The organism is Nocardioides sp. GCM10030259 (assembly GCF_042666375.1).
GTDB lineage: Bacteria > Actinomycetota > Actinomycetes > Propionibacteriales > Nocardioidaceae > Nocardioides.
In genome coordinates this window covers 218286-329155 of sequence record NZ_JBHTDF010000005.1, presented here as the reverse complement: position 1 = coordinate 329155, position 110870 = coordinate 218286, and the positions used below count along the sequence as shown (strand labels likewise).

116 protein-coding genes and 1 tRNA gene (2 of these 117 cut by a window edge) are annotated in these 110870 nt (G+C 72.0%); 72 read left to right on the top strand and 45 right to left on the bottom strand.

Annotated features, from left to right (window positions below; genetic code table 11):
- Positions 1 to 36 carry the 3' portion of a rod shape-determining protein RodA gene (gene rodA, locus ACFQQI_RS06110; protein ID WP_378559442.1) on the top strand. The gene continues 1161 nt to the left of window position 1, outside the view, so only the last 36 of its 1197 coding nucleotides appear in the window; its start codon lies off the left edge, out of view; its stop codon occupies positions 34 to 36.
- Between the two features lie 141 nt (positions 37 to 177).
- Here the strand turns inward: rodA and ACFQQI_RS06105 are convergent, their stop codons facing one another.
- Positions 178 to 1299 (bottom strand): calcium:proton antiporter, encoded by a 1122-nt coding sequence (locus tag ACFQQI_RS06105; RefSeq protein WP_378559439.1) that lies wholly within the window; start codon positions 1297 to 1299, stop codon positions 178 to 180.
- 160 nt (positions 1300 to 1459) lie between these two features.
- On the opposite strand from ACFQQI_RS06105, the gene ACFQQI_RS06100 reads away from it, so the two are divergent.
- Positions 1460 to 2749, top strand: a complete 1290-nt coding sequence (locus ACFQQI_RS06100; protein WP_378559436.1) for an ion channel protein — start codon at positions 1460 to 1462, stop codon at positions 2747 to 2749.
- Here ACFQQI_RS06100 and ACFQQI_RS06095 read toward each other — a convergent pair.
- On the bottom strand, positions 2721 to 3515 hold the full coding sequence (locus ACFQQI_RS06095) for a ceramidase domain-containing protein (RefSeq protein ID WP_378559433.1): 795 nt from the start codon (positions 3513 to 3515) through the stop codon (positions 2721 to 2723). The two genes, ACFQQI_RS06100 and ACFQQI_RS06095, sit on opposite strands and share 29 nt — an antisense overlap.
- 54 nt (positions 3516 to 3569) lie before the next feature.
- On the opposite strand from ACFQQI_RS06095, the gene ACFQQI_RS06090 reads away from it, so the two are divergent.
- On the top strand, positions 3570 to 5000 hold the full coding sequence (locus tag ACFQQI_RS06090) for a PLP-dependent aminotransferase family protein (protein ID WP_378559430.1): 1431 nt from the start codon (positions 3570 to 3572) through the stop codon (positions 4998 to 5000).
- Here ACFQQI_RS06090 and ACFQQI_RS06085 read toward each other — a convergent pair.
- The gene (locus ACFQQI_RS06085; RefSeq protein WP_378559427.1) at positions 4942 to 6261 is read right to left on the bottom strand and encodes an APC family permease; all 1320 of its coding nucleotides are present in this window, start codon (positions 6259 to 6261) and stop codon (positions 4942 to 4944) included. The genes ACFQQI_RS06090 and ACFQQI_RS06085 overlap by 59 nt on opposite strands.
- A 79-nt stretch (positions 6262 to 6340) precedes the next feature.
- Positions 6341 to 6739 carry an adenylyltransferase/cytidyltransferase family protein gene (locus ACFQQI_RS06080; protein ID WP_378559424.1) on the bottom strand — a complete coding sequence of 133 codons (399 nt, stop codon included), beginning with the start codon at positions 6737 to 6739 and terminating at the stop codon, positions 6341 to 6343.
- A 57-nt stretch (positions 6740 to 6796) separates the two neighbouring features.
- On the opposite strand from ACFQQI_RS06080, the gene ACFQQI_RS06075 reads away from it, so the two are divergent.
- Together ACFQQI_RS06075 and ACFQQI_RS06070 are read left to right on the top strand one after the other, a co-directional pair.
- Entirely contained in the window at positions 6797 to 8062 is a 1266-nt protein-coding gene (locus ACFQQI_RS06075) for a DUF445 domain-containing protein (protein ID WP_378559421.1), read from the top strand.
- A gap of 18 nt (positions 8063 to 8080) precedes the next feature.
- On the top strand, positions 8081 to 8326 hold the full coding sequence (locus tag ACFQQI_RS06070; protein ID WP_378559418.1) for an RNA-binding S4 domain-containing protein: 246 nt from the start codon (positions 8081 to 8083) through the stop codon (positions 8324 to 8326).
- A gap of 1 nt (position 8327) precedes the next feature.
- On the opposite strand, the gene ACFQQI_RS06065 is transcribed toward ACFQQI_RS06070, so the two are convergent.
- Positions 8328 to 8696: an FKBP-type peptidyl-prolyl cis-trans isomerase gene (locus ACFQQI_RS06065; protein ID WP_378559415.1), complete on the bottom strand. Its 369-nt coding sequence runs from the start codon at positions 8694 to 8696 to the stop codon at positions 8328 to 8330.
- 84 nt (positions 8697 to 8780) lie between these two features.
- On the opposite strand from ACFQQI_RS06065, the gene ACFQQI_RS06060 reads away from it, so the two are divergent.
- Complete coding sequence (locus tag ACFQQI_RS06060; protein ID WP_378559412.1) at positions 8781 to 9821, top strand: PP2C family protein-serine/threonine phosphatase; 1041 nt, start codon at positions 8781 to 8783, stop codon at positions 9819 to 9821.
- A 4-nt stretch (positions 9822 to 9825) separates the two neighbouring features.
- Here ACFQQI_RS06060 and ACFQQI_RS06055 read toward each other — a convergent pair whose 3' ends face one another.
- Both ACFQQI_RS06055 and hisN read right to left on the bottom strand, forming a co-directional pair.
- Positions 9826 to 10257 (bottom strand): CBS domain-containing protein, encoded by a 432-nt coding sequence (locus tag ACFQQI_RS06055; RefSeq protein ID WP_378559409.1) that lies wholly within the window; start codon positions 10255 to 10257, stop codon positions 9826 to 9828.
- Positions 10258 to 10310: 53 nt separating this feature from the next.
- Positions 10311 to 11180, bottom strand: a complete 870-nt coding sequence (gene hisN, locus ACFQQI_RS06050; protein WP_378559406.1) for a histidinol-phosphatase — start codon at positions 11178 to 11180, stop codon at positions 10311 to 10313.
- Between the two features lie 59 nt (positions 11181 to 11239).
- Here hisN and ACFQQI_RS06045 point away from each other — a divergent pair, with 59 nt between their 5' ends.
- Positions 11240 to 11671 carry a DUF2231 domain-containing protein gene (locus ACFQQI_RS06045; protein ID WP_378559403.1) on the top strand — a complete coding sequence of 144 codons (432 nt, stop codon included), beginning with the start codon at positions 11240 to 11242 and terminating at the stop codon, positions 11669 to 11671.
- Between the two features lie 112 nt (positions 11672 to 11783).
- Here ACFQQI_RS06045 and ACFQQI_RS06040 read toward each other — a convergent pair whose 3' ends face one another.
- From ACFQQI_RS06040 to ACFQQI_RS06020, 5 genes are all read right to left on the bottom strand, one after another.
- Positions 11784 to 12008 carry a DUF2188 domain-containing protein gene (locus ACFQQI_RS06040; protein WP_378559400.1) on the bottom strand — a complete coding sequence of 75 codons (225 nt, stop codon included), beginning with the start codon at positions 12006 to 12008 and terminating at the stop codon, positions 11784 to 11786.
- Positions 12009 to 12107: 99 nt separating this feature from the next.
- Complete coding sequence (gene rsgA, locus ACFQQI_RS06035; RefSeq protein ID WP_378559397.1) at positions 12108 to 13094, bottom strand: ribosome small subunit-dependent GTPase A; 987 nt, start codon at positions 13092 to 13094, stop codon at positions 12108 to 12110.
- Between the two features lie 24 nt (positions 13095 to 13118).
- A complete protein-coding gene (gene aroA / locus ACFQQI_RS06030) occupies positions 13119 to 14402 on the bottom strand; it encodes a 3-phosphoshikimate 1-carboxyvinyltransferase (RefSeq protein WP_378559394.1) in 1284 nt (427 codons plus the stop codon).
- Positions 14403 to 14421: 19 nt separating this feature from the next.
- Positions 14422 to 14946, bottom strand: coding sequence for a DoxX family protein (locus ACFQQI_RS06025; protein WP_378559391.1), 525 nt, complete (start codon positions 14944 to 14946; stop codon positions 14422 to 14424).
- A gap of 10 nt (positions 14947 to 14956) precedes the next feature.
- Positions 14957 to 16390 carry a sigma-70 family RNA polymerase sigma factor gene (locus ACFQQI_RS06020; protein WP_378559388.1) on the bottom strand — a complete coding sequence of 478 codons (1434 nt, stop codon included), beginning with the start codon at positions 16388 to 16390 and terminating at the stop codon, positions 14957 to 14959.
- 149 nt (positions 16391 to 16539) lie between these two features.
- On the opposite strand from ACFQQI_RS06020, the gene ACFQQI_RS06015 reads away from it, so the two are divergent.
- The 9 genes from ACFQQI_RS06015 (at position 16540) to ACFQQI_RS05975 (ending at position 22814) form a co-directional block, all read left to right on the top strand.
- The gene (locus tag ACFQQI_RS06015; protein WP_378559385.1) at positions 16540 to 17262 is read left to right on the top strand and encodes a hypothetical protein; all 723 of its coding nucleotides are present in this window, start codon (positions 16540 to 16542) and stop codon (positions 17260 to 17262) included.
- 153 nt (positions 17263 to 17415) lie between these two features.
- Entirely contained in the window at positions 17416 to 17859 is a 444-nt protein-coding gene (locus ACFQQI_RS06010) for a hypothetical protein (RefSeq protein WP_378559382.1), read from the top strand.
- Positions 17860 to 17920: 61 nt separating this feature from the next.
- Positions 17921 to 19114: a hypothetical protein gene (locus ACFQQI_RS06005; RefSeq protein ID WP_378559379.1), complete on the top strand. Its 1194-nt coding sequence runs from the start codon at positions 17921 to 17923 to the stop codon at positions 19112 to 19114.
- A gap of 53 nt (positions 19115 to 19167) precedes the next feature.
- A complete protein-coding gene (locus ACFQQI_RS06000) occupies positions 19168 to 19947 on the top strand; it encodes an SOS response-associated peptidase (protein WP_378559376.1) in 780 nt (259 codons plus the stop codon).
- On the top strand, positions 19944 to 20594 hold the full coding sequence (locus tag ACFQQI_RS05995; protein ID WP_378559373.1) for an alpha/beta family hydrolase: 651 nt from the start codon (positions 19944 to 19946) through the stop codon (positions 20592 to 20594). The genes ACFQQI_RS06000 and ACFQQI_RS05995 overlap by 4 nt, the downstream gene beginning before the upstream one ends.
- Positions 20595 to 20689: 95 nt before the next feature.
- Complete coding sequence (locus ACFQQI_RS05990) at positions 20690 to 21361, top strand: sigma-70 family RNA polymerase sigma factor (protein ID WP_378559371.1); 672 nt, start codon at positions 20690 to 20692, stop codon at positions 21359 to 21361.
- Entirely contained in the window at positions 21358 to 21642 is a 285-nt protein-coding gene (gene rsrA / locus ACFQQI_RS05985) for a mycothiol system anti-sigma-R factor (RefSeq protein WP_378559368.1), read from the top strand. Before ACFQQI_RS05990 ends, rsrA begins: the two co-directional genes overlap by 4 nt.
- Before the next feature lie 117 nt (positions 21643 to 21759).
- Positions 21760 to 22275: a YncE family protein gene (locus ACFQQI_RS05980; protein WP_378559367.1), complete on the top strand. Its 516-nt coding sequence runs from the start codon at positions 21760 to 21762 to the stop codon at positions 22273 to 22275.
- On the top strand, positions 22272 to 22814 hold the full coding sequence (locus ACFQQI_RS05975; RefSeq protein WP_378559364.1) for a hypothetical protein: 543 nt from the start codon (positions 22272 to 22274) through the stop codon (positions 22812 to 22814). The genes ACFQQI_RS05980 and ACFQQI_RS05975 overlap by 4 nt, the downstream gene beginning before the upstream one ends.
- A 58-nt stretch (positions 22815 to 22872) precedes the next feature.
- On the opposite strand, the gene ACFQQI_RS05970 is transcribed toward ACFQQI_RS05975, so the two are convergent.
- The 5 genes from ACFQQI_RS05970 to ACFQQI_RS05950 all read right to left on the bottom strand — a co-directional run bounded on the left by ACFQQI_RS05970 (position 22873) and on the right by ACFQQI_RS05950 (position 26476).
- On the bottom strand, positions 22873 to 22947 hold the full coding sequence (locus ACFQQI_RS05970) for a 50S ribosomal protein bL37 (protein WP_369759046.1): 75 nt from the start codon (positions 22945 to 22947) through the stop codon (positions 22873 to 22875).
- 115 nt (positions 22948 to 23062) lie between these two features.
- Positions 23063 to 23437: a thioesterase family protein gene (locus ACFQQI_RS05965; RefSeq protein ID WP_378559361.1), complete on the bottom strand. Its 375-nt coding sequence runs from the start codon at positions 23435 to 23437 to the stop codon at positions 23063 to 23065.
- Positions 23437 to 23925 (bottom strand): GNAT family N-acetyltransferase, encoded by a 489-nt coding sequence (locus tag ACFQQI_RS05960; RefSeq protein WP_378559358.1) that lies wholly within the window; start codon positions 23923 to 23925, stop codon positions 23437 to 23439. The genes ACFQQI_RS05965 and ACFQQI_RS05960 overlap by 1 nt, the downstream gene beginning before the upstream one ends.
- A complete protein-coding gene (locus tag ACFQQI_RS05955; RefSeq protein ID WP_378559355.1) occupies positions 23918 to 25615 on the bottom strand; it encodes an acetolactate synthase in 1698 nt (565 codons plus the stop codon). Before ACFQQI_RS05955 ends, ACFQQI_RS05960 begins: the two co-directional genes overlap by 8 nt.
- A gap of 9 nt (positions 25616 to 25624) precedes the next feature.
- Positions 25625 to 26476 carry a DUF2785 domain-containing protein gene (locus ACFQQI_RS05950; RefSeq protein ID WP_378559352.1) on the bottom strand — a complete coding sequence of 284 codons (852 nt, stop codon included), beginning with the start codon at positions 26474 to 26476 and terminating at the stop codon, positions 25625 to 25627.
- A gap of 93 nt (positions 26477 to 26569) precedes the next feature.
- Here ACFQQI_RS05950 and ACFQQI_RS05945 point away from each other — a divergent pair, with 93 nt between their 5' ends.
- Positions 26570 to 28045, top strand: a complete 1476-nt coding sequence (locus ACFQQI_RS05945; RefSeq protein WP_378559349.1) for a sensor histidine kinase — start codon at positions 26570 to 26572, stop codon at positions 28043 to 28045.
- Between the two features lie 13 nt (positions 28046 to 28058).
- Here the strand turns inward: ACFQQI_RS05945 and ACFQQI_RS05940 are convergent, their stop codons facing one another.
- On the bottom strand, positions 28059 to 28310 hold the full coding sequence (locus ACFQQI_RS05940) for a WhiB family transcriptional regulator (RefSeq protein WP_011755173.1): 252 nt from the start codon (positions 28308 to 28310) through the stop codon (positions 28059 to 28061).
- Between the two features lie 212 nt (positions 28311 to 28522).
- Between ACFQQI_RS05940 and ACFQQI_RS05935 the strand changes: the two genes are divergently transcribed.
- The gene (locus ACFQQI_RS05935) at positions 28523 to 28912 is read left to right on the top strand and encodes a hypothetical protein (RefSeq protein ID WP_378559345.1); all 390 of its coding nucleotides are present in this window, start codon (positions 28523 to 28525) and stop codon (positions 28910 to 28912) included.
- A 12-nt stretch (positions 28913 to 28924) separates the two neighbouring features.
- Here the strand turns inward: ACFQQI_RS05935 and ACFQQI_RS05930 are convergent, their stop codons facing one another.
- From ACFQQI_RS05930 to sodN, 3 genes are all read right to left on the bottom strand, one after another.
- Complete coding sequence (locus ACFQQI_RS05930; protein ID WP_378559342.1) at positions 28925 to 29734, bottom strand: RNA polymerase sigma factor SigF; 810 nt, start codon at positions 29732 to 29734, stop codon at positions 28925 to 28927.
- Position 29735: 1 nt separating this feature from the next.
- Positions 29736 to 30167: an anti-sigma factor gene (locus ACFQQI_RS05925; RefSeq protein WP_378559339.1), complete on the bottom strand. Its 432-nt coding sequence runs from the start codon at positions 30165 to 30167 to the stop codon at positions 29736 to 29738.
- 378 nt (positions 30168 to 30545) lie between these two features.
- The gene (gene sodN, locus ACFQQI_RS05920; RefSeq protein WP_378559336.1) at positions 30546 to 30947 is read right to left on the bottom strand and encodes a superoxide dismutase, Ni; all 402 of its coding nucleotides are present in this window, start codon (positions 30945 to 30947) and stop codon (positions 30546 to 30548) included.
- A gap of 141 nt (positions 30948 to 31088) precedes the next feature.
- Between sodN and ACFQQI_RS05915 the strand changes: the two genes are divergently transcribed.
- From ACFQQI_RS05915 to ACFQQI_RS05900, 4 genes are all read left to right on the top strand, one after another.
- Entirely contained in the window at positions 31089 to 31403 is a 315-nt protein-coding gene (locus ACFQQI_RS05915; RefSeq protein ID WP_378559333.1) for a S24 family peptidase, read from the top strand.
- Between the two features lie 107 nt (positions 31404 to 31510).
- On the top strand, positions 31511 to 32719 hold the full coding sequence (locus ACFQQI_RS05910; RefSeq protein ID WP_378559330.1) for an NADP-dependent malic enzyme: 1209 nt from the start codon (positions 31511 to 31513) through the stop codon (positions 32717 to 32719).
- A gap of 20 nt (positions 32720 to 32739) precedes the next feature.
- Entirely contained in the window at positions 32740 to 33708 is a 969-nt protein-coding gene (locus ACFQQI_RS05905; protein WP_378559327.1) for a zinc-binding dehydrogenase, read from the top strand.
- A complete protein-coding gene (locus ACFQQI_RS05900; protein ID WP_378559324.1) occupies positions 33705 to 34379 on the top strand; it encodes an SDR family oxidoreductase in 675 nt (224 codons plus the stop codon). Before ACFQQI_RS05905 ends, ACFQQI_RS05900 begins: the two co-directional genes overlap by 4 nt.
- Here ACFQQI_RS05900 and ACFQQI_RS05895 read toward each other — a convergent pair whose 3' ends face one another.
- Positions 34380 to 34997 carry a TetR family transcriptional regulator gene (locus tag ACFQQI_RS05895; RefSeq protein ID WP_378559321.1) on the bottom strand — a complete coding sequence of 206 codons (618 nt, stop codon included), beginning with the start codon at positions 34995 to 34997 and terminating at the stop codon, positions 34380 to 34382.
- A gap of 128 nt (positions 34998 to 35125) precedes the next feature.
- On the opposite strand from ACFQQI_RS05895, the gene ACFQQI_RS05890 reads away from it, so the two are divergent.
- Genes ACFQQI_RS05890 through ACFQQI_RS05880 form a run of 3 tightly spaced genes read left to right on the top strand, consistent with a single transcriptional unit; the run spans position 35126 to position 37544 of the window.
- Complete coding sequence (locus ACFQQI_RS05890) at positions 35126 to 36208, top strand: ferredoxin reductase (RefSeq protein ID WP_378559318.1); 1083 nt, start codon at positions 35126 to 35128, stop codon at positions 36206 to 36208.
- An 18-nt stretch (positions 36209 to 36226) separates the two neighbouring features.
- Positions 36227 to 37321, top strand: a complete 1095-nt coding sequence (locus ACFQQI_RS05885) for a fatty acid desaturase family protein (protein WP_378559315.1) — start codon at positions 36227 to 36229, stop codon at positions 37319 to 37321.
- A 10-nt stretch (positions 37322 to 37331) separates the two neighbouring features.
- Complete coding sequence (locus ACFQQI_RS05880; protein ID WP_378559312.1) at positions 37332 to 37544, top strand: hypothetical protein; 213 nt, start codon at positions 37332 to 37334, stop codon at positions 37542 to 37544.
- On the opposite strand, the gene ACFQQI_RS05875 is transcribed toward ACFQQI_RS05880, so the two are convergent.
- Positions 37541 to 37945 carry an MmcQ/YjbR family DNA-binding protein gene (locus ACFQQI_RS05875; RefSeq protein ID WP_378559309.1) on the bottom strand — a complete coding sequence of 135 codons (405 nt, stop codon included), beginning with the start codon at positions 37943 to 37945 and terminating at the stop codon, positions 37541 to 37543. The genes ACFQQI_RS05880 and ACFQQI_RS05875 overlap by 4 nt on opposite strands.
- An 8-nt stretch (positions 37946 to 37953) precedes the next feature.
- Positions 37954 to 38616 carry an acetoacetate decarboxylase family protein gene (locus ACFQQI_RS05870; RefSeq protein ID WP_378559306.1) on the bottom strand — a complete coding sequence of 221 codons (663 nt, stop codon included), beginning with the start codon at positions 38614 to 38616 and terminating at the stop codon, positions 37954 to 37956.
- Positions 38617 to 38678: 62 nt separating this feature from the next.
- Between ACFQQI_RS05870 and ACFQQI_RS05865 the strand changes: the two genes are divergently transcribed.
- Entirely contained in the window at positions 38679 to 40955 is a 2277-nt protein-coding gene (locus ACFQQI_RS05865; protein WP_378559303.1) for a sulfatase-like hydrolase/transferase, read from the top strand.
- Positions 40948 to 41508, top strand: a complete 561-nt coding sequence (locus tag ACFQQI_RS05860) for a TetR family transcriptional regulator (RefSeq protein WP_378559300.1) — start codon at positions 40948 to 40950, stop codon at positions 41506 to 41508. Before ACFQQI_RS05865 ends, ACFQQI_RS05860 begins: the two co-directional genes overlap by 8 nt.
- 24 nt (positions 41509 to 41532) lie before the next feature.
- Here the strand turns inward: ACFQQI_RS05860 and ACFQQI_RS05855 are convergent, their stop codons facing one another.
- Together ACFQQI_RS05855 and ACFQQI_RS05850 are read right to left on the bottom strand one after the other, a co-directional pair.
- Positions 41533 to 41709: a DUF6104 family protein gene (locus ACFQQI_RS05855; RefSeq protein WP_378559297.1), complete on the bottom strand. Its 177-nt coding sequence runs from the start codon at positions 41707 to 41709 to the stop codon at positions 41533 to 41535.
- A gap of 124 nt (positions 41710 to 41833) precedes the next feature.
- Positions 41834 to 45571 (bottom strand): multifunctional oxoglutarate decarboxylase/oxoglutarate dehydrogenase thiamine pyrophosphate-binding subunit/dihydrolipoyllysine-residue succinyltransferase subunit, encoded by a 3738-nt coding sequence (locus ACFQQI_RS05850; protein ID WP_378559294.1) that lies wholly within the window; start codon positions 45569 to 45571, stop codon positions 41834 to 41836.
- Positions 45572 to 45746: 175 nt separating this feature from the next.
- Here ACFQQI_RS05850 and ACFQQI_RS05845 point away from each other — a divergent pair, with 175 nt between their 5' ends.
- From ACFQQI_RS05845 to ACFQQI_RS05835, 3 genes are read left to right on the top strand one after another with little or no spacing between them, the layout of a single operon-like run.
- Positions 45747 to 46358 (top strand): hypothetical protein, encoded by a 612-nt coding sequence (locus tag ACFQQI_RS05845; protein ID WP_378559291.1) that lies wholly within the window; start codon positions 45747 to 45749, stop codon positions 46356 to 46358.
- Position 46359: 1 nt separating this feature from the next.
- Positions 46360 to 47280, top strand: coding sequence for an LCP family protein (locus ACFQQI_RS05840; RefSeq protein WP_378559288.1), 921 nt, complete (start codon positions 46360 to 46362; stop codon positions 47278 to 47280).
- A gap of 7 nt (positions 47281 to 47287) precedes the next feature.
- Positions 47288 to 47965 carry an HNH endonuclease family protein gene (locus tag ACFQQI_RS05835; RefSeq protein WP_378559285.1) on the top strand — a complete coding sequence of 226 codons (678 nt, stop codon included), beginning with the start codon at positions 47288 to 47290 and terminating at the stop codon, positions 47963 to 47965.
- A 15-nt stretch (positions 47966 to 47980) separates the two neighbouring features.
- On the opposite strand, the gene ACFQQI_RS05830 is transcribed toward ACFQQI_RS05835, so the two are convergent.
- The 6 genes from ACFQQI_RS05830 to ACFQQI_RS05805 form a co-directional block, all read right to left on the bottom strand.
- Positions 47981 to 48814 (bottom strand): mycofactocin-coupled SDR family oxidoreductase, encoded by an 834-nt coding sequence (locus ACFQQI_RS05830; protein ID WP_378559282.1) that lies wholly within the window; start codon positions 48812 to 48814, stop codon positions 47981 to 47983.
- A 91-nt stretch (positions 48815 to 48905) separates the two neighbouring features.
- A complete protein-coding gene (locus ACFQQI_RS05825; RefSeq protein ID WP_378559279.1) occupies positions 48906 to 49748 on the bottom strand; it encodes a mycofactocin-coupled SDR family oxidoreductase in 843 nt (280 codons plus the stop codon).
- Positions 49745 to 50779 (bottom strand): ABC transporter permease, encoded by a 1035-nt coding sequence (locus ACFQQI_RS05820; protein WP_378559276.1) that lies wholly within the window; start codon positions 50777 to 50779, stop codon positions 49745 to 49747. The genes ACFQQI_RS05825 and ACFQQI_RS05820 overlap by 4 nt, the downstream gene beginning before the upstream one ends.
- 7 nt (positions 50780 to 50786) lie before the next feature.
- Positions 50787 to 52322 carry a sugar ABC transporter ATP-binding protein gene (locus tag ACFQQI_RS05815; RefSeq protein WP_378559273.1) on the bottom strand — a complete coding sequence of 512 codons (1536 nt, stop codon included), beginning with the start codon at positions 52320 to 52322 and terminating at the stop codon, positions 50787 to 50789.
- Positions 52319 to 53605 carry a sugar ABC transporter substrate-binding protein gene (locus ACFQQI_RS05810; RefSeq protein WP_378559270.1) on the bottom strand — a complete coding sequence of 429 codons (1287 nt, stop codon included), beginning with the start codon at positions 53603 to 53605 and terminating at the stop codon, positions 52319 to 52321. Before ACFQQI_RS05810 ends, ACFQQI_RS05815 begins: the two co-directional genes overlap by 4 nt.
- 67 nt (positions 53606 to 53672) lie before the next feature.
- Complete coding sequence (locus tag ACFQQI_RS05805) at positions 53673 to 54602, bottom strand: alpha/beta hydrolase (protein ID WP_378559267.1); 930 nt, start codon at positions 54600 to 54602, stop codon at positions 53673 to 53675.
- A 221-nt stretch (positions 54603 to 54823) separates the two neighbouring features.
- Here ACFQQI_RS05805 and ACFQQI_RS05800 point away from each other — a divergent pair, with 221 nt between their 5' ends.
- The 4 genes from ACFQQI_RS05800 to ACFQQI_RS05785 all read left to right on the top strand — a co-directional run bounded on the left by ACFQQI_RS05800 (position 54824) and on the right by ACFQQI_RS05785 (position 60170).
- On the top strand, positions 54824 to 56770 hold the full coding sequence (locus ACFQQI_RS05800) for a thiamine pyrophosphate-dependent enzyme (protein ID WP_378559264.1): 1947 nt from the start codon (positions 54824 to 54826) through the stop codon (positions 56768 to 56770).
- Positions 56764 to 58362: an AMP-binding protein gene (locus ACFQQI_RS05795; protein ID WP_378559261.1), complete on the top strand. Its 1599-nt coding sequence runs from the start codon at positions 56764 to 56766 to the stop codon at positions 58360 to 58362. The genes ACFQQI_RS05800 and ACFQQI_RS05795 overlap by 7 nt, the downstream gene beginning before the upstream one ends.
- A gap of 1 nt (position 58363) precedes the next feature.
- Complete coding sequence (locus tag ACFQQI_RS05790) at positions 58364 to 58966, top strand: cupin domain-containing protein (RefSeq protein ID WP_378559258.1); 603 nt, start codon at positions 58364 to 58366, stop codon at positions 58964 to 58966.
- Positions 58967 to 59054: 88 nt separating this feature from the next.
- Entirely contained in the window at positions 59055 to 60170 is a 1116-nt protein-coding gene (locus tag ACFQQI_RS05785; protein ID WP_378559255.1) for an NDMA-dependent alcohol dehydrogenase, read from the top strand.
- Positions 60171 to 60279: 109 nt separating this feature from the next.
- On the opposite strand, the gene ACFQQI_RS05780 is transcribed toward ACFQQI_RS05785, so the two are convergent.
- A tRNA-Arg gene (locus ACFQQI_RS05780) sits at positions 60280 to 60352 on the bottom strand.
- A 139-nt stretch (positions 60353 to 60491) separates the two neighbouring features.
- Between ACFQQI_RS05780 and argS the strand changes: the two genes are divergently transcribed.
- From argS to ACFQQI_RS05660, 24 genes are all read left to right on the top strand, one after another.
- Positions 60492 to 62168, top strand: a complete 1677-nt coding sequence (gene argS / locus ACFQQI_RS05775) for an arginine--tRNA ligase (protein ID WP_378559252.1) — start codon at positions 60492 to 60494, stop codon at positions 62166 to 62168.
- Positions 62169 to 63569 carry a diaminopimelate decarboxylase gene (lysA, locus tag ACFQQI_RS05770; protein WP_378559249.1) on the top strand — a complete coding sequence of 467 codons (1401 nt, stop codon included), beginning with the start codon at positions 62169 to 62171 and terminating at the stop codon, positions 63567 to 63569.
- On the top strand, positions 63566 to 64879 hold the full coding sequence (locus ACFQQI_RS05765; RefSeq protein ID WP_378559246.1) for a homoserine dehydrogenase: 1314 nt from the start codon (positions 63566 to 63568) through the stop codon (positions 64877 to 64879). Before lysA ends, ACFQQI_RS05765 begins: the two co-directional genes overlap by 4 nt.
- 2 nt (positions 64880 to 64881) lie before the next feature.
- Entirely contained in the window at positions 64882 to 65964 is a 1083-nt protein-coding gene (thrC, locus tag ACFQQI_RS05760; protein WP_378559884.1) for a threonine synthase, read from the top strand.
- Positions 65965 to 65968: 4 nt separating this feature from the next.
- Complete coding sequence (thrB, locus tag ACFQQI_RS05755) at positions 65969 to 66871, top strand: homoserine kinase (protein ID WP_378559243.1); 903 nt, start codon at positions 65969 to 65971, stop codon at positions 66869 to 66871.
- Between the two features lie 222 nt (positions 66872 to 67093).
- Positions 67094 to 68965 (top strand): transcription termination factor Rho, encoded by a 1872-nt coding sequence (rho, locus tag ACFQQI_RS05750; protein WP_378559240.1) that lies wholly within the window; start codon positions 67094 to 67096, stop codon positions 68963 to 68965.
- Between the two features lie 93 nt (positions 68966 to 69058).
- A complete protein-coding gene (locus tag ACFQQI_RS05745) occupies positions 69059 to 69430 on the top strand; it encodes a response regulator transcription factor (RefSeq protein ID WP_378559237.1) in 372 nt (123 codons plus the stop codon).
- Positions 69431 to 69560: 130 nt separating this feature from the next.
- Complete coding sequence (locus ACFQQI_RS05740; protein WP_378559234.1) at positions 69561 to 71108, top strand: sensor histidine kinase; 1548 nt, start codon at positions 69561 to 69563, stop codon at positions 71106 to 71108.
- Between the two features lie 118 nt (positions 71109 to 71226).
- Complete coding sequence (gene rpmE, locus ACFQQI_RS05735) at positions 71227 to 71451, top strand: 50S ribosomal protein L31 (protein ID WP_183590745.1); 225 nt, start codon at positions 71227 to 71229, stop codon at positions 71449 to 71451.
- Positions 71452 to 71529: 78 nt separating this feature from the next.
- Positions 71530 to 72603, top strand: coding sequence for a peptide chain release factor 1 (gene prfA / locus ACFQQI_RS05730; protein WP_378559230.1), 1074 nt, complete (start codon positions 71530 to 71532; stop codon positions 72601 to 72603).
- Positions 72600 to 73442 carry a peptide chain release factor N(5)-glutamine methyltransferase gene (gene prmC / locus ACFQQI_RS05725; RefSeq protein WP_378559228.1) on the top strand — a complete coding sequence of 281 codons (843 nt, stop codon included), beginning with the start codon at positions 72600 to 72602 and terminating at the stop codon, positions 73440 to 73442. Before prfA ends, prmC begins: the two co-directional genes overlap by 4 nt.
- Positions 73439 to 74107 carry an L-threonylcarbamoyladenylate synthase gene (locus ACFQQI_RS05720; RefSeq protein ID WP_378559224.1) on the top strand — a complete coding sequence of 223 codons (669 nt, stop codon included), beginning with the start codon at positions 73439 to 73441 and terminating at the stop codon, positions 74105 to 74107. Before prmC ends, ACFQQI_RS05720 begins: the two co-directional genes overlap by 4 nt.
- A gap of 9 nt (positions 74108 to 74116) precedes the next feature.
- Positions 74117 to 75277 carry a glycosyltransferase family 4 protein gene (locus ACFQQI_RS05715; protein ID WP_378559221.1) on the top strand — a complete coding sequence of 387 codons (1161 nt, stop codon included), beginning with the start codon at positions 74117 to 74119 and terminating at the stop codon, positions 75275 to 75277.
- 284 nt (positions 75278 to 75561) lie between these two features.
- On the top strand, positions 75562 to 75801 hold the full coding sequence (locus ACFQQI_RS05710; RefSeq protein ID WP_378559218.1) for a hypothetical protein: 240 nt from the start codon (positions 75562 to 75564) through the stop codon (positions 75799 to 75801).
- Positions 75802 to 75834: 33 nt separating this feature from the next.
- Positions 75835 to 76254, top strand: coding sequence for a hypothetical protein (locus ACFQQI_RS05705; protein ID WP_378559215.1), 420 nt, complete (start codon positions 75835 to 75837; stop codon positions 76252 to 76254).
- A complete protein-coding gene (gene atpB / locus ACFQQI_RS05700) occupies positions 76251 to 77120 on the top strand; it encodes a F0F1 ATP synthase subunit A (RefSeq protein WP_378559211.1) in 870 nt (289 codons plus the stop codon). The genes ACFQQI_RS05705 and atpB overlap by 4 nt, the downstream gene beginning before the upstream one ends.
- A gap of 32 nt (positions 77121 to 77152) precedes the next feature.
- The gene (locus ACFQQI_RS05695; RefSeq protein ID WP_378559208.1) at positions 77153 to 77446 is read left to right on the top strand and encodes a F0F1 ATP synthase subunit C; all 294 of its coding nucleotides are present in this window, start codon (positions 77153 to 77155) and stop codon (positions 77444 to 77446) included.
- Positions 77447 to 77496: 50 nt separating this feature from the next.
- Entirely contained in the window at positions 77497 to 78021 is a 525-nt protein-coding gene (locus tag ACFQQI_RS05690; protein ID WP_378559205.1) for a F0F1 ATP synthase subunit B, read from the top strand.
- On the top strand, positions 78021 to 78830 hold the full coding sequence (locus ACFQQI_RS05685; protein ID WP_378559202.1) for a F0F1 ATP synthase subunit delta: 810 nt from the start codon (positions 78021 to 78023) through the stop codon (positions 78828 to 78830). The genes ACFQQI_RS05690 and ACFQQI_RS05685 overlap by 1 nt, the downstream gene beginning before the upstream one ends.
- A 61-nt stretch (positions 78831 to 78891) precedes the next feature.
- A complete protein-coding gene (gene atpA, locus ACFQQI_RS05680; protein WP_378559199.1) occupies positions 78892 to 80535 on the top strand; it encodes a F0F1 ATP synthase subunit alpha in 1644 nt (547 codons plus the stop codon).
- Between the two features lie 3 nt (positions 80536 to 80538).
- The gene (locus ACFQQI_RS05675) at positions 80539 to 81453 is read left to right on the top strand and encodes a F0F1 ATP synthase subunit gamma (protein WP_378559196.1); all 915 of its coding nucleotides are present in this window, start codon (positions 80539 to 80541) and stop codon (positions 81451 to 81453) included.
- 5 nt (positions 81454 to 81458) lie between these two features.
- Positions 81459 to 82913, top strand: a complete 1455-nt coding sequence (atpD, locus tag ACFQQI_RS05670; protein ID WP_378559193.1) for a F0F1 ATP synthase subunit beta — start codon at positions 81459 to 81461, stop codon at positions 82911 to 82913.
- Positions 82913 to 83305 (top strand): F0F1 ATP synthase subunit epsilon, encoded by a 393-nt coding sequence (locus ACFQQI_RS05665; RefSeq protein WP_378559190.1) that lies wholly within the window; start codon positions 82913 to 82915, stop codon positions 83303 to 83305. Before atpD ends, ACFQQI_RS05665 begins: the two co-directional genes overlap by 1 nt.
- Before the next feature lie 107 nt (positions 83306 to 83412).
- Positions 83413 to 83862, top strand: coding sequence for a DUF2550 domain-containing protein (locus tag ACFQQI_RS05660; RefSeq protein WP_378559187.1), 450 nt, complete (start codon positions 83413 to 83415; stop codon positions 83860 to 83862).
- A 339-nt stretch (positions 83863 to 84201) separates the two neighbouring features.
- On the opposite strand, the gene ACFQQI_RS05655 is transcribed toward ACFQQI_RS05660, so the two are convergent.
- Entirely contained in the window at positions 84202 to 85632 is a 1431-nt protein-coding gene (locus ACFQQI_RS05655) for an FAD-binding oxidoreductase (RefSeq protein ID WP_378559184.1), read from the bottom strand.
- 116 nt (positions 85633 to 85748) lie between these two features.
- On the opposite strand from ACFQQI_RS05655, the gene ACFQQI_RS05650 reads away from it, so the two are divergent.
- Positions 85749 to 89072 (top strand): BTAD domain-containing putative transcriptional regulator, encoded by a 3324-nt coding sequence (locus ACFQQI_RS05650; protein WP_378559181.1) that lies wholly within the window; start codon positions 85749 to 85751, stop codon positions 89070 to 89072.
- Positions 89073 to 89148: 76 nt separating this feature from the next.
- Positions 89149 to 90327: an MFS transporter gene (locus ACFQQI_RS05645; protein WP_378559178.1), complete on the top strand. Its 1179-nt coding sequence runs from the start codon at positions 89149 to 89151 to the stop codon at positions 90325 to 90327.
- 4 nt (positions 90328 to 90331) lie between these two features.
- On the opposite strand, the gene ACFQQI_RS05640 is transcribed toward ACFQQI_RS05645, so the two are convergent.
- Positions 90332 to 90907, bottom strand: coding sequence for a cob(I)yrinic acid a,c-diamide adenosyltransferase (locus ACFQQI_RS05640; RefSeq protein ID WP_378559175.1), 576 nt, complete (start codon positions 90905 to 90907; stop codon positions 90332 to 90334).
- Between the two features lie 177 nt (positions 90908 to 91084).
- Between ACFQQI_RS05640 and ACFQQI_RS05635 the strand changes: the two genes are divergently transcribed.
- Positions 91085 to 91393, top strand: a complete 309-nt coding sequence (locus ACFQQI_RS05635; protein ID WP_378559172.1) for an STAS domain-containing protein — start codon at positions 91085 to 91087, stop codon at positions 91391 to 91393.
- An 85-nt stretch (positions 91394 to 91478) separates the two neighbouring features.
- Positions 91479 to 93482 carry a protein meaA gene (locus ACFQQI_RS05630; protein WP_378559169.1) on the top strand — a complete coding sequence of 668 codons (2004 nt, stop codon included), beginning with the start codon at positions 91479 to 91481 and terminating at the stop codon, positions 93480 to 93482.
- 30 nt (positions 93483 to 93512) lie between these two features.
- On the opposite strand, the gene ACFQQI_RS05625 is transcribed toward ACFQQI_RS05630, so the two are convergent.
- From ACFQQI_RS05625 to ACFQQI_RS05615, 3 genes are read right to left on the bottom strand one after another with little or no spacing between them, the layout of a single operon-like run.
- Complete coding sequence (locus tag ACFQQI_RS05625; RefSeq protein WP_378559166.1) at positions 93513 to 95366, bottom strand: FtsX-like permease family protein; 1854 nt, start codon at positions 95364 to 95366, stop codon at positions 93513 to 93515.
- Positions 95363 to 96058 carry an ABC transporter ATP-binding protein gene (locus tag ACFQQI_RS05620; protein WP_378559163.1) on the bottom strand — a complete coding sequence of 232 codons (696 nt, stop codon included), beginning with the start codon at positions 96056 to 96058 and terminating at the stop codon, positions 95363 to 95365. The genes ACFQQI_RS05625 and ACFQQI_RS05620 overlap by 4 nt, the downstream gene beginning before the upstream one ends.
- Positions 96055 to 96564, bottom strand: a complete 510-nt coding sequence (locus tag ACFQQI_RS05615; RefSeq protein ID WP_378559160.1) for a PadR family transcriptional regulator — start codon at positions 96562 to 96564, stop codon at positions 96055 to 96057. Before ACFQQI_RS05615 ends, ACFQQI_RS05620 begins: the two co-directional genes overlap by 4 nt.
- A gap of 100 nt (positions 96565 to 96664) precedes the next feature.
- On the opposite strand from ACFQQI_RS05615, the gene ACFQQI_RS05610 reads away from it, so the two are divergent.
- Positions 96665 to 96865 carry a hypothetical protein gene (locus tag ACFQQI_RS05610; protein WP_378559157.1) on the top strand — a complete coding sequence of 67 codons (201 nt, stop codon included), beginning with the start codon at positions 96665 to 96667 and terminating at the stop codon, positions 96863 to 96865.
- A 35-nt stretch (positions 96866 to 96900) separates the two neighbouring features.
- On the top strand, positions 96901 to 97425 hold the full coding sequence (locus ACFQQI_RS05605; RefSeq protein ID WP_378559154.1) for a ferritin: 525 nt from the start codon (positions 96901 to 96903) through the stop codon (positions 97423 to 97425).
- A 9-nt stretch (positions 97426 to 97434) separates the two neighbouring features.
- Here ACFQQI_RS05605 and ACFQQI_RS05600 read toward each other — a convergent pair whose 3' ends face one another.
- Complete coding sequence (locus ACFQQI_RS05600; protein ID WP_378559151.1) at positions 97435 to 98460, bottom strand: alpha/beta fold hydrolase; 1026 nt, start codon at positions 98458 to 98460, stop codon at positions 97435 to 97437.
- A gap of 81 nt (positions 98461 to 98541) precedes the next feature.
- On the opposite strand from ACFQQI_RS05600, the gene ACFQQI_RS05595 reads away from it, so the two are divergent.
- Positions 98542 to 99651 (top strand): ATP-binding protein, encoded by a 1110-nt coding sequence (locus ACFQQI_RS05595; RefSeq protein WP_378559149.1) that lies wholly within the window; start codon positions 98542 to 98544, stop codon positions 99649 to 99651.
- Here the strand turns inward: ACFQQI_RS05595 and ACFQQI_RS05590 are convergent.
- Together ACFQQI_RS05590 and ACFQQI_RS05585 are read right to left on the bottom strand one after the other, a co-directional pair.
- Positions 99638 to 99952 (bottom strand): DUF952 domain-containing protein, encoded by a 315-nt coding sequence (locus ACFQQI_RS05590; RefSeq protein ID WP_378559146.1) that lies wholly within the window; start codon positions 99950 to 99952, stop codon positions 99638 to 99640. The two genes, ACFQQI_RS05595 and ACFQQI_RS05590, sit on opposite strands and share 14 nt — an antisense overlap.
- Positions 99953 to 99956: 4 nt before the next feature.
- Entirely contained in the window at positions 99957 to 100406 is a 450-nt protein-coding gene (locus ACFQQI_RS05585) for a hypothetical protein (RefSeq protein WP_378559143.1), read from the bottom strand.
- Between the two features lie 65 nt (positions 100407 to 100471).
- On the opposite strand from ACFQQI_RS05585, the gene ACFQQI_RS05580 reads away from it, so the two are divergent.
- A complete protein-coding gene (locus ACFQQI_RS05580) occupies positions 100472 to 101146 on the top strand; it encodes an ArsR/SmtB family transcription factor (RefSeq protein ID WP_378559140.1) in 675 nt (224 codons plus the stop codon).
- A gap of 5 nt (positions 101147 to 101151) precedes the next feature.
- Here the strand turns inward: ACFQQI_RS05580 and nucS are convergent, their stop codons facing one another.
- The gene (nucS, locus tag ACFQQI_RS05575; protein WP_378559137.1) at positions 101152 to 101829 is read right to left on the bottom strand and encodes an endonuclease NucS; all 678 of its coding nucleotides are present in this window, start codon (positions 101827 to 101829) and stop codon (positions 101152 to 101154) included.
- A 112-nt stretch (positions 101830 to 101941) separates the two neighbouring features.
- On the opposite strand from nucS, the gene ACFQQI_RS05570 reads away from it, so the two are divergent.
- The 5 genes from ACFQQI_RS05570 (at position 101942) to ACFQQI_RS05550 (ending at position 107700) form a co-directional block, all read left to right on the top strand.
- Positions 101942 to 103741 (top strand): 3-hydroxyacyl-CoA dehydrogenase family protein, encoded by a 1800-nt coding sequence (locus ACFQQI_RS05570; RefSeq protein ID WP_378559134.1) that lies wholly within the window; start codon positions 101942 to 101944, stop codon positions 103739 to 103741.
- Between the two features lie 136 nt (positions 103742 to 103877).
- The gene (locus tag ACFQQI_RS05565; RefSeq protein WP_378559131.1) at positions 103878 to 105350 is read left to right on the top strand and encodes an MFS transporter; all 1473 of its coding nucleotides are present in this window, start codon (positions 103878 to 103880) and stop codon (positions 105348 to 105350) included.
- Between the two features lie 22 nt (positions 105351 to 105372).
- Positions 105373 to 106149 (top strand): hypothetical protein, encoded by a 777-nt coding sequence (locus ACFQQI_RS05560; RefSeq protein ID WP_378559128.1) that lies wholly within the window; start codon positions 105373 to 105375, stop codon positions 106147 to 106149.
- A gap of 4 nt (positions 106150 to 106153) precedes the next feature.
- Positions 106154 to 106912 (top strand): endo alpha-1,4 polygalactosaminidase, encoded by a 759-nt coding sequence (locus ACFQQI_RS05555; RefSeq protein ID WP_378559125.1) that lies wholly within the window; start codon positions 106154 to 106156, stop codon positions 106910 to 106912.
- A gap of 14 nt (positions 106913 to 106926) precedes the next feature.
- Positions 106927 to 107700: an alpha/beta fold hydrolase gene (locus ACFQQI_RS05550; RefSeq protein WP_378559122.1), complete on the top strand. Its 774-nt coding sequence runs from the start codon at positions 106927 to 106929 to the stop codon at positions 107698 to 107700.
- A 9-nt stretch (positions 107701 to 107709) separates the two neighbouring features.
- On the opposite strand, the gene ACFQQI_RS05545 is transcribed toward ACFQQI_RS05550, so the two are convergent.
- Positions 107710 to 108246 carry a CGNR zinc finger domain-containing protein gene (locus ACFQQI_RS05545; RefSeq protein ID WP_378559119.1) on the bottom strand — a complete coding sequence of 179 codons (537 nt, stop codon included), beginning with the start codon at positions 108244 to 108246 and terminating at the stop codon, positions 107710 to 107712.
- 59 nt (positions 108247 to 108305) lie between these two features.
- On the opposite strand from ACFQQI_RS05545, the gene ACFQQI_RS05540 reads away from it, so the two are divergent.
- Entirely contained in the window at positions 108306 to 109298 is a 993-nt protein-coding gene (locus tag ACFQQI_RS05540; RefSeq protein WP_378559116.1) for a DMT family transporter, read from the top strand.
- Between the two features lie 4 nt (positions 109299 to 109302).
- On the opposite strand, the gene ACFQQI_RS05535 is transcribed toward ACFQQI_RS05540, so the two are convergent.
- Positions 109303 to 110460: an AI-2E family transporter gene (locus ACFQQI_RS05535; RefSeq protein WP_378559113.1), complete on the bottom strand. Its 1158-nt coding sequence runs from the start codon at positions 110458 to 110460 to the stop codon at positions 109303 to 109305.
- 7 nt (positions 110461 to 110467) lie between these two features.
- A protein-coding gene (locus tag ACFQQI_RS05530) for a hypothetical protein (protein WP_378559110.1) crosses the window boundary here: on the bottom strand, positions 110468 to 110870 show its final stretch. The gene runs 926 nt beyond the window's last position; only the last 403 of its 1329 coding nucleotides appear in the window; the start codon falls outside the window, past its right edge; its stop codon occupies positions 110468 to 110470.

Sequence of the window (110870 nt, the reverse complement as noted above, 5' to 3'; positions counted from 1 at the left end):
CTGGCGCCCCAGTCTCGCGTGCTCGTGCCCCGCTGAACCGGGGTGCTGGTGCGGTCGGCTGCCCGGTGTCGGTTTCCCCGGTGGGCCGGGGAAACCTGATCTTTTCGGGCGAAGCTTCGGCCCAAGACGTCAGGTTTCCCCGGTGGGCCGGGGAAACCTGCGCGCCGGCGCCCACCGCTAGGGATTGACCGCCAGGAACACGAACGCCGCGAACAGCGACAGGTGCACGTAGCCCTGGAGCGACTTGGACCGGCCGGGCACGACGGTGAGCGCGGCGACGATCACCGAGACCAGCAGCAGCACGATCTGGGTCGACTCGAGGCCGAGCACCAGCGGGCCGTCGAGCCAGATCGAGGCGATCGCGATGGCCGGGATCGTCAGGCCGATGCTGGCCATCGCCGACCCGTAGGCGAGGTTGAGGCTGATCTGCACGCGGTTGCGGGCGGCGGCCCGGACGGCGGCGATCGACTCGGGCAGCAGCACGAGCATCGCGATGATGACGCCGACGAACGAGTGCGGGAAGCCGACGGCGTCGACCGCGTCCTCGATCGGGTAGGACTCCACCTTCGCCAGCCCGACGACGGCGACGAGGCCGAGCAGCAGCAGGGCGAGGCTGGCGAGGGCCGCCCGGCCGCTCGGCGGGTCCGCGTGGCCGTCGCCGTCCTCGTCGAGGTAGCCGTCGGGGATGTCCTGTCCGCGGCCGGGCTCCACCGGCAGGAAGAAGTCGCGGTGCTTCCCGGTCTGGGTGAGCACGAAGATCGCGTAGAGCCCGAGCGACGCGATCGCCGCGAAGGTCAGCTGCGCGGGCGAGAACTCCGGTCCGGGCGTGGTGGTCGTGAAGCGCGGCAGCACCAGCGTCAGGGTGGCCAGGGTGACGACCGTGACCAGCGCGGCACCGGCCCCCTCGGGGTTGAAGACCGCCATCCGATACTTCACGGCGCCGACCACCAGCGCCAGGCCGGCGATGCCGTTGAGCGTGATCATCGCCGCGGCGAACACGGTGTCGCGCGCGAGCGCGGACGTGTCTCCCGGCCCGCTCACCATCAGCGTCAGGATCATCGCCACCTCGATGACCGTCACCGCCGCGGCGAGGAGCAGCGAGCCGAACGGCTCGCCGATCCGGTGCGCCACGACCTCGGCGTGGTGGACCGCGGAGAGCACGGCGCCGACCAGGAAGATGCCGATGGCGACCGCAGCCACCACGCCCGGATGCTTGCCCCACGAGATCGCCAGCACGATCAGGGCGAACGGAGGTGCGAGCGTCGTCCAGTGGAACCTGCGGGATGGGCTGACGCTCATGCACGTACTCGCTTCGCTCCGTGCGCGCATGAGGCACAGCACGCGCTGTCCTGGATGACTCGCTCGCTGCGCTCGCTCATGGTCGAAACCCTACGGGTCGACTCGACTCACCCGCGTCGGGTGAGCCTCCGGCGAGAGAGATCGCCCTACGGTGCTACGGGTGACGAGTGCACCCGAGCGCTCCCTGCCGGAGCTTCCGGGCCGGATGGACCTGCTCCGGATGACCCCGGCAGCGATCGTCGTCGGCGTCGGATGTGGCCTGACCCTGCTCGGGCTCTCCCTGCTCGCCGAGCAGCTCCAGGACCTCGTCTGGGACGACCTGTCGGGCGCGCTGGGAGCCGACTCCGACACCTGGTGGTGGATCGTCACCGTGCTCACGGCCACGGGGCTGCTCGTCGGCCTGGTCGTGCGGTTCGCTCCCGGACACGCGGGACCGGACCCGGCGACCGCCGAGCTGGTGGAGTCGCCGATCCCGCTCCGGGCGCTGCCGGGCCTCGCGCTCGCGCTGGTGCTGATGCTCGCCGGCGGGGTGAGCCTCGGCCCCGAGAACCCGATCATGCTCGTCAACGCCTCGCTCGTCGTGCTGATCGGCATGCGGCTGCTGCCGCGCGTCGCCTCGCCCGCGTGGATGGGCATGAGCATCGCAGGGACGATCGGCGCCATGTTCGGTACGCCGGTCGCGGCGGCGCTGCTGCTCACCGAGGCCCAGGCCGGCGACCCGAGGATCCCGCTCTGGAACCGGCTGTTCGCGCCGCTGGTGGCGGCCGCCGCCGGGTCGGCGACGATGCTGACGCTCTCCGACATGGACTTCCGGATCGACGTCCCCGCCCACGACGGGTTCGAATGGGGCGACGTCGCCTGGGCCGTCGGTGTCGCGTTGCTGACCGCCCTGCTCGGGCTGGCCGCGTCGTACGTCATCACCCCTCTGCACCGGCTCTTCCAGCGCCTGACGAACCCGGTGCTGATGCTCACCGTCGGCGGCTTCGTCCTCGGCTGGCTCGGCGTCCTCGGTGGCCCGGAGACCCTCTTCAAGGGGCTCGACGAGATGAAGACGGTCTCGAACGACATCACCGACTACTCCAACGGCGAGCTCGTGCTGATGACCGTGGTCAAGCTCGTCGCGCTGCTCGTCGCGGCGGCGGCCGGCTTCCGGGGCGGCCGGATCTTCCCCGCGGTCTTCATCGGCGTCGTCGCCGGCTGGGCGGTCGTCGGGATCTTCGACAGCGCGCCTCCCGCCGTCGTCGTCGCCGCCGGGGCGCTCGGCATCACCGTCGCCGCGACCCGCAGCGGCTGGCTGTCCCTCTTCCTCGCGGCGACGATGGTGCCCGACGTCGACCTGCTGCCCATCCTGCTCATCGCCACCCTGGCCGTCTGGTTGCTGGTCGCCGGCCGCCACGAGCTGCGCGCCGATCCTCCGCCACCTAGGGCTGACCCACCTCCCGCTCGCTGACCCAGAAGCGGAAGAGCAGGTACGCCGAGACCGCGTCCAGCAGGTGCCAGACGGCGTGGCCCTGCACGAGCGAGTGCGGGTCGCACCAGGCCGACTTCGTGACGGTCCAGATCACGAACGCCAGCAGGATCGTGCCGAGCGCCGCGCCGCCCACCCGCAGGTCGGTCCGCGTCGGGCCGTGTCGCCGCCAGAGCCCGACCTCGACCACGGCCGCGGTGAGCAGGAGGGCCGCGAACGCGAGGTTGCCGGCGTACGTCACGACCGGGACCTCGCGGTCGTAGAGCCCGACCAGCTCGCAGGCCGCGACGAACAGGCTGAAGACCTGCCAGAAGAACAGCCGGCCCTGGCCGACCCGCCGCATCAGTGCGTACGCCGCGGCGAAGGACGCGACGAGGTACATGCTCAGCATGTCGAGGTGGCCGCCCAGGTCCGACTGGGTGGCGTGCATGGCCGCGCTGGCCGGACCGAGGAACACCACGACGCAGGCGTACGCCGTCGCCAGCCCCTCGTGCCGCGGGAGCACGGCGCCGAGCCGGTCGGGACGGCCGGCGTGCCACGCGACCAGCAGCCCGGCGACGACGAAGCCCACGTTGGAGAACGAGTTCGCGGGCTGCTTGACGAGGCCGTCGCGAGCCGCCTCGCAGAAGTTCGCGCCGCGGCCGACGTCGTCGCCGAGCCACCCGAAGCGGACCGCGAGCACCAGCAGCACCGTCGACACCACCGCCGTGGCCGCGGCGTACGCGAGGGGCCGGAGGGATCGGGGCACGAGCGGGACTCTAGAGGCAGGCCTGATGTCGGTGCCGTCTGCGACAGTGTCGCCGTGGACCTGGCGGTGGACCTGAGCGCGCGGGGCGACCGGACGACGGCGATCTACCGCGCGCTGCTCGGGGCGATCCGGGCGGGGCGGCTGGCTCCGGGCGACCGGGTGCCGCCGACGCGGGTGCTGGCGCGCGACCTGGGCGTCTCGCGCACGACCGTGGCGACGGCGTACGACCGGCTGAGCGCGGAGGGCTTCCTCGCGACGCGCGTCGGCGCGGGCACCTACGTGACCGACCTCGCGACGCCGGTGACGCGCGAGCCGAGGCCCGGCGCGCTGCGACCACGGGAGGGGTGGACCTTCACCCCTGCCCCGACCAGCGGCGGCCAACCGCCCCCGGCCCACGACTTCCGGGTCGGCATCCCCGACGCCTCGCTCTTCCCGTTCGACGCGTGGCGCCGGCTCCTCGCCGCGGAGGTGCGCGCGGGTGCGCACACACCGGGCACGTACGCCGCGCCGGCCGGCCACCCCGACCTGCGCGCCGCGATCTCCCGCTGCATCGCCGTCAGCCGCGGGGTCACCGCCGACCCCGAGGACATCCTGGTCACTCGCGGGGCGCAGCAGGCACTCGACGTCGTGGCGCGCGTCCTGGTCGAGCCGGGCGACGTCGTCGCCGTCGAGGACCCCGGCTACCCGCAGGCCCGCGACGTGTTCGCGTCCCACGGCGCGCGCGTCGTGCCGGTGCGCGTCGACGACGAGGGCCTCGTCGTCGACGAGGTGCCGCCCGAGGCGCGGGTCGTCTACACGACGCCGTCGCACCAGTTCCCCTACGGCCCGCCGCTCTCGCGCCGCCGCCGCGAGGTGCTGCTCGAGCTCGCCGACCGCCACGGCATCGCGGTCGTGGAGGACGACTACGACAGCGAGTTCCGGTTCGTCGAGGGCCCGCTCGACACCCTCCACTCCCTCGACGCCCACGGCCGGGTGCTCTACCTCGGCACCTGGTCGAAGTCGCTCCTGCCCGCGCTCCGGTCCGGCTACGTCGTCGCGCCCGAGTCGCTCCGCGAGGCGCTGCGCGCCGCCCGTCAGCTCGCCGACGGTCACGGCGAGCCCGCCACCGAGGCCGCGCTGGCGCGGTTCATCTCCGACGGCCTGCTCGCCGCCCACGTCCGGCGCGCCCGGGCGGCGTACGCCGAGCGCCGCGCGCTGCTGCACACCGAGCTCGACCGCCTGCTCGGCGACCGGCTGACCGTGGTGCCGTCGGCCGCCGGGCTGCACCTCACGGCGACCTTCACCGATCCCGCGGTCGACGACCGGGCCGTCGTCGCGGCCGCGGCCGGCGAGGGTGTCGCGCTCGACGCGCTCACGTCGTACGCCGTCGGGCCGGGCAGCCGGTCGGGGCTGGTGCTGGGCTACGGCGCGCTGCGGCCGGAGACCGTCAGACCGGGGCTGGAGCTGCTGGCTCGGCAGGTCGAGCGGTCCGCGCCATCCAGATGAGCGCGGCGGCGCCGACGACGAGCTGGGGGAGCAGGTACTTCCCGGACACGACCAGCAACGCCAGCGTGGCGACGACCGAGACGGCGGCGGAGCGCCACGCCCAGGTGCCGCGGGGCAGCAGCCGGAGTGCGGCGGCCGTCCCCACGACGTACACCAGCGAGAAGGCGCCGGTCACCAGCAGCATGGTGCGCTCGACCTGCACGCCCGTGACGGCGATCGCCACGAGCGTGCCGATGGCGCCGGCGGTGACGACGAGCAGCGAGTGGCGGGGCACGGCGCCGGCCGTCGAGCCGTGCGCGAACCACGCCGGCAGCGACCCGTCCCGGCCGAGCGCGGCGCCGAGCCGCGCGCTGCCGGCGAAGTAGGCGTTCATGGCGCCCAGCGACAGGAGCACGGCGACCACGGTGGTCACGATGCGGGCGGGCTCGCCGAAGCCGAGCACGAGAAGGTCCGAGAGCGGAGCCTTGCCGGTGCGCGCCCCGAGCACGGCGACGGTAGCGAACGCCACGCCGAGGTAGAGGACGCCCATGACGACCAGGGCGATCGCGGTGGCGCGGCCGATGTCGCGGTGCGGGCGGCGGTACTCCGCCGACAGCGACGACACGACCTCCCAGCCGGCGAACGCCCAGATCAGCAGCGCCGCCGCGGAGCCGATCGACGCCCAGCCGTGCGGGGCGAACGGCGTGAGGTTGTCGGTGGTCGCGTGCGGGAGCGACACCAGCGTGGCGACGGTCAGCAGCAGGGCGAGGACGCCGGCGATCGCCAGCTGCACGCGCCCGGAGACCCGGATGCCGTACCAGTTCATCACCGCGACGGCGAGGATCAGCAGCCCGGCCGTCGCCAGCTGGGTCTGCCGGCCGCCGCCGAGGCTGTCCGCGACGTACGCCCCGGCGAAGCCGGCCGCCGCCGGCGCCCCCAGCGGGATCGCGAAGTAGAAGCACCAGCCGATCACGGTCGCGACGCGGGCGCCGAAGGCGCGGCGGGCGTACGTCGAGACGCCGCCACCGTCCGGGAACCGCGACCCGAGCGCGGCGAACGTCGTCGCGAGCGGCACCGAGAGCAGCACCAGCGCGCCCCAGGCGACCAGCGACGCCGGCCCGGCCTCGTGGGCGGCGAGGGCCGGCAGCGAGATGACGCCGGTGCCCAGCACCGCGCCGAGGGTCAGCGCGGCGCCCTCGGGGACACCGAGGCCGCCGTGGGCCACCGGGTCGTCGGCCGCGGTGTCGAGCGGGATCGGGTCGGGGGTCAGCGAGCGCGTCACGCGGCAAAACTAGGGCCGCGCGGACCGGCGCTGCAGGTCCAATTCGGGGCTGTCTGGATGGGCCGCTGCCGGCCCGGGTTCAGGAGCCGCCGGAGATCTTCTCGATCAGCGCCGTGGTGGAGATCGCGGGTGTGCGGGGGAGGTAGACGACCTCGCAGATGTCCTCGAACTCGTCGAAGCGGCCGGCCCAGTCGTCGCCCATCACGAGCACGTCGGCCTGGAACTTCTGGATGTAGTCGCGCTTGAGCTCGAGGCTCTCCTCGACGAACACCTCGTCGACCGGCTTGAGCGCCGCCACGATCGCGAGCCGCTCGGCCTGGCTGAAGACGGGCTCGCGGCCCTTCTTGCGCAGGTTGAGCGCGTCGGCGGAGACGCCGACCACGAGGCGGTCGCCGAGCGCCGCGGCGCGCTCGATCACCCGCAGGTGTCCGACGTGGAAGACGTCGAACGTGCCGAAGGTGATGACGGTGCGAGACATGGGGGCGATCCTCTCACCCGGGAGGCGTCTGGGCCCAATAGGGGAGGATGGCGACCAATGAGCGCGACACTCGAGCTGATCACCCCCGATCCCGACGCCGACGAGCTCCGCCGACAGGGGCTGCGGCGGATGCGCACGCTCGCCGTCGGCCTGCTCTGCTTCGCCGCCGTCGTGTACGTCGCGACGCTCGGCCAGGACGGGTTCTGGGGCTTCGTGAACGCCGGCGCCGAGGCGTCGATGGTCGGTGCGATCGCGGACTGGTTCGCGGTCACCGCCCTCTTCAAGCACCCGCTCGGGCTGCCGGTCCCGCACACGGCGCTGATCCCGCGCCGCAAGGACGAGCTGGGCCGGTCGCTCGAGGAGTTCGTGGGTGAGAACTTCCTCCAGGAGGCGATCATCCGCGACCGGGTCGCCGCGGCCGAGATCTCGTTGCGGGTCGGCCGCTGGCTCGTCGTACCCGAGCACGCGAAGCGGGCCGTCGACGAGGTCGCGGAGGTCGTCGTCGCCGCGCTCGGCCGGATCCGCGACGAGCACGTGGAGGAGCTCGTGCGCGACGCGCTCGTGCCCCGCTTCCGCGAGGAGCCGATCGCTCCGGTGCTGGGCACGCTGCTCGAGGAGACGGTGCGCGACGACCTCCACCACAGCCTCGTCGACCTCGCGCTCGACGAGGTGCACCGGTGGCTGATCGAGAACCCCGACACGGTCGCGGAGATCCTCGGCGAGCGGGCGCCGTGGTGGGCCCCGACCCGGCTCAACGAGGTGGTGATCTCCCGCCTGCACCGTGAGCTCGTGACCTGGGTCGCGGAGATCCGCGACGACCCGCGCCACCACGCGCGCCAGGCCCTCGACTCGATGCTCGGCCAGCTCGCGCACGACCTCCAGCACGACCCGTCGACCCAGGAGCGCACCGAGCGGCTCAAGCAGCGCCTGCTCGACCACCCGCAGCTGGTCGCGTCCGGCGTGTCCCTGTGGCAGGCGCTGCGCCGCAGCCTCCAGTCGTCGCTGTCCGACCCCGAGGGCGCCGTACGCCGCCGCCTGCTCGACGAGCTCACGGCGTTCGCCCGCCGCCTGGTCGACGACCCCATCCTGCGGAGGCGCCTCGACGGCCTGGCCGCCGACGCCGCGGTGTTCGCGGTCGACCGGTACGGCGCCGAGCTGACCGCGGTGATCACCCACACGGTCGAGCGCTGGGACGGCAAGGAGGCCGCCCGGCGGATCGAGCTGCACGTCGGTCGCGACCTGCAGTTCATCCGCATCAACGGCACCATCGTCGGCGGACTCGTCGGCGTGCTGATCCACACGGTGTCGGTCCTGATCGACTGAGGCGGCACAATGGCCGCCATGCCCGAGCCGTACGACGTCCCGATCCGCGACGACTCGATCCGGCTCGGCCAGTTCCTCAAGCTCGCCAACCTCGTGGAGAGCGGGGCCGAGGCCAAGCCGCTGATCCAGGACGGCGCGGTGAGCGTGAACGGCGAGGTGGAGACCCGCCGCGGCCGTCAGCTGGTCAAGGGCGACGTGGTGACGCTCGGCCCCCAGTCGGCGCGCGTGGCAGACGAGGGCGCCGACGACGGGCTGCCCTGGTAGGTCAGCTGACGCCGAGCAGGTCGACGACGAAGATCAGGGTCTCGCCCGGCTTGATGACGCCGCCGGCGCCGCGGTCGCCGTACCCGAGGTGCGGCGGGATCACGAGCTGGCGGCGACCGCCGACCTTCATGCCCTGCACGCCCTGGTCCCAGCCGGCGATGACCTGGCCGATGCCGAGGCGGAACTGCAGCGGCGTGCCGCGGTTGTACGACGCGTCGAACTCCTCGCCCGTGGAGTGCGCGACGCCCACGTAGTGGACGGAGACGGTCGATCCGGCGGTCGCCTCGGCGCCCTCGCCCTCCGTGAGCTCGGTGACGACGAGGTCGGCGGGCGGGTCGAAGTCGGGGAAGTCGATCTCGGGCTTGTCCATGGCGTTCAGCCTAGGTCACCGCCGATCGGCCGAGTCCGGGGCGTTCTCCCCGCGGGCGGGGTCGGGCGCTGTCAGGATGTCCGCATGTCCCGTCTCGGTTCGGCCGTGCGCGCCCTCGATCGCGGCATGCTCGCCGGGTTCGCCGTGCTGGCCGGGCTCGTCGTGCTCTCGATCACGACGCCGGCGCAGCTGATCGCGATCTTCGCGTCCGGGGGCATCGTCGCCAGCCTCCTGACGTCGGCGCGGAGGACGGCCGTGGTGGCGGTCGCGTGCGTCGCCGCCGCGTTCCTCTCGGTCATCTGGCAGAGCAACGCCGGCTCGTTCGACTGGTACGCCCGCATCCTGCTGTGCTCCGTTCTCGGGCTGGTCGCGGTCCAGAACGCCGCGCTCCGCGCGCGTCGCGAGGACCGGCTGCAGCGGATGACGCTGATCGCCGAGACCGCGCAGCGCGCCGTGCTCCGGTCGATGCCCACGGCCATCGGCTCGGTGGGGCTCGCCGCGCGCTACGTGTCCGCGACGGCCGAGGCGCTCGTCGGCGGAGACCTCTACAAGGTCGCGGAGACGCCGTACGGCGTGCGGGTCATCGTCGGCGACGTCCGCGGCAAGGGCCTCGAGGCGGTGCAGACCGCGACCACGGTGCTCGGGGCCTTCCGGGCGGCGGCCTTCACCGAGGCCGACCCGGGCGAGCTCGCCGTCCGCATCGACGACACGCTGGGCCGGATCCTCGACGACGAGGAGTTCGTGACCGCGATCGTCGGGCAGTTCGAGGGTGACCGGGTGATCCTGGTCAACTGCGGCCACCACCCGCCGGTCCTCGTGCAGTCCGGCGAGGCGGCGACGCTGGACACGGGGGAGCCGACCGTGCCGCTGGGCATGGGTTCGGTCCCGACGGTCAGCGAGCACCCGTGGCCGCGGGGTGCGCGGATGCTCTTCTACACCGACGGTCTCGTGGAGGCGCGTGACGCCAGGGGCGAGTTCTTCCCGCTCGACGACTACGCCGCCGAGCTGGGCGGCGGGACCGTCGAGGAGGCGCTCGACGGCCTGGTGAGGCACCTGCTCGCCTACACCGGCCACGCCCTGCACGACGACATGGCGCTGGTGCTCGCCGAGCGCGAGGGAACGTGATCCGTCAGGTCTGGTGAACGTAGCTGTCGAGCTGGTCGCGCTCGAACTCCAGCTGGTCGATGCGGTGCTTGACGACGTCGCCGATGCTGATGATGCCGACCAGGTTGCCGTCGCGGACGACCGGCACGTGCCGGATCCGGCGCTCGGTCATCGTCTTCATCAGGTCGTCGAGCGGGGTGTCCTCGTCGCAGGTCTCCACGACCTCGGTCATGATCGCGCCGACCGTGTTGTTGACGACGGTGCCGTCGTGGTGGAGGTGGCGTACGACGTCGCGCTCGCTGACGATCCCGTCGACCGTGGCGCCGTCGCTGCTGACGATCAGCGCACCGACGTTGTGCTGGGCAAGGCTCGAGATGAGCTCGCGCACGACGGCGTCCGGCGAGATCGTCACGACCTCGCGACTCGACTTCGCCTGGAGGACGTCTCCGATTCGCATGCAGAAACGGTACCCGTGTCCGAGGTCACAGGTACAGGCCCAGTTCTGAGGGGTCAGTCGCGAGGTCGGTGCAGCCGCAGGTCGGAGACCGAGCCCGGCCCGGAGCGCGGGGAGTCCGGGTCGTCATCGTCGTCCGGCAGGGAGCCCAGGAAGGCCAGGGCCGCGTCGTGCAGGTGGCCGTTGGATGCCACCGCGTTGCCGCCGAACGGCCCGTCGGAGCCGTCGAGCGAGGTGAACCGGCCACCGGCCTCGCGGACGATCACGTCGAGCGCCGCCATGTCGTAGACCTCGAGCTCGGGCTCGGCGGCGATGTCGACGGCACCCTCGGCGATCAGCATGTAGGACCAGAAGTCGCCGTACGCCCGGGTGCGCCAGCACCGCCGCATCAGCGACTGGAAGTCGTCGAGCCGGCCGCGCTCCTCCCAGCCGGACAGCGAGGAGTACGACAGCGAGGCGTCCTCGAGGCGGCGTACGTCGGAGACCTGGCAGCGCGTCGCCTTGAGCAGCGAGCGGCCCGTCCATGCGCCGTTGCCCACCGACGCCCACCACCGGCGCTGCAGCAGCGGCGCCGAGACGACGCCGAGCACGACCTCGTCGTCGACGACCAGCGAGATCAGCGTGGCCCAGACGGGCACCCCGCGGACGAAGTTCTTCGTGCCGTCGATCGGGTCGATGACCCAGCGGCGCTGGCTGTGGCCGGTCGAGCCCTGCTCCTCGCCGGTGATCGCGTCGCGCGAGCGGACCCGCGAGAGCGTACGGCGGATGCTCTCCTCGACCGCCTGGTCGGCGTCGGTCACCGGCGTGAGGTCGGGCTTGCTCATCACGTGCAGGTCGAGCGACCGGAACCGGCTCTCGGTGATCGAGTCGGCGTCGTCGGCGAGGACGTGCGCCAGTCGCAGGTCGTCGGTGTAGTCGGTCGGCACGCGGTCAGCCTATTCGCTGGCGACTGAACGATCCGGGAAGGTGCGCCGTTAGGGAGGGCATGGAGATCAACGGCCTCCCGCTGCACCCGCTCGTCGTCCACGCCGCCGTGGTGTTCGCGCCGCTCGCGGCGGTGGGCGCGCTGGCCTCCCTGCTGCCGGCCTGGCGCGACCGGCTGCGCTGGCCGATGGTGGTGCTCGCGGTGATCGCGACCGGATCGATCGTAGTGGCCTACTACAGCGGTGGCGACTTCCTCGACAGCAAGCCGGAGCTGGAGGCGAGCCCCCAGGTGCAGACCCACCAGGACCTCGGCACCCAGCTGTTCTGGATCAGCCTCGCGTTCGGCGTGGTCGCGGTCGCGACGGGGTGGCTGCACCGACGCGAGGGCGCGCTGCGCATCGCGCTCGACGTGCTGCTCGGCGTCGCCGCCGTCGTGCTCCTGGTGTGGGTGTTCCGCACCGGCGAGGCCGGCGCCCGCGCTGTCTGGGGCTGAGCGCGGACCCGGTCGGCCGGACCACCGGGATAGTCCGTCACGATCTGGCCGTCCCAACGGCCGGAACGACGGCCAGAACGTGACGGACTATCGTCCCGGGGCGAGCCGACGGTCAGCCCGGGAGCTCCTCCGACCGCCGTGGGTAGCGCTTGCGGTCGGCGACGGTGCCGTTCTCGCGTCGGATGACGTGCTCGACGCCGCGGATCCGGGCCTCGGCGCGCGCGACCTCCGCGGCTGCTTCGCGCGTGCGGTACTCGCCCGGCAGCGGTTCGCCCCCTCCGAGCAGCCGGTTCCGCCAGATGTCTCCCACGCAGTACGTCTCGATGGCGCCGACCATCGTGCTCCCTCCCGTTGCTCCTCCTGAGCCCAGGAGTGCGGTACCGCCGGTCAGGATGTCCGAAACTCCCCACTTCGGGTGACCCCGGCGGGCGGGTCGCTAGTACGCCGGCTCGCTCCGCGCGGCCAGCAGCCGCCGGAAGGACTCCACCCGCTCGGGGTCGGCCTCGCCGGCGCGGATCGCCTCGTCGAGGCCGCACTCCGGCTCGTCGGCGCCGTGGGTGCAGCCGCGGGGGCAGTCCTCGGTCATCTCGTCGAGGTCGGGGAAGGCCTCGATCAGCTGCTCGGGCTCCACGTGGGCGAGCCCGAAGGACCGGATGCCGGGGGTGTCGACGATCCAGCCGTCGCCGGGCAGGGCGAGCATGATCGCCGAGGTCGACGTGTGGCGCCCGCGGCCGGTGACGGCGTTGACGACGCCGACCTCGCGACCGGCGTCCGGCACCAGCGCGTTGACCAGCGTGGACTTGCCGACGCCGCTGTGGCCGACCAGCACGCTGATCCGGCCGTCGAGCCGCTCCCGGAGCACCGACAGGTCGCCACCGCGCTGCGTCACGACCCACGGCACGCCCAGGGAGCGGTACGTCGCGAGCAGTGTCTCCGGGTCGGCGAGGTCGGACTTGGTGAGGCACAGCAGCGGCTGCATCCGCGCGTCGTACGCCGCGACGAGGGCGCGGTCGATCAACCGCGGCCGCGGCTCGGGGTCGGCGAGCGCGGTGACCACGACGAGCTGGTCGGCGTTGGCGACGATCACGCGCTCGACCGGGTCGTCGTCGTCCGCGGTACGGCGCAGCACGGTGGTGCGGTCGGCGACCTCGACGATCCGGGCCAGCGTGCCCTCGGCGCCCGAGGTGTCGCCGACGACGCGCACCCGGTCGCCGACGACGACGCCCTTGCGGCCCAGCGGCCGGGCCTTCATGGCCAGCACGGTGCGGTCCTCGACCAGCAGGGTGTAGCGGCCCCGGTCGACCGTGATGACCATGCCGTCGAGCGCGTCGTCGTACGACGGCCGCTCCTTGGTGCGGGGACGGGTGTGCCGACGCGGGCGCTCGTAGTGCTCGACGTCCTGGTCGGAGTACCGCCCGCTCATCCCTGGCCCGTCATGTCAGCGCAGTCAGCTTTGGATGAGTCCCGACCAGAAGCCGGCGAAGTCGGGGAAGGTCTTGCCGGTGGTGGCGACGTTCTCGACGAGCACGCCCTCGACGGCGGCCCCGACGATCACGGCGGCGTGCGCCATCCGGTGGTCGGCGTAGGTGTGGAACACCCCGCCGTGCAACGGCGCCGGGTCGATGCTCAGCCCGTCGGCGTGCTCGGTCACGTCGGCGCCCAGCGCGCTGAGCTCCTTCGCCAGCGCGGCGATCCGGTCGGTCTCGTGGCCGCGGATGTGGCCGATGCCGCGCAGGTGCGACGGCGCCTCGGCCAGGGCGCACAGCGCCGCGACGGCCGGGGTGAGCTCGCCGACGTCGTGCAGGTCGACGTCGATGCCGAGCAGCGTGCCGGAGCCGGTGACGCGCAGGCCCTCGTCGAGCAGCTCGACCTCGCAGCCCATGGTCGCGAGGATCTCGCGCAGCGCGTCGCCCGCCTGGGTCGTCGACCGCGGCCAGTCCCGCACGGTCACCGAGCCGCCCGCCACGGCCGCCAGCGCCAGGAACGGCGCGGCGTTGGAGAGGTCCGGCTCGATCACGGTGTCGACGGCCCGCACCGGGCCGGGCGCGACGCGCCAGCGGTTGGCGTCGCCGTCGTCGACCTCGACCCCGTGCTCGCGCAGCATCGCGACCGTCATGTCGATGTGGGGGAGCGAAGGGACAGGCTTCCCGTCGTGGCGTACGTCGACCCCGGCGTCGTAACGCGCCCCCGCCAGCAGCAGCGCCGAGATGAACTGCGACGACGCCGACGCGTCGACCACGACCGTCCCGCCGGCCACGGAGCCGGAGCCGCGGATCGCGAAGGGGAGCACGTCGCCGTCGACGTCCACGCCCAGCCCGCGCAGCGCCCCGAGGATCTCGCCGATCGGGCGCTTGCGCATGTGCGGGTCGCCGTCGAAGGAGACCGTGCCCGTCGACAGGCCGGCGATCGGAGGGACGAAGCGCATGACGGTGCCCGCCAGCCCGCAGTCGACCGCGGCGTCGGCGGTGAACGCGCCCGGCGTGACCGCCCAGTCGTCCCCGCTGGTGTCGACCGTCGAGCCCAGCGAGGTCAGCGCGGCCGCCATCAGCGAGGTGTCGCGCGACCGCAGCGCACGGCGTACCACGGAGGGGCCGTCGGAGATCGCGGCCAGCAGCAGCGCCCGGTTCGTCATCGACTTGCTGCCCGGCAGCGTCACCGTGGCGTCTACCGGGTGCGCCGCCCGGGGCGCGGGCCAGGGATCGTCGGCCCGGGTATCGACAGCGTCCGTCACGACCAGCAGCGTAGTGGGGTCAGTGCACCCGGGCCGCCGCCAGCCTCGCCTCACGACGGGCGTCGTGGGCGAGCCGCCGGGCCTCGCGGCGCGCGTCCTTCGCGGCGCGCCGGGCCCGCCAGGCCACGCCCGGCTTGCCCTCGGTGTCGCCGCTGGCGATGATCAGGCCGCCGATCAGCGACACGTTCTTGAAGAAGTGCAGCGTCTGCTGCGTGCGCTGGGCCGGGTCGTCGGCCTCCCAGAAGCGGTGGCCCGCCGCGGTCGTCGGCACCAGCGAGGCCGCGAGCACCCCCGCCGAGATGCGGGGCGCGCGCCCGGTCGCGAGTGCCAGGCCGGCGCCGATCTGGACACCGGCGTTGAGCCTGACCAGCGTCTCCGGATCCTCCGGCACGGGAACCCCGGCCTTCTGCAGCAGCGGGACCAGGCGGGACGTCACGGGGTCGGCCTTCTCGGCGGTGGCGGAGCTGTTCCTGAGGGCGGTCACCGCGCCGACCACGAAGATCGACGCGAGCATCGGGCGGGCGATCACTCTGCTGACGGTCATGCCTACCTGTTTACCCGGACCCTGGCAGCGGCACTCCCACCGTCGTCGGCGGGATGACCGGTACGCCGGCGAGTCCGAGCCCCAGCCCGACCACGACTCCGCCGGGTCCGACCGACGCGGTCGCCGACAGGGCGACCAGCGGCGTCCGCGTCGGTGCGGGCTCGGCCGTGGGCGGCCCGGCGGTGGGGGGAGGGGTGGGGACCGGCGTCGGCGTGCCCGGTGGCTCGCTCGGCGGCGTCGTCGGCTCGGGCTCCTCGGTCGGCTCGGGCTCGTCGGTGGGCTCCGGCCGGCCCGTGGGGTCCGGCTCCTCGGACGGCCCGGAGGTCGGGGTGGGCGGACCGGTCGGGTCGGGCGCCGTGGACGGCACCGCGGCAGGGGCGTCCGGAGACACGTCGGCGTCGGTCGTCCGGCGGGCTGCAGCGGGATCGCTCGCTCGCCGCAGCGGCCGGGGGTCGGCATCGAACACCGACGGGGTGCTGGAGATGACCGGGGGCTCGCCGGCCGAGGGGGGCTCCGGCGCCTGCTGGTACAGCGTGATCGCGGCGCCCGCCACGACCGCCGACGCGGCGGCCCCGGCGACGGCGGCCGTCGGCCCGTGGGCGAGCACGAGGTCCTTGGCCCGGTCGATCAGGAACGCGATGCCCGTGACAGCGCCCCCTCCGGCGCTGGCGGCGTACGCCGCGGCGGCGCCGCCGAGCAGCAGCGGCGCCAGCAGGGCGCGGAGGTTGGAGTTGACCTCGGTCAGCTCGAGGTAGAGCGCGGTGCACGGCCGGCAGTGCTCGAGGTGCTGCTCGACCCGGGCGGCGTCGCGGCGCGCGAGGCCGCCGCGGACGTAGGCGCCGAGCTCGCCGCGGGTGCGCTCGCACGCGTCGTCGGTGATGTCGGCGGCGTGCATCGTCAGGTAGGCCTGCCGCAACCCCTCCCGGGCCCGGTAGGCGAGGGCGGAGACGGCGTTGGGCGTCATCCCGAGCAGCTGGGCGACCTCGGCGGGCTTCTGCGACTCGACCTCGGTGTGCCAGAGCACGAGCTGCCAGCGCTCGGGGAGCGACGCGAACGCGCGGGCCGCGGCGGCGCTCTCGAAGCCCTCGACCGCCGTGTCGCGGAACGGCACGCCGGGGTCGAACGGCGTCAGGTCGTCGGTCGTGTGCAGTCGCGACGCCGCGCGGATCCGGTCGACGTGGACGCGCCGCACGGCCGTGAGCAGGTAGGCGCGGAACGCGAGGTCGGGTCCGCCGCCGCGCTGCAGGACGCCGAGCACCTTCGCGAACGACTCCGAGACCAGGTCGTCGACGTCGGCCGACGACACCAGCTGCCGCCCGAGCCGCCGGGCGGCGTCGACGTGGCGGGCGAACAGCTCGCCGTACGCCGCGACGTCGCCGGCGCGCACGGCCGAGATCAGCTCGGCGTCGCTGCGCCCGTCGAGGGTCGTGACCGAGGAGCCCACGAAAGGCCCAACGGGCGACCTCGGGAAAGGCGACGGTGCGGTCCGAGAACGAATCCGAAAAATCCTCGCCGACTTCGCGTCATGGTCCCGCCGCTGGGTCGTCCCACCACCGGCAGACCGGACCAGAGGGGGAGCCGACCGTGGACTGGATGGCGACGCGCAGGCGGAGCACGACCACGGCCGAACCCGGAGCAGGGCAGGAACTGACCAACGAGCTGCGAGCGGCGCTGCCGCCGCGCTTCGAGGCAGTGGGGGAGGCCCTGGCTTCGGGATCGGGAACCGTCGTCGCGTGCGAGGTGCTGGGGGGCACGCTCGCACGCGACGGCATCTCGTTGGCCGAGGCGCTCGACGACCTCGCCCGCACCTGGGACCTGGTCCAGGGCGTGGTCCCGCCGTACGCCGAGTCGCGGGCCCTGGCCGTCGCCTGGAGCGAGGCCACCCTCGGCTACGTGCACGGCCTCTCCTGCGAGGACCCGCTGACGGGGCTCGGCAGCCTCGCCCACCTCTGCACGGTGATCGGCGACCTGCGCCGCGGCGGCCCGGTCCACGAGACCCACGCGCTCGTGGTGGTGGCGGCCGACGTCGCCCACGGGGCGCGGGTGTACGGCGAGCCGCTCGCCCGCGCGATGGACGACGCCCAGCTGGGGGCCACCGTCCGCGGAGTGTTCGCCGGCGTCGAGACCATCGGGCATCTCGCCCCGGGACGGTTGGCCGTCCTGGCCCGCCGCGACGAGCTGCTGCTGCGCCGGTTCGACCTGCTGCTCCGGATGATCGACGCCGGCGACCCGCCGCGTCCCCGGGCCTGGATCGAGGGCCTGCCGGAGACCGACGAGTCGGTCGTCGCCCTCCTCGACGAGCTCACCCGCAGCTGACTCCGGGGACTCTCCGCTACCCAATCGGTATGAGCCGCGTCGCGGATTCGCCGACCTCCTTCCCCAATCGGGCCGAGGTCAGACCGCCGACCCGAGCGGACCGTGGATCGGCGTCGGGCGCCCGCCCGGCAGTCGTTTCCCATGGGAGGGAAAATGCTCAAGAGAACCCTCGCCACCGGTTTCGCAGCGGTCATGGCCGCGGGCGGACTGGTCGTCGCCACCGACGTGGCGGCACACGCTGACAACACGGCGATCAGCATCGAGAAGGCCGCGACGCGGTCTGCGACCGGCATGATCATGAACGTCCGGGTGACAGTGGTCTGCCCCGACGAGACCACCAACGCCTTCGTGGCGGCCCAGGTCTCGCAGACCAACCCCGCCGGTGGCACCCAGACGGCCACCAGCGCGGTCATCTCGCTCGGCGCCTTCGAGTGCTCGGGCAACGAGGAGACCATCACGATCCCGGTCCGCCGTCCGACCGGTGGGTACGACTGGTCGGCAGGCCAGGCCGCAGTGCGGAACGTGGTCTTCAAGACCTCGGACCCGTCGGGTCACTACTTCGCCTTCCTGAAGGCCCGGACCGTCAACGTCAGCTGACACCTCGGGCGGCAGCGCTCGGGAGCTGCCGCCCGACCGGCTCCGATGGGAGGGAAGAGCCATGTTCAAGAAGTTCATCTCCGGCGCGGCCGTCGTCGCGCTGACCGTGGCGGCGCTCGCCGTCGTCCACGGCACGGCGGACGCCGCCATCACCAAGGACCCGCGCATCGCGGTGCCGTCGTCCGCACGTCAGGGCACCGTCTTCAAGGTGCTCGTCAACCCGCGCGCGCAGGCGGGCTGGGTCATGCTCCAGCGCCGCGCACCCGGCGGGAAGTGGCGCAACGTCTCGGCCAAGAAGGTCACCGAGGACACCCGGCTGACGTCGTTCAAGCGGCGTGAGGCGAAGACCGGCACCTACGCGTTCCGCGCCAAGATGGGGCCCGAGGTCTCCAGGGTCGACCGCATCGCGATCCGCGCCAAGGGCGCCGGTGGCGGCAACGGCACGGGTGGTGACGGCAACGGCAAGGGCAACGGCAAGGGCGGCGGCAAGGGCGGCGGCAAGGGCGGCGGCGACAACCCGCCGGCCGCGAAGCCCCAGCTGCTGTTGGGCGTCAGCTTCAACACCCTGGACCTGACCGTCGGGCAGACCTACACCGTCGCCGCCGAGACCGTGAAGGGCGACGAGCCCCTGGCGAACCGGACGGTGGAGATCGAGAAGCGCGTCGGCGACACCGGGGCCTGGACCGCCTGGAAGACGGTGACCACGAACGGGCGCGGTGTGGCCACGGTCAACGACTCGAGCGCCGTGCCGGGCACGATCTACTACCGGGGCACCAGCCCCAACCTCGATCGCGCAACGACGAGCGTCATGGTCTTCGAGACGACGTCGATGCCGCCGCCGGACGGCGGGCTCGCAGTCACCTCCCAGGGCTGTGCGCCCGCCGTCACGGGCGGTGACACCCAGATCGCGATGTCGCTCCCGAGCACGCCCGCCACGACGACGCCGCCGGCGGCCGCCTGCGACACGGCACCGCCCCACTTCGTGCAGGTGGTCTGGGGCCTCCAGGGCACTTGCACGACGGTCCGCCTGCAGAACATCACGCTGAGCGGTCCGCCCGGGGCAACGGCCGCGGTGTCGGTGACCATCGACGGTCAGCAGATGGACACCTGGAACCTGGCGCCCGGCGGATCGACCGGCAAGGTCGAGATCGACGGTGATCCGATGCAGAGCGTCCAGGTCCGGATGCAGGTGACGGGCGGCTCGGGTGGCACCGTGACCGGGACGATCGTCCAGCCCGACGCCGTCTGCGCCTGAACGACGACGCTGCACATCCGATGGGCGTCGGCTGGTCCCTCTAGAGTGGCCGCATGTGCGGCCGCTACGCGTCCAGCCGACGCCCGGAGGACCTCGTCGAGGAGTTCGACATCGTCGAGAGCCGCATCCAGGACGCCCTGGCGGCCGACTACAACGTCGCACCCACCAAGGAGGTGTACGCCGTCGTCGAGCGGCCTCCCCGGAGTTCGGCAGAGTCGAAGGAGAGCGAGGAGCCGCCCCAGCGCCAGCTGCGCGTGGTGACCTGGGGACTGGTGCCGTCCTGGGCGAAGGACCCCTCGATCGGCAACCGGATGATCAACGCCCGCATGGAGACCGTCGCCGAGAAGCCGGCGTACAAGCGGGCGTTCGCGAAGCGCCGCTGCCTGCTGCCCGCCGACGGCTACTTCGAGTGGTACCCCACCCAGGAGAAGACCAAGGCCGGCAAGCCGAAGAAGCAGCCGTTCTTCATCCGGCCGCAGGACCACGGCGTCCTGGCCATGGCCGGCCTCTACGAGATCTGGCGCGACCCCACGAGGCCCGACGACGACCCCGACCGGTTCCGGTGGACCTGCACGGTGATCACCACCGAGGCCGAGGACTCGGTCGGCCACATCCACGACCGGATGCCGCTCATGGTCGACCGGGCCCGGTGGAGTGACTGGCTCGACCCGCGTGCCGAGGGCGACGACCTGCTCGACCTGCTCGAGCCGGCGGCTCCCGGCCGGCTGGAGGCCTACCCCGTGTCGACGCTGGTCAGCAACGTCCGCAACAACGGCAGCGAGCTCATCGAGCCGCTGCCGCTGGAGCACGCCGCCGGCGAGGCGTCGTCGTGACGCGGCAGGAACGCCGCGTCGAGACCCCCCACGGCGAGGGCCGCCTGGTCGTCGACCAGGCGCGCCGCCCGATCGCGACCCTGCTGCTCAGCCACGGCGCGGGCAACGGCATCGACACCCGCGACCTCACCGCGCTGGCGGAGCGGCTCCCGCGCAACGGCGTCACCGTGGTGCGGTTCGAGCAGCCGTGGAAGGTGGCCGGACGCAAGATCGCCTCCCCGCCCGCGACGCTCGACGCCGGGCTCGTCGCGGCGGCCAACCGGCTCCGCACGCGCACCCCGCTCGTGGTCGGCGGCCGGTCCGCGGGCGCGCGCTCGGCGGCTCGGTGCGCCCAGCGACTGGCGGCGTCGGGCTGCCTCGCCCTCGCGTTCCCGCTGCACCCACCCGGCAAGCCGGAGAAGTCGCGGCTCGACGAGCTGCGCGGGTCGCGGGTCCCGACGCTGGTGATCCAGGGGGAGCGGGACACGTTCGGCCGTCCGGACGAGTTCCCCGGTGACACCGACCTTGCCGTCGTACCCGCCGCCGACCACGGCTTCAAGGTGCCGGCGCGCGGCGACATCACCGAGACGGAGGCGATGGAGGTCATCGTCGAGTCCACGCTGGAGTGGATCGTGCGCGAGATCGCCGGGGCCCGCGACGAGGCCTGAGCCCGTGCTCGCGCCGGGAATGACCGGGGGAGGGTCCGCGTTCCACCAGCATGCTGGCAGTGCTCGACCGCCCCACGGGGCTAGGCTGGGAAGTGATGACAGACCCTGCTGACCCCACCCCCGAGGCCACCGAACCCGTCGTGGACCCTCCTGTCGACCCTCCTGTCGACGTCGCCACGGAGACCGAGGCCGAGCGCTCGGCCCGTTTCGAGCGGGAGGCGCTTCCCTTCCTCGACCAGCTCTACTCGGCCGCGATGCGCATGACCCGCAACCCCGCCGACGCGGAGGACCTCGTGCAGGAGACGTACGCCAAGGCGTACTCCTCCTTCCACCAGTTCCGGCCGGGCACCAACCTGAAGGCCTGGCTCTACCGCATCCTCACCAACACCTTCATCAACAACTACCGCAAGAAGCAGCGCCAGCCGCAGCAGTCGATGTCCGAGGACGTCGAGGACTGGCAGCTGCACCGCGCCGAGCAGCACTCCTCGACGGGCCTGCGATCCGCCGAGACCGAGGCGCTCGAGCACCTGCCCGACTCCGAGGTGAAGGACGCCCTCCAGCGACTCCCCGAGGAGTTCCGGCTCGCGGTCTACCTCGCCGACGTCGAGGGATTCGCCTACAAGGAGATCGCCGAGATCATGGAAACCCCGATCGGCACCGTCATGTCCCGGCTGCACCGGGGCCGGCGCCAGCTGCGCGACCTGCTCTCGGACTACGTGCGCGACAACGACCTGATGACCTTTGGTCGCGACGGGGGCAAGTCATGAGCCACGAACACCCCGCACACGCGGGCGAGCCGACGCCAGGTGACTGCGCGGACTTCCTCGAGCGCATCGTCTTCTTCATCGACAACGAGCTCGACGAGGCCGACTGCTCGGAGGTGCGTCTGCACCTCGACAGCTGCAACCCGTGCCTCGAGAAGTACGACCTCCAGCGGACCGTGAAGACCGTCGTGGCGCGGTCGTGCACCGAGATCGCCCCCGACGAGCTGCGTCAGCGCGTGCTGCTGCGGATCCGCGAGGTCCAGGTCCAGATCCGCGAGTCCTGAGCCGCGCGGCTGCTGCGCCGCATGAGAGATCGATGAGAGCTGGCCCCCGACGGTTGTCGGGGGCCGGTTGTCGTTCGAAGGTGAACAGACCACCGTCGTCCCTCTCGGGAGCACTCGATGAGCATCCTGCGCACCGCCGGCGCCGCGGCCGGCCTCGTCCTCGCCCTCAGCCTCGCCCCGCCCGTCGCCGCCGACGGCCGCGGTGACCACGGCGGTCACCACGGCGATCACCACAGCGATCACCATGGTGGCGACGCGGGGCCGGACCAAATCGACCTGCCGAACGGGTGGCGCCCCGAGGGCATCACGAACGACGGCCGGCGGCTGTACGTCGGGTCGCTCGCCGACGGCGCGATCTGGGTGGCCGACCCGCGCACGGGCGACGGCGAGGTCCTCGCCGAGGGCGCGACCGGCCGGGTCGCGGTGGGCGTCACCTACGACTGGCGCCGCGACCTGCTCTGGGTGGCCGGCGGCCTGACCGGCGAGGTGCGGGCGCAGGACGCCGACACCGGCGAGGTGCTCGCGACGTACTCATTCCCGTCGCCGGACGCGACCCAGCGCTTCCTCAACGACCTCACCGTGACGCGCCAAGCGGTCTACGTCACCGACTCGCGCACGCGGAGCTGGCCGTGATCCCGTTCGACGACGGCGAGCTCCCGGCCGCGGACGCCGCCGAGGTGCTGCCGCTGACCGGCGACCTCGTCCTGCAGGCGGGCAACAACCTCAACGGCATCGTCAGCGGCTACGCGGACCGCCGCGGCTCCGGACATCGCGGTGACGACGACCGCCGCCACCGGCACGGGCGCGGGTACGGCTTCGGGTCCGGGCTGATCGCCATCCAGAGCAACACCGGGACGCTGCTGCGGATCGACCCGCGCACGGGCGAGACCGACGCGCTCGAGCTCGACGGGGAACCGCTGGTCAACGGCGACGGCATCGAGCTCGACCGCCACGGCCGCCTCTGGGTGCTCCGCAACAGCGACAACCTGCTCGTGGAGGTGCGGCTAGGCCATCGGTCCGCCTCGGTGGAGGACGCGAACAGGTACGAGGGGTTCGACGTACCGAGCACCGGCACGCTCCTGCGGGACTCCTTCTACGCCGTCAACGCCCGGTTCGGCATCCAGATGCCGGAGACGGCGGAGTTCTGGATCACGCGCGTCGAGCTCGACTAGCGCCCCGGGAGAGCAAGAACCCCCGAACCGGACGGTTCGGGGGTTCTGACTTCTGCGCTCAGGCGTTGGGGCGCTTGCCGTGGTTCGCGCCCTTCTTCTTGCGAGCGCGGCGCTTGCGGCCGGTCTTGCCCATGATTTCCTCCTGATCGGACGTTGTCTGGCCCGGAGGCCAGCGCCCATCCTCTCAAACGCGCGGTCCGGGGCGAAATCGGGCGCCTGGTCGGGCGGGGGAATCCCACACGCCCACCTCAGAGCCGAGAGAGGAACCGCTCTGCGTCGACGACGATCCGGGTGACCTCACCGGTCCCCACGACCTTGCCGGGCGCGCCGTCCGGGCCGAGGTTGCGGGCGGCGACCGTGAAGCGGTGCAGCCGGCCCTCGTCGTACACCGAGGACGCGGTCACCTCGACCGCCTGGCCGACGGTGCTGGCGGCGAGGTGATCGAGCTGGATGCGGGTGCCGACGCTCGTCGCGCCGTCGGGCAGCGTCGGCTCGAGGGCCGCGCAGGTGGCGGCCTCGCACCAGGCGATGAGTCGAGGTGTCGCGAGCACGGGCAGGATCCCCGAGCCGATGGCGAGCGCGGTGTGCTCGTCGGCGACGGTGAACGTGAGGGTGGCCTCCATCAGAGCTCCAAGCGGTAGGCGATCAGGTCGACGCCCTGGACCGGTGACCAGTCGCGCTCGGGGACACGCGCGAACCCGAACCGCTCGTAGATCCGGTGGGCGGTGGTCATCTCCGCCAGGCTGGACAGCACGACGCCGCGGAAGCCCAGCTCACGGAAGCGGTCCAGCACCATCCGGGTCAGCGCGTCGCCCACGCCCCGGCGTCGGGCGTCGGGCGAGACGGCGAGCATCCGGAACTCGCCTTCGTCGTCGGCGCCGATCTCGCGCCACGGCGAGCCCGGCAGCGCGACCGTGACGGTGCCGACGACGGCGCCGTCGAGCTCCGCGACCCAGAGCTCGGCCTCCCGGTCGCGCTTCGCGGCGTCGCCCAGCAGGGCGATGTAGTGGTCGTCGGGCCCGGTCGTGAACTCGGCGTACGCCGCGACGGTCAGCCGGCCGGCCGCCTCGAGGTCGTCGGCACGGGCCGGTCTGACGACGACCTCAGACACCGAAGCTGGCGCGCGGGTAGACGGCCTCCACGTCGGTGATGACGTTGAGGAGGTAGGGCACGCCGGAGGCGAACGCCCGGTCGAGCGCGGGCCCGATCTGGCGCGGGTCGGTCACGGTCTCGCCGGCGCCGCCGAGCGCGCGCACGACCTCGTCGTACGCCGTGCGCGGGGCCAGGTCGGCGATCACGTCGTAGCCGTAGAGCATCTGCATCGGGCCCTTCTCGAGGCCCCACGCGGAGTTGTTGCCCATCACCATCACGACCGGCAGGTCGTGCCGGACGAGCGTGTCGACGTCCATCAGCGAGAACCCCGCCGCGCCGTCGCCGAGCAGCAGCACGACCTGCGCGGACGGTCGGGCGAGCCGGGCCGCGATCGCCGCGCCGAGGCCGGCGCCGAGGCAGCCGTAGGGGCCGGGGTCGAGCCAGCCGCCGGGCCGCTTGGGCTCGACGTACTTGCCGGCGAAGCTGACGAAGTCGCCGCCGTCGCCGATCACGACCGCGTCGTCGGCGAGCCGGGGGAGGAGCTCGCCGTAGATGCGGGCCGGGTGGATCGGGTCGGCCTCGGCGCCGAGCAGGTCGGCGTCGCGCGCGGCCGCGGCCGAGACCGCGCCCTGGAGGTCGCCGACCCACGTGGACCAGTCAGGACGGCGCACGACCTGCTCCATCGCGCCGAGCAGGCCGTCGAACACCGAGCTCAGGTCGCCGGACACCGACGCCGCGAGGTCGGCGTGCCCCGAGAGCTGGCCGGGGGAGTCCGCCACGTGCACGACCTGCGCCTGCGGGGCTCCGTCGCGACCGCCGAAGGCGCCGTACCCGAGCCGGAAGTCCAACGGGGTGCCGACCACGACCACCAGGTCGGCGCCGCCGAGGGCGACGCCGCGGGCCTTGGTCACCAGCAGCGGGTGGCCGCCGGGCACGACCCCACGGCCCATGCCGTTGGTGATCGCCGGGACGCCGACCGCCTCGACGAAGCGCAGCGCGGCCTCCTCCGCGTGGTCGGCCCACACGTCCGTGCCGAGGATGAGCACCGGGCGGGAGGCCGCGGCGAGGAGCTCGGCCACCGCGGTGACCGCGTCGGGGTCGGGGTCGGCCCCGCGCAGCGGCGCGACCGCGGGCAGCGGCCCGGTCGCGCTGTTGAAGAGCTCGTCCATCGGCACGTCGACGAAGACCGGCCCGCGGTGCGACGAGCGGGCGGTGACGAACGCGTCGTGCATCCCGCCGAGCACGTCCTCGGCCGTGGGGATGGTGCGCGCCTGCTTGGAGACCGGCGCGAAGATCGGTGGCTGGTCGAGCTCCTGGAGGGCGCCGGTGCCCCAGCGGTTCTGCGGCGCCCGGCCGCCGACGACCACCATCGGCGAGCCCGCGAACTGCGCCTGCGCGACCGCGCTCAGGCCGTTGGTCACGCCCGGCCCGGCGGTCAGCACGGCCAGGCCCGGCACCCGGGTGAGCTTGCCGGTCGCCTCCGCCGCGAACGCCGCCGTCTGCTCGTGGCGTACGTCGAGCAGCCGCATCGGCGGCTCGGCCTTGACCGCTCCGTCGTACAGCGGGAAGACGTGCGCGCCCGAGAGCGTGAACATCGTGTCCACGCCGTGGGCGCGGGCCACCGCGACCGCGAGCTCGCCGGCGTGGCCGCTCAGGTCGGTCGGGTCGCCGGCGGGGTCGGTCTCGGGGGTCGTCAGCTCGTCGTGCATGCCCGCAGGTTACTCACCCGTAGTAGCGAGGTACCCGTGGTTGGTCGCTTTCAGTGCGTCGACGACTACCAGCAGCAGGTCGGAGCGCAGCTGCGGCGGCCGCGCACCGAGCGAGAGCTGCAGGTAGAGGGCGCGCAGGAACGCCTCGGCGTTGCCGCCCGCGAGGTAGGGGTCGCGGTCGTCGTACGCCGAGCGGGTGCCGGCCGCGGCCGCGATCCGGGCGATCCACGGCTCGAGCACGCGCAGCGGCACCACGTTGCGACGCAGCACCGCCATCGTCGCGAACGCGAGGCGGTCGGGCTCGCCGCTGCTGAAGAGCCGGTCCACCCGCATCAGCAGCCGGTCGGCCACGACGTCGAGCAGGACGGTCAGCTCAGGGGTGGCCAGGTGCGGCGACCGCGCCAGGATCGCGAGCGTGTCGGCGCCGTGGGACACCGCGTGCGCCCAGCCCTTCCCGGGCACCCAGCCGCGCAGGTCGCGCTCGCGCAGCACCCACGTCGTGAGCCGGTCGCCCCACTCGAGGATCTTGCCGCCGGCCAGCAGGGGACGCGTGTTGTCGCGGGCGATGCACTCCCCGAGCACGAGCGCCGAGAAGCTGCGCCGGAAGACCGTGTCGGTGTCGCGCTCGCCGAGCCCGACCAGCAGCCCCATGGCCATGCCGTCGCCGAGCCCGGAGAGCAGGTCGTCGTAGACACCGCGCTCGACCCAGGTCGTCAGCGTGGGGTACGCCGTGCCGTCGCGCAGGGCCGGGTCGGGGTCACCCAGCATCCGGGTCAGCTCGGCGGTGAGGTCGTCGAGCGGGCGATCCGACGGGACCGCCAGCCCTGCTGCGTGCACGTTCCGCCAGTATGCCCCGGACATAGGGGCGATCCTACGAAAGCCGGCGGGCTAGTCCAGTGCCGGTCCACCCCCACACGCCGCCCGGGGATCAGAACACGTCCTACCCTTGCGTCCGTGCCGTCCCTGAGCGACCTCGTGCGCAGCCACACCGACCTCGATGCCGAGGACGTCGCGTGGCTCCAGCTGCTCATGGCGGACTGGCAGATCATCGCCGACCTCTCCTTCGCCGACCTCGTCCTGTGGCTGCCCGACCAGGAGGGCAAGGGCTTCTGGGCGGGCGGGCAGATGCGGCCGACGACCGGCCCTACGGCGTACGTCGACGACGTGATCGGCACGTTCGTGCCGGTGGGCCGGCGGCCGCTGATCGACGCGGCGTACGCCCAGGGGCGGCTGGTCCGGGAGGGCGACCCGGAGTGGCGCGACGACGTGCCGGTGCGGGTCGAGACGATCCCGGTGCGGCGGGCCGGCCGGATCATCGCGGTGGTCGCCCGCAACACGAACCTGCTCGGCGTGCGCACCCCGAGCCGCCTGGAGCTGTCCTACCTGCAGACCGCGGCCGACCTGACCCAGATGATCGCGCACGGCCACTTCCCCGCGACCGGGCAGCGCAGCGACCACGCGGACACGCCGCGGGTCGGCGACGGCTTCCTGCGGGTGGACGCAGCCGGCCGGGTCGTCTACGCGAGCCCGAACGCGCTCTCGGTGTTCCGCCGGCTCGGGCTCTCCGGCGACCTCACCGGGCTGTCCCTGGCCGAGACGACCCGCTCGCTGGTGCCGCCGCGCCGGCGGCCCGACGAGGAGACCCTGAGCGCCGTGCTCGGCGGCCGGGCCCACCGGGACACCGAGATCGGCACCGACGAGGTCTCGCTGATCGTGCGGTCGATCCCGCTGCGTCCCCAGGGCGACCGGATCGGGGCCTTGGTGCTGGTGCGCGACGTCACCGACCTGCGCCGGCGCGACCGGGAGCTGGTCACCAAGGACGCGACGATCCGCGAGATCCACCACCGGGTGAAGAACAACCTCCAGACGGTCGCCGCGCTGCTGCGGCTCCAGGCTCGCCGGATGGACAACGAGGCGGCCCGGCTGGCCCTCGAGGAGGCGGTACGCCGGGTCGGGTCGATCGCGATCGTCCACGAGATCCTCAGCCAGGCGGTCGAGGAGCGCGTCGACTTCGACGACGTCGTGGACCCGCTCGGCCGGATGGTCACCGAGGTGAGCGCGGTGGGCAGCCGGGTGCGCGTGCGCCGATCGGGCTCGTTCGGCGAGCTGCCGTCCGAGGCCGCGACTGCCCTCGCGATGGTGATCACCGAGCTGCTCCAGAACGCCGTCGAGCACGGCTACGACCCGGACGAGGCCGACCTCAGCGGCGGGATCGAGCTCACCGCCCGGCGCCTGGTCGGCCGCCTGCACGTCACCGTCGACGACGACGGCCGGGGGCTGCCCGACGGGTTCGACCTCGACGGCTCGAGCAGCCTGGGGCTGTCGATCGTCCGCACGCTCGTGGAGTCGGAGCTGGGCGGCCAGCTCGAGATCGGCCCGCGGCCCGGGGGCACCGGCACGCGGGCGGCGCTCGACGTACCCCTGGACTAGTGCGGGGGTCGGGTCAGGCGGTGCGCACCCGCGCGCGGGCGTTGCGACGCTTGAGCGCGCGGCGCTCGTCCTCGCTCAGGCCGCCCCACACGCCATGGTCCTGTCCGGCCTCGAGCGCCCACGCGAGGCACTGCTCGCGCACCTCGCAGCGACGGCACACCTGCTTGGCCTCCTCGATCTGGAGGATGGCCGGACCGGTGTTGCCGATCGGGAAGAACAGCTCCGGGTCCTCGTCGAGGCACGCGGAACGGTGGCGCCAATCCATGGCTGGGCGATCCCTACTTTCTTCGGACTCAGGGGGCGGGCCGGGGGGTGGACCTGCCATACGTGATGGGCGCGCCAAAGCACGCGCAAGTTCACGCGGTACCCCTCAAGACTCGCAATAATCTGAACGTTAAACAAGCCTTTCCGTGGTCTTGTCCGTCACAGGGAAGGCTCGCGTGTCGAGGCGGGTGGTGGCTCTTCTAGGCTGCTCCGGTGAGCCTACGTCCCGACACCAATGCGCCGGCCCCGCTCGTGGTGGCGGCATCGCTGGCCGCCATCGAGGGTCTGCTGCTGCTCGGGTACGCCGTGCTGGAGGTGGTCAGCCTCGACGCGGACCGAGTGGAGGTGGCGCTCACGACCACGGCGTTCTTCGCGTTGTACGGCGGGGGACTGCTCTACTGCGCCTGGGCGCTGACCCGGCTGAGCTCGTGGGCGCGCAGCCCGGTCGTCCTGGCCCAGCTGATCCAGCTCGGGGTGGCGTGGAGCTTCTGGGGCGGCGAGACGACCGTCGTGGCGATCGTCGTGGGGCTGGTCGCGATCGTCGTGCTGGTGGGCGTGCTGCACCCGGCCAGCATGTCCGCGCTGGCCGCCGCGGAGGACTAGACCGCTCCGGAGCTAGGAGTCCTGCTCGAGCGAGGTGCGCAGCTGCTCGAGCGTACGGTTGAGCAGCCGGGAGACGTGCATCTGCGAGACACCGATCTCCTCGGCGATCTGCGACTGCGTCATGTTCTTGAAGAACCGCAGCAGCAGGATCTTCTTCTCGCGCGGCGCGAGCCGGTCGAGCAGCGGCTTGATCGACTCGCGGATCTCGACGTGCTCGAGCCCCTCGTCGTCGACGCCGATCGCGTCGAGCATGGTCGCGGCGCCGTCGTCGCCGTCGTCGCTGGCGTCGAGGGAGAGCGTGGAGTAGGCGTTGCTCGACTCGATGCCCTCGACGATCTCCTCGACCGTGCAGCCGATCGCCTCCGCCAGCTCGCGGGGGGTCGGCGAGCGGCCCAGCGACTGGGTGAGCTCCGCGCTCGCCGTACCGATCTGCATGCGCAGCTCCTGGAGCCGCCGCGGCACCCGGATCGCCCAGCCCTTGTCGCGGAAGTAGCGCTTGATCTCGCCGATGATCGTGGGCGTCGCGTACGTCGAGAACTCGACGCCCCGGTCGGAGTCGAATCGGTCGATGGACTTGATCAGCCCGATCGTGCCCACCTGGACGAGGTCCTCGAGCGGCTCACCGCGGTTGCGGAAGCGGCGCGCGCAGTGCTCGACCAGGGGGAGGTGCAGGTGCACGAGCGACTCGCGAGCCGAGTCGCGGCTGGCGTCGGAGCTGTCCTCGCCGCCGAAGACCGCGAAGAGCTCCGCACTGCGCAGGCGGGTCAGCTCGACGCCCGTGGGGCCGTCGGTCGTCCCGTCGTCGTCGAGCGAGATCGTCATGTCAGAGACCGGGCTCCTGATGGGAGGACACCATCGTGAGGGTAATCGTGAGGGTGTCGTCGGTGGAGTCCGCCCTCGCATCGGTGGCCAGGGTCGTGAGCACCTGCCACGCGAAGCTGTCGGTGTCCGGCTCGATCGCGCCGTCGACGCTCACCGACACCCCGACGGTGAGCTCGCCCGGGGACTGGTAGAAGCGGCAGGTCAGGTCGGTGCCCGGCGTCGCCTCCTCGAGCGCCATCGCGCTCGCCTCGCCGACGGCGATGCGCAGGTCCTCGATGTCGTCGATCGGGAAGTCGAGGCGGGCGGCCAGGCCGGCGGTGGTGGTGCGCAGCACTGAGGCGTACGCCCGGTCGGCCGGCAGGCGGAGCTCGACGTCGGCCCGGCGCACTCCTTCCGTCGCGGTCGAGCCGGTGGTCGCGCCGATCGATGCCATGTGTCGTCCTTGGGGCTGGTTCGTGAGGCCGGTGCAACGGAACCGGTCCTGCGAAATGTAGCCGGGACCGGCCCCTGCGGGTTGTCGTACCCGCGGGACCGGTCCCGTTAACCAGCGGTCTGGAGTGCCGAGGCCAGATCGGCCTCGACTGCAGATCAAGACTTCGACAGAGCGGAAAGCCTTCGCAGGCTCAGGCTTTCCTTCGACGCCGTCTGTGGTTGCGGTAGACGGTCACGCCTTCGCAAGCTCAGGCGTGCTTGAGACGGCGAAGCCCTTCGCTTCGCTCAGGCTTTCCTTCGACGCCGTCTGTGGTTGCGGTAGACGGTCACGCCTTCGCAAGCTCAGGCGTGCTTGAGACGGCGAAGCCCTTCGCTTCGCTCAGGCCTTCTTGGTCTCCCAGAAGATCTCAGCGATCTGGTCGATCTTCGCCAGCAGCTCATCGGCCTTGCCCGCGTCGAGCTCGCCCTTCGTGCCGGCGGCGCCGGCCAGCTTGGTCGCCTCGTTCACGAGGGTGTGGAGCTGGGGGTACTTCTCGAAGTGCGGGGGCTTGAAGTAGTCGGTCCACAGCACCCAGAGGTGGTGCTTGACCAGCTCGGAGCGCTGCTCCTTGATGACGATCGCCCGGGTGCGGAAGTCGGGGTCGTTGTTGTCGGCGACCTTGGCGATGATGGCCTTGATCGACTCGGCCTCGATGCGCGCCTGGGCGGGGTCGTAGACACCGCAGGGAAGGTCGCAGTGGGCGGAAACCTCGAGGGTGGGTGCGAACAGTCGCGCGAACATGCGGGTCCTCTCGTCTTCGGTTGTCCTTGATGCCGCCGGTGATTCCACGGCAGCGCTGGCTGCGACACTACTCCGGTGCCACAGCGCGAAGGAGGTACCCGTCCCAGACCGGAAGACACCCCGCGGTGGGGGTTCGCCGTCGTGCGGGGCGAGTCGATGGTGCCGACGCTGCGAGCGGGTGATCGGCTGCTGGTGTCCTACCGGCGCGCGCCCCGGGCGGGTGACGTGGTGGTCGCCCGTTTCGTGGACGGGACCGTGGCCGTGAAGCGCGCGGCCGGGCGGCGTACGACGCGGGCGGACGTCCCGGGCTGGTGGCTGGTCAGCGACAACCCGGGCGCGGGCGTCGACTCGCGGCACCGCGGCGTCGTGGCCGACGAGGACGTGATGGCGGTCACCCTCGCCCGGGTCTGGCCGTGGCCACGTCGGGTCAGTCGTCGCGGACCTGTGCGAGACTGACGGCGAGGGAGATCCCCCGCGGTCCGGGACTCATCCGCGCACACCCCGCGCGTCGAACCGGACCCCCGTTGTCTGTACGCCCTCGTCCCGAAAGCCAGGTCTTTTCCATGACCGTCTCGCACAGCACGTCGTCGACCCCGCAGCACAAGGCGCACCCGCGCGCCGGCGACCCCGTCTTCGACCTGCACGCAGGCGGGAAGATCGAGGTCCGGTCGACCGCGTCCGTGGACGGCCCCGACGAGCTGTCGCTGGCCTACACGCCCGGCGTCGCTCGCGTCTGCGAGGCGATCGCGGAGGACCCGACGATGTCGCAGCACTACACGTGGGTCCCGAACACGGTCGCCGTCGTCACCGACGGCACCGCCGTGCTCGGCCTCGGCGACATCGGGCCGTCCGCCGCGATGCCGGTGATGGAGGGCAAGGCCGTGCTCTTCAAGCAGTTCGGCAACGTCGACGCCGTCCCGATCTGCCTGGCCACGACCGACGTCGACGAGATCGTCGAGACCGTGGCGCGGCTGGCGCCGAGCTTCGGCGGCATCAACCTCGAGGACATCTCCGCGCCGCGGTGCTTCGAGATCGAGGAGCGCCTGAAGGAGCGGCTCGACATCCCGGTCTTCCACGACGACCAGCACGGCACGGCCGTCGTCGCGCTGGCCGCCCTGCAGAACGCGCTGCGCCTCACCGACCGCGCGCCGGAGTCCACCCGGGTCGTGATCTCGGGCGCGGGTGCGGCCGGCGTCGCGATCACCAAGATCCTGCTCGAGGCCGGCATCAAGGACCTCGTGGTCACCGACCGCAAGGGCGTGGTGCACTCCGGCCGGAGCGACCTGACGCCGGTCAAGCGTGCGCTCGCCGAGATGACGGCCGACAAGACCGGCCGCACCGGGACGCTCGCTGACGTCCTGGCGGGCGCCGACGTCTTCATGGGCGTCTCCGGCGGCACCGTGCCGGAGGAGGACATCGCCCGGATGGCTCCCGACGCGATCATCTTCGCGATGGCCAACCCGAACCCCGAGGTGCACCCGGAGGTCGCGCACCGGCACGCCCGCGTGGTCGCGACCGGCCGCTCGGACTACCCGAACCAGATCAACAACGTGCTCGCGTTCCCCGGCATCTTCAGGGGCGCGTTCGACGTGTACGCCACGGCGATCACCGAGGGGATGAAGCTGGCGGCCGCGCAGGCGCTGGCGGACCTGGTCGGCGACGACCTCACCGAGGACGTGGTGATCCCGTCGGTGTTCGACCCGCGGGTCGGGCCGGCGGTCGCGTCCGCTGTGGCCGATGCCGCACGCCGGGACGGTGTCGCCCGCAGGTAGGCCTCGGTAGGTTCGGGGACATGTTCGCCGTCTACGCCGACCGGTTCTCGAAGGACGACCCGCTCTCCGCCCTCCAGGTGGGGGAGCGTCCCGACCCGGAGGTGCCGGACGGCTGGACGACCGTCACGGTCAAGGCGGCGTCCCTCAACCACCACGACCTGTTCTCGCTGCGCGGCGTCGGGCTGCGCGAGGAGTCGCTGCCGATGATCCTCGGCTGCGACGCGGCCGGGTACGACGAGGACGGCAACGAGGTCGTCGTGCACGCGGTGATCAGCGACCCGTCCTGGACCGGCGACGAGACGTTCGACCCGAAGCGGTCGCTGCTCTCGGAGCGCCACCAGGGCACGTTCGCCGACAAGGTCGCCGTGCCGCGCCGCAACGTCGTGCCGAAGCCGGCGTCGCTCTCCTTCGAGGAGGCCGCCTGCCTGCCGACCGCCTGGCTCACGGCGTACCGGATGCTCTTCACGCGCGGCGAGCTGCGCGCCGGTGAGACCGTGCTGGTCCAGGGCGCCGGCGGCGGCGTGGCCACCGCCGCGATCGTGCTCGGCCGGGCCGCCGGGCTGCGGGTGCTGGTCACCAGCCGCGACGAGGCCAAGCGGAAGCGCGCGCTGGACCTCGGTGCGCACGACGCGTTCGAGTCCGGTGAGCGGCTGCCGGTGAAGGTCGATGCCGTCATCGAGACCGTCGGCCGCGCGACGTGGTCGCACTCGATCCGCTCGCTGCGGCCGGGCGGTCGGATCATCACCTCGGGCACGACCTCGGGCCCGAACCTCGACGACGCCGAGCTCACCCGGATCTTCTTCCTCCAGCTCAGTGTCATCGGCTCGACGATGGGCACCCGCGACGAGCTCGCCGGGCTGGTGTCGATGCTCGACGCCACCGGCGCGCGCCCACTCATCGACCGCACGCTCCCGATGACCGACGCGCGGGGCGGCTTCGCCGCGATGCTCGAGGGCGAGCAGTTCGGCAAGATCGTCTTCACGCGGTGAGCACGCACCTGGTCACCGGCGCCGGCTCCGGCATCGGGGCCGTCGTCGCCCGCACCCTGCTCGACCGCGGCGACACCGTCGTCCTCGTCGCCCGGTCCGACGAGCGGGCCGAGGAGCTGCGGTCGGCGTACGCCGGGGCCGAGGTGCTGGTCGCCGACCTCGCGTGGCCGGAGTCGGTGGAGTCGCTGCCGCTGCCGTCGTCGCTCGACTCGGTCGTGCACGCCGCCGGGGTCGTCGAGCTCGGTGGCGTCTCGTCGCTGTCGGTCGACGACTGGGCCTCCCAGCTCCGGGTCAACCTCGTCGCGCCCGCCGCCCTGACCCGGGTCGCGCTGCCCGCGCTGCGCGCGGCTCGCGGGACGGTCGTCTTCGTGAACTCCAGCGCCGGCCTCGTCGCCCATCCGCAGTGGTCGGCGTACGCCGCCTCCAAGCACGGCCTGCGTGCGCTCGCCGACTCGCTCCGCGCGGAGGAGGCGGGTCACGGCGTGCGGGTCTCGACGGTGTACCCCGGGCGCACGGCCACCCCGATGCAGGAGAAGGTGCACGCCCAGGAGGGCAAGGAGTACGACGCCGCCGCGTGGATCCGCCCCGAGACCGTGGCCGACGCGATCGTCCGGGTGCTCGACCTGCCCCGCGACGCGACGATCACCGACGTGACCGTCCGGCCCGCCTGATCAGAGCGTCGAGCGCCAGTTCAGGGCGCCGACGAGGACCATGCGCAGCTGGGTGCGGGCGCGCTCGACCACCTGCTGCTCGGCGGCCGGGCGGCCGTCGGCTCCGAGGATGGCCTCGGCGGTGGCGACCATCGCGGCGACGATGAGGTTGGCGAGGACCCGGAGGTCCTCGGTCGACCAGGCGCCGGTGCCGGAGAGACGGGCGAGGTCGGTGGCGAGCTCCCGCTCGAAGAGCTCGATCTCGTGGAGGATCGCGGCGCGCACCTCGGGCGGACCGGCGGCGCGCTCGCGGGCGATGAAGAGGAAGTGCGCCCGATGGGCATGGACGTGCTGGACGAGCAGCCTGACCGACCGGTCGGCGATCTCGGCGAGCGCGGGGTCGCCGCTGCGGATCTCGCGCATCATCGTGCGCAGTGACGCGAAGGACTCGTCGACGAGGGCGAGACCGAGAGCGTCGATCGAGTCGAAGTGCCGGTAGAACGCGGTCGGCACGATGCCGACCTGCTTGGCCACCTGGCGCAGCGAGACGGCCGCGAGGGTGCTCTCGGCGGAGAGGTCGAGGGCGGCGTCGAGGATCGCGCGGCGGGTGCGCTCCTTCTGCTCGACGCGGGTGGCCATGGGGTCAGGCTAGCCGTCGGTGCACGGGCGTGCTCCGGGTCACGTCGGGTGTCCTTGACCGTACCTGCGGTATGTGGGCACACTTTGGGTGTACATACGTTCACCGAAACTCGACCGAAGGAGTGAGCATGAGCCTCACCCAGATCGGTGGCCGCGTCCTCCGGTCGCGCACGGTTGCGGCACTCACCTCGCCGCACGGCGTCGACCGCTACCTCGAGCAGATCAACCCGATGTGGGCAGCCCACGACGTCCGGGCCCATGTGGTCTCGGTGCAGCGTGAGGTCGACGTGCCCGGGCACCCCCCGGTCGCGACGATCACCCTGCAGCCGACCTCGACCTGGCGCGGCCACCGCGCCGGCCAGCACGTGCAGCTCGGCGTCGAGATCGACGGCGCGCGTCGTACGACGCGGGTCTTCTCGGTCTCCAGCCCCGAGTCGCGCCCCGGGGACCGGATCACCATCACGCTGCGGGCGAACCCCGAGGGTGTCGTGAGCCGTTACCTCGTCGAGCGCGCACGGCCCGGCACGATCGTGCACCTCTCGCAGGCCGAGGGCGACTTCGTCCTCCCCGACCGGGTGCCCGAGCACGTGCTGATGATCAGCGGCGGCTCCGGAATCACCCCGGTGATGTCGATGCTGCGCAGCCTGCAGCGCCGGACCCACCGCGGCCGGATCACCTTCGTGCACTACGCGCAGAGCCCGGAGCACCAGATCTACGCCGACGAGCTCGACGAGATCCGGCGCTCCGGGCACGGCATCGACGTGCACCTGCTGCATCCCGAGCTGGGCGACCCGAACCTGTCCCCGGCGTACCTCGAGCGGCTGGTCCCCGGCTACCGCGACGTGTCCACCTGGGCCTGCGGCCCGGCGCCGATGATCGAGGCGGTGCGGGCGGCGTATGACGGGTCCGACGCGCTGCGCCTGGAGTACTTCAAGCCGCCCCGGACCACCGGCACCGCCGGCGGCGAGGTCGTCTTCGAGCGCTCGGGGCGCGCCAGCGCCAACTCCGGCGCGTCGCTGCTCGAGCAGGCCGAGGCCGCCGGGCTGACGCCGGAGTTCGGGTGCCGGATGGGCATCTGCTTCTCCTGCACCAGCCGCAAGACCGAGGGCACCGTCCGCAACGTGCTGACCGGCGCCGAGTCCTCGCTGCCCGACGAGGACATCCAGATCTGTGTCAACGCCCCCGTCGGCGACTGCGTCGTCGACCTCTGAGCCTCCGAGGAGGACATCATGAACACCACCACCCTGACCGACGAGCAGCTCCAGCAGTTCGGCGAGGAGATGGACGCCATCCGGCGCCGCATCATGGACGACCTCGGCGAGGACGACGCGGCGTACATCCGCCAGGTCGTGAAGACGAAGAACACCTTCGAGGTGGCCGGCCGCGCGCTGTTCTACCTGCCGCCCGCGTGGCCGCTCGCGGTCGCCTCGCTGTCGATCTCCAAGATCCTCGACAACATGGAGATCGGCCACAACGTGATGCACGGCCAGTACGACTGGATGGGCGACCCCGCGCTGAGCTCGCGGATGTACGAGTGGGACAACGTCTGCCCGAGCGAGCAGTGGAAGTACAGCCACAACTACATCCACCACACCTACACGAACATCCTCGGCAAGGACCGGGACATCGGCTACGGCATCCTCCGGATGGACGAGGACCAGCCGTGGCACCCCTACTACCTGGGCAACCCGGTCTACGCGTTCCTGCTGATGATCTTCTTCGAGTGGGGCGTGGCGATGCACGACCTCGAGGTCGAGAACATCGTCGCCGGACGCCGGAAGCTGTCGGAGAACAAGGCGTTGCACGCCGGGATCATGCGCAAGGTCAAGCGCCAGGCGCTCAAGGACTACGTGCTGTTCCCGGCGCTGACCGGACCGTTCTTCCCACTGACGCTCGCGGGCAACGCGACCGCCAACCTGATCCGGAACATCTGGGCCTTCAACATCATCTTCTGCGGCCACTTCCCGGCCGGCGTCGCGACGTTCAGCCAGGAGGAGTGCGAGGACGAGACCCGCGGCCAGTGGTACTACCGCCAGCTGCTCGGCTCGGCGAACATCTCCGGGGGCCGGCTCTTCCACGTGATGACCGGCAACCTCTCGCACCAGATCGAGCACCACCTCTTCCCGGACCTGCCGGCGCGGCGCTACCCGGAGATCGCGCCCGAGGTGCGCGAGATCTGCGAGCGCTACGGCCTGGCCTACAACACCGGACCGCTGCGCAAGCAGCTCGGCAGCGTCGCCCGGAAGATCTGCCGGCTCGCCCTGCCCGACCGGCGGCGACAGCGCGCGACCGAGCCGGTTGTCGCGGAGCCCGCTGCGGCGTGAGGATGACCCCATGAAGGACCACCTGAGTCGCAACGAGATCCGCAAGGACGCCGTGCAGGACACGGTCGAGGCCGCCGCCTCGACGGTCGGTCAGGTCGCCACGATCATCACCGGCGCGGTCCGCGACGTCGCGTCCGCGATCGGCGGCTTCGCGACCGAGGTGTTCGAGATCCGCGACTCGGCCCGCAAGGCGTCGGCCGAGCACGATCCCGATCACGACTAGCCGTCGAGCAGGCGCACGAGCTTCTGCGGCGCGCAGTTGCGGTAGGACTCGGTGACCAGCTCGGCCACCTCGGTCCAGTCGGTGTCGTCGTCGAGCACCATGCCGACGATCGTCGGCGACCACGGCGGCTGGTAGAACGGCAGGCCGGCGTGCGTCAGGGCGAGCAGCTCGTCGCCGACGGCGCGGAAGGTCAGGACCGTGCGGATGCTGTCGTCGCCGGTGATGTCGCGGTACGCCGACTCGTAGCCGGGCTGCGCGACCATCACGTGGGCGAAGGTCTTCGTCCGGATCCGCCAGCGCACGCCGGTCCAGGCCTCCTCCTCCCGGACCTCGGGGAGCCGGGTGGCGATCGCGCCGATCCGGCGTACGACGTCGACCTCGGGCTCGATGCGGCGCGGCACGGCCGGGGTCAGCCGAAGGACATCCGGAAGTCCGCCTGGCGGAACGACGCGAGCTGGCGCGCGCCGCGCAGCCAGGCGAGCGGCCCGTCTGCGGCGAAGTCCCAGCGTCCGCGGCAGGGGAGCGCCTTCGAGGACCCCTGCAACGTCGCGGTGCGCTCCGCGCCGCCGGTGTCGTCGATGCCCGGCTGCCAGGTCGTGCCCTTGAAGGGGACCCGCACCATCGCCCGGCTCACGTCGGTGAACGAGGCGCTCACGATCGGCCGCCGTCCCGCGGACGCCGCCCAGTCGGTCGACGACAGCGGGCCGCGGTGGCGGGTGTCGAGCTCGAAGTCGCACAGGTCCTTCGGGATCGCCCAGAGCTCGCGACCGCCGGCCACCGACGCGGGCGAGTCGACCCAGATGTCGGTGATCGAGACGCAGCGGCCGTGCTGCTCGGTCGGCACCAGCCGGGCGACGAGGAGCTCGGAGTAGGTGAGCGGGCTGCCCGGCTCGTACGAGACGAACGCGGCGCCGTACGTGCCGGCGGGGCGGAGCTCGTCGACCGGCGCACGGAGCCGGAAGATCGAGAGCCACAGCTGGCCGACCATCGCCCACGGGGCGGCGGGATAGGTGACCTCGCCGTCGGGCCGGGAGGAGGTGATCCACTCGATGTCTGTCGACTGCTGGGCCATGGGGGCATCCTGCCGTACCTGACGTACTGACGAAACTGTCAGTCCACTGACAGAATGGCTGCGTGCAGACCCAACGGATCACCACCCGTGTCGCGACCTCGGAGCCCCGTTTCGTGGAGTACCCGCGACCCGGCCGGCCCGACGCGCCGAACGTCCTCATGGTCGTCCTCGACGACGTCGGCTTCGCGCAGCTCGGGTGCTTCGGCTCCGGCATCGCGACGCCGAACATCGACCGCCTGGCCGCCCAGGGCCTGCGCTACAACCGCTTCCACGTGACCTCGGTGTGCTCCGCGACCCGTGCGGCGCTGCTCACCGGCCGCAACCACCACGCCGTCGGCATGGGCGTCACCCAGGAGGCCGCCCTCGGCTTCCCGGGCTACACCGGCCGGATCCCGCGCTCGGCCGCCTCGCTGGCGCGGGTCCTCAAGGACCACGGCTACAACACGCTCGCGGTCGGCAAGTGGCACCTCGCGCCGAAGAACGAGTACTCCGCGGCCGGCCCCTTCGACCGCTGGCCGCTGGGGCAGGGGTTCGAGCGCTACTACGGCTTCCTCGGCGCGGAGACCAACCAGTGGGCGCCGGAGCTGGTCCGCGACAACACCCACGTCGACCCGCCGTACACACCGGAGGAGGGCTACCACCTCACCGAGGACCTGGTCGACCAGGCGATCCGGATGGTCCAGGACCAGCAGCAGGCCGAGTCGCGCAAGCCGTTCTTCCTCTACCTCGCGCCCGGCGCCGCGCACGCGCCGCACCAGGTGACGGAGGAGTGGGTCGAGCCCTACCGCGGCCAGTTCGACGACGGCTGGGAGGCCTGGCGGCAACGGGCGTTCGACCGCCAGGTCGCCGAGGGGCTGGTCCCCGCCGACACCGAGCTGCCCGAGCGGCCGCCGTGGATCCCGGAGTGGGACACCCTGCCTGCCGACCAGCGCCGGCTCTTCGCGCGCTACATGGAGGTCTTCGCGGGGTTCGTCACGCACACCGACCACCACCTCGGCCGGCTCTTCGACCACCTCGAGGAGCGCGGCATCGCCGACGACACCCTCGTGATGGTCTGCTCCGACAACGGCGCGAGCGCCGAGGGTGGTACGACGGGCACGCTCAACGAGGCCGCCGGCTGGCTCGGCATGGCCGAGGACGTCGAGGAGTCGATCGCGCGCATCGACGACATCGGCGGCCGCGACGCCTACAACCACTACCCGTTCGGCTGGGCGTGGGCGGGCAACGCCCCGCTGCGGCTCTGGAAGCGGTACGCCTGGCTGGGCGGGGTGCGCACCCCGCTCGTGGTCCGGTGGGGTGGCCGGCTGGCCGGCCTCGGCGGTGTACGCCCGCAGTTCTGCCACGCCGTCGACCTCTACGCGACCGTGCTCGACGCGGCCGGCATCGCGCCGCCCGAGACCGTGGACGGCGTGACCCAGCAGCCCGTCGACGGCACCTCGCTGCTGCCGAGCTTCGCGGAGCCGGAGGCGGCCGAGCACCGCCTGGTGCAGTACTTCGAGATGTTCGGCTCGCGCGGCATCTACGAGGACGGCTGGATGGCCGTCACCGACCACGTCGCCAACCAGTTCGACGAGCGCGCGCACCTCACCGGCAGCTTCGACCATGACACGGATCGCTGGTCGCTCTTCCACCTCGCCGAGGACTTCTCCGGGGCCCGCGACCTCGCCGACGAGCATCCCGAGAAGGTGCGCCGGATGGAGGCGCTGTGGTGGGCCGAGGCCGGCCGCAACCAGGTGCTGCCGCTCTTCGAGTTCCCGGGCTCGATGGCGCACATGCACCCCGGTGAGTTCCCGCCGCCGACGTCCGGCACCTACGCGCCCGGGGGCGGACCGATCCAGGAGAGCCAGCTGCCGGCGCTGATGGGCGGCTTCGAGCTGACGGCGTACGTCGAGGTGCCTCCTGGCGGGGCCGAGGGCGTCATCACGGCGGTCGGTGACCGGCACGGCGGCTGGGCGACGTACCTCCTCCAGGGGCGGCTGACCGCCACCGTCGCGCTGCTCGACCGGACCGTCCGGGTCGCCGCGCCCGAGCCGGTGCCGGCGGGGGAGCGGGTGCTCTCGGTGCGCTACGAGCCCGGGCGAGAGGCGCGGCTGGTGCTGGCGGTCGACGGCGCCGACGTCGCCGCGACGGCCCTGCCCGGACTGCTCTTCTTCCCCAACCTGGGGTCCTCCGGGGCCGGCCTGCTGGTGGGCCGCGACCGCGGGCTCGCGGTCAGCCCGGACTACTGCCCGCCGTACCCCTTCACCGGCGCGCTGGCCCGCGTCGAGCTGCGCAGCGGGCGCCCGGACGCGCGGCCCGACCGCAGCGCGGAGCTGCGGGTGGCGCTGGCTGGTGACTGAGATCCCGCAGCCGGGTCGCCGCGAGACCCACAAGGCCAGCACCCGCCGGGCGCTGGAGGAGGCGGCGCTGCGGCACTTCGCCGAAGAGGGGTACGACGAGACGTCCGTCGACGCGATCGCCGCCGACGCCGGTGTCTCCAGCCGCACCTTCTTCCGCTACTTCGCCAGCAAGGACGAGGTCCTCGACATGGGCCGCGAGGAGCGGCAGGCCGAGCTGCGCAGCCGGATCCGCGACCTGGCCACGACCGACCTCACGTCCCTCGAGGTCGTCCGCACCGCCGTCGTCGAGCTCGCCCGCGGCTTCGAGGCCGACCGTGAGCGTGTGCACCTGCGCCAGCGCGCCGCCGCCACGTCACCGGTCCTGCGCGGCCGGCTCTACGACACGTTCCAGTCGTGGGAGCACGTCGTCGCCCGCGAGCTCGGCGGTGACGCCGACGCCCGCACACTCGCCGCGGTCGGCTTCGCCGTGTTCCGCGCCGGCACCGCGGTCTGGCTCGACGAGGGCGGGTCGCTGCCGGAGATCGTCGAGCGGGGGTTCGCGGCGCTGAGGTGACCCGAGACTCCGCGGCGTCTCCGCTCAGTCCTCGGGGTCGTCCAGCCGCGCCAGCCAGGTCGCGAACCGCTCGACGGCGGTCTCGAACTCGGGGTGGGTGTCGGTGAACTCCTGGAGCCGGTCGGCGAGCCAGGCCAGGGTGACCTCCTCGTCACCCCGGCGCTGCTCGAGCTCCTCGATCCCGCGGTCCGTGAAGTACATGCTTCCTCGTCACTTACTGGGTCTCGACACGCGGGTCACGGCTTCGCAGGCTCAGCCGTGCCGCTTGCTCGACCACCATTGTTCGCACGACGAGCACCGGCCGCGCTCGCTCGGCCGGCGGTCGTCATGCGAACGCGCGGGCGACGAGGTCCTTCTGCTCCTCGCCGTGGCGCTTGATCGTGCCGACGGCGGGAGAGGAGGACTCGGGCCGGGAGACCAGCTCGACCCGGGCGTCGACGTGCGGCCACACGTTGAGCGCGTAGTGCGGCCACGGGCCCATGTTGGCCGGCTCGTCCTGCACCCAGCGCACGGCCCGCAGGTGCGGGAACCGGGCGATCTCGGCGCGGATCTCGGACTCGGGGCGCGGGTAGAGCTGCTCGATCCGCGCGATCGCGAACCGCTCGCCGTCCTCGCGCTTGGCCCGCTCGACCATCAGGTCCCAGGTGACGCGGCCCGAGCACAGCAGCAGGGTGTCGACCTTGCCGCTGTCGGCGGCGGCGTCGGAGATGAACGGCTGGAACGTGCCCGAGGTGAAGTCCTCCGGCCGGGCCGCCGCCTCCTTGCGCTTCAGCATCGACTTCGGCGTGAAGACGATCATCGGCTTGTGCTCCTCGCCGAGCGAGTGCTGCCGCAGCAGGTGGAAGTACGACGCGGGCGTCGACGGCTGGGCCACCACGAACGCGTCGTCGGCCGCCATCGTCATGAACCGCTCGATCCGCGCGGACGAGTGGTCGGCGCCCTGGCCCTCGTAGCCGTGCGGCAGCAGCAGCACGACGCCGGACTGCTGACGCCACTTGCTCTCGCCGGACGAGATGAACTCGTCGATCACGGTCTGCGCGCCGTTGACGAAGTCACCGAACTGCGCCTCCCAGAGGACGAGCGCCTCGGGCCGCGCGACCGAGTAGCCGTACTCGAACCCGAGCGCGGCGTACTCCGAGAGCAGCGAGTCGTAGACGTAGAACTTGGCCTGGTCCTCGGTCAGGTTGGAGAGCGGCGTCCACTCGTCGGCGTTGCGCCGGTCGATGATCGTCGCGAACCGCGAGACGAAGGTGCCGCGGCGCGAGTCCTGGCCGGCCAGGCGCACCGGGCGACCCTCCATGAGGAGCGAGCCGAAGGCGAGGATCTCGCCGGTGCCCCAGTCGATCGGGCCCTCGGTGATCGCGGCGGCGCGGCGCTGGAGCTGCGGCATCACCTTCGGGTGGACGGTGAAGCCCTCCGGCGGCGTGACGTAGGCGTCCGAGATCCGCTTCATCACGTCGAGCGTGATCGCGGTGCTGGCCTCGCCGATCGGCTTGTCCGGGTAGTCGGGGACGGTCGTCCACTCCGACGGCTGGCTGCTCGCCTCGCGCACCTCGGTGAAGACCCGCTCGAGCTGCTGCTGGTAGTCGCGCAGCACCTGCTCGGCCTCCTCGATCGTGATGTCGCCACGACCGATGAGGGACTCCGTGTAGAGCTTGCGGACCGAGCGCTTCTGCTCGATGAGGTCGTACATCAGCGGCTGCGTGTACGACGGGTCGTCGCCCTCGTTGTGACCGCGCCGGCGGTAGCACACGAGGTCGATGACGACGTCCTTGTTGAACGCCTGGCGGTACTCGAAGGCGAGCCGCGCGACGCGGATGCAGGCCTCCGGGTCGTCGCCGTTCACGTGGAAGATCGGCGCCTGGACCATCCGCGCCACGTCGGTGCAGTAGAGCGACGAGCGCGACGAGCCGGGGGAGGTGGTGAAGCCGACCTGGTTGTTGACGACCACGTGGATCGTGCCGCCGGTGCGGTAGCCGCGCAGCTGCGACAGGTTCAGCGTCTCGGCGACCACGCCCTGGCCGGCGAACGCCGCGTCGCCGTGCACCAGCAGCGGCAGCACGGGGTACGCCGCACCCCGGTCGAGCACGTCCTGCTTGGCGCGGGCGATGCCCTCCAGGACGGGGTCGACCGCCTCGAGGTGCGACGGGTTCGCGGCGACCGAGACCTTGATCTCGGCGCCGGAGCCGGCGGTGAAGGCGCCCTCGGCGCCGAGGTGGTACTTCACGTCGCCCGAGCCCTGGACCGTGCGCGGGTCGATGTTGCCCTCGAACTCGCGGAAGATCTGGCTGTACTTCTTGCCGACGATGTTGGCGAGCACGTTGAGCCGGCCGCGGTGGGCCATGCCCATCGTGACCTCGTCGAGCCCGGCCTCGGCGGCCGCCTCGCAGATCTCGTCGATCACCGGGATCGTGGTCTCGCCGCCCTCGAGCGAGAAGCGCTTCTGGCCGACGAACTTGGTCTGCAGGAACGTCTCGAACGCCTCGGCCTGGTTGAGCTTGAGCAGGATCCGCAGCTGCTCCTCGCGGGGCGGCTTGGTGTGCGGCTGCTCGACGCGCTCCTGGATCCACCGACGCTGCTCGGGATCCATGATGTGCATGTACTCGATGCCGGTCGTGCGGCAGTACGAGTCGCGCAGGATGCCGAGGATCGCGCGCAGCTTCATGAAGCGGCGGCCCTCGCCCCCGAACGAGCCGGTCGCGAACTCGCGGTCGAGGTCCCACAGGGTCAGCCCGTGCGACTCCACCTCGAGGTCGGGGTGGGTGCGCTGGCGGTACTCCAGCGGGTCGGTGTCGGCCATCATGTGGCCGCGCACGCGGTAGGCGTGGATCAGCTCGAGGATCCGGGCCTGCTTCGAGATCTCGTCGTCGTGCGAGGTCGCGATGTCGGCGTTCCAGCGGATCGGCTGGTAGGGGATGCGCAGCGACCGGAAGATCTCGTCGTAGAAGTCGTCGCCGCCGAGCAGCAGCTCGTGGACCCGCTTGAGGAACTCGCCCGACTGCGCGCCCTGGATCACGCGGTGGTCGTACGTCGAGGTCAGCGTCATGGTCTTGCTGATGCCGTTGCGGGCGATCGCGTCGGCGGACGCGCCCTGCCACTCGGCGGGGTACTCCATCGCACCCACGCCGATGATCGTCCCCTGGCCCTTCATCAGGCGCGGGACGGAGTGGACCGTGCCGATGCCGCCGGGGTTGGTCAGCGAGATCGTGGTGCCCTGGAAGTCCTCGATCGTGAGCTTGTTGTCACGGGTCTTGCGGACGATCTCCTCGTACGCCGTCCAGAAGCCCGCGAAGTCCATCGTCTCCGCGGCCTTGATGCTCGGTACGAGCAGCTGGCGGGTGCCGTCGGACTTCTTGACGTCGATCGCGAGCCCGAGGTTGATGTGCGCCGGGGTGATCAGGTTGGGCTTGCCGTCGATCACGTCGAAGCCGACGTTCATCTCCGGCATCGTCCTCAGTGCCTTGACCAGCGCGTAGCCGATCAGGTGGGTGAAGGAGACCTTGCCACCGCGGGCGCGGGCGAGGTGGTTGTTGATGACCGTGCGGTTGTCCCAGAGCAGCTTGACCGGCACCGACCGGACCGAGGTCGCGGTCGGCACGCTCAGCGAGACGTCCATGTTCTGCGCGGTGCGGGCCGGGGCGCCGCGGAGCACGGTGTACGTCGGCTCGTCCTTCACGGGCGCCGGGGCGGCCGGACGCGACTCCTTCGGCACCGGGGTCGTGGTGCCCTTGGCCACCTCGGCGGCCTTGGACTCGGGGCGCGGCTTCGCGACCGGCGCCGGGGTCGGCGTCGGGTCGGGCTTGTGCTCCTGGACCGGGGCGGGCTGCGCCGTCGACTTGCTCTCCGGGGCGGTCTGCGTCGTACCGTTGGACCCACCGGAAGGCCCGCGGTCGGAGCCCTCGAGGTTCGAGGGAGTGCCGTTGGACTGGAAGTACTTCTTCCAGGTGGGATCGACGCTGTCCGGGTCCCGTTGGTACTGCTCGTACATCTCCTCGACGAGCCACTCGTTGGCGCCGAAGTCGGCAGATGCGAGCTCGGACTGACTACCTGGGGACTGCGGCACGGGTTGATTCGCCTCTTCCGGTACGTGCGCGGGGGAGTGTCAGACGTCAAGGCTAGACCCCCGGGCCAGCAAATGCAGACTGGCCGCAGGGCAATTCGGCGTGGTGTGCCGAGGGCCACAAGGTGACGTTGCAGACTTCGTCCCGATCGGCAATGGCAATGGGGAGTTTCGGAGTATGAGTCAAAGAGTCCGACGCAGGTCCGGGGTGCTCGCGGCGACGGTGGCGACCGCCCTGGCGGGGACCCTCGTTCTCGGCGGCTGCAGCGGCGGCGACGACGATCCCGCCGGCGAGCCCGACAGCGCCCCGAGTGCGACGACGGGAGCCGAGGAGGAGCCCGCGGTCGTGACCCAGGTCTCGTTCGGGGAGGTCACCGGCAGGCTCGGTCGGCCGCACCGCGCCCGCCTGTCCGAGGACGTCCGCTCGGTCGTCGACGGCTGGCTCGAGGCGGCGTACCTGGGTGGCGACTACCCGCGCACCGACTTCAAGGACGCCTGGCCCGGCTTCACGTCCGGAGCGCAGTCCGAGGCGAAGCGCGACGCGGAGCTGATGAGCAACCGCGACATCGGCGGCGACATCGACGGCGTCGAGCCGGTCGGCAGCGCCGTACGCATCGACGTGCTCGCGGTGAAGAAGAAGCCGGTCGGGGTCACGGCCCACGTGATCCTCAAGTTCGACACCAGCGGCGACAAGGCCGAGCGGGTCAAGGTCGCCGGACGCCTCTACCTGACGAAGGCCGACCGCGGCTGGCGGGTCTTCGGCTACGACGTCACCAAGGAGGCGATCTGACATGAGGCCCGACCTGAAGCACCGCTTCCCGCGTCTGCTCCGCATCGCGGCGATCGCGGCCGTGCTCGCGGTCGCCGGCATGGTCGTCCCCGACTCGGCCGTCAAGAGCACCGAGGTCGAGCTGGTGAAGATCCAGCGCGCCGACGGCGTCGACCTCACCCCCGACGTCGTGTGGATCCTGGCCGTGGGCTCCGACGCCCGGCCGGGCGAGGACATGACCCGCACCCGCGGCGACGCCCTCCAGCTGGTCGGCATGAACACCAAGACCGGCGCGGCCACCGCCATCGGCATCCCGCGCGACTCGTGGGTGCCGATCCCGGGCTACGGCTCCAGCCGTGTCAACGCCGCGCTCACGTACGGCGGACCGCAGCTGCTCGGCCGGACCGTCGGCAACCTCGTCGGCATCCAGCCCGACTACGTGTTCGTGACCCGCTTCCCGTTCTTCGAGGACATGGTCGACGACATCGGCGGCATCACCGTCTCCAACCCGCGGCCGTTCTACGACGAGAACCTCATGCGCAAGGGCTTCAAGAAGGGCCAGATCCACCTCAACGGGTACTCCTCGATGGCGTTCTCCCGGATCCGGAAGACCCTGCCGGGCGGCGACTTCGACCGGTCCGCCAACCAGCAGCGCGTGCTGCGCGGCATCCAGGCGCGGATCCGGACCCGCGCCGCCGTCCCCGGCTTCATCGAGCGCGGGGTGCTCACGGTGATGGCCCACATGCACACCGACCTGTCGCCGGCCGAGCTGTTCCGGCTCGGCCAGGCCGCGGCGCAGGTGCAGACGTCGAAGATCACCAGCTGCGTGGTCCAGGGCGGCATCGGCAACATCGGCGGCGCCAGCGTGGTGATCCCGTACGTCGACCAGGCCCGCCGCTACGGCGACGCGGCCCGCCAGGACGCGACGATCGAGCGCTGCTGACCCGGTGGTGACCCGGCTCGCCGCCGCCGCCGCGGGCGTGCTCCTGGCCTCGGCGTGCACGGTGACCGCCGAGGAGCCGCTCGCCCGGGACGAGCCCGTGGTCCGGGTGCTCTCGCCGGCCGCGGCGACCCGGGCGCTCGAGCGGCTCGACGTGGGTCCGCGCTCCGCAGCCGGGCCGGCGTACGACCGCGACGCGTTCGGCACCGCCTGGGCGGACACCGACGGCAACGGCTGCAACCAGCGCGACGACGTGCTGCTGCGGGACGCGGTGCCCGGCACCGTCACCGTCGGCACCCAGGACGGTTGCGACCACGACGTCCTCGCCGGCTCGTGGGTCGACCCCTACACCGGCCGCACCCTCACCTTCGACGACCTCAAGTCGCTGGCGCAGGCCCAGGCCATCCAGATCGACCACGTCGTCCCGCTCGCCGAGGCGTGGCGGTCCGGCGCCTCGGCCTGGTCGGAGGAGCACCGCGAGAGGTACGCCAACGACCTCGAGGTGCTGCTGGCCGTGGACGGGCCGACCAACGCCTCCAAGTCCGACGACGACCCCGCGGCCTGGCGCCCGCGCTGGGCCTTCCAGTGCGAGTACGCCGCGCGCTGGGTCGCCGTGAAGTCGGCCTGGTCGCTCGCCGCAGACCGCAGCGAGGTCGCCGCGCTCGGGGAGATGCTCGCCGCCTGCTGAGCGAGTCGGCCGGGACTACTTCACCAGCACGCCGCCGTCCACGGGGAGCGCGACGCCGGTGATGAACCGCGACTCGTCGGACGCCAGGAAGAGGACGGCGTTGCTGACGTCGATCGACTCCACCCACGGGATCGGCAGCAGGATGGTCTCGCCGGACGCCACCGCGAAGTCGTCCTTCGTCGGGTGCTCCACGTCGGGGGAGAAGAGCTCGTACATCGCCTGGTGCTGCACCATCTCGGTGTCGACCTGGGTCGGGTTCACCGAGTTCACCCGGATGTGGTGCTCGGCGAGCTCCTGGGCGAGGGTCTTCATCAGGCCGACGACGCCGTGCTTGGCCGAGACGTAGTGGCCGACGCCGCCGTACGCCCGGAGCCCGGCGACCGACGAGGTGAGGACGATCGAGCCGCCCGTGCCCTGGGCGACCATGACCGGCACGGCGGCCTTCACGGTGCGCCAGACGCCGCTGAGGTTGATGTCGATCATCTGTCCCCAGGTGGACTCGTCGAGCTCCTCCACGGAGCCGAACGAGAGGATTCCGGCGTTCGCCGAGACGATGTCGAGGTGGCCGAGCTCCGCCACGCCGGCGTCGACGGCCTCCTTGAGGGAGTCGTAGTCGCGGACGTCCGCGTGGGCCGTCACGATGCGACGTCCGAGTGCCTCGACCTGGCGCACGGTCTCCGTCATGTCGTCCTCGGTGGCCATCGAGTAGGGGACCGTGTCGATGTCCTTCATCGCGTCGACGGCGATGATGTCGGCGCCCTCCTGCGCCAGCCGGACCGCGTGGCTGCGACCCTGGCCGCGCGCTGCGCCGGTGATGAATGCGACCTTGCCTTCGACGCGTCCTGTCATGGTTCTCGTCCGTCCAGTCGGGTGCTGCTCGTTCGGGTGGTTGCTGCGGACCTGCTCGGCCCCGGGGTCGGTCACGCTCCTGTGATGACGCTCACTTGACCAGCACCCCCGCGTCCACGGGAAGTGCCACGCCGGTGATGTAGCGCGACTCCGGCGACGCCAGGAAGAGCACGGCGTCACTCACGTCGCTCGCCTCGACCCACGGCACCGGCAGCGCGTTCATGGCCTGCGACACCGGCGCGAAGTCCTCGCGTCCGGGATGGTCGACGTCGGGGCAGAAGAGGGCGTACATGGGGTCGTTCATGATCATGGGGGTGTCGACCTGGGTCGGGTTGACGCTGTTGACCCGGATGCGGTCGGGCGCGAGCTCCTGCGCGAGCGTCTTCATCAGCCCGTTCACCCCGTGCTTGGCGGCGGTGTAGTGGGCGATGTTCGCGTAGCCCTTGAGACCCGCAGCCGAGCTCGTCAGCACGATCGACCCGCCCCGTCCGCCCGTTCGCAGGTGCGGGACGCTCGCGGCGACGGTGCGCCAGGTGCCAGAGAGGTCGACGTCGACCACGCAGCGCCAGGCCTCCTCGGTCAGCTCGTGGGCCGGCCCGGGTGCGTTGACCCCGGCGTTGGCGCAGACGACGTCGAGGCGCCCGAGCGCGCGGACGCCGTCGTCGACCGCCTCGCGCAGGGCCGCCCCGTCACGGACGTCGGCGACCCGGGCGACCGCCCGACCGCCCGCCGCCTCGACGGCGGCCACGGTCTCCTCAAGGTCGGCCTTCGTGCCGAGTGGATACGGCACCTCGGGCAGGTCCGCGCAGACGTCGACGAGGATGACGTCGGCACCCTCCTCGGCCAGTCGTACGGCGTGGCTGCGGCCCTGGCCGCGGGCCGCTCCGGTCACGAGGGCGACGAAGCCGGCGACCCGGCCGGCGCGCGCGCTCACTTGATCACCCCGTAGCGTCTGCGGTCGATCGTCAGCGCCACCGCGGCGATCACCACGATCCCCTTCACCACGAGCTGGGTGTACGGGTCCACGGCAGTGATGTCCATGCCCGAGCCGAGGATGACGATGACCAGCGCACCGAGCAGCGTCCGGTGCGGACCGCCGACGCCGCCCGAGAGCGCGGTGCCACCGACGACGATGGCCGCGATGGAGTTGAGCAGGCTGGCGTCGGCACCCATCGGCACACCGGTGCTCGCCTGGCCGGTGAAGATGATCCCCGCGATCGCCGCGATCGCACCGGCGAGCGCGAAGACCGACAGCTTGACCGCCCGCACCCGGATGCCGCTCAGCGCGGCGGCGCGCTCGTTGCCGCCGACGGCGTACAGGTGCCGGCCGTAGGACGTGGCGAACGCGATCACCGTGAGCAGCACCGTGAGGCCGATGGCGATCAGGGCGCCGTTGGGGATGCTCCCGATCGTCGACTCGTTGACGAGCGTCTGGAGCAGGCCCGAGGTGAAGGAGACCGGGCCGCCGTCGGAGATCTGGTTCGAGATGCCGTTGAGGATCGACATCATCCCGAGGGTCACCAGGAACGACGGCACCTTCAGGAACGTCGTGATCAGTCCGTTGGCCAGCCCGACGAGGGCACCCACGGCGATCACCATCCCGATCGCGAGCACGCCGCCGTAGTCGTCGATCCAGGTGGCGATGAGGATGCCCGCCAGCGTCGCGTTGGCCGCCACCGACAGGTCGATGCCGCCGATCAGGATGACGAACGTGCCGGCCAGGGCGAGCACCGTCAGGAAGGCCATCTGGCGCAGGATGTTCTGCGCCGACCCCTCGGAGACGAACGCGGGCGACTGCGACTGGAAGTAGAGGATGAGGCCGACGAGGGCGAGCACCGGAACGAGGATGTTCCGGTAGCGGCCCCACAGGCTCCCGGCGAGCGCGATCGGCCCGTCGCCCGGGGCGCCGGAACCGCGTGGCTGCCTCGGCGGCGTCGCCGTCTCATCCATCAGGTTCTGGGTCATTCCGTCCTCACATCATGTGCTCGACGATGTCGATCTCGGTGGGCTTGGCGGATCCGGAGGCATCGATCTCGGCGCTCACCCGGCCGTCGCGCATGACGACGACCCGGTCGGCGAGACCGATCACCTCCTCGAGGGACTCCGTGCACAGGACGACGCCGACGCCGTCCGCGGCCAGGGCGCGGATCAGCCCGTAGATCTCCTCGCGGGTGCCCACGTCGATGCCGCGGGTGGGGTCGTCGAGGACGAGGACCCGGCAGTGGCCGCGTCCGATCCAGCGGGCGAAGACCGTCTTCTGCTGGTTGCCTCCGCTCAGCTCGCGCACCGGCACCGACAGCGAGCTGGCCTTGACGGCGAGCTGCCGGCCCAGTGCGGTCGCGCGGGCCCGCTCCTCGCGGATCCGCAGCAGCCGCACCGAGCGCCGGGCGAGCAGGTCGAGGAACCCGATCGTGATGTTGCTGCGCACGGAGGCGTTGGGGAAGAGGGAGTCGCGGGCGCGCTCGGGCGGCACGTAGAGGACGCCGTGCCGGACGGCACTGCTGACGCTCCACCGTCGTCGGGCCCGGCCGGCGACCACGACCTCGCCGTGGTCGAGGGCGACGGCGCCGGCGATCGCCGCCGCGACCGACGACTTGCCCGATCCGACGACGCCGGCCAGGCCGACGATCTCGCCGGGCCGCACGACGAGGTCGACGTCGGCGAACTCGCCCGAGCTCGCGGCCGAGCGCAGCTCGAGGACCGGCTCGTCACCCTGCGCGCCCGACTGCTCCTCCTCGCGGTAGTAGTCCTTGCTGCGCTCGCGGCCGACCATGAGCGCGTGCAGCTGCTGGTCGGTGACCCCGTCGTTGGCGAGGGTGTCGACCACCCGGCCGTCGCGGAGCACCAGCAGCCGGGTGCTGAGCCGCAGCACGTCCTGGAGGATGTGCGAGACGTAGATGAACGCGACCCGGTCCCGCCAGCGGGCGATGAGGTCGAAGAGGATCTCGGCCTCGTGCTCGGTCAGCGCGCTGGTCGGCTCGTCGAGCAGGATGATCGGCGGCGCGTCGCTGCTGCGGGCGATCGCGAACGCCTTGGCGATCTCGACCAGCTGGCGCTGGGGATAGGAGAGGTCGGCGACGACGGCGTCGGCGTCGACCTCGGCGAGGTGCAGCTCGGCGAGCAGGGCGCGGGCCTGACGCCGGAGCCGCCGCCCGCGTCCCGGGGCGCGGCCGACGGTGTCCACCTCGCGACCGAGATAGAGGTTCTCGTAGACCCGCAGCGACTCGACGAGCGCCTGCTCCTGCACGACCACGGACACGCCCGACGCGCTCATGGCGCGGGCGTCACCGAGGTGGGCCTCGTTGCCGTGCACGCGCACCACGCCGGTGTCGGGCCGCACGGTTCCGGCCACGACCCCGATGAGCGTCGACTTGCCGGCGCCGTTCTCCCCGATGAGGCCGAGCACCTCGCCGGGCCGGACCTCCAGGGACACGTCCTGGAGCGCGCGGACCGGCCCGTACGACTTCGAGACGCCGGTCAGGTGGAGGGTGGGAGCGGCAGCCGTCATGCGACGAGCGAGTCCTTGAACTCGAAGAGCGGCCCCGACTTGAAGGCCTTCTCGTACGTCGCGCGCACGCCGGCGATGTCGGCGTCGTCCCAGGCCGAGTTGAGCTGGTACTCGTCCTGCGGGACGCCCGCGTAGTACTCGTTGGGGTCGATCGGGTTGAGCACGGTCTGCGGGTCCCAGGCATCGGGGTTCAGCGCCCGGCTCATCTTCTCCCAGTCGAACGGCAGCTGCGCGCCGTAGATGGTCTTGAGCACCTTGTCGGCGGAGTCGGGGTCGACCAGCAGCGCGCCCTGCGACATGAACCGCTCCGGGAGGCTGAACTCCACGCCGTTGAGCGCGTCGAAGGCGGTGATGCCGAGCAGGCCCGCGGTCAGGCCGCCGATGGTGGCGCTGGTGAGGTACTGCTTGCCCTCGGCGATGTACTCGACGTTCTGCTGGTTGCCGTCGAATCCGGTGACGAACTTGCCCGAGATGCCCTGCGCGTCGAGCGCCGCGATCACGCCGGCGGCCTCGCTGTCGTTCTGCGCGAAGACGCCGACGAAGTCGGAGACCGACGGCAGCGTGTTCTCGAAGGCCTTCCGCGCGTCCTCCGAGGTCCAGTTGCCCGGCGAGGTGGTGACGATCTCGATGTCGGGGAAGTCCTTCAGCGCCGTCTCCATGCCGGCCGTGCGCTGGTCGTCGGCCGAGGAGCCCTTCTGGCCGGGCACGTGGATGATGGTGCCGGAGCCGCCGACCTTCTCGAAGAGCGCCCGGGCGGTGGCCTCGGCGATCTTGACCGACGGCGGTGTGAGGAAGCGGATCCACTGGTCGGCGTCGGCCGGGGTGTACCACGGCGGCGCGGTGTAGGAGCTCGCGTAGAGGATGCCGGCGGCCTGGCAGGCCTTCGTGACCGCGGCGGCCTGCGCCTCGGTCGCGGGGGTGCCGAAGATCGACTTGCCGCCGGCGGCCTGCACGTTGCCGACCTGGCCGATCGCGGTGTTGACGTTGCCGTTGTCCTCGACGGTGCTGGTCTTGACGCCGACAGCGTCCATCGCCTGCTTGCCGCCGTCGGCGAAGGCCACGAAGAAGTCGTTCGACAGCGTCGTCACCTGGCACCAGGTCGGGTCGGTGGCCGTGGACCCGGAGCCACTGCCGGAGCCGGACGCGCTGTCGTCACCGCAGGCGGAGACGCTGACGACGATGCCGGCGGCCGCCATCGCGGAGAGGAACGATCGACGGGACATGGGGTGGGGGAACGGCGCGTTCCTGGCGAAGTCGACGAGCCTGGACTCGGTGGAAGCCATGGGGTCCCTCCTTCGGGACTGCCGGTCGGCACGCGCCGACCGGAGAGGAGTGGTGGAGTGGTGCCCGTCAGGTGTGGGCGGCGGGGGTGAGCAGCTGCGCGACGAACCACTCCGTCGCATGCTCGGCGGCGCGCCCGAGCTTGTCGCGATCGCTGTAGAGGGTCATGTGGCTCGTGTGGGGGAGCACCACGAGCTCCTTCTTCGACGTCGGGATCGCGTTGAACGACTCGATCTCGAGGTCCCACAACGTCAGGTCGTCGCCCTCGGCGACGATCATCATGGTCGGTGTGTCGTAGATCCTCGGCACGAAGAAGTTGACGTCGTAGTCGAGCAGCAGGTCGACGGACTCCATCGTGCTGAGGTTCTGGTAGAGCGGTGCCTCGGTGGCCTGGAGCTGGGCGAAGGTGTGCTTGGTCTCCGGGAACGGCCAGGCCGAGAGCTCGTGCTCGGGGTCCTCGCTCGCGTGCGGCAGGTAGAGCCGCTTGTCCGGATCGTCGAAGCGCAGGCGGCGGTCCTCGAGGATCGCGTCCCACAGGCGCCGGTAGCCCATGGTGCCGTGGACGCGCCGCATGTTGCGGTAGCCGTCCACGACCGGGATCTGGCTGACGATCGCCTTCACGCGCGGGTCGGTGGCCGCGAGGATCAGCACGTGGCCGCCTGAGTAGGAGATGCCCCAGGCGCCGAGTCGCTCGGGGTCGATGCCGGGCAGGCGCTCGAGGAAGCTGAGCGCGTTCTGGTAGTCGCGCACCTGGGCGACCGGGTCGAGGTGCTGGCGGGGCTCGCCGTCGGACACCCCGAGGTTGCGGTAGTCGAACACCAGGGCGGCGATGCCGGCCGAGGCGAAGGCCTCGGCGTAGTACGGCATCACCAGCTCGCGCACGTAGCACCAGCCTCCGGCGAGGACGACGGCCGGCGTCGGGCCCTCCGTGTCCGGTCGATAGAGCCAGCCGCGCACCGTGGTGCCCTCGCTCTGGAACTCGACGTCTTCTCGCTGCATGGGCCCTCCGTCGTGAGCCGTTTCGTGGTCGGGCGCCGGCCGGGATCCGCGACTGGGACCGGATGGCCGAGCGGGCTCCATCGTGACGACGGTCACTCGGTGGTGTCAAGTGTCACTGGACACTTTTGTCAAGTGATGGTTCACGCTAGCGTAAAGCATCACTGGACATCGGTCGATGGGATCGGGCTGCTCCAGCGACGGGAAGAGGAGCCCTGTTTCGGATGGACGACGACGAGCTGCTCGCGGCGTACGAGCGGATGTGCCTGATCCGGCACCTCGAGGTACGGGTCTCGAAGCTGTACGCCGAGGGCGAGGTGCCGGGGTTCGTGCACACCTCGGTCGGCCAGGAGGCGTGCGCGGTCGGCGCCCTGTGGCACGCGCGGGCCGACGACGCGGTCACCTCGACCCACCGGGGGCACGGCCACGTGCTCGCCAAGGGGATCTCGCCGCGTGCCATGCTCGCCGAGCTGATGGGCAAGGAGGCCGGCGCCTGCCGGGGCCGCGGCGGCTCGATGCACGTCGCCGACCCGGGGCTCGGCATCCTGGGTGCCAACGGCATCGTGGGCGCCGGGCTGCCGATCGCCGTCGGAGCCGCGCACGCCCGGTCCGTCGCGGGCGCCGGGTCCGCGGCGGTGGCCTTCTTCGGTGACGGCGCCGTCGCCACGGGGGCGTTCCACGAGGCCACCAACCTGGCCGCGCTCTGGAGGCTGCCGCTCGTCCTCTTCTGCGAGAACAACCAGTACTCCGAGTTCTCCCGGGCCGCGGACCAGCACCCCGTGCCGATCGCCGAGCGCGCGCGTGGCTACGGCATCGGCTTCCGGCAGGTCGACGGCAACGACGTCGAGGCGGTCGCGGCGGTGATGGCGGACGTGCTCGCCGACGTACGAGCCGGTGCCGGTCCCGTCCTCGTCGAGGCCGTCACGCTCCGGGTGCGCGGACACTACGAGGGCGATCCGCAGCGCTACCGCGACGGGCTCGACGAGGTCGCGGTGGACCCGCTCGACGTGGCGCAGCGTCGGCTGCTCGAGCGCGGGGTGCCGGAGGAGTCGGTCGCCGCGGCCGAGCGCCGGGCCATCGAGGTCGTCGACGACGCCGAGGCCTTCGCCCGTCAAGCGCCGCCGCCCGACCCCGGCGGTGTCCTCGACGACGTGGTCAGCCCGCGCCGCCGCGTCACGGAGGCGCCTCTGCCGCCCGACGCCGCGGTGCAGAACCAGTCGCGCACCCTCCGCGCAGCACTGGGCGACGCCCTCGCCGACGACGACCGGGTCTTCCTCGCCGGCATCGACGTGGCCGGCGGCAACGTCTTCGGCATCACCCGGGGGCTGGCGGAGGCGCATCCCGGCCGGGTGCTGGACACCCCGATCGCCGAGACCGCGATCGTCGGGCTCGGTGTCGGTGCGGCGATGTCGGGCCTGCGGCCCGTCGTCGAGCTGATGTACCTCGACTTCCTCGGCGTCTGCCTCGACCAGCTGATGAACCAGGCCGCCAAGCTCCGCTTCATGACCGGCGGGGCCGTGAGCGTGCCGCTCGTGGTGCGTACCCAGTTCGGCTCGGGCCGGTCCTCGGGCAGCCAGCACTCCCAGAGCCTCGAGGCGCTGCTCGCCCACGTGCCGGGGCTGACCGTGGTGATGCCCAGCACCGGCCCGGACGCCTACGGCCTGCTGCGCGCGGCGATCGAGGACGACAACCCCGTGGTGTTCATCGAGCACCGGCTGCTCTACGACCAGAAGTCGCCCGTGCCACCGCCCAGCCACCGCGTCCCGATCGGCAAGGCGGCGGTCGTGCGGCCCGGCGCCGACGTCACCGTGGTCGCCTGGTCCCGCATGGTGCACCACGCGCTGGCCGCGGCGGAGACGCTGGCGGCGGAGGGTGTCGACGTGGAGGTCGTCGACCTCCGGACCATCGCGCCGCTCGACCGCGAGACGGTGCTCGCGTCCTTCGCCCACACCAACCGGATGGTGGTCGCGCACGAGGCGGTCACGGACTTCGGGGTCGGCGCGGAGGTCGCGGCGCTCGCGGTCGACCAGGGCTTCTGGTCGCTCGACGCCCCGGTCGTGCGCGTGGGGGCGCGACCGGGCCCGGCGCCGTACGCACCGGTGCTGGAGCGCGCCTGGGAGGCCGGCCCCGACGACATCGTGGCCGCCGTACGCCGGGTGATGGCGTGCTGACCCCGACCCGTCCGCACGGCATCACCGTGCCGGGCACGGACGGCCGGGTCGGCGACCTGCTGGTGCGGGCTGCGCGCAACCAGGGCGAGACCCCCGCGGTGGTCGACGGCGACCGCGTCGTGACCTACGACGAGCTGCACGCGCGCGCCCGCTCGTTCGCGGCCGGCCTGCGCGCGCGTGGCTTCGGCCCCGGCGACGTGGCCCTGCTCCAGCTCCCGAACTGGTGGGAGAGCGTCGTCGCGGCCTGGGGCACGTGGCTCGCGGGCGGCGTCGTGCTGCCCGTCGTCCCGATCTACCGGCGCCACGAGCTCTCCTTCGTGGTGCGTCAGGCCCGTCCACGGATCGCCGTCGCTCCCGAGGACCACCGAGGCCACGGCCACGCGGCGCTGCTCCGCGAGGTGTTCGCCGACACGAGGGTGCCGGCCACCGTGGTCGGCGTACGTGGGCCGGGTGGCGACCCCGACTCGTTCGAGGCACTTGTCGCGAGCACGCCCGTGGTCGACGAGCCGATGCCCGGGGCCGGGCCGGACGACGTCGCGCTCGTGCTCTACACATCCGGCACGACCGCCGACCCGAAGGGCGTGCTGCACACCCACCGCACGCTGCTCGCCGAGCTCGCGGCGATGGTCGATCACTGCGCGCTGGGCGCCGACGACCGGGTCTTCATGCCGTCCCCGCTCACCCACGTCACCGGCATCTCGTACGGCGTGCTGCTTCCGGCGGCACTCGGCACCACGTCGGTGCTGCTGGACCGGTGGGAGCCCGAGGTCGCCGCAGGTGTGATCGAGCGCCACGGGTGCCGCTTCACCGTGAGCGCGACACCCTTCCTGCGTGGCCTCACGGCGGCGTACGACGGGCGGGGCAGCCGCTCGGCGCTGCGCACCTTCGTGTGCGGGGGAGCCGACATCCCGCCGGAGCTCGTCGTGGAGGCCCAGCGGGTGCTCGGCTGCGGAGTGCTGCGGACCTACGGGTCGAGCGAGCTGCCCACGCTGGCGATGGTGCCGCGCGACCGGGGCGCCGCCGTACCGGATGCCGAGGGGCCGGTCATGTCCGGAGCCGAGATGATCCTGCGGGAGTCGGACGCCGGCGTGCCCGAGCTGCTGGCCCGGGCGCCGGAGCTCTTCGTCGGCTACCTGGACCCGGCGCTCAACCGCGCGGCGTTCACGGACGACGGGTGGTTCCGCACCGGCGACACGGCGGCGATCGACCGTGGCGTGCTGCGTGTCGTCGGGCGGATCAAGGACATCATCAACCGGGGTGGCGAGAAGTACAGCGCTGCTGAAGTCGAGTTCGCCCTGCTCGACCATCCCGACGTCGAGGAGGTCGCGATCGTGGGGTTCCCCGACCCGGACCTGGGGGAGCGGGCGTGCGCGTTCGTGGTGCCGCGGGACGGTGCGGCACCCGACGTCACGGCCCTCCGCGAGCATCTCGTGACGCACGGATTCGCCGTGCAGAAGGCACCGGAGAGGGTGGTCGTCATCGACGCGTTGCCACGGACCGCCAGTGGTAAGGTCCAGAAATTCCTGCTTCGCGGTCGGATCGGTGTGCAGCCTCCGCCGGCACGGCGGTCCGAGTCAGAAGGGGGAGCCTGAGATGGCCACGTCGGGGGAGCGCCGTACTGGCGGGCTCGGAGTGTCCGTCGGCCAGAACGTCCGGGCGGAGCGCGAGCGGCTCGGCATCTCGGTGCGCGAGCTCGCGCGCCGGCTCGGGGTGTCCGCCTCGTTCCTCTCCCAGTTCGAGCTCGGCCAGAGCCAGGCCGCGGTGAGCACGCTCTTCGCGATCGCGACGGAGCTCAACCTCTCGCTCGACGAGCTGCTGGGCAACGACGTCGACCGCGACTCCGCGTCGCGGACCAGCCGGCTGAGCCGCGAGGACGCCGAGGCGTTCCAGGAGTATCTCTCCTTCCAGAGCGGCGTGCGGTGGCGACGGCTCGCGAACACGACACCGGAGCACCACGTGCAGTTCCTGCTCACCGAGTACGACCCCGGGTCGGACTCGGCTCCCGAGGGCTCGCCGCAGCAGCACCCGGGCGATGACTACGGCTACGTCCTCGAGGGGACGCTGACCGTCGACATCGACGGGGAGCGGCGCGAGCTCAGGGCGGGGGAGTCGATCCACATGCGCGGCGACGTGCCGCACCGACTGCGCAACGAGAGCGACTCGCTCGTGCGGGCGATCTGGTTCGTCACGAGCTGAACGGAACGAACGTCCGGGACCAACCGATCGCCAACGGCCGAGGTCCACGATCGGGGTGACGCCAGTCACACCGACCGGGAGGACCCCCATGCAGACACGCGGCGCGATCATCAAGGAAGCACCCGGGACCTACGAGGTCGTGAACCTCGAGGTCGACGACCCGAGGCAGGGCGAGCTCCAGGTCCAGATGGTGGCCTCCGGGCTGTGCCACTCCGACGACCACATCGCGACCGGAGACATCCCGGTCGGGATCTATCCCTTCGCCGGTGGACACGAAGGCGCCGGGATCGTGACCGCCGTCGGGCCGCACACGCCGGGGTGGAAGGAGGGCGACCACGTCGTCTTCTCGTTCCTGCCGTCGTGCGGACGGTGCGCGTGGTGCTCGCGCGGCATGCAGAACCTCTGCGACCTCGGCGCGACGCTGCTCGTGGGGTCGCGCTGGGACGACCCGGAGGACTTCCGCCTGTCGTACGACGGGAAGCCGGTCGGCCAGATGTGCGGCATCTCGACGTTCTGCGAGGTCACGACGGTCGCCGTCGACTCCGCGGTCAAGGTGCCCGACGACCTCCCGCTCGACAAGGCCTGCCTGATCGGGTGCGGCGTCGGCACCGGGTGGGGCTCCGCGGTGAACTCGGCCCAGGTGCAGCCCGGCGACGTCGTGGTCGTGATGGGCATCGGCGGCATCGGCATCAACGCCGTCCAGGGGGCCGCCCACGCCGGGGCGTCGATGGTGATCGCGGTCGACCCGGTCGAGCTCAAGCGGCAGAAGGCCCTCGAGCTCGGCGCGACCCACGCCGTGGCCTCCATGGAGGAGGCGACCGAGCTCGCCCAGTCGGTGACCAACGGGCAGGGCGCCGACTCCGCGATCGTCACCGTCGGCGTCACGACCGGCGAGCACGTCGCCCAGGCCATGGCGGCGATCCGCAAGGCCGGCACCGTCGTGGTGACCGGGCTCGGCAACATCGCCGAGATCGGCGCGCCGATCTCGCTCGCGGACATCACGCTCTTCCAGAAGCGGATCCAGGGCTCGCTCTTCGGCGCCTCCAACCCGAAGGCGGACATCCTCAAGCTGCTGCGCCTCTACACCGAGGGCCGGCTCAAGCTCGACGAGCTGGTGACGCGGACCTACAAGCTCGACGAGGTGGCGCTCGGCTACGAGGACATGCACGCCGGCCGCAACCTGCGCGGCGTCATCCAGTACTAGCCGGTCGGGATAGTCCGTCACGATCTGGCCGTCGACACGGCCGGAACGGCGACCAGAACGTGACGGACTATCGCGATCTGGCGGCAGGAGGGAGACCCTCCGAGATGGGCGCCTCCGGCAGGATTCGAACCTGCGGCACCTGGTACCGGAAACCAGTGCTCTATCCCCTGAGCTACGGAGGCATCGCCCCGCCGGAACGGGACTGCGCAGAACCCTACAACCGACCCGCCGCGAGGGTGCAATCGGTCGGGTGATCGGCGCGGCCGTCCCACCGCGGATATCGATGCGGGAGCGGTCCGGCAGCGCCGATACCCTTGCACGGTGACTCCCGAGCAGCTCTCCACCGCGATCGTCGACGTCCTGACGACGCTGTCCACCGAGGGTGCGATCACCCTGCCGGACGGTGTCCCCACGAACGTGACGGTGGAGCGCCCGCGATCCAAGGAGCACGGCGACTACGCGACCAACGTCGCCCTCCAGCTCGGCAAGAAGGCCGGGATGAACCCCCGCGCCTTCGCCGAGCTCGTCCAGGCCGCCCTGTTGCGGGTCGACGGGATCGACGCGGTCGACATCGCTGGTCCGGGGTTCCTCAACATCACGGTGTCCGCCGGCGCCCAGGGCGTCGTCGCGGCCCGGATCGTCGAGGCGGGCGCGACGTACGGCGCCAACGACTCCTTCGCGGGCGAGAAGATCAACCTCGAGTTCGTCTCGGCCAACCCGACCGGTCCGATCCACATCGGCGGGGTCCGCTGGGCGGCGGTCGGCGACGCGCTGGGCCGGGTCTTCGAGCTGTCGGGCGCGGCGGTCACCCGCGAGTACTACTTCAACGACCACGGCGCCCAGATCGACCGGTTCAGCCGGTCCCTGCTGGCGAGCGCCAAGGGCGAGCCCGCCCCCGAGGACGGCTACGGCGGCACCTACATCCACGAGATCGCGGCCGCGGTCGTGGCCAAGGAGCCGCAGGTCCTGGACCTCACGGACGAGGAGGCCCAGGAGGTCTTCCGCGCCGAGGGCGTCGAGATGATGTTCGAGGAGATCAAGAAGAGCCTCCACGAGTTCGGGGTGGACTTCGACGTCTACTTCCACGAGAACAACCTGCACCGCAGCGGCGCGGTCGACCGCGCGATCGCCCGGCTCACCGAGATGGGCAACACCTACGAGAAGGACGGCGCCCTGTGGCTGCGCACCGAGAAGTTCGGTGACGACAAGGACCGGGTGATCATCAAGTCCGACGGCAACGGCGCCTACATCTCCGGCGACCTCGCCTACTACCTCGACAAGCGGGAGCGCGGCTTCGACCGCTGCCTGATCATGCTGGGCGCCGACCACCACGGCTACGTCGGGCGGATGATGGCGATGTGTGCCGCGTTCGGCGACGAGCCCGGCAAGAACCTCGAGATCCTGATCGGCCAGATGGTCAACCTGGTCCGCGACGGAGCACCGCTGCGGATGTCGAAGCGCGCCGGCACCGTCGTCACGATCGACGACCTGGTCGAGGCGATCGGCGTGGACGCCGCCCGCTACGCGCTGGCGCGCTACTCCACCGACGTCAACATCGACATCGACCTGGAGCTGTGGGCCAGGGCGACCAACGACAACCCGGTCTTCTACGTGCAGTACGCCCACGCCCGCACCTGCCGGATGGTGGAGAACGCCGCCGATCTCGGCATGTCCCTGGCCGAAGCCGTGGCGTCCTTCGACCCCGCGCTGCTCGCCCACGAGCGGGAGGGCGACCTGCTGCGGGCGCTGGCCGAGTTCCCGCGCGTCGTCACCGCGGCCGCGGAGCTGCGGGCACCCCACCGGGTCGCGCGCTACCTCGAGGACCTCGCCGCGGTCTTCAACAAGTGGTACGACACCCGCGAGTGCCGCATGCTCCCGCAGGGTGACGAGCCGGTCGCGCCCATCAACCAGGCGAGGCTCGTGCTGACCGTGGCCGCCCAGACGGTGCTCGCCAACGGCCTGCGTCTGCTCGGCGTGAGCGCACCGGAGCGGATGTAGATGTCGCACGAAGCCGGCTGGGCGCACGCGCCCGGGGCGCTGCGCGGCCCGGCCTGGCTGCGCGAGCCCACCGATCCCAACGCCCTGGTCCCGCACCTCTGGTCGCAGACCGCCCACAAGGCCGACGGCGAGCTGCACGTCGGCGGCATCGCGCTGCCGGACCTCGTCGCCGACGTCAACACCCCGGCGTACGTGCTCGACGAGGCGGACTTCCGGTCGCGCGCCCGTGCCTTCCGCGACGCGTTCGCGGCGTACGACGTCTTCTATGCGGGCAAGGCGTTCCTGTGCACGACCGTCGCGCGGTGGGTGCAGGAAGAGGGGCTCTGCCTCGACGTCTGCTCCAACGGCGAGCTGACCGTCGCGCTCCGCGCGGGCTTCGACCCGGCCCGGATCGGCTACCACGGCAACAACAAGTCGCTGACCGAGCTGCGGCGCGCGATCGCCGCCGGCGTCGGGCGGATCATCGTCGACTCTTTCGACGAGATCGAGCGGCTCGAGACGATCACGGCCGAGCCAGGTATGACCGCCCGGGTGATGGTGCGGGTCACCGCCGGCGTCGAGGCCCACACCCACGAGTACATCGCGACCGCCCACGAGGACCAGAAGTTCGGCTTCTCGATCACCAGCGGCGACGCCTTCGAGGCGGTACGCCGTCTCGAGGCCGCGCCCGGCATCGAGCTGCTGGGGCTGCACTCCCACATCGGCAGCCAGATCTTCGACTCGTCCGGGTTCGAGGTCGCCGCCCGCCGGGTGCTCGCCCTGCAGTCGCGGGTGAGCAGCGAGCTCGGCGTCACGCTGCCGGAGATGGACCTCGGCGGCGGGTTCGGCATCGCGTACACGACCCAGGACGACCCGTCCGACCCCGCGCAGCTCGCGACCGAGATGAGCAAGATCGTCGAGCACGAGTGCCGCGGCCTCGGCATCCCGGAGCCGCGGCTCTCGATCGAGCCCGGTCGCGCGATCGTCGGCCCGGCGATGTGCACCGTCTACACCGTCGGCACGGTCAAGCGCGTGCAGCTCGACGGGGGAGCGGTGCGCACCTACGTCAGCGTCGACGGCGGCATGAGCGACAACGTCCGGACCGCCCTCTACGACGCCGACTACTCCTGCACGATCGCCTCCCGCGCCTCCGACGCCCCGCCGGTGCTGTCCCGGGTGGTCGGCAAGCACTGCGAGGCCGGCGACATCGTGGTCAAGGACGAGTTCCTGCCCGGAGACGTTCGCCCCGGCGACCTGCTGGCGGTGCCCGGCACCGGCGCCTACTGCCGCTCGATGGCCTCCAACTACAACCACGCGCTGCGTCCGCCGGTGGTCGCTGTTCGGGACGGGGTCGCGCGCGTCGTCGTACGCCGCGAGACTGAGGACGACCTGCTGGCAACGGACATGGGTGATGTGCAGTGAAGGAGAGCGACAAGGCGCTCCGGGTGGCGGTGCTGGGCTGCGGCTCGGTGGGCTCCCAGGTGGTGCGGCTGCTCGGTGAGCAGGCCGGCGACCTCGAGGCGCGCGTGGGCGCGCCGGTCGAGCTGGCCGGCGTCGCCGTACGCCGCCTCGACGCGCCGCGCGAGGTCGACGTGCCCGAGGGACTGCTGACCACGGACGCCGTCGGCCTGGTCACGCGCGACGACGTCGACCTGGTCGTCGAGGTGATCGGCGGCATCGAGCCCGCGCGGTCGCTGATCCTCGCCGCGCTCGAGAGCGGCAAGTCGGTGGTCACCGCCAACAAGGCGTTGCTCGCCGAGGACGGCCCGACGCTCTTCGAGGCCGCCGAGAAGGTCGGCCGCGACCTCTACTACGAGGCCGCCGTCGCCGGCGCGATCCCGATCCTGCGGCCGCTGCGCGAGTCGCTCGCCGGCGACAAGGTCACCCGGGTGCTCGGCATCGTCAACGGCACCACGAACTTCATCCTCGACAAGATGGACACCTCCGGCGCCGGCTTCGCCGAGGCGCTTGAGGAGGCCCAGGAGCTCGGGTACGCCGAGGCCGACCCGACCGCCGACGTCGAGGGCTTCGACGCCGCCGCCAAGGCCGCGATCCTCGCCTCGCTCGCGTTCCACTCGCGGGTGACCGCCAACGACGTGCACCGCGAGGGCATCTCGGAGGTCACCGCGGCCGACGTCGCCTCCGCGCGCGACATGAACAGCGTCGTCAAGCTGCTCGCCATCTGCGAGCTGCGCCCGGCCCCCGACGGCCAGAGCGCCGTCTCCGTCCGGGTCCACCCCGCGATGATCCCCAGGTCGCACCCGCTGGCGTCGGTCCGCGAGGCCTACAACGCGGTCTTCGTCGAGTCCGAGGCCGCCGGCCAGCTGATGTTCTACGGCCCCGGCGCCGGCGGCGCGCCCACCGCGTCCGCGGTGCTGGGCGACCTGGTCACAGTCGCCCGCAACCGGATCGCGGACACCCGGGGCGCCGGCGAGTCGGCGTACGCCGACCGTGCCGTGCTGCCGATGGGGGAGACGGTCACCCGCTACCACGTGGCGATCGACGTCGACGACCGTGCGGGAGTCCTGGCGGCCGTCGCCACGGCGTTCTCCGAGCACGGCGTCTCGATCCAGACCGTGCGGCAGGAGGGCCGTGGCGAGGACGCCCAGCTCGTCGTGGTCTCGCACGAGTCGACCGACGCGCAGCTCGAGGCGACCGTCGCGACGCTGAGTCGCATGGACGCCGTCCGCGAGGTCACCTCGGTCATGCGGGTGGAGGGAATGGCCGAGTGAACGTGCAGCAGACCCACCAGTGGCGCGGCGTCATCGAGGAGTACCGGCCGCTGCTGCAGATCCCGGAGGGCACCGTCGCGGTGACCCTGCGTGAGGGCGGCACCCCGCTCGTCCACTCCGAGTGGCTCTCGGGCCTGACCGGCGCCGAGGTGTGGCTCAAGGTCGAGGGCGACAACCCGACCGGGTCGTTCAAGGACCGCGGCATGACCGCGGCCATCTCGGTCGCCAAGCACGACGGCGCGGCGGCGGTCGTCTGCGCGTCCACCGGCAACACGTCCGCGTCGATGGCGGCGTACGCCGCGAAGGCCGGCCTCAAGCCGCTCGTCCTCGTGCCCGAGGGCAAGATCGCGGCCGGCAAGATGGCCCAGGCGATCCTGCACGGCGCGCAGGTGATCATGGTGCGCGGCAACTTCGACGACTGCCTGGCGATGGCCAAGGGCTTGGCCTGGGACTACCCCGTGGCACTGGTGAACTCGGTCAACCCGGTCCGCCTCGAGGGCCAGAAGACCGCGGCGTTCGAGATCGTCGACTTCCTCGGCGACGCCCCCGACTACCACCTCCTGCCGGTCGGAAACGCGGGCAACATCTCGGCGTACTGGCTCGGCTACACGCAGTACGCCGACGCCGGCATGGCGACCCACACACCCGTCATGCGGGGCTTCCAGGCCGAGGGTGCGGCGCCCCTGGTGACGGGGGAGCCGTTCCCCGACCCCGAGACCCGCGCGACCGCGATCCGGATCGGCAACCCCGCGTCGTGGAAGCTCGCCGAGGCGGCCCGCGACGAGTCCGGCGGCTCCTTCGCCGCCGTGAGCGACGACCAGATCCTGGCCGCCCAGCGCGAGCTCGCCCGCCGCGACGGCGTCTTCGTCGAGCCCGCCTCCGCGGCCGGCGTCGCCGGGCTGCTCCAGGAGCTCGCGGGTGGTATGTCGTACCGCGGCAGCACGGTCGCCATCACGGTCACCGGCCACGGGCTCAAGGACACCGCGACCGCGCTCGAGGGCTTCACCGAGAGCGGCCACAGCATCGTCGACACGGTCGTCGACGCCGACGTGAAGGCGGCGGCCGAGGCCGCCGGCCTCGCCTGACGCCGTGCCCACCTTCGTCGACGGCCCGGTGCGGGTCACCGTCCCCGCGACCTCGGCCAACCTCGGGCCCGGCTTCGACTCGCTCGGTCTCGCGCTGTCGTTGCGCGACGAGCTCACCGCGGAGGTGACGGACGGCGGCCTCGAGGTCGAGGTGACCGGCGCGGGCGCCGACGACGTGCCGCGCGACGAGTCGCACCTCGTCGTCCGGTCGATGCGGGCGGCGTTCGACCTCATGGAGGCGCGGCCACCCGGCCTCCGGCTGACCTGCACCAACGTGGTGCCGCACTCCCGCGGGCTCGGCTCGTCGTCGGCGGCGATCGTGGCCGGGGTGACGCTCGCCCGCGGCCTGGTCGCGGGCGGCTCGCTGCTGGCCGACGACCAGGCCCTCTTCCGGCTGGCCGCGCGCATCGAGGGCCACCCCGACAACGTCGCACCGGCGCTCTTCGGTGGCTTCACCATCTCCGGCCGCGACGAGGACGGCGAGTTCTTCACGGTCTCGGCGCCCGTCGACCCCCGGGTGCAGGTCGTGGTGTTCGTGCCGCCCACGCCCGTGTCCACCGAGGTGGCCCGCGGGCTGCTGCCGGCCGAGGTGCCGCACGCCGACGCGGCGGCCGACGCCGGGCGCACCGCACTGCTGGTCGCCGCCCTGGCCGGGCAGCCCGAGCAGCTGCTGCGCGCGACCCGGGACTACCTGCACCAGCAGTACCGCCGCCCGGCCATGCCGGACTCGCTCGACCTGGTCGACCGGCTGCGCAAGGACGGCGTACCCGCGCTGGTGTCGGGGGCGGGTCCGACCGTGTTGGCTTTCACCGATGCCGGTGGCGTCGACGGGCTGCGCTCGCGGTGTCCGGACGGGTGGGAGAGCCACTCGCTCGACATCGAGACGACCGGCGCCCGACTCGATTGAGCGGTGGTATGTTGAGGGCGCGCCGGATCACTCGGCGTGGCACCGCCGGTCCAGTCACCGGCATCGTGCACCCTCTTCCTCGATCGGCGGCCCTGTCCCGTGTTCATGGGAGTGCCGTCTCCTGCCCCCGCCTCTGACGAGAGCGACGACGGGCGAGGAACCCAATGACCAGAAGCCGCCGGCCCGACGCCAGCCGGCGCTGATACGTGGGAAGGACCTCACGTGACGGAGACGATCGGAGCCGCGGACGCCGACCAGGGCGGCGCAGCGGACCAGAAGCCGGCGAAGAAGCGCGGCGGCGGGCTCAACTCGATGCTGCTCGCCGACCTGAAGTCGATGGCGGGCGGTCTGGGGATCGCCGGTGCCGGCTCGATGAAGAAGGCGCAGCTGGTCGAGGCGATCAAGGCCCACCAGGGTGGGTCGCGCCAGGACAAGGCGCAGGACGCCGCGCCGAAGGACGCTCCCAAGGACGCTCCCAAGGACGCTCCCAAGGACGCTCCCAAGGACAAGGCGCAGGACGCCCCGAAGGACAAGGCCCAGGACGGCCCCGCCGACCAGCCGCGCGAGAAGGCCCAAGACCGGCCCCGGCAGGAGCAGCGGCGTCGGGACCGGAGCCAGGACCGCCAGCAGGACCGTCCCGACGACAGGTCGGACGGCCAGCCCCAGGACAACAAGCAGGACAACAAGCAGGACAACAAGCAGCAGGGTCGTCAGGACCGGCAGCAGCAGGACCGGCAGCAGCAGGACCGGCAGCAGCAGGACCGGCAGCAGCAGCAGGAGCGGCACCAGCAGCAGAACCGCCAGCAGCAGCAGGACCGCCAGCAGGATGACCACGACGGTGACGACGGCGAGGACGGCGGCAGCCGCCGCAACCGGCGCCGGCGCGGCCGCGACCGCAACCGGCCGACGAGCGGCGGCCGCAACGAGCCGGACACCACGATCCTCGAGGACGACGTGCTCGTGCCGGCCGCCGGCATCCTCGACGTGCTCGACAACTACGCGTTCGTGCGCACCAGCGGCTACCTCGCGGGCGCCGACGACGTCTACGTCTCGCTGTCGATCGTGCGGAAGTTCGGCCTCCGCCGCGGTGACGCCATCGTCGGCCAGGTGCGCCAGCCCCGGGAGGGGGAGCGCAAGGAGAAGTTCAACCCGATGGTCCGCATCGACGCCGTCAACGGCGCCGACCCCGAGGCCGCGAAGAACCGGGTGGAGTTCTCGAAGCTCACCCCGCTCTACCCGTCCGAGCGGCTCCGCCTGGAGACCGGTCCCGACAACCTGATCGGCCGGGTCATCGACATCGCGGCCCCGATCGGCAAGGGCCAGCGCGGACTCATCGTCTCCCCGGCGAAGGCCGGCAAGACGATGATCATGCAGTCGATCGCGCAGTCGATCACGGCCAACAACCCCGAGTGCCACCTGATGGTCGTGCTGGTCGACGAGCGGCCCGAGGAGGTCACCGACTTCGAGCGGTCCGTCAAGGGCGAGGTCATCTCGTCGACGTTCGACCGGCCGCCGAGCGACCACACCACGGTCGCGGAGCTGGCGATCGAGCGGGCCAAGCGGCTCGTGGAGCTCGGCCACGACGTGGTCGTGCTGCTCGACGGCATCACCCGGCTCGGCCGGGCCTACAACCTCGCCGCGCCGGCGAGCGGCCGGATCCTGTCCGGCGGTGTCGACTCGGCGGCGCTCTACCCGCCGAAGAAGTTCTTCGGAGCGGCCCGCAACATCGAGAACGGCGGCTCGCTCACCATCCTCGCGACGGCGCTCATCGAGAGCGGGTCGAAGATGGACGAGGTGATCTTCGAGGAGTTCAAGGGCACCGGCAACATGGAGATCCGGCTGCGCCGCGACTTCGCCGACAAGCGGCTCTTCCCGGCGATCGACGCCGTCCAGTCCGGGACCCGCCGCGAGGAGCTCCTGATGAGCAAGGAGGAGCTCGCGATCGTGTGGAAGCTGCGCCGCGTGCTCAGTTCCCTCGACGGCCAGCAGGCGCTCGAGCTCCTGCTGGAGCGGCTGAAGAAGTCGCAGACGAACATCGAGTTCCTCATGCAGGTCCAGAAGACGACCCCGACCGTCTCCGGTCGGGAGGAGTGACCTGCACCTCGCCCCGGGTTCGCCGGGAGTGGTCCGCGCGGCGTCCGCTCGGGCTAGGGTGACACCGCACAACAGACATGGAAGGGGACCGGCGTGGCTCGGATCCTGGTCGCGGACGACGACGTCGACATCCGCGAGCTCGTCGAGTTCAAGCTCTCGACCCTCGGGCACGACGTGGTGGCCGTGGCCGACGGTGCGGCGGCGATCGACGCGTGCCAGGCGCAGCGGCCCGACCTCGCGGTCCTCGACGTGATGATGCCCGGGGTGTCCGGGCTGGACGCGATCCGCGCGATCCGCGCCGACCCGACCCTGGCCGACCTGCCGGTGATCCTGCTGACGGCCCGGGCCCAGGAGTCGGACGTCGAGACCGGCTTCGACTCCGGCGCCGACGACTACATCACCAAGCCCTTCAGCCCGCGCGAGCTGGCCTCGCGCGTGCAGGCGCTGCTCAGCCGCTCCAGCTGAGTCGCCTGAGTCGCTAGGTACCTGCAAGGGTCGCCGATCCGGCGTTCCCGGGCGGCTGCGCGCAGGTAGCGTCCGCTGCCGGGAGGGTGCGCTGCGTCGTACCCGGGCGAGGACACGGGGGGTGTTCTGGATGGCAGGTCGTCCGGTCGCGCGCGTGGTCTCGTCGGTGCTGACGCGGATCGGGCTGCTGGGTGCCGTGGCGACGCTGGTGGCCGTGGTCGGCGTGGTCGTCTCCGCGCTCGCGGTCCAGGACCTGTCGAACGACCTCGAGCCCGCGGCGGTCGCCAACCGCGCGATCCACCAGGACCTCGTCGAGATGTCCGCGACCGCCGAGTCGTGGGCGAGCGTCGGAGTGCCGGCCTCCGCGGACGACTATCGCCAGGCCGCGCTGCGGCTGGGCGCCCACGAGCAGGAGGTCCGCTCGTTCGCCGCGGACGACCGGTCGCTCCGGGCAGCCGTGGCACGCCAGGAGGAGGCCGCGCACGCCTGGATCGAGGGGTACGCCGAGCCGCGGCTGGCCGCCGACGGCGGCGCCGGCGCCACGGAGCGCCAGGTGCGCGACGGCCTCGCGGCGCTCGAGGTGTTCCGGGCCGCGCACCAGGACACCGCCACCGCCTTCGACAGCCGGGTCCGGTCGGCCCGCGACGCGGTCTCGCTGCGGCTACGCGGCACGGTCCTCGCCGTCCTGCTCGCCGGCATCGTCACCGCCGTCGTGATGAGCCGGCAGCGGCGTCGCCTCCTCGGCGAGCTCTCCACGCCACTGCTCGGCCTCGAGAAGGTCGTGCAGCGGATGGCCCGCGGCGACCACCAGGTGCGGGCGGAGCCCGCGGGGCCGAAGGAGGTCCAGGCGGTCGCGCACGCGCTCAACGACCTGGCCGACGCCCAGAACCGGGCCCGGGCCGTCGAGGTGTGGATCCAGCGGGAGCTGCGCACGCTCGACACCGCGAAGGACGACTTCGTCGCGAACGTCTCCCACGAGCTGCGGACCCCGCTCACCACGATCAGCGGCTACCTCGAGGTCGTGGCCGAGGAGTTCGACGGCCGGATGGAGCCGCGGCACGAGCGCATCCTCGACGCCACCCGGCGCAACGTCGCCCGGCTCAAGCTGCTCATCGACGACCTGCTCATGCTGCAGCGGGCCGAGGGGAGCACCCAGCAGATGGAGCCGGTCGACGTGCCCGCGCTGGTCCGTGACGCGGTGATGGACGTGAAGATCACCGCCGCCCGACGCGGCATCCGGATCGGGCTGCGGACCCCGGAGCTCCCGGTCTCGGTGCTGGCCGACCGGGCGATGCTGCACCGCGCGTTCCTCAACGTCCTGGCCAACGCCGTGAAGTTCAGCAGGGACGAGGGCGTCGTCGACGTCGCGATCTCGACCCGGCGCGGTCAGGTCGAGGTCGTCGTCACCGACCGCGGCCTCGGCATCCCGGCCGAGGAGCTCGACCGGCTCGGCACCCGCTTCTTCCGCGCCTCCAACGCCGTGACGAACGAGATCGCCGGCACCGGGCTCGGCGTCCGCATCATGCAGACGATCATCGACCGGCACGGCGGCGCCGCCCTCTTCGAGTCCGAGGAGGGGGTCGGCACCACCGTGACCGTCCGGCTCCCGGTCCAGTCGGGCGCCTCCCAGCTGGACCTCGTGGAGCCGCCGGAGCGGGTCGTCGCACCGGCTCCGTAGGCGGGAATGCCACGGATTACCCAAGCGTTCCAGTGCGTGCCACAATCGTCTGTCGGCTCCGGTTCACGCTGCACTCGCAAGGGAGTGGGCGACCCGGCGGCCATCGAGAGGACACACCATGAAGAAGGACATCCACCCGGAGTACGTGGAGACCCAGGTGACCTGCACCTGCGGCGCCCAGTTCACGACCCGCAGCACCGCGACCTCCGGCGTCATCCACGCCGACGTCTGCTCGCAGTGCCACCCGTTCTACACCGGCAAGCAGAAGATCCTCGACACCGGCGGCCGCGTGGCCCGCTTCGAGGCCCGCTACGCCAAGAAGGCTGCTGACGCCAAGAAGTAGCTGCCATCGAGCGCCGGTTCCCGCCACGTGCGGGGACCGGCGCTCGTCATTTGTCCGGAGCGTTCGAGGAGGGTGACGATGTTCGAGGCCGTGGAGGGCATGCTCGCCGAGCACACCGAGCTGGAGGGCCGGCTCGCGGCGCCGGAGACGCACGCCGACGCCCGCCTGGCCAAGCAGCTCAACCAGCGGTACGCCGCGCTGTCGTCGATCATCGGCGCCTGGCGCGAGTGGCAGCAGCTCGGTGACGACATCGGTGCCGCGCAGGAGCTCGCCTCGGAGGACCCGGCGTTCGCCGAGGAGGCCGAGACGCTGGCCGGCCGCCGCACCGACGCCGAGGAAAGGCTCCGCCGCCTGCTCGTGCCCCGCGACCCCGCCGACGACAAGGACGCGATCCTGGAGGTGAAGTCCGGCGAGGGCGGCGAGGAGTCGGCGCTGTTCGCCGGCGACCTGCTCCGCATGTACAGCCGGTACGCCGAGGCGCGTGGCTGGAGGGTCGAGGTCCTCGACGCGGCCGAGTCCGACCTCGGCGGCTACAAATCCGTGACGGTCGCCGTGAAGGCTAAGGGCAGCCCCGAGCCGGGCGCGGCGCCGTACGCCCTGCTGAAGTTCGAGGGCGGCGTCCACCGGGTCCAGCGGGTGCCGGTCACCGAGTCGCAGGGCCGGGTGCACACCAGCGCCGCCGGCGTGCTCGTGCTGCCGGAGGCCGAGCAGGTCGACGTCCAGGTCGACGAGAACGACCTGCGCATCGACGTCTTCCGCTCCAGCGGCCCGGGCGGCCAGAGCGTGAACACCACCGACTCGGCGGTCCGGATCACCCACCTCCCCACCGGGATCGTGGTCAGCTGCCAGAACGAGAAGAGCCAGCTCCAGAACAAGGAGCAGGCGCTGCGCATCCTCCGCTCCCGCCTGCTCCAGGCGGCGCAGGACGCCGCCGATGCCGAGGCCGGCGAGGCACGGCGCAGCCAGGTGCGCACGGTCGACCGCTCCGAGCGGATCCGCACCTACAACTTCCCGGAGAACCGGATCTCCGACCACCGCACCGGCTACAAGGCCTACAACCTCGATCAGGTGCTCGACGGCGACCTCCAGCCGGTGCTCGACTCCTGCGTCGAGGCCGACCTTGCGCAGCGGCTCGCCTCGCTCGAGTCATGACCCGACCCCGCGAGGTGCTCACCGGGGCCGCGACGCGGCTGGGCGAGGCCGGGGTCGCCAGCCCCGAGCACGACGCCGCCGAGCTGCTCGCGCACGTGCTCGGCACCACCCGGAGCCGGCTGCCGCTCGTCGACGAGGTGCCGCTCGACGTGCTGGGGGAGTACGACGCGCTGGTCGCGCGCCGCGCCGCCCGGGAGCCCCTCCAGCACCTCACCGGCGTCGCCCACTTCCGGCACGTGGAGCTCTTCGTCGGTCCCGGCGTGTTCGTGCCGCGGCCCGAGACCGAGCTGCTGGCGGGGTGGGCGATCGACCAGGCGACGCTGCTGGACGCGCCGGTCGTGGTCGACCTGTGCACGGGGTCGGGCGCGATCGCCAAGGCGATCGCCGACGAGGTCCCGGCGGCCACCGTCCACGCGGTCGAGCTCGACGAGCCGGCGTACGCCTGGGCCGAGCGCAACCTCGTCGGCACCGGCGTCGACCTGCGCCAGGGCGACTTCGCGACGGCGTTCGACGACCTGCTGGGCACGGTCGACGTGGTGACCTGCAACCCGCCGTACATCCCGCTCGAGGCATGGGAGTCCGTCGCCCGGGAGGCCCGGGACCACGACCCGCACCTCGCGCTGTTCTCGGGCGACGACGGGCTCGACGCCATCCGGGTGCTCGAGCGCCGGGCGGCGCAGCTGCTGCGCCCGGGCGGCGCGCTCGGCTTCGAGCACGCCGACGTGCAGGGGGAGTCCGCGCCGGCCGTGCTGGCCGCGACCGGGCGATGGGCCGACGTACGCGACCATCTCGACCTGGCAGGTCGCGCGCGCTTCACGACGGCCCGACTGGCACGATGACTCTCGTGAGCGAGCGCTACCCGACCGGGACCGAGGAGGAGCGGGACGCGGCCGTCGCGGCGGCCGCCCTGGCTGTGCAGCAGGGCGAGCTGGTCGTGCTGCCGACCGACACCGTGTACGGCGTCGGCGCCGACGCGTTCGACCCCGTCGCCGTCCGCGACCTGCTGGCGGCGAAGGGCCGCGGTCGTGAGATGCCGCCGCCGGTGCTGGTGAGCGCAGCGACCACGCTCGACGCGCTCGCCGTCCGGGTGCCGGGCTACGCGCGGGCCCTCGTCGAGGCGTTCTGGCCCGGTCCGCTCACGGTGGTGTGCCACCAGCAGAGCTCGCTGCAGTGGGACCTCGGCGACACCCGCGGCACGGTGGCCGTGCGGATGCCCGACCACCCGGTCGCGATCGCGCTGCTCGAGCGCACCGGCCCGCTCGCCGTCAGCTCCGCCAACAAGACCGGGATGCCCGCCGCCACGGACGCCGAGCAGGCGACCGAGATGCTGGGCGACGAGGTCTCGGTGGTCGTCGACGCCGGGGAGAGCCCCGGTGGCGAGGCGTCGACGATCGTCGACTGCACCGGCGACCAGGGCCGCATCCTGCGTCGCGGCGCGCTCTCCCTCGACCGGCTCAACGAGGTCCTCGAGCCCCTCGGCGCGACCCTCGTCGACGAGGGCTAGCGGGGGCGCATGCGGGAGTACCTCCTCGTCTTCCTCGTCGCCGCGGCGGCGACGTACCTGCTCACGGTCATCGCGCGCGAGATCGCGCTGCGCACCGGTGCGGTCGCGAAGGTCCGCGACCGCGACGTCCACGCGGTGCCGATCCCGTACCTGGGCGGGCTCGCGATGCTGGGCGGCCTGGTCGCGGCGTACATCGTCGCCCGCCAGCTCCCGTTCCTCTCGACGAGCCAGCCCTTCGTCTTCCGCGACGCCGGCATCGTGCTGATCGCGGGGGCGCTGATCTGCGCCGTCGGGGTGCTCGACGACCTGTTCGAGATCGACGCGCTCACGAAGCTGGGCGGCCAGGTGCTGGCCGCCGGGTTCCTGATCGCCTTCGGCATCCAGTTCTTCTTCTTCCCGGGGCCCGACGACGTGCAGTACACGATCGACTCCGCCCAGGGCGCGCTGCTCACCGGCTTCATCGTGGTCGCCACCGTCAACGCCGTGAACTTCGTCGACGGCCTCGACGGGCTCGCCGCCGGGGTCGTCGGGATCGGCGCACTGGCGTTCTTCGTGTACTGCTACCAGCTCTCCAGCTTCAACGAGGTCACGCTCGCCACCACCGGCGCGCTGCTCAGCGCCTCGCTGGCCGGCGCCTGCGCGGGCTTCCTGCCGCACAACTTCCACCATGCGCGCCTCTTCATGGGCGACAGCGGCTCGATGCTGATCGGGCTGGTGCTGTCCGCGAGCACGGTCACGCTCACCGGTCAGTTCACGCCGGGCCAGATCACCGAGGGCGCCGCCGGCTCGCAGGCGAGCTTCTTGCCGACGCTGCTGCCGCTGCTGCTGCCCGTGTCGCTGCTGATCGTCCCGATCATCGACCTGGTGCTCGCCGTCGTACGCCGTACCCGTGCCGGCCGGTCGCCGTTCGCCCCCGACAAGCAGCACCTCCACCACCGGCTGCTCGAGATCGGGCACTCCCACCGTCGTGCGGTGCTGATCATGTACCTCTGGGCCGCGCTGGTCGCCTTCGGCACCGTGCTGATGAGCCTGTACAGCGACGACCCGTGGATGTGGGTGGTGGTCGGCGCGATGGCCGCGGTGACGATCGGCGCCACCTTCCTGCTGCCGCGCCTGCACCGGCCCGACGCGGGGAACACCCCCGGTCCGACCCTGGTCGAGAGCGCCTGAGAGACTGTCCGACGACCCCCGTGGGGGGCCGGTTTCAGCCGCGCCGAACGCTTGTGCTAGTTTTCACAAGCAGCCCCAGCACTGCCCGCACCAGCCACGAGAGAACGGCCGCCGACCATGACGACCGCGACCATCCGTACCCCGGGTACCACCCCGGAGGTCGACCTGTCTGGCTGTGGTACTTTCGCGCAGTCGCCGGGTGCCACGCGGGATCGAGCCCGTGGCCGACTTCTCGGCGTCTTCAATCCTGCCGATGACAGTGCCGACGAATGGGACTTGGGTGGATGGTCGATGAGCGTTCCGATGCCGGCGATGCCGGCTCCGGAGCCGGGCTGCGTGGCCGCGACCTCATCGGGCTCGGCGGTCTCCTCGCCGGCTGCGTCATCGCTGGTCTCGTCATCGGCCTCGTCGTCGACAATGCCGCCGGCTCCGCGCCGGTCGGCGTCCTCGTCGGCATCGGTCTCGGCATCCTCGCCGGCTGCGCCGGATTCGTCGCAAAGGTCCGTGCCGCCCTTCGGGGGTGAGCCGCGGTGACCGCGACCGAGATGAGCACTCCGATGTCCGCCCAGGAATCCACGCCGCCCGCCAAGGCCTCGATCTGGCGCGTCGTCCGCGACCAGCGCAAGGTCGGCCTGGTCGCACTCACCCTGATCGTGGCGAGCTTCTGGATCGTCGCCCAGGTCGACACCTGGACGCTCGCCGGCTGCATCGCCGGCGGTGTCCTGCTCGGCCTGGTCAACCACCTCGCCACCGAGTACTGGCTGCTCAAGACCATCACGTCGGGGGCCCAGCCCACGCGCGGCCAGATGATCGTCGCGACGATCGTCCGCCTGACGATCCTCACGGTGGTCGCCATCGGCGCCGCCGTGATCCTCTGGCCCGACGGCATCGGGCTGCTGCTCGGCCTGGCCATCTTCCGGCTCATCGCCCTGGTGATGACCACTCTTCCGCTGCTGAAGGAGCTCAAGAACCCATGACCGGCCTGATCTCCCTGACCGGCCTCCTGCCCCTGGCCGCCGAGGGGCACGAGGAAGAGGAGTCGACGATCCAGATCGGCCACCACCGCACGGTGGAGTGGCTCGGGATGACGTTCAACATCGACACGATCATCTCCACGATCGTCGCCGGCGCCCTCGTGCTGATCCTGGGCTTCATCGTGGTCCGCCAGATGAACAAGAAGACCGAGGACCACGTCCCGACCAAGACCCAGATCCTCTGGGAGGCCGTCGTCGGCGAGGTCAACAAGCAGGTCAACGACAACCTCGGCAAGGTGCACCCGTACGTCGCACCGCTGGCGATCTCGCTGTTCTTCTTCATCCTCTTCGCCAACTGGCTCGAGCTGGTGCCGACCAAGCTCAACGAGGAGACGCACCTGCTGCCGGCGCCCACGGCCGACACCAACCTCACCTACGCGCTCGCCGCGGTGACGATGATCAGCGTCTGGGCCTACGGCATCCGGCAGAAGGGCGTGAAGGGCTACTTCCGGCACTTCATCGAGCCGTTCCCGGTGCTGGCCCCGCTGAACATCCTCGAGGAGCTCATCAAGCCGATCACGCTCGCGCTGCGACTCTTCGGCAACATCTTCGCCGGCGGCATCATGCTGGCGCTGATCGGCCTCATCCCGCTCTACGCGATGTGGGCCCCCAACATCCTCTGGAAGGCCTTCGACATGATCATCGGAGTCATCCAGGCGTTCATCTTCGCGCTGCTGACCGTCCTCTACTTCGCGATGGCCGGAGCCGGCCACGAGGAGCACGAGCTCCACGAGGAGTACGAGGAGGAGGAGCGGCGCAAGAAGGCCGAGGCCCAGGAGGCCGAGGCCACCCCCGTTCCAGCGCACTGACCCTCGCGGTCGGTCGTTCACAGAGGTAACCGATGCGCCACTCCCAGGCGCGAAACCAAGGAGAAAAGATCACAATGGCAGTAACTGATGACGCCGTGACTCTCGCCGGCGCCTTCGTCGGTGGTGGCATCGCCCTCGCGGGTGGCGCGATCGGCGCCGGTATCGGTGACGGTCTGGCCGGTTCGTCCTACATCGAGGGTGTCGCGCGCCAGCCGGAGGCCCAGGGCCGCCTGCAGACCATCTTCTTCCTGACGGTCGGTCTGGTCGAGGCGATGTTCTTCATCAACCTCGCCTTCATGGCGCTCTTCGTCTTCGTCCTCGGCTGACCTGGGGCCTGCTGCCCCTCCCGTCAGAAGCAAGCAAAGGAACACAATCGATGGCAAGCGTTGCGATCACTCCCATGGAGAGCAACTTCCTCGTCCCGAACGGCACGTTCTTCGTCGAGCTGGCTGCTTTCGCGCTGCTGCTGTTCCTGCTGGCGAAGTTCGTCGTCCCGCCGATCAACCGCGCGATGACCGCCCGTCAGGACGCGATCCGTGCGCAGTTCGCCGAGCTCGACGAGGCCAAGTCCGAGGCCACCGCGGCCGAGGAGGAGTTCAAGGCGCAGATCGCCGATGCCCGCCACGAGGCGGCTCGGATCCGCGAGGAGGCCCGTGAGCAGGGCGCCGCGATCATCGCGGAGATGCGGGAGCAGGCACAGTCCGAGGCGTCCCGCATCGTCGAGCACGCGCACGCGCAGATCGAGGCGGACCGCAAGGCCGCGGCCGCGTCCCTGCGGTCCGAGGTCGGCACGCTCGCGACGACGCTGGCCGGCCGCATCGTCGGGGAGTCCCTCGACGACCAGGCCCGTCAGAGCCGGGTCGTCGACCGCTTCCTCACGGAGCTGGAAGGCGCCAACTGATGGATCTGCGTGGAGCATCGGCCGAGTCCCTGCGGGAGCTCACCGCCGAGCTGGACGGCGCGGTCCGCGCCGGCCAGCACGCAGCGAGCGTCGCCGGTGAGCTGTACGACGTCGCCTCGCTGCTCCGGGCCGAGCCGGCCCTGCGGCGGTTCGCGACCGACGCGTCGCTGCCGGCCGAGGCCAAGCAGGGCCTCGCCAAGCAGGTCTTCGACGGCAAGGTCGACGGCGTGACGCTCGCACTGGTCACCAGTGCGTCGGGTCGTCGCTGGACCGCGACGCGCGACCTGCCGGACGCGATGGAGAAGCTCAGCGAGCTCGCCTGGGTGATCTCGGTGGGCGGCGAGTCGGGTCGGCTCGCCGACGAGCTCTTCTCGCTCGGGCAGACCGTGACGGCCAACCCCGACCTGCGGGACGCGCTGGCCAACCCGGCGCGCTCGGCAGCCGACAAGGCGACGCTGCTCGACACGCTGCTGTCCGGCAAGGCGCTCGACGCGACGGTGGAGCTCGCCAAGCAGGCGCTCGGCGGGACCTACCGGACGATCACCGCGGCCCTCGCGGCGTACCGCCACGTCGCGGTCGACGCCCACGGCGAGGCCGTCGCGACGGTCCGCACCGTGAGCCCGCTGGGCGAGGCCGAGCGCGACCGCCTCGCCGACGCGCTGGCGAAGCAGTACGGCAAGAAGGTGCACCTCAACGAGGTCGTCGACCCCGGCGTCCTCGGCGGCCTCCGGGTCGAGATCGGGGACGACGTCATCGACGGCACCGTCTCCAGCCGCCTCGACGACGCCCGGCGCAAGCTGGTCGGCTGACGGTCTCGGCCGGCCCATCCACCACGAACTTCAGTAGAGAACCAAGAGAGTAGGGACGAAGATGACGGAGCTTTCGATCCGTCCGGAGGAGATCCGCGACGCGCTGCAGAAGTACGTCGCCGACTACCAGCCCGAGGCGGCGAGCAAGGAAGAGGTCGGCACGGTCGCCCAGGCCGGCGACGGCATCGCCCGCGTCACCGGCCTGCCCTCCGCGATGGCCAACGAGCTGCTCGAGTTCGAGGACGGCACGCTCGGCATCGCGCTGAACCTCGACACCCGCGAGATCGGCGTCGTCGTCCTCGGTGACTTCGACAAGATCGAGGAGGGCCAGACGGTCCGCCGTACCGGCGAGATCCTCTCGGTCCCCGTCGGCGACGGCTTCATGGGCCGCGTCGTCGACCCGCTCGGCACCCCGATCGACGGCCTCGGCGAGATCGCGTCCGACACCCGTCGCGCGCTCGAGCTCCAGGCGCCCGGCGTGATGCAGCGCAAGTCGGTGCACGAGCCGCTGGCCACGGGCATCAAGGCGATCGACTCCATGACGCCTATCGGTCGTGGCCAGCGCCAGCTGATCATCGGCGACCGCTCGACCGGCAAGACCACGATCGCGATCGACACGATCATCAACCAGAAGCAGAACTGGGACTCCGGCGACCCGACCAAGCAGGTGCGCTGCATCTACGTCGCCATCGGCCAGAAGGGCTCGACCATCGCCTCCGTGCGTGGTGCCCTCGAGGAGGCCGGCGCGCTGGAGTACACCACGATCGTCGCCGCCCCTGCGTCGGACAGCGCGGGCTTCAAGTACCTCGCGCCGTACACCGGCTCGGCCCTCGGCCAGCACTGGATGTACGACGGCAAGCACGTCCTGATCGTCTTCGACGACCTGACCAAGCAGGCCGAGGCCTACCGCGCCGTGTCGCTGCTGCTGCGCCGCCCGCCGGGCCGCGAGGCCTACCCGGGTGACGTCTTCTACCTGCACAGCCGGCTGCTCGAGCGCTGCGCGAAGCTGTCCGACGACATGGGCGCGGGCTCGATGACCGGCCTGCCGATCATCGAGACCAAGGCGAACGACGTGTCGGCGTACATCCCGACCAACGTCATCTCGATCACCGACGGCCAGATCTTCCTCCAGTCCGACCTCTTCGCGTCCAACCAGCGCCCGGCGATCGACGTCGGTGTGTCGGTGTCCCGCGTGGGTGGCTCGGCCATGACGAAGGCGATGAAGGCCGTCACCGGCTCGCTCAAGGTCGACCTGGCGCAGTACCGCGCCATGGAGGCGTTCGCGATGTTCGCGTCCGACCTCGACGCCGCCTCGAAGCAGCAGCTGGCCCGCGGCCAGCGGCTGATGGCGCTGCTCAAGCAGCCGGCGTACTCGCCGTACCCGATCGAGGAGATGACCGTGTCGCTGTGGCTGGGCACCTCCGGCCGCCTCGACGCCGTCCCGACCGAGGACGTGCTCCGCTTCGAGCGCGAGTTCCTCGACTTCCTGCGTCGCTCGCACGACGGCGTCCTCTCGGCCATCCGGGAGTCGCTGAAGTTCGAGGACGAGACCGAGCACTCGCTCTCGCAGGCCTACGACTCCTTCCTCGACCAGTTCGAGACCTCCGAGGGTGGGTCGATCAAGGTCGGCCACGAGCCGCAGGCCGAGGCCCTCGAGGACGACGAGGTCGAGCAGGAGCAGATCGTCCGGCAGAAGCGGGGCTGACGCATGGCCGTATCGCTGCGTGAGTACCGCGCGCGGATCAAGTCGACGGAGTCGATGAAGAAGATCACGCGCGCCATGGAGCTCATTGCTGCGTCCCGCATCATCAAGGCGCAGCAGCGGGCCCAGTCGGCCGCGCCGTACGCGCGTGAGCTGACCCGTGCCGTGTCGGCGGTGGCGACGTACTCCAACGTCGACCACCCGCTGACGCGTGAGCCGGAGGAGCCCAAGCGGGCCGCCGTGCTCATCGTGACCAGTGACCGTGGCCTGGCCGGTGCCTACTCCTCGAGCGTGCTCAAGGAGGCCGAGCGGCTCGCCGAGCGACTGCGCGGCGAGGGCAAGGAGATCGACACCTACATCTGCGGTCGCAAGGGCGAGGCGTACTACAAGTTCCGTGGTCGCCCCATCGCCGCGTCGTGGACGGGCTTCTCCGACCAGCCGTCGTTCGACGCCGCCCACGAGATCGGCCGCACCCTCATCGACGCGTTCCTCGCCGAGGAGGGCGAGCCGAGCTCCGTCGACGAGGTGCACGTCGTCTTCACCCGGTTCCGCTCGATGCTCGTCCAGGAGCCGACCGACGTGCGGCTGCTGCCGCTCGAGGTCGTCGAGGGCGAGGAGAAGCCGGACCGTGCGGAGGTGCTGCCGCTCTACGAGTTCGAGCCGTCGCCGGAGGCGGTGCTCGACGGGCTGCTGCCGCAGTACGTCCAGAGCCGCATCTTCTTCGCGCTGCTCCAGGCCGCGGCCTCCGAGCTCGCGGCCCGGCAGAAGGCGATGAAGTCGGCGACCGACAACGCGGACGAGCTCATCAAGAAGTTCACCCGTATTGCCAACCAGGCCCGCCAGGCCGGCATTACCCAGGAAATCAGCGAGATCGTCGGAGGCGTCAACGCGCTCGCCGACGCCCAAGCCGGGAGTGAGTGAAAGACATGACTGCAACGATCGACGAGACCCAGGAGACGGGCACCGCCGGTGTCGGTCGCATCGCCCGGGTGATCGGCCCGGTGGTCGACGTGGAGTTCCCCGTCGACGCGATGCCCGACATCTACAACAAGCTCGAGAGCGAGGTCACGCTCGGTGGTGAGACCACCGTGCTGCCCCTCGAGGTCGCCCAGCACATCGGCGACGGCATGGTCCGCGCCATCTCGCTGAAGCCGACCGACGGCCTCGTCCGCGGCGCCCAGGTGTCCGACACCGGCGGCCCGATCACGGTGCCGGTCGGCAACGCGACGCTGGGCAAGGTGTTCAACGCCACCGGCGACGTGCTGAACCTGGAGGAGGGCGAGACCCTCGAGGTCCAGGAGCGGTGGGGCATCCACCGCAAGGCGCCGGCGTTCGACCAGCTGGAGTCCAAGACCCAGATGTTCGAGACCGGCATCAAGGTCATCGACCTGCTCACGCCGTACGTGCAGGGCGGCAAGATCGGCCTGTTCGGTGGTGCCGGCGTCGGCAAGACCGTGCTCATCCAGGAGATGATCGCGCGCGTCGCGAAGGACCACGGTGGTGTGTCGGTGTTCGCCGGTGTCGGCGAGCGCACCCGTGAGGGCAACGACCTGATCGTCGAGATGGAGGAGGCCGGCGTCATCGGCCAGACCGCTCTCGTCTTCGGCCAGATGGACGAGCCGCCGGGCACCCGCCTGCGCGTCGCCCTGTCCGCGCTGACGATGGCGGAGTACTTCCGCGACGTGCAGAACCAGGACGTGCTGCTCTTCATCGACAACATCTTCCGGTTCACCCAGGCGGGTTCCGAGGTGTCCACCCTGCTCGGCCGCATGCCGTCCGCGGTGGGCTACCAGCCGAACCTCGCCGACGAGATGGGCACGCTCCAGGAGCGGATCACCTCGACGCGCGGTCACTCGATCACCTCGATGCAGGCGATCTACGTGCCCGCCGACGACTACACCGACCCGGCGCCGGCCACCACGTTCGCGCACCTCGACGCGACGACCGAGCTCTCGCGTGAGATCGCGTCGCTGGGTATCTACCCGGCCGTGGACCCGCTGACCTCGACCTCGCGGATCCTCGACCCGCAGTACATCGGTCAGGCCCACTACGACTGCGCGATCCGCGTCAAGCAGATCCTGCAGCGCAACAAGGAGCTCCAGGACATCATCGCGATCCTCGGTGTCGACGAGCTGTCCGAAGAGGACAAGATCATCGTGTCCCGGGCCCGCCGCATCCAGCGCTTCCTGTCCCAGAACACCTACGTTGCCAAGCAGTTCACCGGCATCGAGGGCTCGACGGTCCCGGTCTCGGAGACCATCGAGGCGTTCAACAAGATCGCTGACGGCGAGTACGACCACGTGGCCGAGCAGGCGTTCTTCATGTGCGGCGGTCTGGACGACGTCGAGCAGAAGTGGGCCGAGATCCAGAAGAACCTCTGATGGCTGAGAACGACCAGCTCCAGGTGGAGCTCGTGGCGGCCGACCGGACCGTGTGGTCCGGTCAGGCCACCATGGTCATCGCCAAGACGGCGGACGGCGACATCGGCGTGCTGCGCAACCACATGCCGGTGCTCTCGCTGCTCGTCGACGGCGTCGTGTCGATCGACCCGGTCGACGGCGAGCGGATGTACGCCGCCGTCGACGGCGGCTTCCTGTCGGTGGCCAACAACCGGGTCTCGGTCCTGGCCCAGTACGCCGCGCTGTCCCACGAGATCGACGTCGCCGCCGCGCGCGCCGACCTCGAGGCCGCGCAGGGCGAGGACTCCGCCGACGCCGAGCAGCGCGTCCGCCGCGCCGAGGTGCGCATCCGGGCGGCCGAGAAGGCCTCCTGATCCTGGGTCTGTTCCCGGGCCTGTTCCCGGGCTGACCCGCCGCCGGGCCGTTGCCGGGGTGCCGCTAGGGTGTGCACCCTTGGCAACGGACTGGTAGGAGCGCGTGGATGCCGGTGTGGCAGTGGCTGCTCGACGCAGCCGGGCTGCTCCTGCTCCTCGTCCTCCTCTACGGCCTCGGACTCGTCGTCCGCCGCCGTTGGCTCTCTCGTCACGGCGGCACCTTCGAGCTCAGCTACCGCGTCCGACATGAACATGTCGGGCGCGGTTGGCTTCTCGGGCTCGGCCGCTACTCCGGCGAGGAGCTGGAGTGGTTCCGCTACTTCTCGCTGTGGCCCGGCCCCAAGCGGGTGCTGCTCCGCTCGGAGGTGACCTTCACCGGGCGGCGTGAGTCCGAGGGCGCCGAGCAGATGTCGCTCTACCCCGAGCACATCGTGATCGCCTGCCGGACGCCCGAGGGCGTCGTCGAGCTCGCGATGTCCCCGGCCTCCCTGATGGGCTTCCAGTCCTGGCTCGAGTCCGGCCCGCCCGGCACCGACTGGACCCGCCCCCCGCGCTGATCCGAGACGCGCCAGCGGCTCGGATGTTGGTGGTCGAGCAAGCGGCGCGACTGAGCTTGCGAAGTCGCGACCCGCGTGTCGAGGCCCGGTGGCTGTCTCCAGGGCGGTGATGGGGAGACCACCGCCTCGGCTCGTCTCACCGGGTTTCGACGCGCGGTCGCGGCCTCGCAGGCTCGGCCGCGCGCTTGCTCAACCTTCGCGACCCCCGCGCCGTGCTCGCTACGCTCGCACGCCGCTGGTCGCTTCACCGGGTTTCGAGACGCGTCGCACGGCCCGCGCTGACGCGCGGTCCGTGCCGACGCTCCTCAACCTTCGCGCCTCCTCACCGCCTGAGCGAGCTCAGGCGGTGGGCGCTCCGTCCTCGTAGAGGCGCGGGATGGCGTGGTTGGCGACGAAGACGCCGTGCGGGTCGACGGCGCTGCGGATGCCGGTGAGCTGGGTCCAGGCGTCGTCGCCGTAGATCGACCGCGAGTCGACCGGGCCCTCGGCGAAGTTGCCGTACTGACGGCCGTTCTGGAAGGGCTCGAGCGCCTGGTTGAACCGGACGGCGTCCGCGTGGGTCTGGGCGCCCATCTCGGGGGTCATCGCCATGCCGCCGGCGAACGTCAGGAACTGCGCGTCGAGCTGCTTCAGGGCGCCGCCGCCCTCGTGCGGGCGGCCGAGGGCGCCGCCGAGCTGGCGGAGCTCGGCCATCAGCAGGCTGGTCCGGGCGTCGGGCCCGGCCTCGGCGATGAACGCGTCGACCGCGGCGTCGGGGAACGAGCCCAGCATGGCGGAGTCGGCGACAGCTGGGACGCCGCCCTCGGGGTCCATGTGCAGCCGCACGAGCGACTTGGCCGGGACGCGGGCGAAGGTGTCCATGGTCGGGTTCAGCGCGCGCAGGCCGGCGAGGAGCTCCTCGCCGCGCGCGTCGGAGCCGAGCACGGCGCCGTCGATGATGACGATCTCGCGGCCGCGGAGGAAGTCCGGCAGGTCCGGGATGGGAGGCAGCCGCATGGCGCGGAACGCCGTGGTGATCTCGTCGGGAGCCTCCGGCGCCCAGGCGGCCCACTCGCGGAGCACGGGCTCGATGTCGCGGAGGTCCCACATCAGGAAGCCGGCGTACGCCGTCTGGATGTCGAACATCCTGAACTCGAGTGCGGTGACGACGCCGAAGTTGCCGCCGCCGCCCCGCACGGCCCAGAAGAGCTCGGCGTTCGTGTGGGCGTCGGCGCGGACCAGGGTGCCGTCGCCGATGACGATCTCGACGGCGGTGAGGCTGTTGGTGGCGAGGCCGAGCTTGCGGGCGTACCAGCCGATGCCGCCGCCGAGGCTGTAGCCGGCGATGCCGACGTCGGGGGAGGAGCCGTGCAGCACGGCCTTGCCGTGGGCTGCGGCCGCGTCGACGGCCGGCTCCCAGACGGTGCCGCCCTCGACGCGGACGATGCCGCGCGTCGGGTCGGCGATCGCGGAGCTGAGCTCGGAGGTGCGCAGCAGCACCGTGTCGTCCAGGCCGCGGGCCGCGAGCGGCCCGGCGTTGTGGCCGGTGCTCTGGGGGGCCACGTGCAGGCCGGCCTCGGCGGCGTACCGCACGACGGTGGCGACCTCGGCGGCGGTCCGCGGGAGGGCCACGGCGGCCGGCCGCTGGTCGACGGCGAGGTTCCAGGCGACGCGTGCGGCGTCGTACGCCTCGTCGCCGGGCAGGTGGAGGCGGCCGGGGAGCAGCCCGCGGAGGGCCGCGGCGGCGGGAGCGTCGGTGGTGGCGCGCTGGGCGTTCAGCTCGATGGTCATGGTGGGTGACTCCTGGGTGGTGGCTCGATCGGTGGGATGACCATGCGCGCCCCCTCTTGGAGGTGACTTTGAGCCGACTGGGAGCGGGGTGGGGCGGCACGCCCTACGCTGCGCACGTGGAGGTGTCGGTGCTCGGCACGGTCGAGGTCAGCCGCGCGGGCCGGGCCGTCGACCTCGGTACGCCGAAGCAGCGCGCCCTCGTCGCTGCGCTGGCGCTCTCGCGCGGGTGGCCCGTCTCGGTCGACGGCATCGTCGACCTGCTCTGGGGCGACGACGCGCCGCCCGGGGTGACCGCGACGCTCCAGGGCTACGTCTCGCAGCTGCGCCGCGCACTGGAGCCGGAGCGGCAGCGCCGGGCGCCGGCGACCGTGCTGGTCACCGTCGCGCCGGGCTACGCGCTGCGGGTGCCGGACGACGAGGTCGACGCACACCGGTTCGAGCAGGCGGTCAACGACGTGCACCGCCGGGTGCAGGCGTTGCCGGTGCGGGGGCCGTCGCCGTTGGGCGAGTCGGACCTGCAGCTGCTCTCGAAGACGCTCGACGAGTCGCTGCGGCTGTGGCGGGGCACGCCGTACGCCGAGCTGGGCGACGTCGACGCCGCCGTGGCCGAGCGGTCGCGGCTCGACGAGCTGCGGCTGGTCGCGCAGGAGGACCGGGCCGTCGTCGAGCTCGCGCTCGGCCGGCACGCGACGGTGGCCGCGGAGCTCGAGGCGCTCACCGGCGCCCATCCGCTGCGGGAGCGGCTGTGGGCGCTCTGGTCGGTCGCGCTGGCCCGCAGCGGCCGGCAGGCCGACGCACTCGAGGCGCTCGCCCGGGTGCGCACCATCCTCGACGAGGAACTCGGCCTCGAGCCGTCCGCCGAGCTGCGTGAGCTGCAGACCGCGGTGCTGCGCCAGGACCCGGGCCTGGAGTGGGTGCCACCTCTCGCCGCCGCCGTGCCGCCGGCGCCGGTCGCCGAGCCCGAGGCGGCGCCGGCCCCCGCGCCCGCGCCGGCCGAGCGGGTCGCGCCCTGGCCGATGGTCGGTCGCGACGACGACCTCGCGTCGCTCCTGACGATGGTCGAGCGGGCCGACCGGGGCGCTCCGTCGTACGCCGTGCTCACCGGTGAGCCCGGGATCGGCAAGTCCCGGCTGGCTGCCGAGCTGGTCATGGAGGCGCGCCGGCGCGGGCTGCTGACCCTGGTCGGCCGGTGCTCGCAGGACGACGGCGCGCCACCGCTGTGGCCGTGGAAGTCGGTGCTCGAGGGGCTCGGGACGACGCTGCTCGACGAGGACGCGGCCGGCGAGGGCGACGGCGAGCAGTTCCGCGCGTGGGAGCGGATCGTCGAGACGATCCGCTCGGCCGCCCGGGACCGGACGGTCGTCGTCGTGCTCGACGACCTGCACTGGGCCGACGCGTCGACCCTGCGGGTCCTCCGGCTGCTGGTGGAGACCACGGACCTGGCCCGCCTGCTCGTCGTCACGACCTGGCGCCCCGAGCAGAGTGGGCTGCTCGCCGAGGTCTCGGAGTCGCTGGCTCGCATGCACGCCGTCCGCCTCGAGCTCGAGGGCCTCGCCCCCGACGAGGCGGCCACGGTCTTCGCGAGCATCGCCTCGCGCGAGCTCCGCCGCTCCGACGCTGCTGCGCTGCGGGAGCGCACCGACGGCAACCCGTTCTTCCTCGTGGAGCTCGCGCGGCTGGGCGGCAGCGGCGGCGCGCCCGACGAGGTGCCCGGCGCGGTCACCGACGTGCTCAACCAGCGCCTCGCCCGGCTGCCCGACCCGACGGTGACGGCCCTGCGCTCGGCGGCGGTCATCGGCCGGGAGTTCGACGTGGAGCTGCTGGCGACGGTCACCGGGATCGACGAGGACGACCTGATCGACGTCGTCGAGCCCGCCCAGGCCGCCGGGCTCGTGCGCGAGGACGGGATCGACCGCTACCGCTTCGCGCACGCGCTGGTGCGCGACACCCTGCGTGGCGGCCTGAGCGCCAGCCGCCGGGCCCGCGCCCACGCGCGGGTGGCGGAGGTCCTGGACGGCGTGGCCGGGCGCGAGACCGAGGTCGCCCGGCACTGGCGCGAGGCCGGACCGTCGTACGCCGACCGGGCGTGGCGCGCCGCGGTCGACGCCGCCGCGCTCGCCCGGCGCCTCTTCGCGTACGACGAGGCCGCCGAGCTGCTGCGAAGCGCGCTGGTGTCGATCGAGGGCGACGCCGACGCGGGGCTGCGGGACCGGTACGACCTGCTGATGGCGCTGATCGACGAGTACCGCTGGGCCGCCCAGCTGCCGAAGCTCGTCGGCGCGGTGGAGGAGGCGATCGAGGTCGGCAGGCTGCTGGGCGACCACGAGGCCGTCGCCCGGGCCGCGATCTCGACGACCCAGGGGGTGCTGTGGCGCTCGGCCCCCGGGGGCGGGGTGAACCAGGCCGTCGTCGGCGCGCTCCGCGCCAGCCTCGACCGGCTGGCGGGGGAGGACAGCGCGCTGCGCTGCCGCGCGATGCTCGCGCTCGCCAACGAGCTCAACGACGCGACGCCGTACGAGGAGCGGCGGGCGCTCTGCGACGAGGGCCTCGCCATGGCCCGCCGGCTCGGCGACCCCGTGCTGCTGCTCGACGCCTGCCAGACGGTGTTCGTCTCCCTCTGGCTGCCGCGGACGGCCGCGGAGCGGCTCGACCTCGTCACCGAGTCGCTGGAGCTCGCCCGGGCCACCGGGAGCGAGCGCAGCTTCGTCGTCTCCGCCTGCCTGCGGGCCGCGGTGCTCGGCGAGCTCGGCCGGCCGGCGGACATGCTGGCCGCGATCGACGTCGCCCGGGTGGAGGTGGAGCGACTGCGGATCTCCTTCGGGGAGACCGTGCTCGGCGGCATCCTGGTGCCGTGGCACGCGATGGCCGGGCGCTTCGACGAGTGCGAGCGGCTCGTCGCCCACGTCCGGCAGGTCGCCTCCCGCATCTCCCACAGCAATGCCGACCACGCCGTGCTCGGGTCGCTGCTCGCGATGCGTCTGTGGCAGGGCCGCTCGATCGAGATGGTGCCGGTCCTGGAGAGCTTCGGTCCGACGGGGTACCCCTTCGAGGCCAGCATCGCCGTCTACCTGTGGCGAGCCGGGGAGCACGACCGGGCCCGGGCGCGCGTCGCCGAGCACGCCATCTCGCTCGACCACGAGGTCAACATCTCCCTGGTGTCGTGGTGCCACACGGCGGAGATCGCGCTGTACCTGGATGAGCGGCAGCTCGCCGCCGACGCCTACGAGCGGCTCGCGCCGTACGCCGGCTACTCCGCCTGCGCCGGGTCGGCGCTCGCGATGGGCCCGGTCGACGCCTACCTGGCGCTGGCGGCAGCCGCCGTCGGCGAGCGCGACCTGGCCGCCCGGCACGCCGACACTGCGCTCGAGGCCGCTGCCGCGTGGGGGATCCCGGTGTTCGCCGAGTGGTTCGAGCAGGAGCGCCGGACCCGCTCGTTCTGACCCCGGGGCGTCCACGTTCTGGACCGGTCAAGATGAGCATTTGGAGGACCGCCCCCCGATCGGGAACGCTAGGGCGGTGACGTCCCTGCTGCACACGCGCAACGCGGTGGCGCTGAGCTTCGCCCTCAACGGCTTCTGCTTCGCCACGATGGTCTCCCGGCTGCCCGACATCCGCAGCGGGCTCGACCTCGACAACGCCGCGCTGGGCCTGCTGCTGCTCGCGATCTCCGTCGGCTCGGTCATCGCGCTGCCGCTCAGCGGCCGGCTCATCGACCGCTTCAGCGCCGCCGCCGTGACCCGGTTCGGCGCGGTCCTGGTCGCAACCGGCCTGACGGTCGCCATGGCCGGCGTGGTCACCGACATGATCGCGCTGACCGCGATCGGCTTCTTCATCGACGGCATCGGCATCGCGACCTGGGACGTCTCGATGAACGTCGAGGCCGCCGAGGTGGAGCACCGCCTCGGGCGCACGATCATGCCGCGCTTCCACGCGGGCTGGAGCCTGGGCTCGTTCGCCGGCGCCGGCATCGGCATCCCGATGGCCGCGCTGCACGCGCCGCTGATGCTGCACGTGCCCGGCTTCGCGCTGCTGGCCGCGGTCGCGACCTGGCGCGCGGCCGCGACGTACCTCCCGGCGAAGGAGGCGCACGAGGTCACCGCCGCGCCGCCCGGGTGGTCGCCGTGGAAGGAGCCGCGCACGCTGGCGATCGGCGTGATGGTGATGGCGTTCGCGCTCTCCGAGGGCGCCGCCAACGACTGGCTCTCGCTCGCGCTCATCGACGGGTACGACGTCCGGCACTGGGTCGGCGTCACCGGCTTCACGGTCTTCGTCTGCTCGATGATGGCGGGCCGGCTCTACGGCCCGGTGCTCCTCGACCGCTACGGTCGCGCCCCGGTGCTGTGGGGCTCGTCCGGGGCGGCGTTCGTCGGCATCCTGCTCACCGTCTTCGGCGGCAACGTCGTCCTCGTCGGCCTCGGCATCGTCGCGTGGGGCCTCGGGGCCTCCCTCGGCTTCCCGGTCGGCATGAGCGCGGCCGCCGACGACCCGCTGCGCGCCGCGCGCCGGGTCAGCACGGTCTCGACGATCGGCTACACGGCGTTCCTGGCCGGCCCGCCGCTGCTCGGCCTGCTCGCCGACCACGTCGGCACGCTCGAGACGCTGCTGGTCATCGCCGCGCTCATGGTCCCGGCGGCCGTCACCGTCTTCGCGGCCCGCGAGCGCCGCGCGCCGGTGCCGGAGGACGCCGCGACCTGACCTGCTACTCCCGCTCGCCGCCCGGCACCCAGAGCACGTCGCCAGCCGCGCGGTTCGCGTGGCGGGCGAGGATGAACAGCAGGTCCGAGAGCCGGTTGAGGTACTTGATCGCGAGCACGTTCATCGTCTCGCCGTGGACCTCGTACGCCGCCCAGGCCGACCGCTCCGCGCGACGTACGACGGTGCGCGCGACGTGCAGGTGCGCGGCAGCGGGCGTGCCGCCGTTGAGGATGAAGGAGCGCAGCTTCGGCAGGTCCTCGTTGTACTCGTCGCACCAGCCCTCGAGGCGGTCGACGTACTCCTGCTCGATGCGCAGGGGTGGGTACTCCGGGTCGGCCACCACCGGCGTGCAGAAGTCGGCGCCGACGTCGAACAGGTCGTTCTGGACCCGGGTCAGCAGCCGCACCACTGCGTCGTCGAGTCCGCTCGTCGCCAGCACCACGCCGAGGTGCGCGTTGGCCTCGTCGACGTCGGCGTACGCCGCGAGCCGCAGGTCGGTCTTCGTGGTCGTGCTCATGTCGCCCAGCCGGGTCTCCCCGGCGTCGCCGGTGCGGGTGTAGATCCGGGTCAGGTTCACCATGCCCGGAGCGTAGCCGTGCCGGGCATGACTCCCCGCCGGCCGGGGTAGTGCCTATGTGGACGCGACACGACGGAAAGTTCGGCGACGGTGGCAACCATCCGGCCGGGTGCGGCGTCATAGTGGGTGACAGGCCGGCTGAGCGGGACACGGGGTCCCGAGGACACGGGGGCTCATCAGATGGACATCACCACCGACGGATCGATCCTCCACCTCAGCGGCGACTTCGACGTGCGCAGCACGATGGAGGTCCGCGCCGCCATCTACGACCAGCTGCGCGGCCACGAGGTCGACCTCGTCGTCGACCTCACCGACGTGGAGACCATCGACATGACGGCCCTCAAGCTGCTCGCGGTCGCCACCCGCCAGGCCTCCCGCGACGGCCACCACCTCACGCTGCGCGGCTGCGGTCCCGCCGTACGCCGGATGCTGACCCTGTCCCGGATCGGCCGGGTCGTCGCCGTCGAGCGCGAGACCATCAGCGCCTGAGCAGGACGCGCCAGCGGGTCGAGACCCGTGTCGGATACCCCACAGCCGGTTACCAATCGGTAGCCACGCGCCTACGCTCCGACCTATGAGCGAGAAGGCGAGCCACCCGAAGGACCGGCCGTGGGTGATGCGCACGTACGCCGGCCACTCCACGGCCGCCGCGTCGAACGCGCTGTACCGCACCAACCTGGCGAAGGGGCAGACCGGCCTGTCGGTCGCCTTCGACCTGCCGACCCAGACCGGCTACGACCCGGACTCGTCGCTGGCGCGCGGTGAGGTCGGCAAGGTCGGCGTACCGGTGCCGCACCTGGGCGAGATGCGGCGACTCTTCGAGGACATCCCGCTCACCGCGATGAACACCTCGATGACGATCAACGCCACCGCGATGTGGCTGCTCGCGATGTACCAGGTGGTCGCGGAGGAGCAGAACCCTGACCTGTCGCCCGAGGAGGTCGCCGCCCAGCTCGCCGGCACCACCCAGAACGACATCATCAAGGAGTACCTCTCGCGAGGGACCTACGCCTTCCCGCCCGAGCACTCGATGCGGCTGATCTCGGACGTCATCAGCTACACCGTCCACCAGATCCCGAAGTGGAACCCGATCAACATCTGCAGCTACCACCTGCAGGAGGCGGGCGCGACGCCGACGCAGGAGCTCGCGTACGCGCTGAGCACCGCGGTCGCCGTCCTCGACACGGTCAAGGACTCCGGGCAGGTCTCGGCCGAGGACTTCGAGAAGGTCGTCGGCCGGATCTCGTTCTTCGTCAACGCCGGCGTCCGGTTCATCGAGGAGACCTGCAAGATGCGGGCCTTCGTGCAGCTGTGGGACGAGATCACCCGCGAGCGCTACGGCGTGCAGGACCCCAAGATGCGGCGGTTCCGGTACGGCGTGCAGGTCAACTCGCTCGGGCTGACCGAGGCCCAGCCGGAGAACAACGTCCAGCGCATCGTGCTCGAGATGCTCGGCGTCACGCTGTCCAAGAACGCCCGCGCCCGTGCCTTGCAGCTGCCCGCCTGGAACGAGGCGCTCGGGCTGCCGCGCCCCTGGGACCAGCAGTGGTCGCTGCGGCTCCAGCAGGTGCTGGCCTTCGAGTCCGACCTGCTCGAGTACGACGACATCTTCGACGGCTCGCACGTCATCGAGGCCAAGGTCGCCGAGCTGGTCGAGGGCGCCAAGGCGGAGATCGACCGGGTCCAGGCGATGGGCGGGGCGATCGCCGCGGTGGAGTACATGAAGCAGGAGCTGGTCTCCTCGCACGCCGCCCGCCGGGCCCGCATCGAGTCCGGCGACGAGGTCATCGTCGGCGTCAACAAGTACGAGACGACCGAGCCGTCGCCGCTGACCGCCGACCTCGACGGCGCGATCATGGCCGCGGACCCCGAGGCCGAGCAGACGGCGATCGCCAGCGTCGAGGCGTGGAAGGCGCAGCGTCGCGAGACCGAGGTCGCGGAGGCCCTGGCCGCCCTTGCCGCGGCCGCCAAGACCGAGACCAACCTGATGGGCCCGACCCTGGTCGCCGCCCGTGCGGGCGCGACCACGGGGGAGTGGGCGGGGACGCTGCGCGAGGTGTTCGGCGAGTACCGCGGCCCGACGGGCGTCAGCGGCGCCGTCGTCGCCGAGGCCGGCGCCGAGCTGACCGCGGTCCGCGAGCGGGTCAGGGAGACCGGCGAGGCCCTCGGCACCCGCCTGCGGCTGCTCGTCGGCAAGCCCGGGCTCGACGGGCACAGCAACGGCGCCGAGCAGGTCGCCGTACGCGCCCGGGACGCCGGCTTCGAGGTCGTCTACCAGGGCATCCGGCTCACGCCCGAGCAGATCGTCGCCGGCGCCGTCGCCGAGGACGTCCACTGCGTCGGGCTGTCGATCCTGTCCGGCTCGCACATGGAGCTGGTCCCGGCGGTGCTCGACGGCCTGAAGGAGGCCGGCCTCGACGACGTGCCCGTGATCGTCGGCGGGATCATCCCTGACTCCGACGGTCGCCGGCTGCGGGAGCTCGGGGTCGCCGCCGTCTACACGCCCAAGGACTTCGGGCTCACCGAGATCATGGGCGGGATCGTCGACGTGATCCGCGCGGCCAACGGGCTGGACTGATCACTCGGCCCGGATCTATTCGGCCCGGATCTATTCGGCCCGGATCTCCTCGGGCCGGAGCCGGGGCACGGCGTTGAGCATCGCGATCGCGGCGACGCCGAGGCAGCCCAGCACGGCGATGCCGAGGAGCACCCACGTCTGGAGCCACGGCATGACGAGGCCGTCGTCGAGGGTCAGGAAGGTCGCACCGGCGAGCGCGCCGAGGCCGATCGCGAGGACTGCGCCCAGGGTGACCGGCAGCCCGGTCTCGATCAGCTGCGCCCGGCGCAGCACGCCCGGAGCCAGTCCGACGAGCCGGAGCCCGGCGACCTCCTTGCGGCGCTGGATGGTGCGGTCGATCGTCGCTATCGTCAGCGCGAGCAGGCCGACGCCGAGGACGACCCCGGCGATCGTCCAGACGATCGCGCGCATGGTGGCCACGAAGTCGTACTCCGTGTAGTCCGCCGTGACCGTCGCCCCCTGGTTGCCGGCGTGGTCGAGCACGCGGTCGACGAGGTCGCGGCCGGGCGGGCCCGTGACGAGCACGGAGTGACGCGTCGTCGCGGGCAGGTCGGGGACCAGTGCGGGCGGGATGATCACGTCGGCGTACAGCGGGGCGATCAGTCCCCACGGCTCGTCGTTGCCCATCGCCGCCAGGTCTCGGGGGGTGGTCACGACGATCGTGCTTTCGTCGTCACCGGCGACCCACCGCACGGTCTCCGGCAGGCCTTCGTGGGCACCGGAGCCGAGCCACATCGGCTCGCCGTCGCGGCAGCCCCGGACGTCCCCGACCCGGTCGAGGTCGGCGCAGGTCGCGACGAGCGCCTCGAGGTAGGTCTCGCCGGCGCTGCGCACCATCGGCAGGTCCACGACGTCGCGGATCCCCTCGGCGCGCTCGAGCTCGCCCACCACCGTCGGCGCCTCGTCGGCGGTGGTGTCCGTGGCGACCCGCTGCTCCTCCTCGAGGCCGCGCGCCGCCTCGACGTACTGCGGCGTGCTCTCGAACGCCACGAGCACGTAGCGCGCGCCGGTGACCAGGAAGAGCCCGATCAGCAGCGCGCCGATGATCCGGGCGACCGCGGCGGGCTGCGCCTCGAGGCGGCGTACGGCGATGCGGGAGGCCGCTCCGAGCGGCCGGCCGGACAGCGCGCGGGTGAGCAGGCGGACGAGTGCCGGCAGAACCAGGACCAGTCCCAGCGCCAGCTGGGTCGTGCCGACGAGGAAGAGAGCGATCTCGCGGTCGGTGTCCTCGCGAGGACCCCGCTCGTCGCCCACGACCACGACGGCGCACGCCACCGCGCCGAGCACCAGCGGCACGAGCCGCCACCAGCCGGGCGGGGTCCGGTCCGTGCGACGGGTGACCGCGAGCGGGTCGCGGGCGGTGACCCGGGTGGGGAGCAGCCCGACGAGCGCCACGGTGAGCGGGACGGCGAGGAGCACCGCGACCTGGTCGACGGGCTCGGGCGCGAAGGTGAGGTCCCAGTGCCGTCCGCCGAGCGAGTGGTCGATCAGGGTCGGGCGCAGCCCCCAGAAGGCGAGCCAGCCCAGCACGCTCCCGAGGGTCGCGGCCACGCCCGTCTCGGCAGTGGCGACGAGGCGGGTCTGTCCGGGCGTCAGCCCGACCAGGCGCAGGTTCGCGAGCCGTCGGTCGCGCAGCGACGCCGCGAGCCGGGCGACCGTGGCGAGGAGGACCAGGCACGGCAGGGTCACCGCGGCGACGACCGACGCCACGATGCGCGGCATCTCGGCCTGGTAGCTGGTGGCGTTGTGGAGCTCGAACCGGCTGGCCGCGAGCGTCGTCAGCAGCACCAGGCCGGCGAGGGCAGCGGCCAGCACCAGCAGCGCCGTGCGCACCCGCGCGGACGGCGTCAGCGAGAGCCGAAGACCCAGCCACAGCGACGTCATGCGGGGGCTCCCACGCCGACGCGCCCGTCGCGGACGACGACGAGGTCGTCGAGGTGCGAGGCGACCACGTGGTCGTGGGTGACGACGACGAGGGCGGCGCCCATCTGGCGCGTCACCTCGACCATCGTGTCGAGCACCCGCTCCGCGGTGAGGCTGTCGAGCGCCCCCGTGGGCTCGTCAGCCAGCACCACGGAGGGGTGGTGCACCAGCGCCCGGGCGACCGCGGCGCGCTGCGCCTGGCCGCCGGACACGGCGCCGGTACGTCGGTCGGCGAGGTCGGCCACGCCGAGGGCGTCGAGCACGGTCAGCGCTCGCTCCCGGGCCGGTCGCGCCTTGTGGCCGAGCACCTGGAGCGGGAGCATCACGTTCTCGACCAGCGTCAGCTCCGGCACCAGGTCGCCGAACTGGAAGACCATGCCCATCCGGGCGAGGCGGCGCCTGCTCCGCGCCGCCTCGCCGAGCAGGTCGAGCCGCTCGTCCTCGAACCACACCTCGCCGGCGTCCGGGCGGACGATGCCGGCCAGCGCGTGGACCAGCGACGACTTGCCCGACCCCGACGGACCCATGACGGCGGTCCGGGAGCCCGGCTCGATCGCGAGGTCGACCGCGTCGACGGCGACGGTGTCGCCGTACCGGACGGTGAGGCCGCGGGCCTCGAGCACGGCGGGCCCGAGCGTCTTCGTCGGGCTCATCGCAGCTCCTCCAGCCGGGTCCCGGCCTCCTCGATCCACCGCAGGTCGGCGTCCAGGTGGGCGAGCTCGTAGGTGATCGCGAGCTGGGCTGCGGGCTCGGCGCTCTTCCGCTCCTGGGTCAGCTCCCGCATCCGGGCCAGGTGCTGGACCCGCTGCCGGTCGAGGACGTCCGCGGCCGAGCGGCCCGAGGTCAGGGCGACGCTGACGCGCGTGTAGAGGTTGCTCATCGCGAACTCCGTCGGTTGCTGGGGCGCGTAGACCCACTCCGAGACCGCCTCGACCCCGTCGGTCGTGATGCGGTAGCGCTTGCGCTCGGGACCGTCGACCACCTCGACCTCGACGACCTCCGCCCAGCCCTTCTTCTCGAAGCGGGAGAGCGCGGCGTACACCTGCCCGAAGGCCAGCGGACGGGTCCGGGCGAAGCGGTCGTCGTACCGCTGCTTGAGGGTGTATCCGTGGGCCGGCTCCTGCTCGAGGAGGGCCAGCAGGGGGAGTGCGGCGCTCATGGCGCCGGACTATACACACTGTGAATAGTTGCCGGTCCGGCGATTCGCCGATGAGACGACTGAGGTAAGGCTCGCCTAATCCCGTGCTACGGTTCCGCGCGTGGGCAAGAAGAAGAGCTCCGGCAAGGTGGCGAAGCTGCCGAAGATGGAGTGCTGCGTGTCGAAGTCGAAGTGCGGACGCTGCCCGCTCCGCATGCTCAAGGAAGGCACGCTGCCCTCGGGGTATACGGTCAAGAAGCGCAAGCTCGTTCGGGTCGACGGCAAGAAGGTCACCAAGAAGAAGCTTGCGAAGGCAGCCTGAGTCCCGACCCCCCGGCCGACCTCGAGGAGCACCCCGTGGCCGCACCGCGCTTCACCGAGCAGCTCAACGTCCAGATCGGCAACGAGCTCGCCGCGCACAACCAGTACCTCGCCTGCGCCGTCCACTACGACGCGCTGACGATGCCGCAGATGGCCGCGTTCTTCTACGCCCAGGCGCTCGAGGAGCGCGCGCACGCGGCGATGATGATCCAGTACCTGCTGGACACCGACAGCCCGGTGACGATCCCGGCCGTGCCCGCGCCGGTGAGCGACTTCGCCGACGTCGTCGCGCCGGTCGAGCTGGCGCTGGAGCAGGAGCGGCGCGTCACCGACCAGATCAACGGGCTGCTCCGGATCGCCCGCGAGGAGTTCGACTTCGCCTCCGAGCAGTTCATGCAGTGGTTCATCAAGGAGCAGGTCGAGGAGGTCGCCACGATGAGCGACCTGCTCGCGGTGGTGAAGCGCAACCTCGACGACGTCGAGGACATCGAGGAGTACGTCGCCCGCGAGCAGAGCGCCGAGGGCGACGACCCGACGGCGCCCCGCCAGGCCGGCGCCTGAGCCTGACGCTCACCCCAGCCAGCGCAGCACGGCGTTCCCGACCTGGGCCGGGCGCTCCAGCGGCAGCGCGTTGCCGGCGCCGGCGAACGTCCGCGTCGTCACCTCCGCGGCGTACGACGCGGGCTGCCCGGACCGCGCCTGCGGCGTCGTGAGGGCGTCGGCGTCGCCGTACATCAGCAGCACGGGCGCCTCGATGCGGCTGGCCGCTCCGCGCACGGCGGCGAGCGTCGTCGTGCGGCTGAGCACGTCACCGCACGGCACCTCGCTGAGCAGGGACGTGGCCCGGCTCTGCACGCTCCCGGGTGCGCGGGCGAAGAGCAGGCCGCGGGCCGTCGCCGCATCGGCCGCGACCGGAGCGCCGTCCGCGCCCGTGGCGCAGGTCGCGCGCCGGTCGGTGACCGCCTGGCGTGCGACCTGGGTGGTGGCGCCGTCGGTCCACGACATCAGCACCACGCCGGCCACGTCGTCGAAGGTGCCCGCCTCGAGCTGGGCGATGGCCGCGCCGGCGCCGTGGCCGTGCGTGACGACGTGCGCAGCGGCCGGGGGGTCGACGAACCGCTCGTCGACGAACTCGTAGACCCCCGACCGCAGGTGCTGGACCACCTGGTGGAGCACGTCCGCCTGGGCGGCGAGGCACGAGGAGTCCGCGCGGTCGCTCGCGCCGTACCCGAGCCGGTCCAGCACCAGCGTGGTCTCGCCCCGCCGGGCCAGGCGGGCCGCGTAGTCGTGAGCGTCCGCGCCCGGGAGGCGCCAGAACCACCCGCCGGCGCCGTCGTCGTGGACGAGCACGTTGATGCGCGTCGTTCCGGCGGTGCCGGCGACGGCGCGGCGCGGCCCGACGAGGCGCGCGCGTACGTCGTACGTCTGCTCGTCCGGGAAGCAGAGCGCCGACGTCGAGTTGGTGTTCTCCACCTCGAACGTCACCGCACGGGAGACCACCCGCGGTCGGTCCGGCGCGGCGGCCGCCGAGGAGAGGGCTCCCGGCAGGAGCGGGGCGAGCAGGGCGGTCAGGACTCCGAGAATGATCAGCCTCACGCTGTTGAACCTACGTCAATAGCGTCGATCGCGGACACCCGCTCCGGGTTCCGGACAGCTCGGTGCGGGTACCCTCGGCGCGTGGACCGCTATGCGGAGGGGCTCTTTCGCGGTGTGTTCGAGACCGCCCCCGACGCGACGGTCATCGTGGACACCGCGGCGACGATCGTGGTCGCCAACAAGCGGTTCCACGAGGTGCTCGGCTACGACCTCGGCGACCTGGTCGGGCAGTCGGTCACCGTGCTCGCGGCCCAGCCCGACGCCGACGTCGTCCTGCGCGGGCTGGCCGAGTACATGCGCGAGCCCGCCGCGGTGCCCATGGGCTACACCAGGGAGTTCCTCGTCCGGCACTGCGACGGCCACGACGTGCCGATGGAGCTCGCGCTGTCGCCGTTCGAGAGCGAGGACGGCCTCCTGGTCATCATCGCGCTGCGCGACACCACCGAGCGCCGCCGCCTGCAGACGGAGACCCAGCGCCTGCGCGACGACCTGATCGCCACGGTCTCCCACGAGCTGCGCACGCCGCTGACGTCGATCATCGGCTACACGGAGCTGATGTCCGAGCTCGGCGAGGAGGACCTGAGCCGCCGGGCACGCAAGTACCTCGGCGTCATCGAGCGCAACGCCGTACGCGAGCTGCAGCTGGTCGACGACCTGCTGACGATGGCGTACCTCGACGACGACCGGGTGCGGATGCTGCGCGAGCAGGTCGACCTGGCGAAGGTCTGCCAACGGGTCGTGGACGACCACGCCGGGCAGGCCATCGAGCGGGGCCTCGTCCTCGCCTTCGACGACGGCGACGGCGAGCCCGCGGTCGGCGACTTCGTGCGCCTGGTCCAGGTGGTCGAGAACCTCGTCAGCAACGGCATCAAGTTCACCCCCGCCGGCGGGCGGGTCGACATCTGCCTCGCCGACCAGGGGGCGATGGCGGTGGTGGAGGTGCGCGACACCGGAGTCGGCGTACCTCCCGAGGAGCTGAACCGGCTCTTCGAGCGCCTCTACCGCGGCCCGCACGCCATCGCGAACCAGGTGCAGGGCGCCGGCCTGGGCCTGCCGATCGTGCGGGCCATCGTCGAGGCCCACGGCGGCTGGGTCGACATCCAGAGCGAGGTCGGCGTCGGCACCGTCGTCCGCGTCGCCATCCCGCACTTCGGCGCCGGCAGCGCCGAGGAGGCGGCTACAACGGCGTGACGCCGACGACCGCGGCCGGGTCGAGCTCGCCGTACACGTGCGGGAACGTCTCCTCGATGCCCGGGCCGGGCGGCTCCTCGACGACGGGTACGTCGAGCAGCTCGGTGTCGATCTCCAGCAGCACGAGCGGCTCCGTCACGTCGGCGTAGAAGGCCGCGAGCACCCCGCGCCACTGCTCGGCACTGCTGGCATGGATGAAGCCCTGCTCCTCGAGGGTCACGCCGCGGGTCGAGGTCCGGTACCCGCCGGACTCCTGCGCGGCCTCCCAGTCGGCGAGCGTGGCGATGTGGAAGATCCTCATGCGCTCATCGTGGTACGCCGACCTGGTCGGCGTACCACCGGATGCCGGTCAGGTGCTCGGCGATCTCGCGCAGCGTCCAGTTCTCGCCGCGCGGCAGGTCCCACTCCTCCGGTCCGGCGGCCGCGAGCCGGAGCGCGAACGTGCGTCCGAGCCGGCGGATCCGCTGCCGGGCCTCGTCCAGGTCGAGCTCGGTGAACCGCGCCCAGTCGGCCTCGACGGTGACGAGGCTCGCGTGCCAGCGGTCGGGCTCGGTCGGCACGCCGGCGAGCAGCGCCTCGACCTCGGCGAGGTGGTCGACCAGGTGGTCGGCGATGCGGCGCACCGCCTTCTGCGGCGTGTAGACGCGGTCGCCGCCCTCGCTGACGAACGGCCGGCCGTCCCACGCGAGCCAGGTGGCGGCGGCCTCCAGGCAGTGCTCGACGGCGTCCTCGACCAGGGTTCCGGGGTTGTCCATGGCCCGGACGCTAGGGGCCCGACGGTTCGGCCCGGACCGAACCGTGGTCGACGTAGCCTCGTCGGGTGCACGACACCGACCTCGCCGCCGTCGGCGCGCTGATCGGCGACCCGAGCCGCGCGCGGATGCTCGACGCGCTCATGGGCGGCCGGGCTCTGGCGGCCGGCGAGCTGGCCCGGGTGGCCGGCATCGGCGCGTCCACGGCCAGCGAGCACCTGTCCCGGCTCCGCGACGGAGGGCTGGTCGAGGTCGTCTCCCAGGGGCGGCACCGCTACTACCGGATCGCCGGGCCCGACGTCGGCGCGGCGCTCGAGGCGCTGTCGCACGTCGCGCCGCCGCAGCCGGTGACCTCGCTCCGGCAGGCGGGCCACGCGCGCGCCCTCGGCTTCGCGCGCACCTGCTACGACCACCTCGCCGGCACCTGCGGGGTCGCCGTCCACGACGCGCTCATCGAGCGCGCGTGGCTGACGCCGGCGTACGCCGTGACGCCCGCCGGCGACGACGGCCTGTCGGGGTGGGGCGTCGACCTCGCGGCCGCCCGGTCGCGCCGGCGCTCCTTTGCACGCCCCTGCCTCGACTGGACCGAGCGCCGGCCGCACCTGGCCGGCGCGCTCGCCGCGGGCATCACCGACGCCCTGGTCGACCGCGGGTGGTTCGTGCGCCGCGCCGCCGACTCCCGCGCGCTGCGGCTCACCGACGCGGGTCGCGCCGGGCTGGAGGAGCTGGGCTGCCGGGTCTGACCGACTCAGAAGAGCCGGTGGGACGGGTCGTCGAGGCCGCGCAGCGCGTCGTAGTCGACGACCGCGCAGGCGATGCCGCGGTCGGTGGCGAGCACGCGCGCCTGGGGCTTGATCTCCTGGGCGGCGAAGATGCCGCGGACGGGGGAGAGCAGCGGGTCCCGGTTGAGCAGCTCGAGATAGCGGGTCAGTTGCTCGACGCCGTCGATCTCGCCGCGGCGCTTGATCTCGACCGCGACCGAGTGGCCGTCGGAGTCGCGGCACATCAGGTCGACCGGGCCGATCGCCGTGGGGTACTCCCGGCGTACCAGCGTCAGGCCGGGGGAGAGCGTCGCGGGGTGCTCGGCGAGCAGCTCCTGGAGGTGCTTCTCGACGCCGTCCTTCTGCAGGCCGGGGTCGACGCCGAGATCGTGGGTGGACTCGTGGTGGATCTCCTCGATGAGGATCCGCAACGTGTCGTCGCTCTTGGGGTTGGTGACGGTCCACTCGACCTGGCCGTCGTCGGTGGTGCCCTCGCGGAGGGTGCACGGCGGCGACATCCAGTTCAGGGGCTTGTAGGAGCCGCCGTCGGAATGCACGAGCACCGACCCGTCGGCCTTGATCATCAGGACCCGGGTCGCCATCGGCAGGTGGGCGGTCAGCCGTCCCGCGTAGTCGACCTGGCACCTGGCTACGACGAGTCTCACGGGCGATGAATCTAGTCGAGACCGTCCGGGATCCCGCGATTGGATCGTTAAGTTACTGGCGAGTGAACTAGTTCACTGTCAGGCAGGGCGATCCCGTGCCACGATGCGCCGCATGACGAGCGCAGCGGCACCCTCTCGGACGTTCACGACGATCGGCATCCTCGGGCTCGGCACCATGGGTGCCGGCATCGCCGAGGTGTTCGCCAAGCACGGCTTCTCGGTCGTCGGCGTCGAGAAGGACGACGATGCCCTGGCCCGCGGCCGGCAGTACCTCGAGCACTCCACGACCCGCGCGGTGAAGCGGGAGAAGATGACCGACCTCGAGCAGAGCGAGCTGCTCGGCCGGATCACCTTCACCACGTCGCTCGCCGACGTCGCCGGCGCCGACCTGGTCGTCGAGGCGGTCGTCGAGTCGCTCGAGACGAAGAAGGCGCTCTTCCGCGAGCTCGACGGGATCGTCGGCCCCGACACGATCCTCGCCACGAACACGTCCAGCCTGTCGGTCACCGAGATCTCCACCGCCAACTCGCGGCCCGGTCGCGTCGTCGGCGTCCACTTCTTCAACCCGGCGCCGGTCCAGCAGCTCGTCGAGGTGGTGCGCACGGTCGTCACCGAGCAGCCGGTCCTCGACGACGTGACCGCGCTGATGGCCCAGCTCGGCAAGACGCCCGTGGTCTGCGGCGACAAGGCCGGCTTCATCGCGAACACCCTGCTCTTCGGCTACCTGAACCACGCCGTCTCGATGTACGAGGGCCGCTACGCCACCCGCGAGGACATCGACGCGGCGATGCGCTTCGGCTGCGGCTACCCCATGGGACCGCTCGCGCTGCTCGACCTGATCGGCCTCGACACGGCGTACGAGATCCTCGAGACGATGTACCACCAGGGCCGCGACCGCCTGCACGCGCCGGCGCCGATCCTCAAGCAGATGGTGACCGCGGGATGGCTGGGCCGGAAGACCGGCCGCGGCTTCTACACCTACGAGGCCCCCGACAGCCCGGTCGTCGTCGCCGACGACCAGACCCCGTCCGCCGACGCCGCGCCCCGGCTGCGCCACGACATCAAGCAGGTCGGCGTCGTCGGCACCGGCACCATGGCGAGCGGCATCGTCGAGGTGTTCGCGAAGAGCGGGTACGACGTGCTCTTCGTCGGCCGCAGCCAGGAGAAGGTCGACGGGGTCGTCGCGGCGGTGACGAAGAACTTCGACAAGCAGATCCAGCGTGGCCGGGCGACCGAGGAGGCCAAGGCCGAGGTGCTCGCCCGCCTGACCGGGTCCACGTCCCTCGACGACCTCGCGGACGTGGACATCGTCGTCGAGGCGATCGCCGAGGACCTGGCCGTCAAGACCACGCTCTTCGAGAACCTCGACGAGATCTGCAAGCCCGGCGCCATCCTCGCGACCACCACGTCGAGCCTCCCGATCATCGCCTGCGCCCAGGCGACCTCGCGACCGCAGGACGTCGTGGGCATGCACTTCTTCAACCCGGCGCCGGTGATGAAGCTGGTCGAGGTCGTGTCGACCGTCGTCACCTCCGACGAGGTCACCGAGACCACCCGGGCGCTCTGCGGAGAGGTCGGCAAGGTCGCCGTCGCCTGCGGGGACCGGGCCGGCTTCATCGTCAACGCGCTGCTCTTCCCCTACCTCAACGACGCCGTGCGGATGCTCGAGGCGCACTACGCGACGGCCGACGACATCGACACCGCGATGAAGCAGGGCTGCGCGCTGCCGATGGGTCCGTTCGAGCTGCTCGACGTCGTCGGCAACGACGTGTCGCTGGCGATCCAGCGCGAGCTCTACCTCGAGTTCCGCGAGCCGGGCTTCGCGCCGGCGCCGCTGCTCGAGCAGCTCGTCACCGCGGGCTACCTCGGCCGCAAGACCAAGCGCGGCTTCCGGGACTACTCCGCGCGCTGACACCCGGGGGTGGTTTCGAGACGGTTGCTAGCGCAACCTCCTCAACCACCGATGGCGGTGGTTGAGGAAGGCGCGCCAGCGCCTGTCTCGAAACCACCCCGCTTGCGGCCAACCCTCCCCGGGTACGGACGGCGTCATGGGAGCAGAGACTGGACGCGTCACGACCGACATCCCGGCACGGCTCGACCGGCTGCCGTGGGTGCGGTGGCACTGGCTGATCGTGATCGGGCTCGGCACGGTCTGGATCCTCGACGGCCTCGAGGTCACGATCGTCGGCGCGATGTCCGACGCGCTGAAGGACCCGGACACGGGCCTCGGACTCAGCAGCTGGGACGTCGGCCTCGCCGGCGCCATCTACGTCGCGGGCGCCTGCTCGGGTGCGCTGTTCTTCGGTCAGCTCACGGATCGGTTCGGCCGCAAGAAGCTCTTCCTCGTCACGCTCGTCGTCTACACGTGCGCGACGGTGCTCACGGCCTTCTCGATGGCGCCGTGGTGGTACTTCGCGGCGCGCTTCCTCACCGGCTTCGGCATCGGCGGTGAGTACGCCGCGATCAACTCGGCCATCGACGAGCTGATCCCGGCGCGGTACCGCGGCCGCATCGACATCGCGATCAACGGCTCGTTCTGGATGGGCGCCGCCGGCGGCGCCCTGCTGACGATCCCGCTGCTCGACCCGACCGTGATCAGCGCCGAGTGGGGCTGGCGGCTCGCGTTCGGGCTCGGCGCGATCCTCGCCGTCGGCATCCTGCTGGTGCGCCGCAACGTGCCCGAGAGCCCGCGCTGGTTGTTCATCCACGGTCGCGAGGACGACGCCGAGCGGATCGTGCGCGCGATCGAGGACGAGGTGGCCGAGGAGGCGGGGGAGCGGCTGCCCGACGTCGACGAGACCATCACGATCCGGCAACGGAAGACGATCCCGTTCACGATGATCGCCCGCACGGTCTTCACGCTCTACCCCAAGCGCACCGTCCTCTGCTTCTCGCTGTTCGTCGGCCAGGCGTTCCTCTACAACGCCTTCTTCTTCACGTACGGCGACACCCTGTCGACGTTCCTCGACGTCAAGCAGACCGGCTGGTACATCGCGGTCTTCGCCCTCAGCAACTTCGTCGGCGCCCTCACGCTCGGCCCGCTCTTCGACCGGATCGGCCGGGTCGGGATGATCACCTTCACCTACGTCTTCTCGGGCGCGCTGCTCGGCGTCACGGGGTTCTTCCTCGACTCGGTGACCGCGGTGAGCCTGACGGTGCTCGGTGCGATCGTGTTCTTCTTCGCGTCGGCGGGGGCGAGCGCGGCGTACCTCACGGCGAGCGAGGTGTTCCCGATGGAGACGCGGGCGCTGTGCATCGCGTTCTTCTACGCGATCGGCACCGCGGCCGGCGGCATCAGCGGACCGCTGCTCTTCGGCTGGCTGATCGACCGGGCGTCGGCCGACCAGGACATCACCGGCATCGCGGCCGGCTACTTCATCGGCGCCGCGCTGATGATCGGGGCGGGCGTCGTCGCGGCATTCCTCGGGGTCAAGGCGGAGGGGCGGTCGCTGGAGAGCATCGCGCAGCCGCTCACCGCGGAGGACCCGGTCGAGGAGCCGGGCGAACCCGCCCGCGCTTGAGGACTCGCCGTAGGCTGGGGCCATGGAAGGCCTCCTGATCCTGCTCGTCATCGCCGCGGCCATCGGAGTGGCGGTGCTGGCGTCGCGCCGGGCGAAGGCGCGTGAGCTCGCGCGCCGGGAGGCCGAGCTGGCCCCGGTCCGCAAGCTCACCTTCGAGGACGTCACCGCCCTCGGCGAGCAGCTGCAGGAGCTCGACCTCGACCTCGCCGGTCGTCAGCTCGACCCGGGCCAGAACGCCGACTACCAGCGGGCGCTCGACTCCTACGAGTCGGCGAAGACCGCCGCGGACGCGATGACGCGGCCCGACGACGTCCGCCACGTCACCCAGATCCTCGACGACGGCCGCTACGCCATCGCGTGCGTGCGCGCCCGCGTCGCCGGCGAGCCGCTGCCGACGCGTCGGCCGCCGTGCTTCTTCGACCCGCGCCACGGCCTCTCTGTCACCGACGTGATGTGGGCGCCGCACGGCGGCGCGCCGCGCGACGTACCCGCCTGTGCGCTGGACGCCGAGCGGGTGCGGGCCGGCGCAGACCCGGACTCCCGGATGGTGATGTCGGGCGCGCAGCGGGTGCCCTACTACCAGGCCGGCGGCGCCTACCGCCCTTACGCCCAGGGCTACTTCGGCGCCTTCGGGCCGATGGAGATCATGTTCGCCGGCCTGCTCTTCGGCGGGCTCGGGGGCTTCGACATGCTCGGTGATGGCATCGGCGCGATCGGCGAGGGCATCGGCGACGTCGGCGAGGGGATCGGCGACGGCATCGGTGGCATCGGCGACATGTTCGACGGCTTCGACTTCTGACCACGTGCGTCGCCTGCTGCCGCTCCTGGCCGTCCTCGGCCTGCTGCTGACGCTCGCGCCGGCGGCCGCGGTCGAGCCGCCGCCCACGGGGACCGACGTCGACTACCAGCTCGGCGGCGACCGTTCCGTGCCCGACACCGTCGGCATCGTCGTCCGCGACCGCACGTCGGCGCCGGTGCCCGGCCGCTACAACGTCTGCTACGTCAACGGCTTCCAGACCCAGCCCGACGAGAAGCGGTGGTGGCGTCGGCACGCCGAGCTGTTGCTGCACCACCGCGGCCGCCCGGTCGTCGACGAGGCCTGGGGCGAGTGGCTGCTCGACATCCGCACGCCCGGGAAGCGCGAGCGCCTCGCCGGGATCGTCGGGCGCTGGACCCGCGGCTGCGCGCGCTCGGGCTTCGACGCGGTCGAGTACGACAACCTCGACGCGTTCACGCGCAGTGGCGGACTGCTCACGAAGCACCAGACCGTCGCCTACGCACGGCTGCTGGTCCGCGGGGCGCACCGCGCCGGCCTCGCCGCCGGGCAGAAGAACCTCGCGGGCTTCGACGGCACCCGCGTCGGCTACGACTTCGCCGTCGCGGAGGAGTGTGGGCGCTACCGGGAGTGCGACGCCTACACGGACGTGTACGGCGACCGGGTGCTCGCGATCGAGTACCGGCGGCCGGACTTCCGGTGGACCTGCGAGCGGTACGGCGACCGCCTCGCGGTCGTGCTGCGCGACCTGGACGTGAGCCCCCGCGGCGTACGCGCGTGGTGCTGAACTAATCTCGCGGCATGTCCCTCCACACCACGACGCTGGGGGAGAGCGGCCCGCTGGTGGCCTTCTGCCACGGCCTCTTCGGCCAGGGCAAGAACTGGACGAGCATCGCCAAGGTGATCGCGGAGGACCACCGGGTGGTGCTCGTCGACATGCCCCACCACGGGCGGTCGTCGTGGCCGGACCACTTCGACTACGTCGACGTCGCCGACGAGGTCGCCACCCTGTTCCGCGCCGACGACCCGGTCGCGCTGGTCGGGCACTCGATGGGCGGCAAGGCCGCGATGGTGCTGGCCCTGCGCCACCCGGAGCTCGTCGAGCGGCTCTGCGTCGTCGACGTGGCGCCGGTCGACTACGCGTCGGCGAGCGAGTTCACCGGCTACATCGCCGCCATGCTCGCGCTCGACCTCGACCGCCTCGAGCACCGGCGCGACGCCGACGCCGCACTGACCGAGGCGGTGCCCAACCCGACCGTGCGCAGCTTCCTGCTCCAGAACCTCCGCCGCGGTGATGACGGGTGGTCCTGGCAGCCCAACCTCGAGGTGCTCGGCCGCGACATCGCATCGCTGAGCGGCTGGCCGGCGGACGCGCTCGACGGCACCCCGCCGTACGAGAAGCCGACGCTGTGGGTCTCCGGGCAGCGCTCGGGCTACGTCACGGACGAGTACGCCGCGGCGATGGACCGCTGGTTCCCCCGCAACCGGCGGGTGACCGTCAAGGGGGCCGGCCACTGGGTGCACTCCGAGCAGCCGCAGGTGTTCACGGAGGTGCTGCGGCGCTTCCTCCGCTGAGGGTCGGCGTCAGCCCCGCGCCTGCCGGGCGCGGTAGGCGGCGACCGCGTTGCGGTTGCCGCACGCGGTGGAGCAGAAGCGGCGCGAGCGGTTGCGCGACAGGTCGAGCACGATGCCGGTGCAGGACTCGTCGGCGCAGATGCCCAGCCGCGACATCTCGTCTTCGCGGATGAAGTCGATCATCGCCATCGCGGTGTCGATGACGACGCGGGTCGCCGGCCCGGCCTCGGAGGCGACGCCGTGGAGGTGCCAGTCCCAGTCGTCGTGGCGCACCAGCTGCGGGACCGTGCCGGACTCGGCGAGCAGCTCGTTGACGAGCTCGGCCGCGCGGTCGCGGTCGGCGCTGAGGAGGTCGTGCAGGATCGGGCGGACGGCCCGCACGGCCTCGAGCTCCCCCCGCCCCGCGGCCCGACGGTCGGTGTGCATGTACTCGGCGTACCACTCGTCGAGCTGGGCGACCTTGGTCAGGGAGTCGGTGCCGATCGCGGAGTTGGCGAGCACGACGGCCGCCTGCAGCATCGTCGTGGTGTCATCGGCCAAGGGCATTTTGACAGATTACAGGGGCGGCCCGACATGCGGAGAACTTTGCCCGGATACCATCAGCCGTGACCAACCTCGACCACGCGCCCGCGACCGCCACGGCGGCTCCGCAGGGCTCCCGGCTGGCCGCGGGCCTCGCCTTCGCGCTCGCCTCCGCCCTGACGTTCGGGCTCGCCGGAGCGCTGGCCCGGCCGCTGCTCGAGTCGGGCTGGAGCCCCGGCGCGATCGTGCTGATCCGGATCTCGCTGGCGGCGCTGGTCGTGCTGCCGTTCGGGCTGCTGACGCTGCGCGGCCGCTGGCACGTCGTACACCGCAACGCCGGCCTGATCCTGCTCTACGGCACGCTGGCGGTCGCCGGCGCCCAGTTCTGCTACTTCTCCGCGGTCCAGCACATGCAGGTGGGTCCGGCGCTGCTGATCGAGTACACCGCCCCGGCCGCCGTCGTCGTCTGGCTGTGGCTGCGCCACGGCGAGCGGCCGGGGCCGCTGACGCTGGCCGGTGCCGGCGTGGCGGCGCTCGGCCTGGTCCTCGTGCTCGACCTGCTGTCGGGGACCGACCTCGCCGCGGCCGGCGTGCTCTGGGCGCTCGGCGCGATGGTCGGCGCCGCGACGTACTTCGTGATCTCGGCCGACGAGGGCAACGGCCTGCCGCCGATGGCGCTCGCCGCGGGCGGCCTGCTCGTCGGGAGCGCGGTGCTCGGCCTGGCCGGCCTGGTCGGGGTGCTCCCGATGGAGCGGGCGACCGTCGACGTGGAGTACGCCGGCACCGCGCTCACCTGGTGGGTCCCGCTGGTGCTCCTCGGCATCGTCACCGCGGCCGTCCCCTACACGACCGGCATCGCCGCGGGCCGGCGGCTCGGGTCGCGCCTCGCGTCGTTCGTCGCGCTGGTGGAGGTCGTGGCGGCCGTGGTCTTCGCGTGGCTGCTGCTCGACGAGCTGCCGCGGCCGGTGCAGCTGCTGGGCGGGGTGCTGATCCTGGCGGGCGTGGTCGGCGTGAAGCTGGGGGAGCGCGCCACCACCGCGGCCGCCGCGCCCGCGGCGGGCGAGCTGCCTCAGTAGTGGGCTACCGGGTGTCCTGCCGGCGCACCCACACCTCGCGTATCAACATGAGCACGGTGGCAGCGGTCGGGATCGCCAGGAGTGCCCCCACCACCCCGAAGAGCGCGGCGCCGATCAGGGCCGCCATCACGGTGACGGCGCCGGGCACGTCGACGGACTTCGACATCACCCGCGGGTAGATCACGTAGTTCTCGATCTGCTGGTAGGCGAGGTAGAAGATCGCGCAGGCCAGCCCGATCTTCCAGTCCTCGGCGAACGCGATCGCGGTGACGATGACGGCGCCGAGGGTCGCGCCGATCATCGGGATCACGTCGAGGAGCGCGACCACGAACGCGAGTGCGACGGCGTACTCCCCGAGACCGACGATGAACAGGAACACCAGCGACGAGATGCCGGCGCACATCGCGACGATGAACGCTCCGGAGACGTAGCCACCGACGCTGCGCACCACCCGGTTGCCGAGCCGGGAGACCCGGTCCCGCCGGGAGGCCGGCGCGAGGCGGTAGATCGCCGACTTCGTGGTCTCCAGCGATGCGAGGAAGTAGAGCGTCAGCACCACGACGATGAAGCCGTTGAAGAGGGCGCCGAGGACCGCGAGGCCCACGCCGACGGCACCGCCGAAGATCGCCCCGGCGAAGTCGCCGTTGGTGACGTAGTCCTGGATCTTCGTGATGATGTCGTACTCGTCGTCGAGCCGCTGCACCTGGCGGTTGCGCTGCAGCTGGTCGAGCCACTGCGGCACGTTCTCGGTCAACGACCGGACCTGGTCGGCGATCACCGGCACGATCGCGACGATGAAGAGGGCGAGGGCGGCGAGGAACGCCAGGATCACGGTCAGCACGGCGTACGAGCGCCGCATGCCGCGGCGCTCGAACCAGCGCACGGCCGGGTCGAGGCCCGCCGCCAGGAAGAGCGACACGACGATGAGCATCAGCGTGGAGCCGATCGCCTGGATCTGCATCGCCACCCAGACGGCGACCAGGACGCCGAGCCCGCCGACGAAGCCGACGAAGAACGGCGCGCGGTGGTCCAGCGGGGGTCCGGGCTCGCCGAGGTAGTCGTCGTCGACGGGGATGCCCGGGGCCTGATCGTCCCCGGGGTCCGTGGCCGGGTCGGCCCCCGGCGTCGCCGCCTCCGGGGTCGCCCCCGGGGACTCGCTCATCGGGCGGTCACTCGTCGTCTTCGGCGAAGCCCGCCACCACGTCGCGCAGCGAGGCCAGCTGGGCCGTGATCGCGTCGCGGCGCTTGGCCATCCGGTCGACCTCGGCCTTGATCGCCGCGAGCTCGCGCTCGGCGTCGGCGGCCGCGCTGGAGTTCAGCGACTCGGCCTGGGTGCGTGCGGTGGCGACGATCTGCTCGCCCTCGCGGCGCGCGCGGCTGAGGAGGCCCTCGGCCTCGGTCGACGCCTGGCTGCGGTGCTCGGCCGCCTGGGCCGACGCCGCCTGGGCCCGCTGCTCGGCGGCGGCCGCACGCTGCTCGGCCTCCTCGACCAGGCGGCGGGTCTCGGCGGTGGCGCTCGCGTGGTGGTCGGTCGCCTCGCGGGCGAGCCGCTCCTTCTCGACGGCGAGCGTG

Excerpts from the sequence above, each read along its gene's own strand:
- ACFQQI_RS06105 (WP_378559439.1), bottom strand. The coding sequence starts at position 1,299 with ATGAGCGTCAGCCCATCCCGCAGGTTCCACTGGACGACGCTCGCACCT.
- ACFQQI_RS06080 (WP_378559424.1), bottom strand. The coding sequence starts at position 6,739 with ATGTCTCGCACCGTCATCACCTTCGGCACGTTCGACGTCTTCCACGTC.
- ACFQQI_RS06075 (WP_378559421.1), top strand. The coding sequence starts at position 6,797 with ATGAGCGCGACACTCGAGCTGATCACCCCCGATCCCGACGCCGACGAG.
- ACFQQI_RS06070 (WP_378559418.1), top strand. The coding sequence starts at position 8,081 with ATGCCCGAGCCGTACGACGTCCCGATCCGCGACGACTCGATCCGGCTC.
- ACFQQI_RS06065 (WP_378559415.1), bottom strand. The coding sequence starts at position 8,696 with ATGGACAAGCCCGAGATCGACTTCCCCGACTTCGACCCGCCCGCCGAC.
- ACFQQI_RS06060 (WP_378559412.1), top strand. The coding sequence starts at position 8,781 with ATGTCCCGTCTCGGTTCGGCCGTGCGCGCCCTCGATCGCGGCATGCTC.
- ACFQQI_RS06055 (WP_378559409.1), bottom strand. The coding sequence starts at position 10,257 with ATGCGAATCGGAGACGTCCTCCAGGCGAAGTCGAGTCGCGAGGTCGTG.
- ACFQQI_RS06045 (WP_378559403.1), top strand. The coding sequence starts at position 11,240 with ATGGAGATCAACGGCCTCCCGCTGCACCCGCTCGTCGTCCACGCCGCC.
- ACFQQI_RS06040 (WP_378559400.1), bottom strand. The coding sequence starts at position 12,008 with ATGGTCGGCGCCATCGAGACGTACTGCGTGGGAGACATCTGGCGGAAC.
- rsgA (WP_378559397.1), bottom strand. The coding sequence starts at position 13,094 with ATGAGCGGGCGGTACTCCGACCAGGACGTCGAGCACTACGAGCGCCCG.
- ACFQQI_RS06025 (WP_378559391.1), bottom strand. The coding sequence starts at position 14,946 with ATGACCGTCAGCAGAGTGATCGCCCGCCCGATGCTCGCGTCGATCTTC.
- ACFQQI_RS06015 (WP_378559385.1), top strand. The coding sequence starts at position 16,540 with ATGGCGACGCGCAGGCGGAGCACGACCACGGCCGAACCCGGAGCAGGG.
- ACFQQI_RS06010 (WP_378559382.1), top strand. The coding sequence starts at position 17,416 with ATGCTCAAGAGAACCCTCGCCACCGGTTTCGCAGCGGTCATGGCCGCG.
- ACFQQI_RS06005 (WP_378559379.1), top strand. The coding sequence starts at position 17,921 with ATGTTCAAGAAGTTCATCTCCGGCGCGGCCGTCGTCGCGCTGACCGTG.
- ACFQQI_RS06000 (WP_378559376.1), top strand. The coding sequence starts at position 19,168 with ATGTGCGGCCGCTACGCGTCCAGCCGACGCCCGGAGGACCTCGTCGAG.
- ACFQQI_RS05990 (WP_378559371.1), top strand. The coding sequence starts at position 20,690 with ATGACAGACCCTGCTGACCCCACCCCCGAGGCCACCGAACCCGTCGTG.
- rsrA (WP_378559368.1), top strand. The coding sequence starts at position 21,358 with ATGAGCCACGAACACCCCGCACACGCGGGCGAGCCGACGCCAGGTGAC.
- ACFQQI_RS05980 (WP_378559367.1), top strand. The coding sequence starts at position 21,760 with ATGAGCATCCTGCGCACCGCCGGCGCCGCGGCCGGCCTCGTCCTCGCC.
- ACFQQI_RS05965 (WP_378559361.1), bottom strand. The coding sequence starts at position 23,437 with ATGGAGGCCACCCTCACGTTCACCGTCGCCGACGAGCACACCGCGCTC.
- ACFQQI_RS05955 (WP_378559355.1), bottom strand. The coding sequence starts at position 25,615 with ATGCACGACGAGCTGACGACCCCCGAGACCGACCCCGCCGGCGACCCG.
- ACFQQI_RS05950 (WP_378559352.1), bottom strand. The coding sequence starts at position 26,476 with ATGTCCGGGGCATACTGGCGGAACGTGCACGCAGCAGGGCTGGCGGTC.
- ACFQQI_RS05940 (WP_011755173.1), bottom strand. The coding sequence starts at position 28,310 with ATGGATTGGCGCCACCGTTCCGCGTGCCTCGACGAGGACCCGGAGCTG.
- ACFQQI_RS05930 (WP_378559342.1), bottom strand. The coding sequence starts at position 29,734 with ATGACGATCTCGCTCGACGACGACGGGACGACCGACGGCCCCACGGGC.
- ACFQQI_RS05925 (WP_378559339.1), bottom strand. The coding sequence starts at position 30,167 with ATGGCATCGATCGGCGCGACCACCGGCTCGACCGCGACGGAAGGAGTG.
- sodN (WP_378559336.1), bottom strand. The coding sequence starts at position 30,947 with ATGTTCGCGCGACTGTTCGCACCCACCCTCGAGGTTTCCGCCCACTGC.
- ACFQQI_RS05910 (WP_378559330.1), top strand. The coding sequence starts at position 31,511 with ATGACCGTCTCGCACAGCACGTCGTCGACCCCGCAGCACAAGGCGCAC.
- ACFQQI_RS05905 (WP_378559327.1), top strand. The coding sequence starts at position 32,740 with ATGTTCGCCGTCTACGCCGACCGGTTCTCGAAGGACGACCCGCTCTCC.
- ACFQQI_RS05895 (WP_378559321.1), bottom strand. The coding sequence starts at position 34,997 with ATGGCCACCCGCGTCGAGCAGAAGGAGCGCACCCGCCGCGCGATCCTC.
- ACFQQI_RS05890 (WP_378559318.1), top strand. The coding sequence starts at position 35,126 with ATGAGCCTCACCCAGATCGGTGGCCGCGTCCTCCGGTCGCGCACGGTT.
- ACFQQI_RS05885 (WP_378559315.1), top strand. The coding sequence starts at position 36,227 with ATGAACACCACCACCCTGACCGACGAGCAGCTCCAGCAGTTCGGCGAG.
- ACFQQI_RS05880 (WP_378559312.1), top strand. The coding sequence starts at position 37,332 with ATGAAGGACCACCTGAGTCGCAACGAGATCCGCAAGGACGCCGTGCAG.
- ACFQQI_RS05870 (WP_378559306.1), bottom strand. The coding sequence starts at position 38,616 with ATGGCCCAGCAGTCGACAGACATCGAGTGGATCACCTCCTCCCGGCCC.
- ACFQQI_RS05855 (WP_378559297.1), bottom strand. The coding sequence starts at position 41,709 with ATGTACTTCACGGACCGCGGGATCGAGGAGCTCGAGCAGCGCCGGGGT.
- ACFQQI_RS05845 (WP_378559291.1), top strand. The coding sequence starts at position 45,747 with ATGAGTCAAAGAGTCCGACGCAGGTCCGGGGTGCTCGCGGCGACGGTG.
- ACFQQI_RS05840 (WP_378559288.1), top strand. The coding sequence starts at position 46,360 with ATGAGGCCCGACCTGAAGCACCGCTTCCCGCGTCTGCTCCGCATCGCG.
- ACFQQI_RS05830 (WP_378559282.1), bottom strand. The coding sequence starts at position 48,814 with ATGACAGGACGCGTCGAAGGCAAGGTCGCATTCATCACCGGCGCAGCG.
- ACFQQI_RS05820 (WP_378559276.1), bottom strand. The coding sequence starts at position 50,779 with ATGACCCAGAACCTGATGGATGAGACGGCGACGCCGCCGAGGCAGCCA.
- ACFQQI_RS05815 (WP_378559273.1), bottom strand. The coding sequence starts at position 52,322 with ATGACGGCTGCCGCTCCCACCCTCCACCTGACCGGCGTCTCGAAGTCG.
- ACFQQI_RS05810 (WP_378559270.1), bottom strand. The coding sequence starts at position 53,605 with ATGGCTTCCACCGAGTCCAGGCTCGTCGACTTCGCCAGGAACGCGCCG.
- ACFQQI_RS05805 (WP_378559267.1), bottom strand. The coding sequence starts at position 54,602 with ATGCAGCGAGAAGACGTCGAGTTCCAGAGCGAGGGCACCACGGTGCGC.
- ACFQQI_RS05800 (WP_378559264.1), top strand. The coding sequence starts at position 54,824 with ATGGACGACGACGAGCTGCTCGCGGCGTACGAGCGGATGTGCCTGATC.
- ACFQQI_RS05790 (WP_378559258.1), top strand. The coding sequence starts at position 58,364 with ATGGCCACGTCGGGGGAGCGCCGTACTGGCGGGCTCGGAGTGTCCGTC.
- ACFQQI_RS05785 (WP_378559255.1), top strand. The coding sequence starts at position 59,055 with ATGCAGACACGCGGCGCGATCATCAAGGAAGCACCCGGGACCTACGAG.
- lysA (WP_378559249.1), top strand. The coding sequence starts at position 62,169 with ATGTCGCACGAAGCCGGCTGGGCGCACGCGCCCGGGGCGCTGCGCGGC.
- ACFQQI_RS05740 (WP_378559234.1), top strand. The coding sequence starts at position 69,561 with ATGGCAGGTCGTCCGGTCGCGCGCGTGGTCTCGTCGGTGCTGACGCGG.
- rpmE (WP_183590745.1), top strand. The coding sequence starts at position 71,227 with ATGAAGAAGGACATCCACCCGGAGTACGTGGAGACCCAGGTGACCTGC.
- prfA (WP_378559230.1), top strand. The coding sequence starts at position 71,530 with ATGTTCGAGGCCGTGGAGGGCATGCTCGCCGAGCACACCGAGCTGGAG.
- prmC (WP_378559228.1), top strand. The coding sequence starts at position 72,600 with ATGACCCGACCCCGCGAGGTGCTCACCGGGGCCGCGACGCGGCTGGGC.
- ACFQQI_RS05720 (WP_378559224.1), top strand. The coding sequence starts at position 73,439 with ATGACTCTCGTGAGCGAGCGCTACCCGACCGGGACCGAGGAGGAGCGG.
- ACFQQI_RS05715 (WP_378559221.1), top strand. The coding sequence starts at position 74,117 with ATGCGGGAGTACCTCCTCGTCTTCCTCGTCGCCGCGGCGGCGACGTAC.
- ACFQQI_RS05710 (WP_378559218.1), top strand. The coding sequence starts at position 75,562 with ATGGTCGATGAGCGTTCCGATGCCGGCGATGCCGGCTCCGGAGCCGGG.
- ACFQQI_RS05705 (WP_378559215.1), top strand. The coding sequence starts at position 75,835 with ATGTCCGCCCAGGAATCCACGCCGCCCGCCAAGGCCTCGATCTGGCGC.
- atpB (WP_378559211.1), top strand. The coding sequence starts at position 76,251 with ATGACCGGCCTGATCTCCCTGACCGGCCTCCTGCCCCTGGCCGCCGAG.
- ACFQQI_RS05695 (WP_378559208.1), top strand. The coding sequence starts at position 77,153 with ATGCGCCACTCCCAGGCGCGAAACCAAGGAGAAAAGATCACAATGGCA.
- ACFQQI_RS05690 (WP_378559205.1), top strand. The coding sequence starts at position 77,497 with ATGGCAAGCGTTGCGATCACTCCCATGGAGAGCAACTTCCTCGTCCCG.
- ACFQQI_RS05685 (WP_378559202.1), top strand. The coding sequence starts at position 78,021 with ATGGATCTGCGTGGAGCATCGGCCGAGTCCCTGCGGGAGCTCACCGCC.
- atpA (WP_378559199.1), top strand. The coding sequence starts at position 78,892 with ATGACGGAGCTTTCGATCCGTCCGGAGGAGATCCGCGACGCGCTGCAG.
- ACFQQI_RS05675 (WP_378559196.1), top strand. The coding sequence starts at position 80,539 with ATGGCCGTATCGCTGCGTGAGTACCGCGCGCGGATCAAGTCGACGGAG.
- atpD (WP_378559193.1), top strand. The coding sequence starts at position 81,459 with ATGACTGCAACGATCGACGAGACCCAGGAGACGGGCACCGCCGGTGTC.
- ACFQQI_RS05665 (WP_378559190.1), top strand. The coding sequence starts at position 82,913 with ATGGCTGAGAACGACCAGCTCCAGGTGGAGCTCGTGGCGGCCGACCGG.
- ACFQQI_RS05660 (WP_378559187.1), top strand. The coding sequence starts at position 83,413 with ATGCCGGTGTGGCAGTGGCTGCTCGACGCAGCCGGGCTGCTCCTGCTC.
- ACFQQI_RS05655 (WP_378559184.1), bottom strand. The coding sequence starts at position 85,632 with ATGACCATCGAGCTGAACGCCCAGCGCGCCACCACCGACGCTCCCGCC.
- ACFQQI_RS05640 (WP_378559175.1), bottom strand. The coding sequence starts at position 90,907 with ATGGTGAACCTGACCCGGATCTACACCCGCACCGGCGACGCCGGGGAG.
- ACFQQI_RS05635 (WP_378559172.1), top strand. The coding sequence starts at position 91,085 with ATGGACATCACCACCGACGGATCGATCCTCCACCTCAGCGGCGACTTC.
- ACFQQI_RS05630 (WP_378559169.1), top strand. The coding sequence starts at position 91,479 with ATGAGCGAGAAGGCGAGCCACCCGAAGGACCGGCCGTGGGTGATGCGC.
- ACFQQI_RS05625 (WP_378559166.1), bottom strand. The coding sequence starts at position 95,366 with ATGACGTCGCTGTGGCTGGGTCTTCGGCTCTCGCTGACGCCGTCCGCG.
- ACFQQI_RS05620 (WP_378559163.1), bottom strand. The coding sequence starts at position 96,058 with ATGAGCCCGACGAAGACGCTCGGGCCCGCCGTGCTCGAGGCCCGCGGC.
- ACFQQI_RS05615 (WP_378559160.1), bottom strand. The coding sequence starts at position 96,564 with ATGAGCGCCGCACTCCCCCTGCTGGCCCTCCTCGAGCAGGAGCCGGCC.
- ACFQQI_RS05590 (WP_378559146.1), bottom strand. The coding sequence starts at position 99,952 with ATGAGGATCTTCCACATCGCCACGCTCGCCGACTGGGAGGCCGCGCAG.
- ACFQQI_RS05585 (WP_378559143.1), bottom strand. The coding sequence starts at position 100,406 with ATGGACAACCCCGGAACCCTGGTCGAGGACGCCGTCGAGCACTGCCTG.
- ACFQQI_RS05570 (WP_378559134.1), top strand. The coding sequence starts at position 101,942 with ATGACGAGCGCAGCGGCACCCTCTCGGACGTTCACGACGATCGGCATC.
- ACFQQI_RS05565 (WP_378559131.1), top strand. The coding sequence starts at position 103,878 with ATGGGAGCAGAGACTGGACGCGTCACGACCGACATCCCGGCACGGCTC.
- ACFQQI_RS05560 (WP_378559128.1), top strand. The coding sequence starts at position 105,373 with ATGGAAGGCCTCCTGATCCTGCTCGTCATCGCCGCGGCCATCGGAGTG.
- ACFQQI_RS05550 (WP_378559122.1), top strand. The coding sequence starts at position 106,927 with ATGTCCCTCCACACCACGACGCTGGGGGAGAGCGGCCCGCTGGTGGCC.
- ACFQQI_RS05545 (WP_378559119.1), bottom strand. The coding sequence starts at position 108,246 with ATGCCCTTGGCCGATGACACCACGACGATGCTGCAGGCGGCCGTCGTG.
- ACFQQI_RS05535 (WP_378559113.1), bottom strand. The coding sequence starts at position 110,460 with ATGAGCGAGTCCCCGGGGGCGACCCCGGAGGCGGCGACGCCGGGGGCC.